The 113,343-nt window shown below is 71.4% G+C and carries 105 protein-coding genes and 1 pseudogene (1 of these 106 only partly in view); 52 read left to right on the top strand and 54 right to left on the bottom strand.

Translation table 11 applies throughout. From position 1 onward, the window contains the following. Together Val02_RS04255 and Val02_RS04260 are read right to left on the bottom strand one after the other, a co-directional pair. The coding region (locus tag Val02_RS04255; RefSeq protein WP_373317856.1) for a YciI family protein at window positions 1-198 on the bottom strand (198 nt) is incomplete at its 3' end. After that, a complete protein-coding gene (locus tag Val02_RS04260; protein WP_203897560.1) occupies window positions 195-1,061 on the bottom strand; it encodes a helix-turn-helix domain-containing protein in 867 nt (288 codons plus the stop codon). The genes Val02_RS04255 and Val02_RS04260, both read right to left, overlap by 4 nt. Window positions 1,062-1,148: 87 nt before the next feature. Between Val02_RS04260 and Val02_RS04265 the strand changes: the two genes are divergently transcribed. Both Val02_RS04265 and Val02_RS04270 read left to right on the top strand, forming a co-directional pair. Continuing rightward, the gene (locus Val02_RS04265; protein WP_203897561.1) at window positions 1,149-1,715 is read left to right on the top strand and encodes an SRPBCC family protein; all 567 of its coding nucleotides are present in this window, start codon (window positions 1,149-1,151) and stop codon (window positions 1,713-1,715) included. Window positions 1,716-1,725: 10 nt separating this feature from the next. After that, window positions 1,726-2,169 (top strand): SRPBCC family protein, encoded by a 444-nt coding sequence (locus Val02_RS04270; protein ID WP_203897562.1) that lies wholly within the window; start codon window positions 1,726-1,728, stop codon window positions 2,167-2,169. Between the two features lie 3 nt (window positions 2,170-2,172). Here the strand turns inward: Val02_RS04270 and Val02_RS04275 are convergent, their stop codons facing one another. Further along, window positions 2,173-3,156 (bottom strand): RNA polymerase subunit sigma-70, encoded by a 984-nt coding sequence (locus Val02_RS04275; protein ID WP_203897563.1) that lies wholly within the window; start codon window positions 3,154-3,156, stop codon window positions 2,173-2,175. A 115-nt stretch (window positions 3,157-3,271) separates the two neighbouring features. Here Val02_RS04275 and Val02_RS04280 point away from each other — a divergent pair, with 115 nt between their 5' ends. Together Val02_RS04280 and Val02_RS04285 are read left to right on the top strand one after the other, a co-directional pair. Continuing rightward, the gene (locus Val02_RS04280) at window positions 3,272-3,619 is read left to right on the top strand and encodes a VOC family protein (protein ID WP_203897564.1); all 348 of its coding nucleotides are present in this window, start codon (window positions 3,272-3,274) and stop codon (window positions 3,617-3,619) included. Window positions 3,620-3,678: 59 nt separating this feature from the next. Next, entirely contained in the window at window positions 3,679-4,713 is a 1,035-nt protein-coding gene (locus tag Val02_RS04285) for a DUF2461 family protein (RefSeq protein WP_203897565.1), read from the top strand. Between the two features lie 352 nt (window positions 4,714-5,065). Here Val02_RS04285 and Val02_RS04290 read toward each other — a convergent pair whose 3' ends face one another. Further along, window positions 5,066-9,346 (bottom strand): LamG-like jellyroll fold domain-containing protein, encoded by a 4,281-nt coding sequence (locus tag Val02_RS04290; RefSeq protein ID WP_203897566.1) that lies wholly within the window; start codon window positions 9,344-9,346, stop codon window positions 5,066-5,068. Between the two features lie 2,302 nt (window positions 9,347-11,648). Here Val02_RS04290 and Val02_RS04295 point away from each other — a divergent pair. From Val02_RS04295 to proS, 4 genes and pseudogenes are all read left to right on the top strand, one after another. Continuing rightward, window positions 11,649-16,742: a polymorphic toxin-type HINT domain-containing protein gene (locus Val02_RS04295; protein WP_239152359.1), complete on the top strand. Its 5,094-nt coding sequence runs from the start codon at window positions 11,649-11,651 to the stop codon at window positions 16,740-16,742. Window positions 16,743-16,828: 86 nt separating this feature from the next. Then, the gene (locus Val02_RS04300) at window positions 16,829-17,335 is read left to right on the top strand and encodes a suppressor of fused domain protein (RefSeq protein WP_203897568.1); all 507 of its coding nucleotides are present in this window, start codon (window positions 16,829-16,831) and stop codon (window positions 17,333-17,335) included. Window positions 17,336-17,603: 268 nt separating this feature from the next. After that, a pseudogene (locus Val02_RS04305) lies at window positions 17,604-18,403 on the top strand (transposase family protein). A 1,132-nt stretch (window positions 18,404-19,535) separates the two neighbouring features. Beyond that, entirely contained in the window at window positions 19,536-20,948 is a 1,413-nt protein-coding gene (proS, locus tag Val02_RS04315; RefSeq protein WP_203897569.1) for a proline--tRNA ligase, read from the top strand. A 29-nt stretch (window positions 20,949-20,977) separates the two neighbouring features. Here proS and Val02_RS04320 read toward each other — a convergent pair whose 3' ends face one another. Beyond that, window positions 20,978-21,649, bottom strand: coding sequence for a nucleotidyltransferase family protein (locus tag Val02_RS04320; protein ID WP_203897570.1), 672 nt, complete (start codon window positions 21,647-21,649; stop codon window positions 20,978-20,980). Between the two features lie 35 nt (window positions 21,650-21,684). Here Val02_RS04320 and Val02_RS04325 point away from each other — a divergent pair, with 35 nt between their 5' ends. Further along, window positions 21,685-22,023, top strand: coding sequence for a cyclic-phosphate processing receiver domain-containing protein (locus Val02_RS04325; RefSeq protein WP_203897571.1), 339 nt, complete (start codon window positions 21,685-21,687; stop codon window positions 22,021-22,023). Here Val02_RS04325 and Val02_RS04330 read toward each other — a convergent pair. Further along, window positions 21,972-23,366 carry an MDR family MFS transporter gene (locus tag Val02_RS04330; RefSeq protein WP_203897572.1) on the bottom strand — a complete coding sequence of 465 codons (1,395 nt, stop codon included), beginning with the start codon at window positions 23,364-23,366 and terminating at the stop codon, window positions 21,972-21,974. The genes Val02_RS04325 and Val02_RS04330 overlap by 52 nt on opposite strands. A gap of 79 nt (window positions 23,367-23,445) precedes the next feature. On the opposite strand from Val02_RS04330, the gene Val02_RS04335 reads away from it, so the two are divergent. Beyond that, a complete protein-coding gene (locus Val02_RS04335) occupies window positions 23,446-24,024 on the top strand; it encodes a TetR/AcrR family transcriptional regulator (RefSeq protein WP_203897573.1) in 579 nt (192 codons plus the stop codon). A 4-nt stretch (window positions 24,025-24,028) separates the two neighbouring features. On the opposite strand, the gene Val02_RS04340 is transcribed toward Val02_RS04335, so the two are convergent. Both Val02_RS04340 and Val02_RS04345 read right to left on the bottom strand, forming a co-directional pair. Further along, window positions 24,029-24,448, bottom strand: coding sequence for a DUF1707 SHOCT-like domain-containing protein (locus tag Val02_RS04340; RefSeq protein WP_203897574.1), 420 nt, complete (start codon window positions 24,446-24,448; stop codon window positions 24,029-24,031). Window positions 24,449-24,507: 59 nt separating this feature from the next. Continuing rightward, window positions 24,508-25,668, bottom strand: coding sequence for a GNAT family N-acetyltransferase (locus tag Val02_RS04345; protein WP_203897575.1), 1,161 nt, complete (start codon window positions 25,666-25,668; stop codon window positions 24,508-24,510). Between the two features lie 59 nt (window positions 25,669-25,727). On the opposite strand from Val02_RS04345, the gene Val02_RS04350 reads away from it, so the two are divergent. From Val02_RS04350 to Val02_RS04360, 3 genes are read left to right on the top strand one after another with little or no spacing between them, the layout of a single operon-like run. Further along, on the top strand, window positions 25,728-26,030 hold the full coding sequence (locus tag Val02_RS04350; RefSeq protein WP_203897576.1) for an ArsR/SmtB family transcription factor: 303 nt from the start codon (window positions 25,728-25,730) through the stop codon (window positions 26,028-26,030). After that, window positions 26,020-26,511 carry a YbaK/EbsC family protein gene (locus Val02_RS04355; protein ID WP_203897577.1) on the top strand — a complete coding sequence of 164 codons (492 nt, stop codon included), beginning with the start codon at window positions 26,020-26,022 and terminating at the stop codon, window positions 26,509-26,511. The genes Val02_RS04350 and Val02_RS04355 overlap by 11 nt, the downstream gene beginning before the upstream one ends. Window positions 26,512-26,568: 57 nt before the next feature. Beyond that, complete coding sequence (locus Val02_RS04360) at window positions 26,569-26,964, top strand: YccF domain-containing protein (protein ID WP_203897578.1); 396 nt, start codon at window positions 26,569-26,571, stop codon at window positions 26,962-26,964. A 38-nt stretch (window positions 26,965-27,002) separates the two neighbouring features. Here the strand turns inward: Val02_RS04360 and Val02_RS04365 are convergent, their stop codons facing one another. The 3 genes from Val02_RS04365 to Val02_RS04375 form a co-directional block, all read right to left on the bottom strand. Continuing rightward, window positions 27,003-27,464 (bottom strand): Hsp20/alpha crystallin family protein, encoded by a 462-nt coding sequence (locus tag Val02_RS04365; RefSeq protein ID WP_203897579.1) that lies wholly within the window; start codon window positions 27,462-27,464, stop codon window positions 27,003-27,005. A gap of 169 nt (window positions 27,465-27,633) precedes the next feature. Then, entirely contained in the window at window positions 27,634-28,485 is an 852-nt protein-coding gene (locus Val02_RS04370; protein ID WP_203897580.1) for a DUF6745 domain-containing protein, read from the bottom strand. 156 nt (window positions 28,486-28,641) lie between these two features. Next, the gene (locus Val02_RS04375; protein WP_203897581.1) at window positions 28,642-30,612 is read right to left on the bottom strand and encodes a hypothetical protein; all 1,971 of its coding nucleotides are present in this window, start codon (window positions 30,610-30,612) and stop codon (window positions 28,642-28,644) included. 103 nt (window positions 30,613-30,715) lie between these two features. Between Val02_RS04375 and Val02_RS04380 the strand changes: the two genes are divergently transcribed. Continuing rightward, window positions 30,716-31,393, top strand: a complete 678-nt coding sequence (locus Val02_RS04380; protein WP_203897582.1) for a hypothetical protein — start codon at window positions 30,716-30,718, stop codon at window positions 31,391-31,393. A gap of 24 nt (window positions 31,394-31,417) precedes the next feature. Here the strand turns inward: Val02_RS04380 and Val02_RS04385 are convergent, their stop codons facing one another. Further along, on the bottom strand, window positions 31,418-31,696 hold the full coding sequence (locus Val02_RS04385; protein ID WP_239152383.1) for a nuclear transport factor 2 family protein: 279 nt from the start codon (window positions 31,694-31,696) through the stop codon (window positions 31,418-31,420). Between Val02_RS04385 and Val02_RS04390 the strand changes: the two genes are divergently transcribed. From Val02_RS04390 to Val02_RS04405, 4 genes are all read left to right on the top strand, one after another. Beyond that, a complete protein-coding gene (locus tag Val02_RS04390; RefSeq protein WP_203897583.1) occupies window positions 31,695-32,189 on the top strand; it encodes an HAD domain-containing protein in 495 nt (164 codons plus the stop codon). The two genes, Val02_RS04385 and Val02_RS04390, sit on opposite strands and share 2 nt — an antisense overlap. Window positions 32,190-32,199: 10 nt before the next feature. Then, on the top strand, window positions 32,200-32,568 hold the full coding sequence (locus Val02_RS04395; protein WP_239152385.1) for a metalloregulator ArsR/SmtB family transcription factor: 369 nt from the start codon (window positions 32,200-32,202) through the stop codon (window positions 32,566-32,568). Then, a complete protein-coding gene (locus tag Val02_RS04400) occupies window positions 32,565-33,044 on the top strand; it encodes an SRPBCC family protein (RefSeq protein WP_203897584.1) in 480 nt (159 codons plus the stop codon). The genes Val02_RS04395 and Val02_RS04400 overlap by 4 nt, the downstream gene beginning before the upstream one ends. Window positions 33,045-33,118: 74 nt before the next feature. Beyond that, complete coding sequence (locus Val02_RS04405) at window positions 33,119-33,931, top strand: metallophosphoesterase family protein (RefSeq protein WP_203897585.1); 813 nt, start codon at window positions 33,119-33,121, stop codon at window positions 33,929-33,931. A gap of 31 nt (window positions 33,932-33,962) precedes the next feature. Here Val02_RS04405 and Val02_RS04410 read toward each other — a convergent pair whose 3' ends face one another. Then, complete coding sequence (locus Val02_RS04410; protein ID WP_203897586.1) at window positions 33,963-34,787, bottom strand: M55 family metallopeptidase; 825 nt, start codon at window positions 34,785-34,787, stop codon at window positions 33,963-33,965. A gap of 97 nt (window positions 34,788-34,884) precedes the next feature. Here Val02_RS04410 and Val02_RS04415 point away from each other — a divergent pair, with 97 nt between their 5' ends. Beyond that, a complete protein-coding gene (locus Val02_RS04415; RefSeq protein ID WP_203897587.1) occupies window positions 34,885-35,409 on the top strand; it encodes a DUF3558 family protein in 525 nt (174 codons plus the stop codon). A 29-nt stretch (window positions 35,410-35,438) separates the two neighbouring features. Continuing rightward, the gene (locus tag Val02_RS04420) at window positions 35,439-35,873 is read left to right on the top strand and encodes a VOC family protein (protein ID WP_203897588.1); all 435 of its coding nucleotides are present in this window, start codon (window positions 35,439-35,441) and stop codon (window positions 35,871-35,873) included. 123 nt (window positions 35,874-35,996) lie between these two features. On the opposite strand, the gene Val02_RS04425 is transcribed toward Val02_RS04420, so the two are convergent. Continuing rightward, window positions 35,997-38,606, bottom strand: a complete 2,610-nt coding sequence (locus Val02_RS04425) for a hypothetical protein (RefSeq protein WP_203897589.1) — start codon at window positions 38,604-38,606, stop codon at window positions 35,997-35,999. A 362-nt stretch (window positions 38,607-38,968) separates the two neighbouring features. Here Val02_RS04425 and Val02_RS04430 point away from each other — a divergent pair, with 362 nt between their 5' ends. The 3 genes from Val02_RS04430 to Val02_RS04440 all read left to right on the top strand — a co-directional run bounded on the left by Val02_RS04430 (window position 38,969) and on the right by Val02_RS04440 (window position 41,492). Continuing rightward, window positions 38,969-39,646, top strand: coding sequence for a DUF2510 domain-containing protein (locus Val02_RS04430; protein ID WP_203897590.1), 678 nt, complete (start codon window positions 38,969-38,971; stop codon window positions 39,644-39,646). A 250-nt stretch (window positions 39,647-39,896) separates the two neighbouring features. Continuing rightward, on the top strand, window positions 39,897-40,811 hold the full coding sequence (locus Val02_RS04435) for a sigma-70 family RNA polymerase sigma factor (RefSeq protein WP_203897591.1): 915 nt from the start codon (window positions 39,897-39,899) through the stop codon (window positions 40,809-40,811). A gap of 27 nt (window positions 40,812-40,838) precedes the next feature. Then, on the top strand, window positions 40,839-41,492 hold the full coding sequence (locus Val02_RS04440; RefSeq protein WP_203897592.1) for a flavodoxin family protein: 654 nt from the start codon (window positions 40,839-40,841) through the stop codon (window positions 41,490-41,492). Between the two features lie 33 nt (window positions 41,493-41,525). Here Val02_RS04440 and Val02_RS04445 read toward each other — a convergent pair whose 3' ends face one another. From Val02_RS04445 to Val02_RS04465, 5 genes are all read right to left on the bottom strand, one after another. Beyond that, a complete protein-coding gene (locus Val02_RS04445; protein ID WP_239152387.1) occupies window positions 41,526-42,260 on the bottom strand; it encodes an SDR family NAD(P)-dependent oxidoreductase in 735 nt (244 codons plus the stop codon). A 43-nt stretch (window positions 42,261-42,303) separates the two neighbouring features. Next, the gene (locus Val02_RS04450) at window positions 42,304-43,074 is read right to left on the bottom strand and encodes an HpcH/HpaI aldolase family protein (RefSeq protein WP_203897594.1); all 771 of its coding nucleotides are present in this window, start codon (window positions 43,072-43,074) and stop codon (window positions 42,304-42,306) included. A 3-nt stretch (window positions 43,075-43,077) separates the two neighbouring features. Next, a complete protein-coding gene (locus tag Val02_RS04455; RefSeq protein ID WP_203897595.1) occupies window positions 43,078-43,971 on the bottom strand; it encodes an ABC transporter permease in 894 nt (297 codons plus the stop codon). Between the two features lie 8 nt (window positions 43,972-43,979). Further along, window positions 43,980-44,768 (bottom strand): ABC transporter ATP-binding protein, encoded by a 789-nt coding sequence (locus Val02_RS04460; protein ID WP_203897596.1) that lies wholly within the window; start codon window positions 44,766-44,768, stop codon window positions 43,980-43,982. A 62-nt stretch (window positions 44,769-44,830) separates the two neighbouring features. Beyond that, window positions 44,831-45,610, bottom strand: coding sequence for an IclR family transcriptional regulator (locus tag Val02_RS04465; protein ID WP_203897597.1), 780 nt, complete (start codon window positions 45,608-45,610; stop codon window positions 44,831-44,833). A 197-nt stretch (window positions 45,611-45,807) separates the two neighbouring features. Here Val02_RS04465 and Val02_RS04470 point away from each other — a divergent pair, with 197 nt between their 5' ends. From Val02_RS04470 to Val02_RS04510, 9 genes are read left to right on the top strand one after another with little or no spacing between them, the layout of a single operon-like run. Further along, window positions 45,808-46,698 (top strand): DUF6282 family protein, encoded by an 891-nt coding sequence (locus Val02_RS04470; RefSeq protein ID WP_203897598.1) that lies wholly within the window; start codon window positions 45,808-45,810, stop codon window positions 46,696-46,698. Between the two features lie 35 nt (window positions 46,699-46,733). Then, complete coding sequence (locus Val02_RS04475) at window positions 46,734-47,600, top strand: cupin domain-containing protein (RefSeq protein ID WP_203897599.1); 867 nt, start codon at window positions 46,734-46,736, stop codon at window positions 47,598-47,600. A gap of 58 nt (window positions 47,601-47,658) precedes the next feature. Continuing rightward, the gene (locus Val02_RS04480) at window positions 47,659-48,741 is read left to right on the top strand and encodes an ABC transporter substrate-binding protein (RefSeq protein ID WP_203897600.1); all 1,083 of its coding nucleotides are present in this window, start codon (window positions 47,659-47,661) and stop codon (window positions 48,739-48,741) included. Then, entirely contained in the window at window positions 48,742-49,749 is a 1,008-nt protein-coding gene (locus Val02_RS04485; protein WP_203897601.1) for an LLM class flavin-dependent oxidoreductase, read from the top strand. Beyond that, window positions 49,746-50,939 (top strand): thiolase family protein, encoded by a 1,194-nt coding sequence (locus Val02_RS04490; RefSeq protein WP_203897602.1) that lies wholly within the window; start codon window positions 49,746-49,748, stop codon window positions 50,937-50,939. The genes Val02_RS04485 and Val02_RS04490 overlap by 4 nt, the downstream gene beginning before the upstream one ends. Beyond that, window positions 50,936-51,616: a 3-oxoacid CoA-transferase subunit A gene (locus Val02_RS04495; protein ID WP_203897603.1), complete on the top strand. Its 681-nt coding sequence runs from the start codon at window positions 50,936-50,938 to the stop codon at window positions 51,614-51,616. Before Val02_RS04490 ends, Val02_RS04495 begins: the two co-directional genes overlap by 4 nt. Continuing rightward, complete coding sequence (locus tag Val02_RS04500; RefSeq protein WP_203897604.1) at window positions 51,613-52,296, top strand: 3-oxoacid CoA-transferase subunit B; 684 nt, start codon at window positions 51,613-51,615, stop codon at window positions 52,294-52,296. The genes Val02_RS04495 and Val02_RS04500 overlap by 4 nt, the downstream gene beginning before the upstream one ends. Window positions 52,297-52,325: 29 nt before the next feature. After that, window positions 52,326-53,753, top strand: coding sequence for an aldehyde dehydrogenase family protein (locus Val02_RS04505; RefSeq protein WP_203897605.1), 1,428 nt, complete (start codon window positions 52,326-52,328; stop codon window positions 53,751-53,753). 5 nt (window positions 53,754-53,758) lie between these two features. Next, the gene (locus Val02_RS04510) at window positions 53,759-54,373 is read left to right on the top strand and encodes a nuclear transport factor 2 family protein (RefSeq protein WP_203897606.1); all 615 of its coding nucleotides are present in this window, start codon (window positions 53,759-53,761) and stop codon (window positions 54,371-54,373) included. A gap of 69 nt (window positions 54,374-54,442) precedes the next feature. Here the strand turns inward: Val02_RS04510 and Val02_RS04515 are convergent, their stop codons facing one another. From Val02_RS04515 to Val02_RS04530, 4 genes are all read right to left on the bottom strand, one after another. Further along, on the bottom strand, window positions 54,443-55,618 hold the full coding sequence (locus tag Val02_RS04515) for a HEAT repeat domain-containing protein (RefSeq protein ID WP_203897607.1): 1,176 nt from the start codon (window positions 55,616-55,618) through the stop codon (window positions 54,443-54,445). Between the two features lie 31 nt (window positions 55,619-55,649). Further along, entirely contained in the window at window positions 55,650-56,483 is an 834-nt protein-coding gene (locus tag Val02_RS04520) for a class I SAM-dependent methyltransferase (RefSeq protein ID WP_203897608.1), read from the bottom strand. Window positions 56,484-56,490: 7 nt separating this feature from the next. After that, on the bottom strand, window positions 56,491-57,069 hold the full coding sequence (locus Val02_RS04525) for a DinB family protein (RefSeq protein ID WP_203897609.1): 579 nt from the start codon (window positions 57,067-57,069) through the stop codon (window positions 56,491-56,493). Window positions 57,070-57,141: 72 nt separating this feature from the next. Next, a complete protein-coding gene (locus Val02_RS04530) occupies window positions 57,142-57,723 on the bottom strand; it encodes a TetR/AcrR family transcriptional regulator (protein WP_203897610.1) in 582 nt (193 codons plus the stop codon). Window positions 57,724-57,817: 94 nt separating this feature from the next. Here Val02_RS04530 and Val02_RS04535 point away from each other — a divergent pair, with 94 nt between their 5' ends. The 3 genes from Val02_RS04535 to Val02_RS04545 all read left to right on the top strand — a co-directional run bounded on the left by Val02_RS04535 (window position 57,818) and on the right by Val02_RS04545 (window position 60,099). Next, entirely contained in the window at window positions 57,818-58,426 is a 609-nt protein-coding gene (locus Val02_RS04535; protein WP_203897611.1) for a hemerythrin domain-containing protein, read from the top strand. Further along, complete coding sequence (locus Val02_RS04540; RefSeq protein ID WP_203897612.1) at window positions 58,423-59,109, top strand: SDR family oxidoreductase; 687 nt, start codon at window positions 58,423-58,425, stop codon at window positions 59,107-59,109. Before Val02_RS04535 ends, Val02_RS04540 begins: the two co-directional genes overlap by 4 nt. Window positions 59,110-59,253: 144 nt before the next feature. Further along, the gene (locus Val02_RS04545; protein ID WP_203897613.1) at window positions 59,254-60,099 is read left to right on the top strand and encodes a GNAT family N-acetyltransferase; all 846 of its coding nucleotides are present in this window, start codon (window positions 59,254-59,256) and stop codon (window positions 60,097-60,099) included. Window positions 60,100-60,106: 7 nt separating this feature from the next. Here the strand turns inward: Val02_RS04545 and Val02_RS04550 are convergent, their stop codons facing one another. The 4 genes from Val02_RS04550 to Val02_RS04565 form a co-directional block, all read right to left on the bottom strand. Further along, window positions 60,107-61,006, bottom strand: a complete 900-nt coding sequence (locus Val02_RS04550; RefSeq protein ID WP_203897614.1) for an aminoglycoside phosphotransferase family protein — start codon at window positions 61,004-61,006, stop codon at window positions 60,107-60,109. Continuing rightward, window positions 61,003-62,157 carry a hypothetical protein gene (locus Val02_RS04555; protein WP_203897615.1) on the bottom strand — a complete coding sequence of 385 codons (1,155 nt, stop codon included), beginning with the start codon at window positions 62,155-62,157 and terminating at the stop codon, window positions 61,003-61,005. Before Val02_RS04555 ends, Val02_RS04550 begins: the two co-directional genes overlap by 4 nt. 56 nt (window positions 62,158-62,213) lie before the next feature. Continuing rightward, the gene (locus tag Val02_RS04560) at window positions 62,214-63,032 is read right to left on the bottom strand and encodes a DUF4082 domain-containing protein (RefSeq protein WP_203897616.1); all 819 of its coding nucleotides are present in this window, start codon (window positions 63,030-63,032) and stop codon (window positions 62,214-62,216) included. Window positions 63,033-63,130: 98 nt separating this feature from the next. Continuing rightward, window positions 63,131-65,044, bottom strand: coding sequence for an endonuclease/exonuclease/phosphatase family protein (locus Val02_RS04565; protein ID WP_239152389.1), 1,914 nt, complete (start codon window positions 65,042-65,044; stop codon window positions 63,131-63,133). Window positions 65,045-65,241: 197 nt separating this feature from the next. Here Val02_RS04565 and Val02_RS04570 point away from each other — a divergent pair, with 197 nt between their 5' ends. The 4 genes from Val02_RS04570 to Val02_RS04585 are packed head-to-tail and all read left to right on the top strand — an operon-like array spanning window position 65,242 to window position 68,910. Then, window positions 65,242-67,572, top strand: coding sequence for a sensor histidine kinase (locus Val02_RS04570; protein ID WP_239152391.1), 2,331 nt, complete (start codon window positions 65,242-65,244; stop codon window positions 67,570-67,572). Beyond that, the gene (locus Val02_RS04575; protein ID WP_203897617.1) at window positions 67,569-67,964 is read left to right on the top strand and encodes a roadblock/LC7 domain-containing protein; all 396 of its coding nucleotides are present in this window, start codon (window positions 67,569-67,571) and stop codon (window positions 67,962-67,964) included. The genes Val02_RS04570 and Val02_RS04575 overlap by 4 nt, the downstream gene beginning before the upstream one ends. A 16-nt stretch (window positions 67,965-67,980) precedes the next feature. Continuing rightward, the gene (locus Val02_RS04580; RefSeq protein WP_203897618.1) at window positions 67,981-68,343 is read left to right on the top strand and encodes a DUF742 domain-containing protein; all 363 of its coding nucleotides are present in this window, start codon (window positions 67,981-67,983) and stop codon (window positions 68,341-68,343) included. Between the two features lie 12 nt (window positions 68,344-68,355). Further along, window positions 68,356-68,910, top strand: coding sequence for a GTP-binding protein (locus Val02_RS04585; RefSeq protein WP_203897619.1), 555 nt, complete (start codon window positions 68,356-68,358; stop codon window positions 68,908-68,910). On the opposite strand, the gene Val02_RS04590 is transcribed toward Val02_RS04585, so the two are convergent. Then, complete coding sequence (locus Val02_RS04590; protein ID WP_203897620.1) at window positions 68,907-70,226, bottom strand: FAD-dependent oxidoreductase; 1,320 nt, start codon at window positions 70,224-70,226, stop codon at window positions 68,907-68,909. The genes Val02_RS04585 and Val02_RS04590 overlap by 4 nt on opposite strands. Before the next feature lie 54 nt (window positions 70,227-70,280). Continuing rightward, window positions 70,281-71,087, bottom strand: coding sequence for an SDR family NAD(P)-dependent oxidoreductase (locus Val02_RS04595; protein WP_203897621.1), 807 nt, complete (start codon window positions 71,085-71,087; stop codon window positions 70,281-70,283). A 91-nt stretch (window positions 71,088-71,178) separates the two neighbouring features. Here Val02_RS04595 and Val02_RS04600 point away from each other — a divergent pair, with 91 nt between their 5' ends. Further along, window positions 71,179-72,105: a LysR family transcriptional regulator gene (locus Val02_RS04600; protein ID WP_203897622.1), complete on the top strand. Its 927-nt coding sequence runs from the start codon at window positions 71,179-71,181 to the stop codon at window positions 72,103-72,105. Here the strand turns inward: Val02_RS04600 and Val02_RS04605 are convergent. Both Val02_RS04605 and Val02_RS04610 read right to left on the bottom strand, forming a co-directional pair. Beyond that, window positions 72,077-72,658, bottom strand: coding sequence for a hypothetical protein (locus Val02_RS04605; RefSeq protein WP_203897623.1), 582 nt, complete (start codon window positions 72,656-72,658; stop codon window positions 72,077-72,079). The two genes, Val02_RS04600 and Val02_RS04605, sit on opposite strands and share 29 nt — an antisense overlap. 95 nt (window positions 72,659-72,753) lie before the next feature. Then, complete coding sequence (locus tag Val02_RS04610) at window positions 72,754-73,497, bottom strand: SDR family NAD(P)-dependent oxidoreductase (RefSeq protein WP_203897624.1); 744 nt, start codon at window positions 73,495-73,497, stop codon at window positions 72,754-72,756. A gap of 81 nt (window positions 73,498-73,578) precedes the next feature. Between Val02_RS04610 and Val02_RS04615 the strand changes: the two genes are divergently transcribed. After that, entirely contained in the window at window positions 73,579-74,175 is a 597-nt protein-coding gene (locus tag Val02_RS04615) for a TetR/AcrR family transcriptional regulator (RefSeq protein WP_203897625.1), read from the top strand. Window positions 74,176-74,182: 7 nt separating this feature from the next. Here the strand turns inward: Val02_RS04615 and Val02_RS04620 are convergent, their stop codons facing one another. After that, window positions 74,183-74,656, bottom strand: a complete 474-nt coding sequence (locus tag Val02_RS04620; protein ID WP_203897626.1) for a nuclear transport factor 2 family protein — start codon at window positions 74,654-74,656, stop codon at window positions 74,183-74,185. 108 nt (window positions 74,657-74,764) lie between these two features. Here Val02_RS04620 and Val02_RS04625 point away from each other — a divergent pair, with 108 nt between their 5' ends. The 5 genes from Val02_RS04625 to Val02_RS04645 all read left to right on the top strand — a co-directional run bounded on the left by Val02_RS04625 (window position 74,765) and on the right by Val02_RS04645 (window position 80,059). Beyond that, complete coding sequence (locus tag Val02_RS04625) at window positions 74,765-75,085, top strand: winged helix-turn-helix transcriptional regulator (protein WP_203897627.1); 321 nt, start codon at window positions 74,765-74,767, stop codon at window positions 75,083-75,085. Window positions 75,086-75,219: 134 nt separating this feature from the next. Further along, the gene (locus Val02_RS04630) at window positions 75,220-76,809 is read left to right on the top strand and encodes a beta-1,3-glucanase family protein (RefSeq protein ID WP_203897628.1); all 1,590 of its coding nucleotides are present in this window, start codon (window positions 75,220-75,222) and stop codon (window positions 76,807-76,809) included. Between the two features lie 55 nt (window positions 76,810-76,864). After that, window positions 76,865-77,740 carry a class I SAM-dependent methyltransferase gene (locus Val02_RS04635; RefSeq protein WP_203897629.1) on the top strand — a complete coding sequence of 292 codons (876 nt, stop codon included), beginning with the start codon at window positions 76,865-76,867 and terminating at the stop codon, window positions 77,738-77,740. Window positions 77,741-77,867: 127 nt separating this feature from the next. After that, window positions 77,868-79,046, top strand: coding sequence for an amidohydrolase family protein (locus Val02_RS04640; protein WP_203897630.1), 1,179 nt, complete (start codon window positions 77,868-77,870; stop codon window positions 79,044-79,046). Between the two features lie 41 nt (window positions 79,047-79,087). Beyond that, window positions 79,088-80,059: a serine hydrolase domain-containing protein gene (locus Val02_RS04645; protein ID WP_239152393.1), complete on the top strand. Its 972-nt coding sequence runs from the start codon at window positions 79,088-79,090 to the stop codon at window positions 80,057-80,059. 8 nt (window positions 80,060-80,067) lie between these two features. On the opposite strand, the gene Val02_RS04650 is transcribed toward Val02_RS04645, so the two are convergent. The 4 genes from Val02_RS04650 to Val02_RS04665 all read right to left on the bottom strand — a co-directional run bounded on the left by Val02_RS04650 (window position 80,068) and on the right by Val02_RS04665 (window position 84,052). Further along, complete coding sequence (locus Val02_RS04650) at window positions 80,068-80,520, bottom strand: hypothetical protein (RefSeq protein WP_203897632.1); 453 nt, start codon at window positions 80,518-80,520, stop codon at window positions 80,068-80,070. Window positions 80,521-80,595: 75 nt separating this feature from the next. Further along, window positions 80,596-82,959: a ricin-type beta-trefoil lectin domain protein gene (locus Val02_RS04655; protein ID WP_203897633.1), complete on the bottom strand. Its 2,364-nt coding sequence runs from the start codon at window positions 82,957-82,959 to the stop codon at window positions 80,596-80,598. Between the two features lie 53 nt (window positions 82,960-83,012). After that, window positions 83,013-83,573 (bottom strand): LURP-one-related/scramblase family protein, encoded by a 561-nt coding sequence (locus tag Val02_RS04660; RefSeq protein WP_203897634.1) that lies wholly within the window; start codon window positions 83,571-83,573, stop codon window positions 83,013-83,015. An 89-nt stretch (window positions 83,574-83,662) separates the two neighbouring features. Next, on the bottom strand, window positions 83,663-84,052 hold the full coding sequence (locus Val02_RS04665) for a hypothetical protein (protein ID WP_203898004.1): 390 nt from the start codon (window positions 84,050-84,052) through the stop codon (window positions 83,663-83,665). 75 nt (window positions 84,053-84,127) lie between these two features. Between Val02_RS04665 and Val02_RS04670 the strand changes: the two genes are divergently transcribed. After that, window positions 84,128-84,751, top strand: coding sequence for a helix-turn-helix transcriptional regulator (locus tag Val02_RS04670; RefSeq protein ID WP_239152395.1), 624 nt, complete (start codon window positions 84,128-84,130; stop codon window positions 84,749-84,751). 65 nt (window positions 84,752-84,816) lie between these two features. On the opposite strand, the gene Val02_RS47125 is transcribed toward Val02_RS04670, so the two are convergent. Continuing rightward, window positions 84,817-88,659, bottom strand: a complete 3,843-nt coding sequence (locus tag Val02_RS47125; protein ID WP_239152397.1) for a glycoside hydrolase family 2 TIM barrel-domain containing protein — start codon at window positions 88,657-88,659, stop codon at window positions 84,817-84,819. 88 nt (window positions 88,660-88,747) lie between these two features. Between Val02_RS47125 and Val02_RS04685 the strand changes: the two genes are divergently transcribed. Beyond that, a complete protein-coding gene (locus tag Val02_RS04685; RefSeq protein ID WP_203897635.1) occupies window positions 88,748-89,200 on the top strand; it encodes a hypothetical protein in 453 nt (150 codons plus the stop codon). A gap of 19 nt (window positions 89,201-89,219) precedes the next feature. Here the strand turns inward: Val02_RS04685 and Val02_RS04690 are convergent, their stop codons facing one another. Continuing rightward, window positions 89,220-89,627, bottom strand: a complete 408-nt coding sequence (locus Val02_RS04690) for a hypothetical protein (RefSeq protein ID WP_203897636.1) — start codon at window positions 89,625-89,627, stop codon at window positions 89,220-89,222. Between the two features lie 158 nt (window positions 89,628-89,785). On the opposite strand from Val02_RS04690, the gene Val02_RS04695 reads away from it, so the two are divergent. Further along, complete coding sequence (locus Val02_RS04695) at window positions 89,786-90,259, top strand: hypothetical protein (protein ID WP_203897637.1); 474 nt, start codon at window positions 89,786-89,788, stop codon at window positions 90,257-90,259. Between the two features lie 75 nt (window positions 90,260-90,334). On the opposite strand, the gene Val02_RS04700 is transcribed toward Val02_RS04695, so the two are convergent. The 6 genes from Val02_RS04700 to Val02_RS47130 form a co-directional block, all read right to left on the bottom strand. Next, window positions 90,335-92,158: a M15 family metallopeptidase gene (locus Val02_RS04700; RefSeq protein ID WP_203897638.1), complete on the bottom strand. Its 1,824-nt coding sequence runs from the start codon at window positions 92,156-92,158 to the stop codon at window positions 90,335-90,337. After that, the gene (locus Val02_RS04705; protein ID WP_203897639.1) at window positions 92,155-93,285 is read right to left on the bottom strand and encodes a hypothetical protein; all 1,131 of its coding nucleotides are present in this window, start codon (window positions 93,283-93,285) and stop codon (window positions 92,155-92,157) included. Before Val02_RS04705 ends, Val02_RS04700 begins: the two co-directional genes overlap by 4 nt. Window positions 93,286-93,300: 15 nt before the next feature. Then, entirely contained in the window at window positions 93,301-93,519 is a 219-nt protein-coding gene (locus tag Val02_RS04710; protein ID WP_203897640.1) for a hypothetical protein, read from the bottom strand. Next, window positions 93,516-94,778, bottom strand: coding sequence for a hypothetical protein (locus Val02_RS04715; RefSeq protein ID WP_203897641.1), 1,263 nt, complete (start codon window positions 94,776-94,778; stop codon window positions 93,516-93,518). Before Val02_RS04715 ends, Val02_RS04710 begins: the two co-directional genes overlap by 4 nt. Beyond that, window positions 94,771-96,957: a hypothetical protein gene (locus Val02_RS04720; protein WP_203897642.1), complete on the bottom strand. Its 2,187-nt coding sequence runs from the start codon at window positions 96,955-96,957 to the stop codon at window positions 94,771-94,773. The genes Val02_RS04715 and Val02_RS04720 overlap by 8 nt, the downstream gene beginning before the upstream one ends. 139 nt (window positions 96,958-97,096) lie before the next feature. Next, window positions 97,097-97,864 (bottom strand): helix-turn-helix transcriptional regulator, encoded by a 768-nt coding sequence (locus tag Val02_RS47130; RefSeq protein ID WP_239152399.1) that lies wholly within the window; start codon window positions 97,862-97,864, stop codon window positions 97,097-97,099. Between the two features lie 155 nt (window positions 97,865-98,019). On the opposite strand from Val02_RS47130, the gene Val02_RS04730 reads away from it, so the two are divergent. Further along, window positions 98,020-98,523 carry a hypothetical protein gene (locus tag Val02_RS04730; protein ID WP_203897643.1) on the top strand — a complete coding sequence of 168 codons (504 nt, stop codon included), beginning with the start codon at window positions 98,020-98,022 and terminating at the stop codon, window positions 98,521-98,523. 56 nt (window positions 98,524-98,579) lie between these two features. On the opposite strand, the gene Val02_RS04735 is transcribed toward Val02_RS04730, so the two are convergent. The 3 genes from Val02_RS04735 to Val02_RS04745 all read right to left on the bottom strand — a co-directional run bounded on the left by Val02_RS04735 (window position 98,580) and on the right by Val02_RS04745 (window position 99,632). Further along, on the bottom strand, window positions 98,580-99,020 hold the full coding sequence (locus Val02_RS04735) for a hypothetical protein (RefSeq protein WP_203897644.1): 441 nt from the start codon (window positions 99,018-99,020) through the stop codon (window positions 98,580-98,582). A 39-nt stretch (window positions 99,021-99,059) separates the two neighbouring features. Further along, entirely contained in the window at window positions 99,060-99,239 is a 180-nt protein-coding gene (locus tag Val02_RS04740) for an SRPBCC domain-containing protein (protein WP_275415545.1), read from the bottom strand. Window positions 99,240-99,326: 87 nt separating this feature from the next. Then, window positions 99,327-99,632, bottom strand: a complete 306-nt coding sequence (locus Val02_RS04745) for an ArsR/SmtB family transcription factor (protein WP_203897646.1) — start codon at window positions 99,630-99,632, stop codon at window positions 99,327-99,329. A 13-nt stretch (window positions 99,633-99,645) separates the two neighbouring features. On the opposite strand from Val02_RS04745, the gene Val02_RS04750 reads away from it, so the two are divergent. Further along, the gene (locus Val02_RS04750; protein WP_203897647.1) at window positions 99,646-102,435 is read left to right on the top strand and encodes an AfsR/SARP family transcriptional regulator; all 2,790 of its coding nucleotides are present in this window, start codon (window positions 99,646-99,648) and stop codon (window positions 102,433-102,435) included. Here Val02_RS04750 and Val02_RS04755 read toward each other — a convergent pair. Beyond that, window positions 102,425-104,137, bottom strand: coding sequence for a nitrilase-related carbon-nitrogen hydrolase (locus Val02_RS04755; RefSeq protein WP_203897648.1), 1,713 nt, complete (start codon window positions 104,135-104,137; stop codon window positions 102,425-102,427). The genes Val02_RS04750 and Val02_RS04755 overlap by 11 nt on opposite strands. 77 nt (window positions 104,138-104,214) lie before the next feature. Here Val02_RS04755 and Val02_RS04760 point away from each other — a divergent pair, with 77 nt between their 5' ends. Beyond that, window positions 104,215-104,850 carry a dihydrofolate reductase family protein gene (locus Val02_RS04760; RefSeq protein ID WP_203897649.1) on the top strand — a complete coding sequence of 212 codons (636 nt, stop codon included), beginning with the start codon at window positions 104,215-104,217 and terminating at the stop codon, window positions 104,848-104,850. Here Val02_RS04760 and Val02_RS04765 read toward each other — a convergent pair. The 6 genes from Val02_RS04765 to Val02_RS04790 all read right to left on the bottom strand — a co-directional run. Further along, window positions 104,817-106,022 (bottom strand): cytochrome P450, encoded by a 1,206-nt coding sequence (locus Val02_RS04765; RefSeq protein WP_203897650.1) that lies wholly within the window; start codon window positions 106,020-106,022, stop codon window positions 104,817-104,819. The two genes, Val02_RS04760 and Val02_RS04765, sit on opposite strands and share 34 nt — an antisense overlap. Before the next feature lie 82 nt (window positions 106,023-106,104). Next, complete coding sequence (locus Val02_RS04770) at window positions 106,105-108,042, bottom strand: peroxidase family protein (protein WP_203897651.1); 1,938 nt, start codon at window positions 108,040-108,042, stop codon at window positions 106,105-106,107. Continuing rightward, window positions 108,039-110,786, bottom strand: a complete 2,748-nt coding sequence (locus Val02_RS04775) for a hypothetical protein (RefSeq protein ID WP_203897652.1) — start codon at window positions 110,784-110,786, stop codon at window positions 108,039-108,041. Before Val02_RS04775 ends, Val02_RS04770 begins: the two co-directional genes overlap by 4 nt. Next, window positions 110,783-112,696: a GMC family oxidoreductase gene (locus Val02_RS04780; RefSeq protein WP_203897653.1), complete on the bottom strand. Its 1,914-nt coding sequence runs from the start codon at window positions 112,694-112,696 to the stop codon at window positions 110,783-110,785. Before Val02_RS04780 ends, Val02_RS04775 begins: the two co-directional genes overlap by 4 nt. A gap of 13 nt (window positions 112,697-112,709) precedes the next feature. After that, window positions 112,710-113,108, bottom strand: coding sequence for a hypothetical protein (locus Val02_RS04785; protein WP_203897654.1), 399 nt, complete (start codon window positions 113,106-113,108; stop codon window positions 112,710-112,712). A gap of 171 nt (window positions 113,109-113,279) precedes the next feature. After that, window positions 113,280-113,343, bottom strand: the 3' end of a protein-coding gene (locus Val02_RS04790; RefSeq protein ID WP_203897655.1) for an Atu4866 domain-containing protein. 506 nt of this gene lie beyond the right edge of the window; only the last 64 of its 570 coding nucleotides appear in the window; its start codon lies beyond the right edge, outside the window; its stop codon occupies window positions 113,280-113,282.

Below are 113,343 nucleotides of genomic sequence, written 5' to 3' on the forward strand. Positions count from 1 at the left end.
AGCGGGTGCGCCGTCGACGAACCGGACGGTGGTGGCCTGTGTGGGGTCGGTGAGGTGCCTGCTCTCCACGACCTCGCCGGAGGCGCGTAGCTCCTGGTCCATGCGCATCATGGTGGTTTGCATGCCGGTGATCCACTCGGGGCTGCGGTCGGCGAGGGTGGCTCCCAGCCCGCCGAACATCATGATCATGTACTTCATTCGGGTTCCTTCCGCTGTGTGCTCTCTCGGTGGAGCGTCGGCGTCAGGTCGGAGCCGCGGTCGCCGTTCTCGACATCGTGCGCGTGGTTTCTTGCTGCGGCCCGGTTTCGGAAGAATCGCTCCGCGGTGTCGTCCATCGGGTACATGAGTTCGACGTGGATGTCGTCGAGGGTGGTCTCGGCGGGATGGTCGAACCGGGCGACCATCCCGATCGTGCGGATGGTCTCGTTGCCGACGTTAAACCAGGGACAGACCAGGATCTGCGGCGCAGGCGGGTCGGGCCGTGGGACGTCGGCGAGGGCGGTCTCGGCCGCGGCGAGGAGTTCGCGTAGGAGCGGGTCGAACGGATGGCGCCGCTGGTGCTGACGGAGCCGGTCGACGCCGCCCCAGGCGACCTCGGGCCAGTTGACGACCAGCGCGGCGGCGGCCTCGTCGGTGAGCGCATCGCGGACGAAGTTGCTGCCCACTATCGCCGGGCCGAACAACGCCGTGCAGGCGTCGTTGGCGGCCACGACGTTCCAGTGCCCGTCGAGGAGCAGTCCTGGGTAGGGCCCGTGCGCGGTGAGCATGCGATCGAGGGCGGCCCGGTACGGTGCGAGGTCGGCACCGTCGAGCGGGACGGTGGGGTACTCGGCGTGCAGCCCGGCGGCGTGCAGCAGGTCGTTGGCGTCAGCACGGCCCACATCGAGCGCATCGGCGAGGCGCAGCACCATCTGCCTGCTGGGCCGGGACCGGCCGGTCTCCAGGAAGGAAATGTGCCGCCCGGTCGAGCCGACCTGCCCGGCCAGGCCCAGCTGGCTCAGTCCGCGGTGCAGGCGCCACTGCCGCAGTCTCGTCCCGAACGGGCCGGCCGGCGAGGTCATGGCAGCGAGTGTGGCAGCCCGACCGGTGGGTGGCGATTCCCTCGGCGGGAATCGCCAGTTCGCCTGCTGCCGGCCCACGCTGGCGGCATGTCTGAGATCTCTGTCGACCTGCTCGTCGCCGCACCGGCGGACGCGGTGTGGAAGGTCATCGGCCCCGGCTTCGCCCGGATCGGGGAGTGGTCCACCGCCGTTGTCACCTCGACCGCCGTGCCGCGTGACGCCGCAGACACGCGGGTACCGGCGGCTGGCGCTTCGGCCGCCGGTCGCGTCTGCGACACCGGCCTTCGGCTCGTTCCACGAATCACCGAAACCCTTGTCGCTTATGACGACGCGGCTCGCACGCTCACCTACGAGGCGGGTGGCATGCCGTCGTTCGTGACGCTGGCCCGTAACACCTGGAGCGTGACGCCGATGGATGAGACCAGGTGCCGGGTCAGCCTGCGTGCCCGGTTCGATACCCGTGGGCCGCTCGGCCTGCTCGGAAGATGGGTCATCCTGGCGCAGGCTCGCCGTGCCGCCCGTCACCTGGCCGAGGATCTGCGCCATGTCGCGGAGACCGGCACGCCGTCACCACGCAAGCGGCGGCAACTGCGCGCCGGACGGCCCGCCGGTCCCTCGGCGACGTCGCCCCCGTGCTGGCGGGCGGAGGTGTAGGACTGTTGTTGTGGCTGTCGACGTGCTGACCGACGTGGTCATCGAGCGCCCCTGTGCGGAGGTCGCCGCCTACGCGGGAGAGCCTTCGCACGCGCCGCAGTGGTACGTGAACATCGAGTCGGTGGTGTGGCGCACGCCCGCGCCGGTGGCGGTGGGGTCGCGGATGGATTTCGTGGCGCGGTTCCTCGGTCGCCGGCTGGCGTACACGTACGAGGTGGCGGAACTCGTGCACGGTGAGCGGCTGGTGATGCGCACCGCCCAGGGGCCGTTCCCGATGGAGACGACCTACACGTGGCAGCCGCTCGACCCGCACCGCACGCGCATGACCTTGCGCAACCGCGGCGAGCCGGCGGGGTTCGCCCGGATGAGCGCGCCGATGATGGCGGCGGCGATGCGCCGTGCCAACCGCAAGGACCTGGCGAACCTGAAACGGATCCTGGAGGAACGGCCCTGATCCTCAGTAGGCGGGCGGAAGGTCGAAGACCGGGTACAGGGCCGGGTCGGGGAAGCCGGTGACGGTGGCGATCCGGTCGCCCTGGACGGTAAGGACCATGATCCCGTATCCGCGGCAGTCGCCGGTGTCGTCGGGCAGGTAGGCGGCCAGTGCCGGGTGACCGTTGGCGGCGATCGGGACGAGGCGGATGAGGTCCAGCCGCCCGTCGGCGGGAACGGTGGCGAAGAACTCGACGACCGCGTCGCGGCCGATGATCTCGATGGCCTGCGGTGGCATGGTGAGGGTGGCGTCGTCGCGCAGCAGCGCGGCGAGTGCGGGGATGTCGCGCGCGTGCCAGGCGCGCACGAACGCCGCCACGACCCGCCGCTGCTCCGCGTCGTCTGGCCGGGCGGATGTGCCGGCCGGGGAAAGGCCGCCGTGGGCCTGGGCGAGGGTGGCGCGGGCGCGCTGGAGCGCGCTGTTGACGGCGGCGACGGTGGTGCCGAGCAGTTCGGCGACCTGCTGGGCGCTCCAGCCGAGCACCTCGCGCAGGATCAGCACCGCGCGTTGGGTGCCGGGAAGCAGTTGCAGCGCGACGATGAAGGCCAGGGCGACGCTTTCGCGCCGGTCGGCGACGGCGGCCGGATCGGCGTCGTGGTCGGCGAGCCGATCGAGCAGGGCGTCCGGGTAGGGCTGCAACCAGGCGACGTCGACCGTGGTGGTGACCGGCTCGCGGGACCGCTTGTGGATCATTTTGAGGCAGGTCGTGGTCGTGATCCGGTACAGCCAGTGCAGCAGCGGTGCCCGGCCCTCGTACCCGCCGAACCCCCGCCAGGCGCGCAGCAGCGTCTCCTGCACCGCTTCCTCGGCGTCGAAGTAGGAGCCGAGCATCCGGTAGCTGTGCAGGTGCAACGCGCGCAGGTGCGGCGCGACCAGCGCCCGGAACGCCTCCGCGTCACCGCCACGCGCCGCTGCCACCAGCGGGTCGGTGCCCGCTTCCACACTCATCCGGACACCGTAACCGCCGGGTGTGACAGGACCGATGAGTCGCGCGCCGCGTCGGGATCAGTCAGTGGTGGCGGGGCCGGTTCGGCTCCGTTCCCTCGGATGTGAAGGGCTTGACATGGGTGCACCGTTTGTGTGGTTCGACCTGACCGCCGACGACGGCGGGAAGGTCGGTGACTTCTACCGGGACCTCTTCGGGTGGCAGGTGGGGCCGGGAGCCGGCGACTACACCGCCTGGCTGACCCACGGGCAGCAGCCGTGGGCCGGCGTCTCCGCCGGCGGCCCGGTGCCGGCCGGCCGGTGGGTGCCGTACGTCGTCGTCGAGGACCTCGACGCCGCGACGAAACAGGCCGTGGCACTCGGCGGCCGGGTGGTGCGCTCGCGGACGACCGGCCCGGCCGGCACCTCCGTCGTCGTCGCCGACCCGGGCGACGGGCACGTCGCACTGTTCGTTCCCGCCGCCTGAGCACCACCGCCGGGCCGCGGGCGATCGCGGCCCGGCCCTACGCCGAGGAGAGGATGCCCATGCGACAGACAGGCGAGGATCTTTTCTGGGAACTGGTCGAGCCCATGTACGCCGACCCGGCGGTACGGCGCTCCACGATGATGGGCATGGCGTGCGTGCGGCTCGGCGGCCGGTTCTTTGCCTCCCTCGAACGCAGCACCGGCGCGCTGCTGGTGAAGTTGCCCGCCGAACGGGTCGCCGCACTCGTGGCCGCCGGGCAGGGGGAGCCGTTCGCACCTGCCGGGCGGGTGTTCCGCGAGTGGGTGGCGCTGCCCCGGCCGGACCGGCCACGATGGCGCGCCCTGCTGGAGGAGGCGAGGAAGCACGCCGGCGGGCAGGAGCACACCGGCGGGTTCGCCGGATTCGGCCGCGACGGCCTGGAGTTCCTCGCCGGCCTCGAACACGACAACACGAAACGGTTCTTCGACGCCCACCACGACGTCTACCGGCGGGAACTGCTGGAACCGGCGAAGGCGTTCGTCGCGGCGATCGGCCCGGTCCTGCGCCGGCGCGTCTCGGCCGAGCTGCGGGCGGAGCCACGCGTCGGCGGCAGCCTGTTCCGTATCGCGAACGACCTGCGCTTCGCACGGGACCGCCCGCCGTACAAGGCCCACGTGGACTTCGCGTTCTGGGAAGGAACCGGCGGACCCCGCCGCGATCCTGCGCTGATCCTGCGGATCGCCCCGGCGGAAGTGCACCTCGGCGCCGGGGCGATCGGCCTCACCGGCGCCGCGCTGGAGTCGTACCGAACGGCCCTGCACGACACTGGACGAATCGTCGCGCTCGACCGGCAGGTCACCGCGCTACTGGCCGACGGAGCCGAACTCAGCGAACCGAACCGCCGGCGAACACCAGCCGGATTCGATCCGACCGCGCCCGCGGCACAGTACGCCGTACGAGACAGCTTCCACATCACGCGCCGACTTCCGCAACCGGCCGAGATCACCTCATGCACGTTCGTCGAATGGTGCGTAGAGCGCTTCGCACCGTTCGCCCCCGTACAGCAGTGGATGACCGAGGTAATGGCGACAACCGACCAGCGGCAAGCCGACTGAACGGTGACAAACGACCCGGGCCACCCGTCTGGAACGACTAGCTGCCCGGGGCGCACCGTGTGACGGAGGCCGTGCCGACACCCGCACGCGGGCAGGAGGGCCGGTCACGGTGCCCCGGCGGCTCGCCACCGGGCTTCCGAGTCGCCCGGCGCCATCAGTGTCAGAGTGCCCGACGTCGCAGAACCGGCGGTTAGTCCAGCGCGCAGGGGACGGATCCCGGTCCTACCAACTAGCGAAGCACGGGCTTGTTCGTGTCTGTCTGTCCGGTTTGGTCGACAGTTCCCGCGCGTGGCGTCTCCGCCGTGTGGGGGTGGAGTGCGATCGTGTCTGCACTCCACCCCCGGTCGCTTGGTTAGGGCGCCGTGGCGGCGAGGGTGCGGATTTCGTTGGCGTCGAGGGCGGCGTTGTAGAGGCGGACGTCGTCGATGGATCCGGTCCAGTGGCTGTGGGTGATGCCGTCGTATTTGTCGCGTCCGATGTTGACGGGCCCGGTGGAGGTGATGGTGTTGGGGACGGTGACGCTGTTGGCTTCTTCGCCGTTGATGTAGATCCATGCGGTGCGGCTGGGCGCGTCGTAGACGCCGGTGACGTGGGTCCAGACGCTAGCCGCGGCGGGGCGGGGTGCGTGGAGGTTGGTGTGTGGGGCGCCGTCGCGGTCTTCGTTGGCGAGGGTGAAGACGAATTCGTTGTTCGGTGCGGCGTAGCGGAGGAAGAATTTGCTGACGCGGTTGCCGTCCTGGCTGACCGCTCCGCGCCATTGGGTGCCGCCGGTGGCGTCGAGTTTGAGCCAGGCGGCGACGGTGAAGCTGCTGTTGCCGCGGATGACGGGGTCGGCGGTTACGCAGTATTGGGCGGTGGTGCCGTCGAAGTGCAGGGCGCCGTCGGGTCGTGCGACACGGTCCTTGTCGGGTGCCGGTGGGCCGTAGATGGTGAGGTTCGTGCCACGGATGATGTCGGTGCCTTGGTGGGCGGTGCCGAGCTTCCAGTGCGCGTCGGGTTGGCGGTTGGCGAGTTCGAGGATTTCGTAAGGCGTTTTGACGTGGTTGAACGTGCGGACGTCGTCGACGCCGCCAGCCCAGTGGCTGTAGCCGTCGTGTTCCTTGTTGCGCCCGATGTGGAGTTGTCCGTAGGCGTGGAAGCCGCCGGGGAATGTGGTGCTGCCGGCGAGGACGCCGTTGACGTACAGCCGCATCTCGCCGGTACGGTCCTCGTAGACCCCGGCGAGGTGGGTCCAGCGTTGCGTGGTGACCTGGACGTCGGATTGCAGGTCGATGTAGCCGCCGGTGGTGGTGTCGTTGGTGGCCATGGAGAATGCCCAGGCGTTGCCGCCGCTGGCGCGCAGGGTGAAGGCGCTGATGTGTTCTCCGTCCTGCGCGATGACGGGGCGCCAGGCGCCGTTCGTCGGAGCGTCGAGGTGGGCCCAGGCGGTGACGGTGAAGCTGCGGTCGGTGCGGACGACGGGGCCTGCGGTTGCTGCCCATTGGGTGCCGTTGAGGGACAGGGCCTGGTCGTCTTGTCCGCCGCGGTGTCCGGGGCGTCGGGACGGTCCGCCGGCGGTGGTTACCTGGTGCGTTCCGTGGTCGTCCTGGAACCGGCTGAGCGGACCGCCGGGGCCGGAGGCGCCGTCCGGATCGTCGAAGCGCCAGCGGGCCTGGGTCGGGCGTTTGTCCGTGACGGTGATCTCCTGGCTGCGGTGCTGATCGCCGAACGCTGTTCCGGTGGAGGTGAAGGTCCAGAGTTCCTTGTTCCCGACGGTGCAACAGTCGGTGAAGATGGTGAGGTCGTCTTTGCGGTCGCCGTTGAGGTCGGTGGTCCCGAACATCGCGGTGCGGCTGTCGAAGCTCGCGGACGGGCCTTCGGCCGGCCACCACTTCGCGTCGGTGAATCCGGTGCCGCTTGCCGAAAAGGTGATGATCCGGGATTGGCTGCTGTCCTCACTGATGAGGGCGATGATGTCGTCGCGGCCGTGTCCGTTGGTGGTGTCGCCGTCGACGTTGCCGGCGGTGAAGGTGCTGCGCTGGAAGTCGTACTGGCGGGCCGGGTCGGTTGCGCCGCCCGATGTGAATTGCAGTGCGGGGGTTGCGAAACCGGTGCCCGTGGACGTGTAGGTGTGGATGTCGATGCGGGTGTTGTTGATGCCGGCGACGGTGGCCAGGTCGGCGCGGCCGTCGGCGTCGAAGTCGCCGACGAGTGCGGTCATGCTGCCCCACGGCTGGTTCGCCCCGGCGGCGTACCAGACTTGGTTGGTTGTGTGTCCGGTCGCGGCGGTCCAGACGAATGCGGTCCAGGCGCCGTTGTCGGTGCGGGAGAGTGCCACGAGGTCGTCTCCACCAACACCGTCGATGTTCCCGGCGGTGACTTTGAGGTTGGCCAGCGTCCATCGATCGGCCGTGGGGCTGGTCCAGACGGGGTCGCCGAACACGTCGAGGCGGTGGCCGTGTGAGTGGGCGATGAACAGTCGGATGTGTCCGTCGGGGTCTTGGCGGAAGATGGCCTGGTCGGCGAGGCCGTCGTCGTTGAAGTCGCCGGTGACCGGTCGCATCGACACGAACGACGAGCCGTCACGGCCGGTGTCCCAGCCGACGTAGGAGGTGTGGAAGCCGTCGCCGGCCGAGGTCACGGTCCAGGCGCGCAGGCGGTCGTCGCCGTAGGCGAACATGGCGGTGGCGTCGCCCTTGCCGTCGCCGTTGACATCACCGGTGACGCCGGGCGGTCGGCGTCCGGTGTCGTTGGCCTGCATGCGGTAGGGGCCGGCGGCCGGGCTGAGGTTGCCGGAATAGTCGACCGCCCGCACGTACAACTCGGCCTCGGGCAGTCCGGTGCCCGGTTTCGGCCACAGCGTCATCGGGACCTGGGCCTGGCCCGCCGGGTCGGCGGGGATCCAACCGGTGAGTTGTTCAGCGTCGAAGCCGTACTGGAACCCGGCGATGTCGGTGTCGGTGGTGTGGCGCCGGAAGGTGACGGTGCCGAGTTCGCCGGTGTCGCGGATCGGTGTCCACTCGGGGAAGTCCGCCGATTCGATGGCGGGTTGGCCGGGTCCGACATCGTCGACGATGAAGTAGCAGCGGTCTGTCCAGGCGCCGGATGCGGTGCCGTCGTTGGTGCGTGCCCGGTAGGAGTAGACGACGTTCGGGCGCAGGACGCCGAGCGGTACCGGGGGCCAGACAGCGACCGCGGCCCGGGCGATCTTCGTGGTTTTCGCGGTGTCGCCATTGGCCGGGTACACGACGGTGTCGCTGGAACCGGCGAGGACCTGCAGTTCTCCGGTGACGAGGTTGGCGTCGTCGTCACGCAGGTGGGCGCTGAACCCGGGGGTCAGCATCGTCGCACCGAGTCGGGTGGGCGCCTGTGCGGGGCCGCAGGTGCTGGGTGGCACGGTGTTCAGCTCTGCCGGGGCGGTCGGTGGCGTGTTGTATTCGACGCTCAGCACGGCCGACCAGCCGTGGAACTTCTTCCACTGGTACTCGTCGCCTTCGTTGGGCGCGCGCAGGCCGAGGGACATGACGTTGCCGAACTCGCCGGCGGCGGCCCGTGACACCACGTTGGTGATCTTCCAGTGTTCGAACTGGAGCTTCATGTCGGGCTGGTTGCCGCCCGCGCAGCCGCCCGCCTGGTTGGCGTTGCCGAGGGCGTAGCCGATCGGGTCGCCGCCGTACCAGCCGTTTTCGGTGTTGTTCCAGGTGGTGGGCGTGTCCGCGTGGATGGTCACGGTGTGCCAGAGGTCGACCTCGGTCGGGTCGCAGGAAGCCGAGTGGTCGAGGTCGATGGAGAAGCGGGCGTTGAGGATGTTCTTTCCGTACCAGTTCCAGGTGTGGAACATCAGGAAGGTGCGCCACGGCGTGTAGTTCGGGGCGTCGTACCAGCCGGAGTAGCCGACCCGTGCGTTGTCTCGGTAGGAGTTCCAGTAGGACTTGTCACGGTTGGCTTTGTTGACGTGGGTCCAGTGGTAGTTGACCAGGGCGTGCGAGGACGGGTCGATGTAGACGGGGTATGCCGTGTCCGGCCCGCGCAGCAGAGCGAGATCGGGGCTGAACTCCAGGCTCGTGTCGGTCAACCGGATGGGCATGACGGCCTGCTGCCGGGGTGAGTAGTCGTCCTGCGGTACCTCAGGATGTCCCGGTGGGGGTTGTGGGCGGTCCCACATCGCTGCGGGGTCGCTGGCGAAGACCGAGGTTCCCTTCTTGTCAGCGACGACGAGGCCGCCGTCGGGTCGGGACCGGATCGTGCCGCCACGCACGTCGACGCTGAAGCGGAGGACATCCAGTGCCGGGTTGTCGGCAGCGGCGCGGTCCTTCACGACGAGGATCTTCGAGAAGCCGTCGCGCAGTGCGCGTAGTTGGAGGTCGACGCCGGGCAGCACCTCCGGGTACGTGGCCGTGTCGCCATCGAGGCGGGGCACGGGTAGCCGGGCCGGCCAGGACAGGCGGTACTGCACACCGTCCTTGGACTGGGTGACGGCAGGGCCGTCGCCGCCGGGCGAGAAACGCAGGTCGGGCAGTGTGGCAACCGGCCGTACACCGTCGGCGGTCGCCCGCAGCGTCGGGTCGATCGGCACCCAGCCGCCGTCACGGCGCACCCGGGTCGGGACCGCGTGTTGGTGGACCGTGGTGGTGCCGGACGGGTTCGCGTACACCTCAGCGTCCGCAGACCCACGGTGTGTCAGCTCTACGGGTCGGCCGGTCTGCTTCGCCGTCGTGAAGGCCCGTTCGGTGGCGACGTCGTCCGGGTTCTTGACCGGCGGCGCGTCGGCTCGCGACGGAGGCCGAGGTATGACAGTACCGCTCCGTGAGTTACCACTGTCAATATCGCCGGTGATGAGAAACGCAGTAAGAATGCCGACAATAAGTGTCGCGGTTGCGCGGACGCGCTTTTTGCTGACGGACACGGGCGTCATGCCACCCTTCGAGGTAGCGGAAGAGGGATACCTCACCTTGACGGCGAAAACCGTTTTCCGGTATGGCGTTTTCCCGGCTCAGAGCGCTCGACGTCCCTCCTTTCGCCGCGCGTCGCGGCGAATCTTAGGGATGCTGAGAGTATTGAACAAGTCCCCTTGCGTATTCGTTCGTGGCAATGAATGATTCGCCTGCGGCTGTCGTAGGCGGCCGTTTTGGCTTGCTGAGATCCGGGGGAAGTCCGTGCCGATCCCGTCGCTGCCACCGATCCCGTCACGCCGCTCGCGATACCCGCAGCGGTGCCGCGCAATGGCGGCAGTCGTGCTGTCCGCAGTGGTGACCGTCGTGCTGACCGGTGCGCCTCCGGCGCTGGCCGCGCCCGGTTACACGCCGCCGGAACAGGTCGAGCCGTCGGTCCCGGGCCGGGACCTGCCGGATTCTCCACCGTCGGTCGATCCGGACGCCGCCGTCGCGGTCACCGCGCCGGCCGCGGTCGCGTGGCCGGTTGCGCAGTCCGCTGATGTCGACCTGGCCGCCGCACCCCCGGCAGTCGCCGCGACCGAGGCCAGTCGGGCTGGTGCGGCGGGTAAGGTCCGCGCCGGAACCACGCCGGTGTGGCTGCGTGCGCTGACCACCGACCCTGCCCGCGGCGCGCGTGCCGAAACTGTTGCGCCTGTGGGCAGGATGCGGGTCGAGGTCCTCGACCGGGCCGCGTCCGAGCGCGGCCGGGTGGCGGGTCCGTTGATCCGGCTCGGCCGAACCGATGGACGGGCCGAAGCGGGTCGGGTCGCGGTCGAGGTCGATTACGGCGGGTTCAAGGAGGCGTACGGGGGTGCGTGGGCGGCTCGGCTGAAGGTCGCCGCGGTCCCCGAATGTGCTCTTACCGCTCCGGGCCGGCGTGACTGTGCCCCGATTCCGTTGGCGTCGACCAACGATCTCGCTGCCGGCAGGGTCGCGGCCGATGTCGCTGTTCCGGCGTCGGGTACTGCCTTGTTCGGGGTGGTCGCTGCGGCGCAGGGCAAGTCCGGCACGTTCGGTGCGACGTCGCTCGCGGCGTCGTCGACGTGGAGTGCCGGGGGCTCGAGTGGGGACTTCAACTGGTCGTATCCGCTGCGGGTGCCGCCTGCCGTCGCCGGGCCGGCGCCACAGCTGGGGTTGACCTACTCCTCCGGTTCGGTCGATGGGCGGACCGCGGCGACGAACAACCAGGCGTCGTGGCTCGGGCTCGGGTTCGAGTTCTGGCCGGGTCAGATCGAGCGTAAGTACAAGCCGTGCGCCGAGGACATGGACGGTGGTGGTAACAACGCCGGGCGTCCCACGGGTGACCAGTGCTGGGTCTCCGACAACGCGACCATGTCCCTCGGCGGACGCTCGTCCGAGTTGGTGAAGGTCGAGGACAACAACAACCTGTGGAGGCCGAAGAACGACGACGGCTCCCGCGTCGAACAGATCTTCGACCCCAGTCGCGACAACGGTGACAACGACGGCGAGTACTGGAAGGTCACCACCGCCGACGGCACGCAGTACCACTTCGGCTACCACAAGCTGCCCGCGTTCGCCGGTACGGAACGCACCTGGTCGACCTTCACAGTGCCGGTCTACGGCAATCATCCCGGCGAGAAGTGCCACGATGCGGCCGGCAACCGGTTCGCGGCCTCGGGTTGTCGGCAGGCGTACCGGTGGAACGTCGACTACGTCGTCGACGTGCACGGCAACACGATGACCTACTTCTACGAACAGGAACACAACCGCTACGCCCGCGACGGCGAACTCAACCATCCGGACTCGTGGTACGTCCGCGGCGGATACCTCAAGCGCATCGACTACGGCCAACGCGCCGGTGACACCGTCGCCACGGCGGCGCCGGCGCAGGTCCGGTTCGATGTCGAAGACCGTTGCCTGCCCGGCAACTGCACGAAGGCACAGCCCGAACGGTGGCCGGACGTCCCGTGGGACCAGAACTGCGACCCGGGGCAGGAGTGCACCAACGCGTTCTCTCCAACGTTCTTCACCCAGAAGCGCCTGTCCATGATCACTACCTCGGTGCTGAAGGCCGACGGCAGCGGCCACCGTGACGTGGACCGGTGGACGCTGCGGCATTCGTTCCTCGATCCGGATGACGGCACCGGCGCCGCGATGTGGCTGGAAGGCATCACCCATACCGGCGTGGCCAACAGCGTCGTCGGGACGAGTCTGCCGGAGGTGGCCTTCGACGGGGAGTTCCTCGCCAACCGGGTCGACAACGCGGCCAACCACATCTCGCCGCTGATGTGGCGTCGGCTCATCGCTGTCACCACCGAGACCGGCGCCAAGATCGCTGTCGATTACGCCGATCAGGAATGCTCCTCCGCCAACCGTCCTTCGGACAACGACGCTGATATCAACACCAAGCGGTGCATGCCGGTCAAGGGCGTCGACCCGGCGTTTGCGAACCGGGTCGACTGGTTCCACAAGTATGTCGTCGCGCAGGTCACTGAGACCGACGCGGCGACCGGGCTGCGACCGGTCGTGACCTCATACGAATATGTCGGGCCGGCGGCGTGGCACTTCGACGAGATCGACGGCATCGTGCCGGTGGAGAAGAAGACGTGGGCACAGTGGCGCGGCTACGGGCAGGTCTTCACCCGTGTCGGTGACGGCCAGGACGGCCCGGTCCGCCGCACCGACACCATCTACTTCCGCGGCATGGACGGCGACCGCCTCGACGACGGCACGGTCAAGGACATCAAGATCGTCGACCATCGCGGGCCTGGGTTCGCGCTAAAGGACCACGACCGCTACGCCGGTACCGTCCGGGAAACCACCGCCTACATCACCGACGGCGGCGCCGTACTGAGCCGGACGATCACCGATCCGTGGCTGTCGGCCCCCACCGCGACGCAGCGCAAGCCAGGGAACATCACCGCCGAAGCCCGCATGATCGACAGCACGGCTACGTACGGCTACCACACCGTATGGGGCGCAGCCGGGCCGACGGTCCGTACCACCGAGGTTCGCAAAACCATCGACGGGCAGGGCCGGGTCACCCAGATCCACGACAGGGGCGACACCGCCACACCCACCGATGATCTGTGTACCCGCACGGAGTACGCCTCCAACACCGCGGCGAACCTCCTCAACCTCGTCACCCGGGTACAGAAGTTCTCGGCGCCGTGTGACACACCGATGACCCTGCCCGATGATGTGCTGTCGGACGGGCGCACCTTCTACGACTACTCCGACACCTTCGGCGAGATCCGCGACAAAGGCATCGTCACCCGCGTGGACGACCTCAGCGGCTGGACGATCCGCACGCCCACCTACGCCACCACGCAGCGGATCCGCTACGACAACCTCGGACGGGTCGTCGAATCCACCGACCAGCGCGGCCTGCTGACCCGCACCACGTTCACTCCCGCCACCGGCCCGGTCACCCGGGTCACCACCAACGATCCACTCGGGATCGAAACCTACGTCGAAGCGGACCCGGCGTGGGGCGCACCCGTCCTGGAAGTCAACACCACCTACGGCACCCGCACCCGCGTCGCGTTGGACAACCTCGGACGGGTCGCGAAGGTTTGGGGGCCGACCCGCCCCGACAACTCCGATCCCGACGGCGAGTTCGGCTACCTCGTCCGGAACAACGGCCCGATCGTGGTCACCAGCCGCAACCGACAGACCAACGGCAACTACCTCACGAAATACGAACTCTACGACGGCCGGATGCGGCTACGGCAGACCCAGATCCCGGCCGCGAACGGTGGACGCGCCGTCGCCGACATGCACTACGACTCCCGCGACCTGCTCGTCAAACGCAGCGGCCCCTACTACAACGACGCACCACCCGGCTTCAGCCTGCTGCAGGTGACCAACGAGGCCGCGCTACCCAACCAGGTCCGCACCGAGTACGACGGCGCCGGCCGCGCCACCGCAGAGATCCTCATGGCCGGCAACGGCACCACCCTCACCGAGAAATGGCGCACCACCACCGTCCACGGCGGTGACCGGGTCCACGTCATCCCGCCGTACGGCGCCACCGCGACCGAAACCATCTACGACGCCCGCGGCCGGATCCAGGAACTGCGCCAACTCCACACCACCAGCGCGGCCGGCACCTACGACCTGACCCGCTACGAGTACACCAAGGACGGCAAACCGGCCAAGGTCACCGACCCGGTCGGCAACGTCTGGGAAACCAAGTACGACCTCCTCGGCCGGGTCCGCCAGACCGTCGACCCCGACCGCGGCACCACCACCATCACCTACAACGCCTACGACCAACCCGAAACGACCACCGACTCACGCGGCAAAACCCTCCAGACGACCTACGACAATTACGGCCGCCCCACGGAGACCCGTGACATCACCGGCGGCGGATCGGTCAAGCGCACCAGCACCGTCTACGACACCATCAAGCTCGGCCTGCCCACCTCATCGACCCGCTGGGTCGGCGACGACGCCTACACCACCCGCGTCGCCGAATACGACCAGCACCTACGCCCCAAGCGCACCCAGTACGTGCTGCCCATGTCCGAAGGCGCGCTCGGCGGCACCTGGGAGTTCTCCTCGACGTTCAACGACGACGGAAGCCCGGCCAGCACCACGATGCCCGCCGCCGGCGGCCTGCCCGCCGAAACCTTGAGCTTCGGCTACAACGAGTTCAGCCTCCCCACGACCACGACCGGTCTCGCGCCGTACGTCACCGGCACCACCTACACCGCCTACGCCGAACCGTCCGCGCTCCAACTCAGCGACGGCACCACATGGGTCCAGCACCGCTACTACTACGACCAGGCCACCCGCCGCCCCACCAACACACTGACCCGCACCCAGACCAGCAACACCCCGATCGTCAACGCCTCCTACACCTACGACCCGGCAGGCAACCTCACCAAGGTCTCCGACAGCCCCACCGGCCAACCCACCGACACCCAATGCTTCTGGTACGACAACCTGCGCCGCCTCACCACCGCCTGGACCCCGGCCAGCAACGACTGCGCCACGGCACCCACCCGCGAAACGCTCGGCGGCCCGGCACCGTACTGGCACGCCTTCGACTACGACAAGGTCGGCAACCGCACCGCCGAGAAACGACACGTCCCCGAAAACACCACCGCCACCTACACCTACCCCGCCGCCGGCAAGCCGCAGCCGCACACCCTCACCTCGAAGACCACCACCGGCCCGACCGGCACCAAATCGTTGACCTTCGGTTACGACCCCACGGGGAACACGACCCGCCGCGACGTCGCCGGGGCCGTCCAGGACCTCGAATGGGACGTCGAGGGGAAACTCGTCAAGGCCACCCAGGGCGCCGCGGAGACCTCGTACCTGTACGACGCCGACGGCGAGCGGCTGATCCGCCGTGACTCGACCGGCAGCACCCTCTACCTCGGCGGTATGGAACTGCACCGCAGCGCCAGCGGGGCACTCAGCGCCACCCGCTACTACAGCCACGGCGGGCAGACAATCGGCGTGCGGACCAATGACAACCGGCTCACCTGGCTCGGTGGCGACCACCACGGCACCCACACCATCGCCATCGATGCCCAAACCCAAAACTACGAACGTCGCCGCTCCACCCCGTTCGGCGCCGACCGCGGCACCGCCCCCACCTGGTGGGCCGGCGACAAAGGCTTCGTCGGCGGCACCCGGGACACCTCCACCGGCTACACCCACCTCGGCGCCCGCGAATACGACGACGACACCGGCCGATTCCTCTCCATCGACCCGATCATCGACCCCGCCGACCCGCAACAGATGCACGGCTACGCCTACGCCAACAACAACCCCACCACCTTCTCCGACCCCGACGGGCTCCTCATCGCCTGCGGCCCCGACGGCATCTACTGCGGCCCCAACGCCGAACCCAAACCCGACCTCTCCAACAAAGAACCACCCCCGGTCACCCTCCCACCCAACGAGCAGGCCGCGATCGACGAAGCCAAAGCCGTCAAACAAAAAAGCATGATCGACATCATCAAGGAACAAGGACTGGCGTTCCTGCTCGACTTCCTCGGCATCACCGACATCGTCAACTGCTTCACCAAGGGCGACCTCGGCGCCTGCGTCAGTACGCTCATCGGCTTCATTCCCTGGGGCAAGGTCCTCAAAGCCGGTAAAGCGATCATCAAAGGCATCGACAAGGCCTTCACCGCCTACACCGCGTGGCAAAAGGCCGTCAAACTCGCCGACGACGTCCTCAAACGCGCGGACGAATGGATCGCCGCCGCACGCAAGAAAGCCGACGAAGTGGCGGACGCGGCCGCCAAGGCCGAAAAGAAGGGAGGCGGCTGCACGAATCCCGACAACAGTTTTGTCCCCGGCACCGAGGTCGCCCTCGGCGGTGGTGGCACGAAGCCCATCGAAGAGCTGCGGGCCGGGGACGAAGTTCTCGCCGCCGATCCCGAAACGGGAACAGTAGCAGCCAGGCCGATCACGGTCGCGATCGAGGGGAGCGGTCCTAAGGCACTCGTCGATATTCGAGTGAGTACGTCGAATACGAACGGTGAGAACGTTATCACGGCCACCGACGCCCATCCGTTCTGGGTGACGAACAGGTCGTCCTGGCGTGACGCCGGCGATCTGGAGCCCGGGGACGAGCTGCTCGCGCCGGACGGTGCACGGGTCACGGTCATCGCGGTCGTCGCCTACGGTGCGCGGGCGTCGGTCCACAACCTGACCGTCCAGGACCTGCACACGTACTTCGTGCTCGCCGGTGGAAAGCCGGTCCTTGTCCATAACTGTCCCGCCGATCTTCCCGAGGGATTCTTTCCCGCACCGTCGCGCTATGACGAGCCGCTCGGACCCGTCGAAAACATCACCAGCGACTACCGGAGGAGTGATTACGGCGGGAGGCGTGCGACGAGAAATCCCGCGGGGAATGCGATTGTGGCGGCCGCCGCCGGCACGCCGTGCCCGGAGTGCGGCGCCATCATGATTCCGCGCACCCGTACCAGTCCTCAGCCCGAGCACTTTCCGGCCCTGGTCGTTTTCCACTTCGAGCACGGGGGCCACAGGTTGACGCCGGCGGAGCGCGCGGCCTACGGTACCAGTGGCGCCTCTCTGAACGGCGCGAACTGCGCGCAATGCCAGAGGCAGCAGGGAAATAGGTTGATGAGATATGTGCAGAAGATGCGGAAGAAGTTCGGGCTGTAATGCAAATTGACGCGAAATCAGTTCACTCGGGCGTAGCGGCGCACATCAGAGGTGTGTGGCCGGGCCGTACCGTGGTCCGTACCCGAATGAACAGCATCGACTACCAGGAGGACGCTCCACAGATCGCGAATGAACCGATCGAGGTGCTCGAGATAGCGCCCGAGAAACCGGACGGAGCATGGGTCTACGCTTCCTGGGGGGCATGGCAGACTCCGACCCAAGGGCAGCCGCTATCCGAATTTCTCCTGGTCTCCCTGGATTCTTCGATGCGCCACGTGGAAACTGTCTACGACGTGATCACTCTGCACGCCGACGGCGGTGGGCCAATCAGACTTTACGAGACGCTCAACCTTGGCCGGCCGTGGCAGCCCGGAAGTGCTTGCGAACACCTTCTCGTCGCCCCGCCGTACATCATCGACGAAGGGCTGGGGGAATTCGAGATATCCGGCGTTGCTATTTCGTTGTCCTGGCTGATCCCCATAACTGCGAGCGAGGTCGAGTTCGCGTACCATCACGGTGGTTTTCAACTCGGCGAGGAGATCGCCCAGGCCGAGGTCAACGTGTTCGAGGCCGGCCGACCTGCGGTCAGGTGAATGATCCGGAGGCGGGCCGCTCTTGCCAGGGTGCCGTCGGGTGGCGTTATGGTGACTTCGGGTCGCGAGGCGCTGCAACGAATTCCACATCCGCCACGCTCGGCCCAGTCACGGTGGTGGCGTTGTACGACATGCTTTCGGTACAGCGAGCGTTTTCCAACTGGATCTACACAGCTCGAGGCGGGTCCTGGGGTGGGTTGCGGGCTGAGGCGAGACTCCCGGTAAGACAAGCAATCGACCAAGAAAGATGCCCTTCCCGGGAGCCTCGTTGCTGTCTTATCCTGCCGCGATCCCGCTGTCCACCCGATCGCTGAACCACCTCGCCGACCTGATCCGCACCCACCGCCACAGCGCCGATCGCACTGGCGTCGCCTCGGTCCCGGCCGCCAAGCGCTGCTCGCTCTGGCCCACCTGCGCAACGGCGACACGTTCATCCGCCTGGCGGCCGGCTTCGAGATCGGCGTGGCCACCGCCTGGCGCTATGTCCGCGAGGCGATCACCCTGCTCGCCGCAACCGCCAACGACCTGCAAACAGCCATGACGAAGATCCGCCTGCTGGCCTACGCCATTCTCGACGGCACCCTGATCCCGATCGACCGCATCGCCGACCAGAAGCCGTACTACTCCGGGAAACACAAGCGCCACGGTGTCAACGTGCAGGTCATCGCCGACCCGGCCGGGCGTCTGGTCTGGGCGTCCGCGGCCCTGCCCGGCACGGTCCACGACCTGAGCGCCGCCCGCACCCACGACATCGTCAACGCGCTGGCCGGCGCAGACGTACTGACGTTCGCCGACCGCGGCTACCAAGGCGCTGGTGGCAGCGTCCGCACGCCGTTCAAGCGGCACCGCCGGCGACGGCGGCTGTCCCGGCAAGAGAAGGCAGTTAACCGCTCCCATGCCCGCATCCGCGCGCTCGGCGAACGCGCCATCGCGACCCTCAAGACCTGGCGACTGCTGAACAAACTGCGCTGCTGCCCACGCCGCGCCACCGCGATCGTGCAGGCCATCCTTGCCCTGCACCACATCGAGAACCCGTCCACAGCAGTTGAAAAACGCTCAGCACCTTGAAGCTTGTTTGGTCATTCAGTAATGACTCGCGCGCTGTCCCGGCCGCAGTCAGACGACCGCCAACTAGCGAAGCATGGGCTTGGCCAGGGATGTCGGTCCGCCGTCTGTCCGGTGCACGATGTGGTGTGCCTGCGTCCATGCCGGTCGGCGATCGCAGCCGGGGAAGGCGCAGCCGCGATCCCGTAGCTCGACGGCGCGGCGTAGCTCGCCGACGACAAGTCGTTTCGTACGGCCGACGTCGAGTGGGATGCCGTTGCATGCCTAGCACGGCGGGGAGGATGTGGGCGTCGCAGGCCAGCCGCCGCACGGTTTCGGGGTGCAGGTGTGCTCCGTTGTCGAGGGTGCCCATCCCGAGCCGCTGTGTGAGCACGTCGTAGGCGACGGTGACCACGATTGTCGGCCGCTGCGCCCTACCGCCGGTGCCGCCGATGCCTCCCGTGCTGCCCGTGCCGGCGGTGTTGGCTGTGTCGGGGATTTCGACGAGGGCGTTGGCCGGCGGTGCGGGGGTCGGGTCGATCAGGCTCAACACCACGTCGCCGAGGTAGTTGAGGTCTTTGGGTCCGAGGCTGCCGGCCCCTTGCCGCAGGATCTGCTCCGCCGGCACTTTGGTGGACAGGTCGTCACCCGTGGGGGTGATCTCGGTTTTGGTGAGGGTGTCCAGGATGTCGGCGATCGTGGCGGCCTGTTCCGGGTTGAGCTGCCCGGCCGAGGTCGCGGCGTCCATACGTTTGTGGGTGTCCGGGGCGCTGCCGAGGCGCACGATCCGGGCCGCGGTCGCGGGGCCGAGGAGGTCTGCGCGGCCAGCCACTCAGTCCCCCGACGGTGCCGGCCCGGCCGGGCATGCCGCGGCCGCGGGCCTCGTGCGTGAGGCGGGCGAGCAGGATCGTCGAGAGGGACCGCAGCCGGGCAGCGAGGCGGACTCCGGTGGCAATGTCCTGTGTGGACAGATACAGCGTGCTGGTGTGAAGGCGCCGGGCCAGTACGGCTTCGGCTTCCTTCAGCGCTGTCCGCATGCCCCCATTCTCGTACACCTGTCGGACGAATCAGCGTTATCCACAGCCCCAATTTCCGACTGTCCACAGGTCCGAAAAACCGGCGGAAGGGACGGGAACGGCCGGGCTACGATCGCGCGATGAGCAGACAGCCGGTGGTGACACCGCGCGGGGACGACTTCCCCCGGTGGTACCAGGACGTGATCGCCAAGGCCGAGCTGGCCGAAAACGGGCCGGTGCGCGGCTCCATGGTGATCCGACCGGCCGGCTACGCCCTGTGGGAGCGCATGCAGGGCGAGGTCGACGCGCGCATCAAGGCCGCCGGCGCGCAAAACGCCTACTTCCCGCTGCTCATCCCCGAGTCCTACCTGCGCCGCGAGGCAGAGCATGTCGAGGGCTTCAGCCCGGAGCTGGCCGTCGTGACGATCGGGGGCGGCAAGCAGTTGGAGGAGCCGCTCGTCGTTCGGCCCACCAGCGAGACGGTCATCGGCGAGTACATGGCCAAGTGGGTGCAGAGCTATCGGGACCTGCCGCTGCTGCTCAACCAGTGGGCCAACGTGCTGCGTTGGGAGCTGCGGCCGCGGCTGTTCCTGCGCACGACCGAGTTCCTGTGGCAGGAGGGGCACACCGCGCACGCCACCGAGGAGGACGCCCGCGCCTACGCGCGACGGATCCTGCACGAGGTGTACGAGGACTTCATGGTGGGCGTGCTCGGCATTCCGGTCACCGCTGGCCGCAAGACCGCGCGCGAGCGGTTCGCCGGCGCCACGAGCACGTACACGCTCGAGGCGATGATGGGCGACGGCAAGGCTCTGCAGATGGGCACGTCCCATGAGCTGGGGCAGAATTTCGCGAAGGCGTTCGGCATCGAGTACTCGTCGGTGCGCGGGACGCGTGAGCACGCGTGGACCACGTCGTGGGGTTCGACCACGCGGATGATCGGCGGCATGGTGATGGTGCACGGCGACGACGGCGGGTTGCGCGTTCCGCCGCTGCTGGCGCCGACGCAGGTGCTGGTGTGCGTGGTCAAGGACGGCGACGGGGTGCACGACGCGGCGCGTCGCCTCGTCGAGGAAATCGAGCGGGCCGGCGTGCGGGTCGCGCTCGACACCCGCACGGACACGCCCTTCGGTCGGCGTGCGGTGGACGCCGAGCTCAAAGGGTTCCCCCTGAGGATCGAGATCGGACCGCGCGACCTCGGCGAGGGACGGGTCGTGCTGGTGCGGCGACTGGACGGGTCCAAGACGCCGACCCCGATCGACGCGGTCACCGACCGGGTCACCGAGATGCTGTCGGCGGACCAGCGGGGGCTGTACGAGGCGGCACGCGAGCACCGCGACGCCCGCACGGTCGAGGTGAAGACGCTCGACGAGGCGGTCGAGGTGGCGGCGACCGGCTGGGCCCGGGTGCCCTGGGCGGCCGTGGGCACGGCGGGGGAGACCCGGCTCAACGCGCAGGGCCTGACCGTGCGCTGCCTGGTCCGGGCCGACGGCGGGGTACCGGACAGCGAGGACGAGCCGGACCTGGTGGCGCTCGTTGCCAGAGCCTATTGAGCGGCCGGCGGCCGGATCCGCTCCGCGCCTCAGTCGACGCGGTAGCCCTCGAACAGCGGGCCGCCGGCGCCCTCCAGGATCTTCGTCGTGACCGGCGTGGGATCTTCCCGGGCGGCCAGCCACTCGGCGGCCAGGGCGGGGTCGTGGACGCGGAGTTCGCGGAGGAGCCATTTGCCCTTGCCGGCCCAGCGGTCGGCGAACGCCAGCGCGGCCTGGGCCGTCTCGCTCCACAGGGTCGTGGCGATGACGGCGCGTTCGCCTGCGTCGGTGGCGTGGGTCAGGTCGTCGAGCAGGTCGGTGAGGGCGTAGCGGAGGCGGTCGCGTTCGGCGTCGGTCAGCGGCGGCGGTCCCTCGGCGAGCACCCGCGCGCATCGCGCCGGTAGGTCGCCGGGGTCGCCGTGCAGCGTCGTGCCGGTCGCGAGCATCCGATGCGTGGAGGGCTTACGGGCGGCCAGTTCGCGGGCGAGGATGTCGGTGAGCCGCTCCGGCGTGTGCACGAACAGCTCCACCGGCCAGCCACGGAAGCGCAGGCTCTCCCGGTAGCCGGGCCCGTCCTCGTGCAGCACCACGATGTCCAGGTCCGAACCGGCCGTGCGGTGCGGCCCGAGGACGCTCCCGGTGAGCATCGCCCAGTTTGCGCTCGGGAAGCGCGCGGCGACGAGTTCCCGGGCGGCGGTCAGCGGATCCTTGCCGAAATCCATGGCGCCATGATCCCGCGTGCCTCCATCATCGAGGAATGATTTTGCTCGTCGACGACCTGAGGTCCTTTGTGGACGGTCGGCGCGCGGAGGTGGCGCGGACCAGCGCGGCGGGCGTCGCGCTGCTCGAACGCCATCGGGCCGCCCGCGTCGAGGAACTCTGGCTCGACCACGACCTCGGCGGCGACGACACCATCTGGCCGGTCGTCGAGGTGCTCGAACGGGCCGCTTTCGAGGGCCGGCCGTTCGACGTGGGCGTCATCGTCATCCACTCCGCCAACCCGGCCGGGGCGGCGAAGATGGCGCAGGCCCTGCGGCACTGGGGCTATCGGGTGAGGGCCGCGTCCGGTTCGGTCGAGGTCGGCTTCCTCGACTGAGCGGGCGCCTGCCGCCCGGGCAGCAGGAGCGACAGCACCACGGCGATCGCGGTGAAGCCGACCGCCCACCAGAAGGCCCGTTCGAACGAGTGGGTCGCGGCGAGGATGACCGCGAGCACGGCCGTGCCGAAGGAACCGCCGACCTGCTGGGCGATCCGGGTCAGCACGCTCGCGTGCGGCACCTCGGCCCGCGCCAGCCCGATGAACGCCACCGCCATCACCGGCACGGTCACCACGCTCAGCCCGAGGCCGCGTACCAGCAGGGCCGCCAGCAGCCAACCGTCGGCGGTGTGCGGGCCGGCCAGCGCGAACGGCACCGTCGCCAGCCCCACCAGCACGAACCCGGCCGCCACCAGGACCCGCGCGCCGAGCGAGTCCATCAGCCGGCCGGTCAGTCCACGGCTCAGCAGCGACCCGACGCCCTGCGGCACGAGCAACAGCCCGGCGGCCAGCACACTCGCACCGCGCGCCTGCTGGAAGAAGAGCGGCAGCAACAGCATCGCCCCGTACAGCGACGCGCCGGACAGGAACAGCATCGCCGCCGACGAGGCGACCGGCCGGTGCCGCAGCAGTCGCACGTCGACCAGCGCCCCGCTGCCGCCCCGGGCCGCCCGCCACACGAAGCCGGCGGTGAGCACGACCCCGCCGATCACCGGCACGAGCACGTCCGCCCGCCCGAACCCGCCGGCGTCCCCCACGTTGGACAGCCCGTAGAGCAGGCCGACGATGCCGGGTGCGATGAGCGCGAGGCCGGGGAGGTCGAGGCGCACGCCGCCGGTCGGCGGGTCGTCGGGCAGCAGCCGCAGCGCGAGCACCACCCCGACCGCGCAGAACGGCACGTTCACCCAGAACAGCCACCGCCAGTCGAGCCAGTGCAGGATGACGCCACCGAGCACCGGTCCGAGGATCGGTCCGAGCACGGCGGGAAGGCTGACGATCGCCATCGTCCGGCCGAGGTCGCGCCCGCGCGCCGCCTGCATGACCAGGGTCGCCATCAGCGGCAGCATGAGCCCGCCGCCGACGCCCTGCACCACCCGGAACGCGATGAGGCTCGCGGCGTTCCAGGCGAGGCTGCACAGGATCGATCCGGCCGTGAAGACGCACAGCGCGATGAGCCAGAGCCGTCTGCCGCCGGTGCGGGCCTGGGCCCAGGCCACCAGGGGGATGACGACGCCGAGCGAGAGCAGGTAGCCGGTGCTGACCCACTGGACGGTGGAGACCGACGAGTGCAGTTCGTCCACCAGGGTCGGCAGCGCGATGCTGGTGATCGTGGTGTCGAAGATGACCGCCAGCGCGCCGGCGATCAGCGCACCCGCCGTCCGGAGAACGTCGCGGTCGACCATGCCGCCCCCTCAACAGACAATTAAGATACAGGACTGCATCTTATGGGCCGACCGTACGCCGTCGCGATAAGATGCACAAGTGAGTCTTACGCGGCGGCGCGGCCAGGCACTCGAAGACGCCCTGCTCGAAGCGGCCTACGCCGAGCTGATCGAGGGCGGCCTCTCGGCGTTCACGTTCGACGGGGTGGCCGCGCGGGCGCAGACCAGCCGCCCGGTGCTGTACCGGCGCTGGCCCACCCGCGAGGCGCTGGTCATCGCCGCCCTGCGGCACCACGACGCGCACCACCGGCCGCCGGTCCCGGACACCGGCACGCTGCGGGGCGACCTGATCGCCGCGCTCAAGAACGCCAACCGTCACCGCATGCGGCTGATCGCGCCGGTGCTGGCCCAGTTCAACGGTTCCTTCCTGGAGAACGGGCGGACGCCGGCCGAACTGCGCCGCGAGCTCATCGGCGACCGGGTCACCGCGGACACGGTGATCGTCCAGCGGGCCGTCGAGCGGGGCGAACTCGACCCGGCCCGCATCACGCCCCGGATCGTCGGGTTGGCGTTCGACCTGTTCCGCCACGAACTGCTCATGACGCACGCCCCGGTGCCGGACGAGGTGATCGAGGAGATCGTCGACACGATCGCCCTGCCGCTGCTGACCGGGGAATGACGCCCTAGACCTCGACGACCATCACGGCCACGACGATGAGCGCGTAGGCGCAGCTGACCAGCCCCGTGACGACCCCGGTGACGGCCGACTCCGACGCGCCGTCGCGGTCCATCGCCCACCCGGCGAGCACGGCCGCCGCCGCGCCGGTCACCCCGCCGATCCCGCCGCACAGCACCAGCGGCAGCGACGCCAGGCCGAGCACGGCACCGGCCACCGCGCCCGACGGCTGCGTCGCGCGGGGCGGTGCGATCGCCGCCGGCGGCAGGTCCTCGAGCGTCGCGCGCAACGCGTCGTCCGTGCGGGCGGCCAGGACCTGTCGCACCCGGGCGTCGTACTCGGACGCGTCGAGGTACCCGTTGCCGACGGCCCGTTCGATCAGCCGGCGAACGGCATCCCGCTGCGCGTGCCCGACCCGCTCACTCATGGGCGGATTGTGCGCGGAACCCGCGTGAAACCCCGGTAAATGTTCCGGGCGGGCGGATTTCAGGGCAGGTAGTAGGTCAGCAGGTCGGCGGCCACCGGCGGGAACAGCGCGCGCATCAGGTCGCCGCGCGGCCCCGGGTAGACGTCGGCGTGCAGTGCGGCCAACCCCGCCATGCCGTGCGGGCCGAACAGCAGCGGCCCGACGAGATCCGGCGCGACCCCGGCACCGCCCTGCGACGCCGGCCCCTGCATCGGCCCGCCGCGTTCGACCGCGACGACGGCGCCGTCCTTGCGGACGAGTCGCACGTGATGCCGGAAGAACGACACCAGGATGTCGTCGTCGGTGTCGTCCCCGGCCAGGCGCGCCGACAGCACCGGCCGCAGGTGCTCCAGCAGCGGCGCCACCTCGGGCACCCGCACGTAGTACTGGCTGGCATCGGGTTCGGCCGGTCCGAGATACGACGCCAGCAGCCCGTTGCGCTCCTTCGCCTCGATCGGTGCGCCGCCGGCGGTCGCGGCCGCGTGGGCCAGCAGCGCCGCCACGGCCTCCGGCCCGTCCGCCGCGATCTCGCCGAGGACCACGCCGTCGTCGGGCGGCGTGATCCGTCCCGTCCCGACCGCGCTCCCGTCCCGTTCCACCAATATTTGGGAACTGCCACCGCGCGCCACGAGCGCCCGCCAGCACAGCGCGGAGTGCGGCATCCTCAGGTCGAACGGACGCTGCGCCTCGTCCTGCAACCGTGCCATGGCCGGGATGTCGGCCGCGACGGCGGTGCGCACGCGGTACCCGGCGGGCATCGCCGGCACGGTGTGCACGGGACGGGCCGGCGCGATCGGGATCGCGTACGCGTAGCCGAACTGCCGGTAGAAGTACGGGATGCCGATCATCACCTGCATCAGGTGCCCGCGCCGGGCGGACCGCTCGTGCGCCCACGCCATCAACGCCCGCACCAGTCCGCGGCCCTCGTAGGCGCGGTCGGTGGCGACCAGTTCGACCTGGCCGGCCGGGATCGGCACCCCGTCGAGCAGAACGGTCTCGTCGAGCAGCGTGGCCGTGGAGACGACCCGGCCGTCCTCGACGACGACCCCGCACGCCCCGAACCCGCCGTCGGGATCCTCGACCACCAGCCGATGGTCCACCGCGTCCTCGGGCTCGCCGCGCTCGGCGAGCAGCGCACCGATCTGGTCGAGATCCTCGGGACGTGCCGCGCGCAGTTCCACCGCCCGATGGTCCCCACGAAACGCTGGACAGGCAATAAGCTTTTTGCCATAGTACTCGGGTGCTTGAGGTCGAACTGGTCAAGGCGCTGGCGAGCGACAAGCGCCTGCTGATCCTCGACTGGCTGCGCGACCCCGAGCGGCACTTCCCGCCGCAGCGCGACGGCGACCTCGTGCGGGACGGCGTGTGTTCGCTGTTCATCGCGCAGAAGCTGGGCGTGAGCCAGCCGACCTGCGGCGAACACCTGCGGGTCCTCGCGCAGGCGGGGCTGGTGCGCGGCAAGAAGATCAAGCAGTGGGTGTTCTACCGGCGCGACGAAGAGCGCATCACACGGGCCAAGGAGCTGTTGAGCGGTGAGTGGTGAGGATCGTTACGACCGGCTCGTCGCCGAGTTGGACGCCGCCGACGCGAAGTACCGGCTGATCGAGCACGCCCCCGAGGGGCGCACCGAGGAGGTCAGCGCGCTGCGCGGGCACGACGTCGCGCACGCCGCCAAGTGCCTGATCGTCATGGTGAAGGTGGGCAAGAAGCAGACCCGGCACGTGCTGGCCGTGGTGCCCGGCGACGCCCGCCTGGACCTGTCCAGGGTCAAGGACCTGCTCGCGGGCACCTACGTCGCGTTCGCCGCCAAGGAACGCGCCGAGGAACTGGCCGGCAGCGTCAGCGGGACGGTGCTGCCGTTCAGCTACGACCCGCGCCTCGAACTGGTCGCGGATCCGGCCCTGCTGCGCGCGCCGGAGCTGTACTTCAACGCCGCCCGGCTGGACCGTTCGGTCGCGCTCGCCACGGAGGACTACGTGCGGCTGGCTGCGCCCCGCGTCGCGCCGATCGTCGCCACCCCGTAGGAGACCACCCGCCGCGGGGGAGCGCCGGCCGCGGTGCGCGGCGGTAGCATCGCGTCGATGATTCGGTTCCTGCTCAACGTGCTGTGGTTCTTCTTCGGCAGCGGCTTCGTGCTGTTCCTCGGGTACGGGTTCGCCGCGCTGGTCTGCGTCTGCCTCGTGGTGACGATCCCGTTCGCCGTCGCTTCGTGGCGGCTGGCGGTCTATTCGCTGTGGCCGTTCGGGCGGACGATCGTGGACAAGCCGAGCGCGGGTGTCGCCACGGGTGCGGCCAACGTGCTGTGGCTGATCGTCGCCGGGTGGTGGATCGCGCTGCTGCACCTCGTCGCGGGGATCGCGCAGTGCCTCACCGTCATCGGGATCCCGTTCGGCGTGGCGAACGTCAAGCTGACCCTGGTGGCGTTGTGGCCGTTGGGCCGGGAGGTCGTGGACGTCGACGACCTCCCGCGCCCGTAGCGACGTTCCCCCGGAAAAGACCCCGAAAGAAGCGCGGGTCAGCCGGTCTTGCCCTCGATGGTCTTGCGCTCGGTGGAGCCGGCACCGCGGACCGCGATCTTCTGCGGCGGCAGGACCGGCTTGGTGACGTTCTTGATTCGCAGGCGCAGCAGGCCGCGGTCGGCCTCCGCGTCGATCTGGTCGTGCCCGACGCCGTCGGGCAGCAGGAACGTGCGCCGGAACGAGCCGTAGCGCAGCTCCCGCACGAGCAGCTTGCCGCGGCTGTCCTCCCAGCGGTCCTTGCGCTCGCCGGAGACGGTCAGCCGGCCGTCGGCGACCTCGATGTCGATGTCCTTGATGTCGACACCGGGCACCTCCAACGTGATCACCACGTCGGAGCCCTCGGTGGACATCTCCACCGGCGGCACGAACTGGAACTGGGCGGCGCCGAACGTGCGGCGCACGACCTCGTCGAACTCGTCGTCGAGGCGGGCAAGCGCCGTGAACGGATCCCATCGCATCAGGGGCATCGTGCGTCACCTCTCTAGCTCTATTGATCTTTTGTTAGCACTCTCGGGTGGTGAGTGCTAGCGACGAAAAAAGGTTACTACACACTTCGCCGGCCCTGTCAAGGGGTCAAAAAACAGGGCCCCCGCCGGCCGTGGAAGCCGACGGGGGCGGACGGAATTCCTAGCGTTGCGAGGACATCGGCGCCGGCCAGGTCGACCACGGCCGCTGCTCCCGCCCGGGCAGGGCGGGCGCCCAGCCGTCCCGGTAGACGACCGGCGCGCGAACGCTGCGGTCCAGCCGCACCTCCTCGTGCCAGCCGCCGGGCCGCAGTCGCATGTGGACGGTCGCGGGACGTTCGACGAGTACGCACCGGTGCTCGTCCGGCCACCACCAACCGGCGGCCCGGACCAGCGCGGCCCACTCGTCCAACTGCGCCCCGTCGCCGGGCGCGAACGCCGCGAGCCCCAACTGGCGCAGGATGTCGTAGTACGCCACCCAGAACGCGTCCTGCTGGCCGAACCACCCCACCGGCACCGGCACCCCGGAACGGGCCGACATCGCCGCCCGCACCGGAAGCACGAACCCGTGCACCAGGCCGGTCCACAGCGCTTCGCGCACCCCGTCGTTCAGCACCCGGCGCAGCCCCGCACCGGCCTCCAGGGCCTGAACGGGCGGCACCGGCGGCTGCTTCTCCGGCTTCTTCCCCTTGCGGGGCTTCACCGGCGGGTCGAGATCCGGGTGGACGGCGTGCGCGTCGAGGCCCGAGCGCAGCCGGGACAGCCCGGCGGCGATGTCGGCGACGAGCGGTGGCGCGCCGTCGGGCGTTCGCGGGCGCAGCCACTGCTGCAGGTCGGCGTGCGTCGGCATGCCCCGCAGGAGCGGCAGTGCCGCAGCGGGCGAGTCGACCCACACGAACTCCGGCCGGCGCCGGAAGTGCCGGGCGTAGATGCCGGCGATGAGGCGTTCCGCGGCCGTGCGGTCGGCCGGGGATGTGGACAGCCCGATGTCCCGCCATTCCTGACGGAGTTCCACCGCTTGCTTCCACAGATCGTGCGTGCTGTCGGCGGCGACACCGCGCCGCGCAAGCCCGTTCATCGGGCGAGGGCGTCAACGCCCTTTCGCATGGAGGCGATCATGCGCTCCATCATGCGGGCCGGAGTCAAGCGCGCGCAAGTCGTCTTTCCGGCGTCAGAACCGGGCGGGTGTGCCCGGCGGCACGTCGACGCCGGACTCGACCGGGATCCGCTCCGACAGGTTCCACTGCGGCACGCCCTGGCCCACGGGCCACTTCTCGAGGTTCTCCGCCTTGGAGCGGGCGGGATGCTTGCCGGCCGGGCTCTGGGTCAGGCCCCGCAGGTTGAGGTTCTCCAGGGTGATCTTCGAACGGTCGAGCCGGTAGATCCGCACGCCCTTGACGAAGTCGGCGACGCCGAGGATGGCGGCGAGTTCCTCCGGGGTGCGCCCGAGCACGAACTTCGCGGTGGTGATGTCGCCCCCCGTCTCCGTCCTCGGCTCGGCGGTCAGCGCGACGACCTTGACCGGCTGGTTCAACCCGTCGTCGGACATGACCTCCAGGGCCAGTGCGCGGCGTTCGACGATGTCCCGGTGTGCCACCGGGTCGCGCATGTCGTCGGTGACCGTGTAGTCGTAGTCCTCACCGGGTTTCAGCTTCGCGACGCGGTCGGCCAGCGTGGGGTCGTCCGGGGTGTTGACGGCCCTCGGCGGGCCGGGCATCGGCTGCCACAGCGCCGCACCACTGTCCACAGTGGACGCTGCCGCAGCCGGTGCGGCGGGTGTGGCGGGAGAGGCGGCGGTGCCGGCGGGGGAGGCGGCCGCACCGGGCGGCCCGGCGGCGTGCGCGCCGGCGATCTCGTCGGCGGTGTCCAGGAGCCGTTCGGTCTCGTCGCCGATGCGCTGCACGGCAGCGGTGTCCTCTGTGGACAGTGGGGCGTCCGCCGCGTCCACTGCCGCGCGCAACTCGCCGTACGCCTTGCGCAGCTGGGTGATGACGCGGTACAGGTCGACGGCGACCCGGGTGTAGCCGTAGATCATGGTGACCCTGTCCACGATGTCGACGTAGCGCAGGAACTTCTCGGCCGGCTCGCCGAACTCGGCCACGAGCATGCCCCGGTGTTCGTCGAGCACCATCGCGATCGTGCCGAGGCTCGTGGCGGCGCGGTCCGTCCAGACCACGGCCCGCGCCCCCCACGTCGCCGCCGCGCCGGTCTCCGCCACGGCTCCCACGCCGAACGAGACCCCCAGGCCGGCGATCTCGGCCAGCTTGTCCGCCGTCGCGGTGCTGCCCTCGTTCGACAGCTGCACGAGGAACAGCGCCGGCTGGTACACCACCTTTTCGTCCACGTCGTACAGCCGGACGCCGACCAGCTGTTCCTCGGGCAGCAGGATCCCCTGCACGAAGACCTCCGTCGGCAGCCCCTGCACGTCGGCCCGGAACGGCGCGGCGGCGAAGACCCGGGGCGGTATCTGCACCCAGACCCGGCCGCCCGGCCGGCGTTCGGCGATGATCGGCGCGTCGTGCAGCACAGTGAGGCCGGGCAGCTTGAACGGGAACACCGGTCCCTGCTCCATCTGTGCCAGGGCATCGTCCGGGTCGTTGCGCAGCGCCGTCACCGTCATGACCCGGTCGGCCTGCTGCTTCTCGTCGTCGGCGAGCCGGCCGGAGGTGAGTTCGTCGAACATCCGGCTGAGCAGCTCCTGCCCGCCCGAACGCGACAGCGCGAGCAGGTCCCCGTCGCTCGCCGCCCGGATCAAAGCGAAGGAGACGTCGTCGCGATCGGTCGTGCCCAGCGCGTCGAGCACGCTCTCGACGATGCGGTGCTCGCCGCGCAGTGCGCGCTGGAGGAGTTCGGCCCCGAGGCGGTCCTCCGCGAGGGAACCCCAGTCGGTGTACCGGTCGATCAGTTCCTCCGCCGGCGACGTGGTGGTCGCCGGGCGGGTCAGCAACTGGGCCAGCGCCGTGTTGGTGCCGACGGCGGCGAGCTGGGCGGCGACGAGCGCCGGCAGCGGGCCGTCGCCCCCGATGGCGCGCTCCCGGGCCGCGTTGCTGTCCGCGTGTGCGGTTGCGGACGCACCGGCGGGCGCGGCCTCGGGCGCGGCGCCGTCGACCCCGGCATCGCGCTGCGTCCGGTCGGCTCTCATGCGATCAGGTTTGGTCGATCGCGCCGAACACGTCAACGAAAGAGCCGACGGTTGCACGAAACCCGGTCAACGGATCGGCCGGGGGCCGGTACCGTTCCGCGCGATGAACCTGAATCTCTACCACGACGTCCCGGACGGGCTGAGCCGGCGGGCAACGACGTTCGTCAGCATGCACGGGGTCCGCGCCGAGCCGGCGGACGCCGAGGCGCATCGGGCCGGCTGGCGGGAGCTGGGCGTCCCGGACGCCGAGATCGACCGGGCCGTCGCGTTCCAGCGCCGGTGGGGCGGCCTGGTGCTGCCCCCGGGACCCCTTCACGACGACGGTCCCCGCTACTTCGAGGTCGACACCCCGGAGGAGTACTCGGTCGAACGGTGGGACGGCCCCACCGTGCGCGGATGGTGGCTCGAGGCGGGGGTCCAACGCAGCGCCGTCCCGTACTCGTTCGTGATCGGTCCCGATGGTGCGTACGGCGTCCTCGCCGACAGATGGGTGCCGTTGCACGAGAGCGTCGAGGGATGGATCGAGTCGCTCGCGCTGACGTATCACGCCACGGCGTGGGCGCGACGGATCACCAAGGTGACCGGCGCGACGCCGGAGGAGTTCGGGCTGGACGGCTTCGCGCCGGTGGCGGAGGTCCGCGGGATGGGCGACACCTGGTGGCGCGGCGCCGATTCGCTGGTGGCCGTCCACCTGGAACGCACGGTGTGCCTGGGCGGACCGGCGACGTTCACGGCGTGGACCTACTCCGGGCTGGACGAGTGGGGCCTGCACGGCTTGTGATTCCGCCCGGCGGCTGACGATGGGTCACGCGGTCGACACGATCCAGCGGTAGATCTGACCGTCGCGCAGTTCGACGGCGTCGGGGCGCGGCGGTACGCCGATCGACGCGAGGTGCGCCAGCACCTTGGTGCGCCCGCGCAGCCGCACGGCCGGCTCGGTCCAGTGCAGGTAGGGGTGCAGCAGCGGTTTCACCCCGGCCCAGTCGCGCCGGCCGATCGCGTCCAGAACGTCGTCCACCACGTGATCCACACCGGCCAGTATCACCGGATCGCGGCCGGCCGACCGCCGGTACGGTGCCGGCATGACCGCGCCACGACCGCTGATCCTGCTCGACGTCGACGGTGTGCTGATCCCGTTGCGGGCCCGGCGGGTGACGGTGCGTCCCGATGCGCGGGCGCGGCCGCCGCGCGGGGAGCACGACGGCAACCCGCTGCTGGAGCGGCTCGACCCGGCCGACGGCGAACGCCTGCTGAGCCTGCCGGGCGACCTCGCGTGGGCCACCTCCTGGATGGCCGAGGCGAACGAGGTGATCGCGCCGATCCTCGGCCTCCCGGACCTGCCCGTCGTGGACTGGCCGGACGACGGGCCGCCGCTGCCCGGCACGCACTGGAAGACCGTGGGCATCTCCCGCTGGGCGGCGGACCGCCCGTTCGTCTGGCTCGACGACGAGATCACCGACGCCGACCGGCGCTGGGTCGCCGCGCACCATCCCCGGCCGGCCCTGCTGCACCGGGTGGATCCGTCGATCGGCCTGACCGGCGGCGATCTCGCGGCCGTTCGCCGATGGCTCGACTGACGTGTAACACATGGGTTACGCTTCCGGGGTGGACGAGGTGGCGGGGGCGATCGCCGACCCGGTGCGGCGGGAGATCCTGCTGATGCTGCGCGACGAGTCGCTCTCCGCCGGGCAGGTCGCCGACCGCTTCGCGATCAGCCGCCCGGCCGTCAGCCGCCACCTGCGCGTCCTGCGCGAGGCGGGCCTGGTCCGCGACGCCGTCGACGGTCGCCGTCGCGTCTACACGCTGATCACCGCGCCGCTCGACGAGCTGACCGATTTCGTCGAACGGCTCCGTCAGCCGGCCGGCTGGCAGCAGCACCTCGACGCGTTGGAGACCGAGGTCTACCGCACCCGCCGCGAGCGGCGGCAGCACCGATCCCAGGAGAGAAGCGCATGAACCCCACCCCGACCGGCCGGCTCCTCGGCAAGGACCTCGTGCTCACCCGCACCTTCCGCGCCTCCGTCGACGACGTCTGGGCCAGTGTCACCGAGCCCGAACGGACCGCCCGTTGGTACGGCCCGTGGCGCGGCGAGGCGGGCCCCGGCCGCGAGATCGAGATCCAGATGATCCACGAGGAGGGTCAGCCCTGGACGCGGATGACGATCGACGCCTGCGAGCCGCCGCGCCGGTTGGCGCTGTCCGCCGTGAACGACTGGGGCAGCTGGCACCTCGAGCTGGAGCTCTCCGAGCGCGACGGCGTGACCGAGCTGACCTTCACGCACCACCTGACCGACACCGACGCCGTCGGCGACTTCGGGGCCGGCTGGGAGTTCTACCTCGACGCGCTGGTGCACGCGCGGGAGGGCCGGCCGATGCCCTCCTTCGACGACTACTACCCGGCGATGAAGGAGCACTTCGAGGCGCAGCGGTGATACCCGCGGGACGACGAGCGGATCCGGAGGTTCGCGGGTAAGACTGGTGGGGTGAGATCAACGGGGGCGGCTGCGTGAAGCCGGTCGGCGTCAGGATCGCGCAGATCGCCGACCTGCACTTCGGCCGCGATGTTCAGAGTGTCACCGAGTCGTTGTTGCGGGAGTTGCGCGAGGTGGGGCCGACGATGATCGCGGTCTGCGGCGACCTGACCCAGACGGCGCGCGACTCGGAGTTCCGCGCGGCCCGCGCCTTTCTGGACCGGCTCGCGGCCCCGACCCTGGTGGTGCCGGGCAACCACGACCTGCCGGGCTGGACGTTCTGGTCGCGGTTCCTGTGGCCGTGGCGGCGGTGGCGGCGGCACATGCGCACCGATCCGCACGGGGCCGTCACGCACGAGTCCGACGGGCTGATCGCCGTCGGCGTCAACACGGCCCGCAGCTGGGGCCTGCACCACGACTGGTCCCGCGGGCGGATCAACCTGCGGCAGCTGCGGGCCGTCCGGGCGGCGTTCGACGGGGCTCCCCGCGACGACCTGCGGGTGGTCATCGGGCACCACCCGTTCCTCCTGAACGAACGCGGCATCGAGCGCGGCCTGGTGGGGCGCTCGGCGCTGGCGCTGCGGCACCTGCGGCGGCGGGCGGACCTGCTGCTCGGCGGGCACATCCACGTCGCCTACAGCGGCGTGGTCGACGGGCTGGTCGTGGCGCAGTGCGGCACCGCCGTCTCCGACCGGCTCAAGGGCGAGCCCAACAGCTACAACCTCATCGAGGCCGAGGGGGATCGGATCGCCGTGTCGGTGCGCCGGCTGGACGGCGGCCGCTTCGACACCCACGAACGGGCCGAGTACGCCCGCGACGACCACGAGTGGCACGCCCTCGGCGCGTAGCGGCGGCGACCGCCGGCCATGCCCGGCACGGCTACAGCCGAACGGCCCCGAGCGTGGCGATCAGCTCGATCACCCCGTACGCGCTCGGCAGGTCGGCGGCGTCATAGCCCAGCGTGCACCCGTCGACGCGGCTCATCCCCGGCACCAGCAGCGCATACTCCGTCATGTGCGGCCGGTGCACCCGCACCTCCAGCCGCACCGGCCCGTCCAGCCGCAGCGGCCGAACGTCGGCCCGCCCGGCCAGCGCCTCCGGCACCGCTCGCGCGATCCGCTCGCACGCCTCCTCGGGATGCACACTCGACGCGGCCCGGGCGCCCAGCGCATTCTTGACCGTCACGCACCGCATGCCGGGCGCCACCTCCGCGGCCTCTGCGGCGACCGTGTCGTCCCCGCTCACGAGCACCGGGGCCGCGCCGTGGTGGGCGGCGAGCGCGACGTTGAGCCCCAGTTCGCCGAGCGAACGGCCGTTGCACCGCACGTCGGAGATCACGCCGCCGGAGACGGTGTGCGCCAGCACCGAACGCGCCGTGCCCGCCTTGCCGTGGTAGCCGATGAACAGCACGGCGTCCGGCCCGGTCGACAGCCCGGCCATCATGCCGTCCGGCCGGGGCGCGCCGCGCAGCAGGACGGCCCGCCGGTCCAGCGCCGCCGGCAGCAGGTTGCGAAACTGCGCGTGCGCGTCGGCCACCAGCACCTCGGCGCCGGGATCGTGCGCGAACACGCCCCGGACCGCCGCGTCGGCCTCGGCGGTGAGCAGCGCGCGGTGGCGTTCGTACTCGCTGTGACCGGGACGGATGTCGTCGCCGTGCACCACGCCGGCGATGCCCTCCATGTCCACGGAGATGAGGACCCGCATGCCACCGGATCCTATGATCGACGGCCGTCATCCGAATCGCGACCCCTCCATGGCGGGTACGGGAGGGGTCCCCGCGTCGGACGCCTACCTTCGCCCCATGCGGTGGTTCGCGTTCGGGTTCGCGTTGAGCCTTCTCGCCGGCGGATGTGCGGGCGGCCCGGATCCGCGGACGCCGCCGTCGGCGCAATCAACGCCCGCGCCGTCGGCGTCCCCGGCCGCCCCGCAGCCGCGCAGGTATCCGCGGGCCGAGCTCGCCGCACAGCCGTGTCTCGCGCTCGATGATCGCGACCTCGCCGCACTCGGCATCGGCGCCGCCGGAACGGAGGAGTCCGGCCCCACGTGCACGTGGAAGCTCGCGGGCCAGAACGTCAGCCTCGATCTGGACGTGGAACTCTCCTTCGCCGAGCAGATGACCGCGGGCGGGCGCGTGACCCAGGTGTCGGTCGGGCGGCACAACGGCGTCCAGGCCGAGTTCCAACGGATCTGCTTCACCTTCGTCGCGTTGGACGCGGTCGACGACCTCGTCGGCGCCACGACGATTCCGGAGCCCGGCGCGCCGCAGGAGGGCGCCTGTCCGGCCGGCGCCGCCGTTCTCGCGGCGGCGTTGACCCATGTCGAGTGACCCAGGATCCCGCCCTCTATGGTGAGGCGATGGCGTCAGTCAAGCAGTTCCAGGTGACCTTCGACTGCGCGGAGCCGGAGCGCGTCGCCCGGTTCTGGTGCGAAGCCTTGGGGTATGTGGTGCCTCCGCCGCCCGCCGGGTTCGCCTCGTGGGAGGACTTCGATCGGGCGCTGCCGGCTGAGCGGCAGGGGTCGGCGTTCGCCTGTGTCGATCCTGAGGGGGTGGGCCCACGGCTGTTCTTTCAGCGCGTTCCGGAAGACAAGGTCGTCAAGAATCGGCTCCACTTGGACGTGCGGGTCGGCACCGGGCTCGTAGGGGACGAACGCGTGGCCGCGTTGGAGGCCGAGTGTGCACGGCTGGTCGCGCTCGGCGCGAAGCGGGTGCGGCTTCTGCGCGCCGACGGCTTCAACGAGTCGTGTCTGGTGATGCAGGATGTCGAGGGCAACGAGTTCTGTCTCGACTGAATACCCCGGGGGCAGCCGCGATAGGCCTTCTCCACAACTCGGTCGAACTGCGGCAACAGGGCCGCCGTGCGACGGCGTAGCAGGACGTGACGGGCGGTCCAGCGGTGACCGACTCCGCAAGGATCAGACGAGGTCGGCTACGCCATGACGAGTCAGATAGGTGTGCAGGTGAGTGGCCCAGCGCGCCCGCACGACGGTGAACGGCTCCACCCACTGGGTCGGAATCGGACGCACCGGCCGGCCGGACGATTCGAGGAAGCACTCGACCGGAATCCACGCACGGCCGCGCATGGTGAGCGCGTCGACGGCGGTGCGCAAGGCGTCGAGCCTATCCCCGTCGCCGACGACAGCGGCGTCGCAGAACTCGGCAAACGCATACCGGAAACTGAACGTTCCCGTATCGGTGGACACCTCGTCCAGCATCTTCAGCCGACGGAGGGCGATCGAGAGATCCTCCGGGGCGCAACGGCGCATCAGCAACGTGGTCAGCAGCCCGGATCGGATCCCGACGGTGTGACCGGCTGACTCGGCCTCTTCGCGGAACGCGTCGACCTCGCCCACCCCGGGATCGCCGTGGAAGAACGCTCGACGCTCCAGATGTATCCCGACGTCCTCCAAATGCTCGCGTTGGCGGCCGGCGGCATCGAGTTGGGCGAGCTTGGCGCCGATGTCGAGGAAGTACTGCTCCGGACGACCGTGGACGTACTCACGGATTCGGGTGACCAGACTCTCCACGGGAAGGCCCGCGGCGGCGTTACGTGCATCGACGAACCGGCGCGCGGTGCCGAGCAACTGTGGCCGCTGGCCGCGGTTCAGGTCGGTCGGCACACGGGCGGCGAGGTCATCGAAGACGGCCAGCGCTTCCTCCCAACGGTACTGGCGACGAATCGTGTACCCGAGGTGGCGGCAGGCGGCATCGCGCAGTGGATGCTCGGCCTCAGATACCCCACGCAGGAGATGAACCCGTTCGTCCGCGGTCTTGTCGTGGGACTTGCCGGCAATGAAGTTCAGAACGTGGCGGCCGTAGTCGGTTCTGCTTGACGCCGGTATCCGGGTACTCAGACCGGTGAGCGAAGGACTGTAGACAATGGCGCGTGCCAGCCAGTCCGCGTATGTGTTGCCCGGTGCGGCCTCAAGGTCGGTACGCTGGTCGCACACCAGCCTCACGGCGATCCCGATGGCGTCGAGGATCTCGCGGTTGTTCCTGCGCTCCTTTGCCGCGTCGTGCAGTTGCCGCGCCGCCACCGCCGCTCGAGTCGCGGCCGTTTCCCAATCGCGTTCCGACCAACCGCCCGTGACCCGGTGATCCGACCATCGGATCGCGTTGCGCACCGCATCGTGCAGGCGGTAAGGGAACCGCTCGTCAGAATGGACTTCGATCATGGGTCGGGCAACCGCGCGCTCGGCGCACCCTTGGTCGACGTTGGCGGCCGCGGCGACGAGGGCGGTGTCGAAGCTCCGGAACAGACAGCCGGCACGGATTGCCCGCTGTTCGTCGGCAGGAACGTCGTCCAGCACCCGCATGACCAGTGACCGCAGCGATCCGGTGACATCTGAAACCTGAACCTGCCGTCCGCCGCCGGAATTCTTGACCGACAGCGCGGCCTGGCAAGCCAGTTCGAGGTATTGAGGCAGGCCGGCCGACGCGCGGACGAGGTCCTCGACCACCGCCTCACTCATCGGTAGATCCATCAGGCGCCGGCTGCGCCGGATGAAAGCCGCTGCGTCGACGGGTGACAGGTTGCCGATCGCCTGCTGGCGGATCTCCTCCTGCGTGCCGGGTACCAGACCGGGCCAGGTCCACGGGCCACGGAACTGCAGGTCCGCACGTTCCGGGTCGTGCCAGTCCAGCATGTCCCGGCCGGTCAGCACGAAAAGGACGTTCGGCATGGCGTGGATGAGTCGGTTGAGGTGACTCTCTGATGCCCGCCGGGGATCGAGGGCCAGGCGCTCGGTGGTGTCGACAAAGATCGCGATCAACGAACTCGGTGTGATGCCGGCCAATTCCCATGACAGGGTCGCGGCCAGTTCGCAGGCGATCGCCGGCCGCGGCTCGGTGGGACTCGGCTCGTCCGCGCAGCGCAACAGGAACTCCTCGAATCCGTCGAACGCTTCGAGACCGAGCCGCATGTCGCCTCGGCGTCGGATCATGCCGACGAGCTTTCGGACACCCCACACACCGACCCCGATGGGAGTGCCGACGGCCATGTCCGCCACGGAGCCGAGATCCTTGAACACCTCCCCGACGGTGTTCGCGACGACATCGCCGTATTCCGCGTTTCCCCGGAAGCTCGGCAACGCCTCGCCGGGGCGTACCGCCGACCAGTACGCCGTGAAAGCGAGGTCGAACAGCGGCCATCGGGTGCGAACGCCGGCCAGGCCCGCTCGCAAGGCCAGCAGCACGGCTGTCAAATCCAACCGTCCGGCTGAGCTGTGCAGGTCGATCCGCACGGTGGCGTCGACCTTGGTCGGCGGAGGCGGTCCCCAACCGTTCGCCAGCGGCAGGTCGCGCCTGACCCATGCCTCCAGCCGTTCCGACAGTGCTGACTTCCCGATCCCGCCGAGGCCGTGGAACCCGACGATGTTGCGACGCTCGACACCAACCTCACGGTCGGAGTCCACAAGGCTCCGGAAATGTGCCAGTGCCGCCTTGAACGCGCGCGCTTCCGCCAGGCGGCCGGTAAACAGTTCCCCCGCGTGCGGATCCGTCCCTCGGACAGCGCTGCCACCCACGGGAGGAACCCTCATGTCTCCTGCTCCGTCCTGCTGGGACTGTGACCGAATTCTGCCCGGATGACGGGCGGACTGAAACGGTCCGATCATCCGGCCATGTTGTCCACAAGGGACGGTGCCGCAGTCCGACCAGCCCGTATTGCTGGGATGAACAGCCTCAGTCAACGATGTCCCGGCCCGCGAACCGTCCACGCCCGTGCCGCCCCCGGTGGACACGTCGGCCGTGTCGTCCATCGACACCCGCCCGTACGTCGATTGTGGACACCACATGGACGGGGTGACGCTGGCCTTGGGCGCCGGCGATAGGCAGCAGTGGCGGTGCCCACCGGGATGGACGACGTTCACGCACTCTGGAGGCGGCTGTGACAACCACATCGCAGGCAGCGGGGTGGCACCCGGATCCCGACGGGGTGTACCAGTACCGCTACCACGACGGCGTGGGCTGGACGCTCCACGTCGCCGACAACGGCGTGACCTCACAGGCTCCGCTGGCAGGTGTGCCGCAACCGCCACCTCCTCCGCCACCGGGTTCGGCGCCGATCGCCGGGACCGGGGCGGTGCCCGCAGAGGACGCGCAGGCGCTGCGCCGGTTCGCCGAGGAGTACGGGCGGGCTTGCAGCAACATGCTTACCAGCATTGAAGCCGCGCTCAGGGTCGCCAACGATGCGACCGCGACACGCAACATGGCGGAGAAGCGGCCTCAGCACGAAATCTCGATCCGGAACTTCGCCGATATGGCGAGCCGGTTGGAGGAGGAGTTCGCACCACTCTACCGGGCGTTCGACAACGCCCGCGCTCTCGCGAAGGAGGCCGGTGCCAGGCTTGTGGCCGGGTGCCGCAACTCCGACCCCGAGGTCGTACTCCTTGCCTCTCTTGATCCACAGACTTACAGCGAAACCGGCGCCGCCGTCGAGTACTTACGCGCACCATTCGGACCGACCCCTCGCGCCTTTGTCGCGGCCGTCAAGGCGGGCAACGCTGCAATCAGCAGTGCCCCCGACTTCGGCGAGCCGGCTTTCCGCGGCCACGTCTATCGCTGATGTCGTCGCCGGCGCCGGCCCCGGACGACGTGAGCGCGCCGGCGGTCTGAATCCCCCTCCGGGCACATATCGAAGACACGACCGTTCGCCATGGTGGGCCGTCGCGCGATGTGGCTGCTCGTCGAGAGTCTCCGGACGTGCGCCGCCGCCTCCTGCTGGATCCTGTGGTTATGATGCCGACGTCGCCTCCTGCTCGTCGTCCGGTGTGCCCTCACCGCATATGACGTGCCGGGACGACCGAAGGTGACCGATGGACCCCAACGCCGTGCTTGCCGAGCAGTTCCAGCGATCGCGTGCGCACCTGCGCGCCGTCGCGGTACGGATACTCGGTTCGCCCGAGGATGCCGAGGACGCTCTTCAGGAGGTCTGGCTGCGCGCGAGCCGGGTCGACGTCAGCGCGGTGGAGAACCTGCCGGGGTGGCTGACCACCGTCACCAGCCGGGTCTGCCTTGACATGCTGCGCGCTCGCCGGCGCCGGCCGGAGACGCCGACCGACCCGGTCCTGCTGGCGCCGCTGGTGACCGACGGCGTACCCGACCCGGCGGACGCGGTGGCGCAGGCCGGCCGCGTGAGTGAGGCACTGCTGGTGGTCCTCGATCGGCTGGGACCGGCGGAACGGGTGGCGTTCATGCTGCACGACCTGTTCGCCGTGCCGTTCGACGATATCGCCGAACTGCTCGACCGGTCACCGGACGCGGCGAAGAAGCTCGCCAGCCGTGCCCGCCGCCAGGTGCACGGCACGGCCACGGTACCCGCCGCCGAACTCGACCGGCATCGCACCGTTGTCGAGGCATTCCTGGCCGCCACCCGCGCCGGTGACCTGGATGCGCTTCTGCGCGTGCTGGCGCCGGACGTCGTACGGCGGGTCGACCGGGTGGCAATGCGCGGACAGCCGGCGCAGGAGGCGCGTGGCGCCCGCGGAGTGGCGACCGAGACGGTCCTGAGCGCGGGCATGGCCCGGCACGCGTGGCCGGCCCTCGTCGACGGCCGGATCGGCGTGGTGGTCGCGCCGCACGGGCGGCTGCGCTTCGCGCTGCGTCTGGTGATCGACGGTGATCGCGTGGCCGGTATCGACGTGATCGGAGAACCGGACCGGCTGCGCCGGCTGGTCCTGGCGGTCGTCGAGCCGGTCACTTCTCTCCGCCCGGTGGCGTCAGAGAGCTGACACACCACCGAGCGACGGAGGACTCTCATGCCGGACACCCGGATCGCCATTGTGTACCACAGCGGATACGGCCACACCCGGCGGCAGGCCGAGGCGGTGACGAGCGGCGTGGACCGTGTCGCCGGGGCCGAATCCCTGCTGCTGACGGTCGAGCAGGCGCCGCACCGCTGGGACGAGCTGGCCGCCGCCGACGCGATCGTCTTCGGCACCCCGACGTACGTGGCGGGCGCCTCGGCGGCGTTCAAGGCCTTCCAGGAGGCGAGCTCCAACGCGGTGATGAGTACCGGGTACGGGTGGCAGGGCAAGCTCGCCGCCGGGTTCACCAACTCCGGTTCGCGGTCCGGTGACAAGCTCGCCACCCTGATCCAGCTCAGCCTCTTCGCCGCGCAGCACGGCATGCACTGGGTCAGTCTCGGTCTGCCGCCGGCGAACCACTCCAGCACCGGCTCGGAAGACGACCTCAATCGGCTCGGCTTCTGGCTCGGCGCCGGTGCACAGTCCAATGTGGACGAAGAACCGGATCTGGCGCCTCCGGAGTCCGACCTGCTGACGGCCGAGCACCTCGGCCGGCGCGTCGCCGAAACCACGCTGGCGTTCGTGCGCGGGCGCCTTGCCGCCATCGAGCCGGTCGCGGACCGCCCACGGGGTGGGGAATTCAGCATCCGGATGGAGACAAAGTGAGCGGGCCCCGGGCCGAGTCGCGAGCGCTTCGGCTCACGGGTCGTCGGTGCGGGGCGCGTCGACGTGGGTGACGAGGTTGATGCCGCCGTCGACGTGGATCACCTCACCGGTGACGAAGGGGACCTTGATGAGCGCCACGACCATCGCCGCGACGTCGGACGGCTGCCCGAGCCGGCCCAGCGGTGTCATCGCCCTGGTGCGCGCCGCCCGCGTGGCGAGGCTGTCCGAGGTCAGCCGGGTCTCGATCGGCCCCGGGGCGATCGCGTTCACCCGGATGTCCGGACCCACGGCCTTGGCCATCAGCCTCGTCAGGTGGTCGAGCGCGGCCTTGCTGACGGAGTAGGGGATCGAACTGCCGAGGGGGCGCGAGCCGCCCACCGAGGTGATGTTGATGATCTGGCCGCCGGGCTCCATGACCTTCACGGCGGCGACGGAGACCTGCCACGTCCCGACGACGTTGACGCCGAGGATCCGGTGCCAGTCGTCAGCGGTGATCGCATCCAGGTCGGCGTGCGGGACGGGGCGCGACACCCCGGCGTTGTTCACCAGCAGGTCGAGCCGGCCGTGCCGCGCCACGGTCGTCTCCACCAGGCGCACGGCGTCGGCGCGATCGGCGATGTCGGCCTGGACGAAGCTGGCCCCCGGGAGTTCGGCCGCGAGCCGCTCACCGGCGTCGACCGAGGTGGCCGAGTTGACCACGACGGTGCAGCCGTCGGCCGCGAGCGCACGGGCGATCCCCTCTCCGATCCCGGAGCTCGAGCCCGTCACGATGGCGACACGTGGCGCGCTCACGATGCTGCCCGCCCCGCGCTCACGATGCTGCCCGCTCGGCGACGGGCGCTCTCAGCGCGTTCACGATCGCCCGGCCCCCGCTGGCGAGGATCGAGGTGTCGTTGCTGACCACCACGTAGTCGTAGCCCCGGGCCAGTGCGGCCCGGGCCTGGTCACTCGTGGCGGACGCGGTACCGATGGGGACACCTGCCGCGGCGGCGGCCGTCAGCGCGGCGGTGGTGAGCCGGTGCACCTCGTCGCTTCCCGCCGCGACGCCCATCGACATCGAGAGGTCGGCCGTCCCGACGAACACGGCACCGATGCCGTCGATGGCCAGGATCTCCCGCGCGTTCCTGATCGCCACCTCGCTCTCGAGTTGGACGACGCACAGCGCCTGCTCGTTGCCGTACTCGAGGTAGTCCGCCCGCGGCAGCAGTCCCCAGCGACCCGCTCGGCTGGTGCCGCCGGACCCGCGGTCGCCGCGCGGCGGGAAGCAGGTGGCCCGCACGACCGTCCGGGCCTGCTCGACCGTGTCGACGTGCGGCACGACCACACCGGCCGCGCCGGCGTCCAGGACCCGCTGGATCACGCTCAGGCCGTGGTCGGGCACCCTGACGAGCGGGTCCACGCCGAGGGCGCGGGCCATCGCGACGTGGGTCGAGGCGGCGCCCAGGTCCAGTGTCGTGTGCTCGAGGTCGATGACCACGAAGTCGAAGCCCGCGTAGGCCATGATCTCGACACTCTCGGGGCTGGCGAGCTTGATCCAGGTCCCGAGGGTGCCGCCGTTGATCCCGTCGCGCACCCGCGCCATGGCTCAGATCCCGCCGGCGGTGTCGGTGGGGGTGGCGGTCCAGAAGACCAGCCACTTGCCGAGCCGCACGACGACCGCGTGCAGTGCGATGCCGACAGCCGACAGTACGACGATCACCGCGAAGGTCCTGGCCACGTCCAGGGTGAAGTTGCTCGCCTGGATCAGGTAGCCCAGACCTTCGGAGCTGCCGACGAACTCCGCGACGACGGCGCCGGTCACGGACAGGATGACGGCGACCTCCAGTCCCGCGAAGATGTGCGGAAGCGCCGACGGGATCTGCAGGTGCCGCATGACCTGCATGCGGGACGCGCCGAAGGACCGGAGCATCTCGACCTGCTCGTGGGCGGCGGACCGGAATCCCAGGATGGCGTTGATGAGGAGGGGGAAGAACGCGATCAGGGCCACGGTCAGCACCTTCGAGCTGATCCCGATGCCGAACCAGACGATCAGCAGCGGCGCCATGGCGACCTTCGGGATCGTCTGGGTCAGGATGAGCAGCGGGAAGAGCACGCGCTCCACCGTCCGGAACTGCGTGATGAGCACCGCGGACACCAGTGCCGAGCCGACCGCGATGCCGAACCCGATCAGGATTTCCTTCAGGGTGACGATCGAGTGGGTCAGCAGTGTGCCGTCCTGGAAGCCGTCGACCAGGGAGTCGGCGACGGCCGTGGGCGTGGGGACGAGGATGTTGGAGACGTCGAACATCTTCACGACGGCCTGCCAGAGCACCAACAGCCCGAGGAACACCAGCACGCTGTGGGCGATCCCGGGTACTCGGCGGCGTCGGCGTCGGACCGCGGTGGCCGAGCTCGTGGGCGCCTCCACCGGCACGGTCCCGCCCTCCGGGACGGCGAGTACCTCTCGGCCGGCTGCGTGGCGCTTGGTGTTGGTGAACATCGGGTCTCCTAGTGGGCGCTGTGCTCGGAGTCGAGTAACTTGCGGATCTTCAGGACGATCTCGCCGAACTCGGGCGTGTTGATGTTCTCGAGCCGCCGGGGTCGAGGGAGTGCGACCTCGACGACGTCCGCCAACCGGCCGGGTCGCGGTGTCATGACCACGACGCGGTCGGCGAGGAGCACCGCTTCGGGGATGCTGTGCGTCACGAACAGCACGGTCTTGCGGTCCTGGTCCCAGATCCTCAGCAGGTCCAGTCCCATCTGGTCGCGGGTCATCGCGTCGAGGGCGCCGAACGGCTCGTCCATGAGCAGGATGCGCGGGTCGTGCATCAGGGCCCGGCCGATGCCGACCCGCTGCTGCATCCCGCCGGACAGTTCGTTGGGGTACCGGTCGCCGAACTCCTCGAGGCCGAGCATCACCAGCAGCTCGTCGGCTTTCGCGTGGGTCGCGGCGTCCCGGGCGTGGTGCAGGTCCGGCGACGTCAGCAGGTTCTTCCGCACGGTGCGCCAGGGCAGCAGCAGCGGCTGCTGGAAGACCATCCCGAGCTGGTTGCGGTGGCTGTCGTCCGACGGCCCGAAGGTGACCTGTCCGGAGGTCTGGCGGGACAGGCCCATGATGATCCGCAGCAGCGTGCTCTTGCCGCAGCCGCTGGGGCCGACGATGGAGATGAACTCACCGGCTCGGACGCTGAGGGAGACGTCGTCGAGAGCCTGGACGGTCCCGCCGGACTTCGTCGGGTAGAGCATGGACAGCGAGTCCAGGCGGATCACGAAGTCGGTGTCGGTGCTGGTCGGCATGTCAGTCATTCCTCACCTGGTTCGAGCGCAGGCTGCCCGCGCCTCGGCTGTCGTGCTGGCGATCAGTCGGCCGCCTCGGGCCACGTGCCGCCCATCTCCTTGGTCAGTCGCTTGCAGACGGCCTTCAACGCCGTGGCCTCGCGGGAGTCCAGGGCGTCCGGCAGCATCCGCTCGGTGCCGACGGCCGCGATCGTGGCGCAGATCCCGGTCGCCGCGAACACCGGCGCCGCGACGACGCAGATGCCGCGGTGGTTGACGTCGCTGCTCATGCCGGCCTGTCGGATCGCCTCGATCCGCCGGCGAGTCTCGGTGCGCTGGGGCTCGGGGAGACTGCCGGTGAGTCGCTCGGCGTGGAACTGGTCTGGGAGGAAGGCCAGGAAGACCTTGGCCTGCGAGGAGTTGAGGGCGAGCTGCGAGCCCACCCGCACCGTCACCAGGGTGGGATGGTCGGCCTCCTCCACCAGCGAGACCACCGGGCCGGAGGTGCCCCACAGCGACAGCACGATGCTGATCTTGATGTCGAGCGTGAGCTCGCGCATGTAGGCCGGCGCCATCTGCAGGATGCGCTGCTGTCCCAGCGCGAAGCTGCCGAGCTGCAGGATCGACCGTCCGGGACGGACGAGAGCGGAGTCCTCCACGCGCTCGAGCAGGCCGGAGCCGATCATCGAGCTGAAGTAGCGGTGCACCGTGGTCCGCTTCAGGTCGAGCCGGCGGCTGGTCTCCGCGACGGAGAGCTCCGGAGTCTCCGGTCCGAACAGTCCGAGGATCTGCGCCGTCCGGCTCACCGCCTGGATGTCCTGCTCGCGAGCAGTCACCGGCTTGTCGAGCTCGTGCTCCGTCATCGACCCTCGTCTCGTTGGGGTGTCCACAAAGTGTTCACGTAGTCCGCAGTACGGACAGAGGGTAGGCGTGCCCTACGTACCACTGCAAGGTTTCCCTGGGATTTCGCGCAAGTGCCTTTCGCGCCCCTCCTCTTGACAGACCGCATAGCGGACTCAGAGTCTGTCATGCGAACACTGCTGACCCAGGGGGAGACTTCATGACCGACACACCCGCCGTCATCAAGCTGCTGAACGGCTGCGTTGACCTGCACTGCCACTCCGGTCCGAACCCGTTCCCTCGACGCATCGACCACGCCGAGGCCGGCAAGGACGGAGAGCGGCTCGGGATGCGGGGCGTGCTGGTGAAGTCCCACCACCACAACACCGTCATGGACCTGCTCGCGATGAGCGACCGGCTGGCGAAGATCAGCACTCCGGTCTTCGGCGGCATAACCCTGAACAGCATGGTCGGCGGCATCAACCCGCAGGCGGTGGCCATGTCGTTGCGCATGGGCGGCAAGGCCGTGTGGTTTCCGACGTTCTCGGCCGGCCGGCACATCGACTGCCATCCGGAGGGCGTCGGCTTCCCCACGGCGAGCGTCGAGGTGCCGTCGTCCCGGGTCGACATCCACCAGGAGAACGGTGATCTCATCCCGCAGGTCTACGAGGTGCTCGACCTGGTGAAGGAGACCGGAGCGATGGTGACCGGCGGTCACATGGAGACCGAGTCGATCACCCAGCTGTTCGCCGCGGCGAAGGAGAAGGGGGTCACCCGGATGCTGCTCAACCATCCCGACTACGTCATCGGTGCGGACGAGGCGAAGTGTCGTGAGCTGGTCGGATACGGAGCTTTCATCGAGCACGAGACCGGCTTCTACGACCCCGAGGGGACCAAGAAGTGGGACCCGAAGATCCTCCTCGACTGGATCGAGAAGATCGGTCCGGAGCACACCGTGATGGCCTCCGACCTCGGGCAGAAGGATCGTCCGCTGCCGGTGGACTCCTACATCCGCGTCGCGACCGCGCTGTTGGACCTCGGCCTGGACGAGCGGTCGCTGCGCCGGATCTTCTGCGACAACCCGGCTTTCCTGCTCGGCCTGGACGACTGAACCGGCATCCTGCCGCTGACCCGAAAGGACAGAAGATGACCACCCTGGCCACCCCGCCCGATGTGGAGTTCTCCGACCTCGGTACGGGCGATCCCGACGAGACGACCCCTGGCGGATCGTCGACGTGGTACTTCCGCGGACACAACTTCGTGCTCGCCCACACGACGCTGGTCGCCGGCGACGTGCTGGAGCGGGGTGATCAGCCGGACGAGTACGTCGTGATCCTCCCCGCCGAGGAGTGCGACGTCGAGGTTCGTGCGTCGGGGGAGGTCGTGTCGGTCTCGGGCAAGGCGGTGGTGATGGTTCCGCCGGGCAGCAGCGCGATCGTCGGTGTCGACGACTGCACCGTCGTGCGGCTGTTCAGCTGTCGCTCCACCGACCTGCTGGACAAGGCGCGCAACCGGGATTCGTACGCGCAGCCGCACCCGAACGTCAGGCCGTTCGAGCCGTGGCCGGACCCGCCGGAGGGTTATCGCATCCGGCCCTACCGGCTGGCCGACCTGACGGTGACGCAGGACGCGGTCCGCCCGGGCCAGATCGTGCGGTGCAGCACCTTCATGGTCAACTTCCTGGCGCCCAGGATCGGTCCGCGCGACCCGGACAGCCTCTCGCCGCACGACCACGACGACTTCGAGCAGTGCTCGCTCGCCGTCGAGGGGGAGTACGTCCACCACCTGCGGACCCCGTGGTCGAAGCGGCGCAGCGAATGGCGCGAGGACCGGCACCTGCGGTGCGGCAGTCCTTCGGTGGCCGTGATCCCGCCACCCATGATCCACACCAGCGAGGCCGTGGGATCGGGGACCAATCAGCTGATCGACATCTTCTGTCCGCCGCGTCTGGACTTCTCCCTGAAGCCGGGCCGAGTGCTCAACGAAGACACCTACCCGCTCCCCACCCTGTAACGACACACTCGCCACCCACCCCCACCCCCACCCCCACCCCCCGTAAGGAAGGTTCATCGTGACGACCAGACGAGCGATGAAGGTCTTAAGTGGTGCGGTCGCCGTCCTGTGCGCGGCGGCGACGCTGAGCGCGTGCGGATCCGACGACGACTCAGCCAAGGCCGGCGGGCTGACGCCGGTGACGTTCGCGATGGCGTCCCCGAGCTGGAACGCGGGCTTCGCGGTCATGGCCGTCGTGGAGGCCGAGGGCTTCTACGAGGAGGAGGGCCTGAAGGTCACGACCAACCTGTTCCCGTCGGCCACCCAGGCGGCGCAGCAGGTCGCCGGCGGCGGGGCGGACCTCGGCCTCATGACGGTCGAGCCGGTGGCCATCGGGCACGACAAGGACCTGAACCTGGCCTACTTCGGCTCCTACTGGCCGGAGTGGATCTACAGCCTGCAGGTGCCGGACGGCTCGAACGTGAAGAGCATCGCCGACCTGAAGGGCAAGAAGATCGGCGTCTCCGCGGTCGCGAGCTCCGGCGCGACGTTCGCCCGGACGGCGCTGGAGCTCAACGGGATGAGCCAGGACGCCGCGACCCTGGTGCCGATCGGTGCCGGCGCCCAGCAGATCAACGCCATCAAGACCGGCCAGGTCGACGCGTTGGCACTCTGGGACATCCAGTACCAGATGGTCAAGAACGCCGGTGTCAACCTGACGCCGCTTCCGGTCAAGGAGGCGGCGGGCGCGTGGGGCGGCGGCTTCGCGACGACCCGGAAGAACCTCAAGGCCAAGAAGGACGTCCTCGAACGCTTCGGTCGTGCGGTCGCGAAGGCGTTCGTCTTCGCCAAGGCCAACCCCGAGGCCGCGATCCGCGCCCTGTGGAAGCTCTACCCGGAGACCCGCGGGTCCGACCCGGAGGAGAAGGCGCTGGCCGACGGGATCAAGGTTCTCGATGTCCGACTGGCCGGGCAGGGGTTCGACGACAAGAGCCTGGGCCGGATCGACGAGGCAGCGTGCACCCGGGCGATCGACCTGATGACCTCGGCCAAAATGATCAAGAAGTTTCCGGCGAAGGAGATCTACACCGACGAGATGTTCAAGGCGTTCAACGACTTCTCCTACGACGACATCACCAAACGAGCGAAGAGCGCCGGCTGAATGCGGCTGGGGATCGCGCTCGACCTGAGCTCCCGGGAGCCGGTGCGCCCACAGGTGGACCGCACGGTCACGATGCTCGCCCGCGCGGAGCGGCACGGGTTCGACTCCGCGTGGGTGGGGGAGAGCTATCACGCGGCCGCTCAGCCGTTCCACCTGCCGTCCGCCCTGATGGTCCTGGGGCATCTGGCCGGCCGGACGTCGCTGGCGCTGGGATCGGCGGTGCTGCTCCTGCGCGCGTACAGCCCGGAGAAGCTGGCCTACGAGGCCGCGCTGCTCGACCAGCTGTGCGGCGGGAAGCTCACGCTCGGCCTCGGCCTCGGCAGCCCGGAGGTCGCCCGACGGGCCGGGCTGCCCGCGAAAGGTCCGGCCGGTGCGGCCTTCGACGCCACGCTCACGCTGCTGCGCGACGCCTGGTCCGCCGACGCGAGCACCGATTCGCCGGTGGCGGTCCCACCCCCGCTGCGGCGCGGCGGGCCGCGGATCCTGGTGGGCGGCAGCGTACCTGCCTCGGCCCGTCGCGCGGCGACGCTCGCCGACGGCTTCTACGGCGCGACGAACTACCGCGACGACCTGTTGATCAGACAGTCGGCCGCCTACTGGTCGTATCGCGGCGGACGGCCGGGGGGAGCGGTCGCCACCACCAGGTTCTGCGTCGTCCACGAGGATGCCGCCACTGCTCGCGAACTCGCCGCGTGCCACCTGAAGGCCGCTTCCGACTACTACACCGAGCGCGGCTTGTGGATGGGTGCGGACGGCCCCACTGAGCCGGAGTTCCCCATGGTGGGCACGCCCGACGAGATCGACGCGACGATCGCCCGGTACGTGCGGGCGGGCGTCACGTCCGTCCAGTTGCGGGTCGCCCCGTTCGGCACGCCGCCCGACGTCGCCCGCCACACGCTCGACCTCGTCGGGCGGCACGTCCTCCCGCACTGGCACGCCACGACGAGTTCCGCACGCACGCGAAGGACGCCTCCCGAGATGGGGCAGGAAGTGGAGACGACCCGATGAGCAGCTCATTCGTGTACGCGTCGGTCCGGACCCCGTTCGGCCGGTTCAACGGGGCCCTGGCCGACACGAGGACCGACGATCTGGCCGCGACCGCACTGAAGGGACTTCTCGACCGCTCGCCGGGCCTGGATCCCGGCCTGGTCGACGACGTGTTCTGGGGCAACGCCAACGGCGCCGGCGAGGACAATCGCAACGTCGGCCGGATGGCCGTGCTGCTGGCGGGCATGCCCGTCGCGGTGACCGCCACGACGGTGAACCGGCTCTGCGGCTCGTCGCTGGACGCCGCCATGATGGCCGCACGCATGATCGAGGTCGACGACGCGGAGATCGCGATCGCCGGAGGCGTGGAGTCGATGACGCGGGCGCCGTGGGTCCTGCCGAAGCCGTCGCGTCGGTTCCCGGCCGGCGACGTCACCGCCGTCTCCACGACGCTGGGCTGGCGTCTGGTGAACGAGCGGATGCCCGCCGAGTGGACGGCCTCGCTGGGCGAGTGCAACGAGCAGCTGCGGGAGAAGTTCTCGATCTCGCGCGAGCGGCAGGACGAGTTCGGCGCCCGCTCGCACCGCCTCGCGGCGCAGGCGTGGGAGAAGGGCTTCTACGACGACCTCGTGGTCCCCGTCCCCGGCACCGACCTGGTCCGGGACGAGAGCATCCGGGCCGGCACCTCGGTCGAGGCGCTGGCCGGGCTGAAGCCGGCGTTCCGGCCCGACGGGACGATCACCGCCGGCAACTGCTCACCGTTGAACGACGGCGCGAGCGCGGTCCTGCTGGGCTCGGCGCGCGCGGCGGCGTCCATCGGTCGTGACCCGGTCGCGCGGATCGCCGGTCGCGGCTGGTCGGCGCTGGAGCCGCAGCAGTTCGGCTACGCCCCGGTCGAGGCGGCCAACGACGCGCTCGAACGGGCCGGCATCACCTGGGAGGACATCGGCGCCGTCGAGCTGAACGAGGCGTTCGCCGTCCAGTCGATCGCCTGTGTCGACGCCTGGCTCGAACTCGGGCTGCGGGACGCCGACGTCGTCAACGCCAAGGGCGGGGCGATCGCCATCGGGCACCCGCTGGGCGCCTCCGGCGGGCGCATCCTCGGGACCCTCGCGGCGCGGCTCGTGGAGTCCGGTGAACGATGGGGCCTGGCGGCCATCTGCATCGGTGTGGGCCAAGGCTTGGCGGTCGTCCTCGAGAACGTCTCATGACGCGGCTCTGCACCTCTGTCGACGAGGCGGTCAGCGGCATCGCCGACGGCTCGACGGTGCTGATCGGCGGCTTCGGCACGGCCGGCATGCCGTTCGACCTGATCGAGGGGCTGATCCGGCAGGGAGCGCGGGACCTCACCGTCGTGTCGAACAACGCGGGCAACGCGGACACCGGGCTCGCGGCGCTGCTCGCGGCCGGGCAGGTGCGCAAGATCGTCTGCTCGTTCCCCCGGCAGACGGACTCCTGGGTCTTCGAGGAGCTGTACCGCAACGGGAAGATCGAGCTCGAGGTCGCCCCGCAGGGGAGCCTGGCCGAGCGGCTGCGCGCCGCCGGGGCCGGGATCGGCGGGTTCTACACCCGCACCGGAGTCGGGACCCTCCTCGCGGAGGGAAAGGAGACCCGCGAGATCGACGGCCGGACCTACGTCCTCGAACTGCCCATCGCCGCCGACGTCGCGCTCATCAGCGCCCACACCGCGGACACCCTCGGGAACCTCGTCTACCGCAAGACGGCACGCAACTTCGCTCCCGTCATGGCGACGGCCGCGACGACCACCGTCGTGCAGGTGCGGCACGTCGTCGAGCCGGGCGTGCTGGATCCCGAGGCGGTGGTCACCCCGGGCATCTACGTCGACCGGATCGTGCGGGTGGCCGCTGTGCAGGGGAGGGCGGCATGAGTGTGGTGTCCGCGGGCGTCGTCGAGCACACCGACCGCGGCCCGCTCGGACGGGACGAGATGGCCCGGGTACTCGCCGGCGACATTCCCCGCGGGGCGTACGTCAACCTCGGCATAGGCCAGCCCACGACCGTCGGCGACCACCTCCCCCCGGAGTCGGGGGTCATCCTGCACACCGAGAACGGCATGCTGGGCATGGGGCCGGCGGCGACGGGCGACGCGATCGATCCCGACCTGATCAATGCCGGCAAGTTCCCGGTGACCGAGCTTCCCGGCGCCTCGTACTTCCACCACGCCGACTCGTTCGCCATGATGCGAGGCGGCCACCTCGACCTGTGCGTCCTCGGCGCCTATCAGGTGTCGGTGTCGGGGGATCTCGCCAACTGGCACACCGGTGAGCCCGACGCGATCCCGGCGGTCGGCGGGGCGATGGACCTCGCCGTGGGCGCCAAGCAGGTCTTCGTGCTGATGTCGCTGTTCACCAGGACCGGCGAGCCGAAGCTCGTCAGGGAATGTACGTATCCGCTCACCGCGCTGCGCTGCGTGGACCGGGTCTACACCGACGTCGCCACGTTCGAGATCACCGGAGGAGACCAGGTCCTCGTCCGGGAGACGTGGGGGATGTCGTTCCACGAGCTCCGCTCGCGCGTCGACGTCCCGCTCACCGCGGCTACACCGTGACCACGCCCGTCAGGAGGTTGGAGAGCGACATGTCCACCAGGCACCAGTTCTACATCGGGGGTGCGTGGGTCGATCCGGCCGCGCCGCGGACCCTGGGCGTCGTCGACCCCGCGACCGAGGAGACGTTCGCGACGATCAGCCTCGGGACGGCCGAGGACGTCGACCGCGCGGTGGCGGCGGCGCGTGCGGCGTTCGCCACGTACTCGCAGGTCAGCGTGAAGCAACGGCTGGAGTACCTCGAGCGGATCAGCTCCGGCTTCCGGGCCCGGCTGCCCGAGATCGCCCGGACGATGACCCGCGAGATGGGTTCGCCGATCACGTTCTCGACGGAACGCCAGGCCACGGTGGCGCTGTTCCACTTCGAGGAGGCGGCCCGCGTGCTGGCGGACTACCGCTTCGAGGAGGAGATGGGAGCCGGGATCGTGCGGCGCGAGCCGATCGGCGTCTGCGGTCTCATCACGCCGTGGAACTGGCCGCTGAACCAGGTCGCCTCGAAGGTGGCCCCGGCCCTCGCCACGGGATGCACGGTGGTGCTCAAGCCGAGCGAGATCGCGCCGCTCAGCGCCATGGTGCTCGCCGAGGTCATCCACGACGCCGGGCTGCCGCCCGGAGCGTTCAACCTCGTCAACGGCGACGGTCCCACGGTCGGTGAGGCCATCGCGGCGCACCCCGACATCGACATGGTCTCGCTCACCGGCTCGACCGGCGCCGGCATCAGGGTTTCCAAGCTGGCGGCCGACACGGTGAAGCGCGTCGCGCTCGAACTCGGCGGCAAGTCGGCCAACATCGTCCTGCCCGACGCGGACCTGGAATCCGCGGTCATCGCCGGGGTGCACTCGTGCTTCACCAACGCCGGCCAGAACTGTCAGTCGCCCACGCGGATGCTGGTGCACCGCTCGCAGCGGGACGAGGCGTACGCCGCCGCGCGACGGGCGGTCGAGGAGGTGCGTCTCGGGAACCCGCTCGATCCGTCGACCACGATGGGGCCCGTGGTGAGCCGGGCCCAGCTGGAGAAGATCACCGCGCTCATGCAGTCGGGGATCGACGAGGGTGCGACGCTCGTGGTCGGCGGCCCGGGACGCCCCGACGGGCTCGACGACGGGTTCTACGTCCGCCCGACCGTCTTCGGCGACGTCACGCCGCGGATGCGGATCGCGCGCGAGGAGATCTTCGGCCCCGTGCTCTCGATCCTGCTCTACGAGACCGAGGACGAGGCCGTCGAGATCGCGAACGACACGCCGTTCGGCCTGGCGGGCTTCGTGCAGTCGAAGGACCCCGACCGCGCCCGCAGGGTCGCCAACCGCATCCGTGCGGGCCGCGTCTACCTCAACGGCGCTCCGTTCGACCGCAGCCTGCCGTTCGGCGGCTACAAGCAGTCCGGGAACGGGCGGGAGTTCGGCCGGTTCGGCTTCGAGGAGTACCTCGAGGTGAAGGCCGTGCTCGGGTACCCACGGTGAACGGGATGAACCCCGATCGGCTCGCCGCCCTGCTGGACCGCGAGGAGCTCTTCGACCTGGTGCGGCGCGAACGCTTCGCCCGCGACCAGCGGCTCTTCGAGGTGATGCGGGACTGCTTCCACGACGACGCCTACGTGCGGACCACGTGGTACGACGGACGCGGCGGCGAGGCCTACGTCGAGGCGACGAAGGCGTGGATGGGTCGGACCGGGAACAGCAAACACTGGGTCTTCCCCGCCTACGCGCGGGTCGAGGGCGACCGCGCGACCGTCGAGAGCCCGGCGAAGATCTTCAACCGGACCACGGTGGAGGGAGTGGACGTCGACTTCCACGCCTATTGCCGGTTCTTCTCTCGTGCCGTTCGGGACGAAGGGCGGTGGCGGCTGATGAGCTTCGAGGTCCTGCTGGAGCGCGACGAACTGCGCCCCGTCCACGCGGGTGAGGCGCTCCCGGTGGACGCGGCCCGGCTCGCCGGGTTTCGGCCGTCCTACCGGTTCATCACCTGGATCCAGTCGACCCGTGGCGTGATGGTGAGTCAGGACCTGCTCGGCGACGACCGGCCGGCCGAGCTCGACGCGTTCCATCAGGGCGAGACCGCCTGGCTCGCCGGCACGCAATAGCGACGGCGCCGCGGGCTTGCTCGCGCGGCTGCTGCTCACCGATGAGGAGACGGGTTCTGCCTCGACCGATCACCGGGCCATCCGGTTCAGCCGGCCGGCCGCCGCCTGCCGCACGGTGGCGACCGGGTCCTCGGCGAGGCGCCGGAGCAGCGTTTCGGCTTCTTCCGGGGCGAGGTGCCCGACCACGAACGCCACCCGTTGCCGGACCGCCGGGTCGGGGTCGTCCGCCAGTTCGGTGACCGGGCCGGCCCAGCGCGACGAGCCGTCCGCGACGGTGGCGAGCCCGCTCAGGGTGGCGGCGCGCACCGTCGGGTCGGGATCGCGGGCCAGCCGCGTCAGGTGCGGCGCGGCGCGCGGGTCGGTGTCGGCGGCTTTCGCGAGCGCCTTGGCCGCCTGCGCCCGTCGGTACGGGTCGTCGCCGGTGGCCTCGGCGAGCAGCGCGTCGACGGCGGCCGGCGCACCGATCCCGCCGAGCGCGTCCCGGGCCTGGTCGCGCACGTGCCGATCCGCGTCGTGCAGCAGGGCCAGCAGGGCCGGTGTCGCCGACGGATCGCCGAGCCTGCCGAGCGCGTAGGCCGTTCGGGCGCGCATCCGCGGGTCGTCGTGTGTCGTGGCGGCGGCGAGCGCGGCCACGGCCGCGGGGCGCCCGGTCGCCGCGAGCCGGTTGATCGCCGCCGTCGCCACGTGCTCGTCGGCGTCGTGCAGAGCCGCGCGGACGATGCCGAAGGCCCGGTCGTCTCTGGCGGGGTCGACGACCGTCTCGACCGCCATGAGCCGGATCTCCGGATCGGTGTGACCGGCCGCCTCGGCCAGCAGCGCGGCATCGCCGGGCTCCGCCACGGCGCCCAACGCCAGCAGCCCCACGCGTCGCCGGTGCGGGGCGTCGGCGCGGACGAGGTCCAGGACGATGCGCCGGGCGGCCGCCGGGTCCTCGGCGAGCAACCCGTCGATGTCGCTCTGCAGGCCGTCCTGGTCGTCGCCGAGGTCCCGGTCCGCCGCCAGCAACAGGGCGGGCAACGCCGCCACACCGGCGATGCCGGCGAGCAGGCCGGCGATGATGTCGCGACCGTAGAAGTTCCCGTCGTCGAGGAAGCGTTCGAGAGCCTCGTGCAGGCGGGGTACCAGGGTGAGGTCGCCGGAATCGACGAGCGCCTCCACGGTCGGCGCGATCTCCTCGTAGTCGAGCGCGCCCTGTTGCGCGCCGTGCTCGATCACGGACTCGAGGGCGGCACCGCTGTGTGGCATCACGCCACCCTGTCACACCGCGCCGGCTCCCCTACGCCCCGTCCGGTTTGCGGGAACGGGCGTACACGACGTTCGTCCGCAGTTCGCGCACCCCGTCCGCGCGCAGTCGCCGCACGGTGGCGTCCCGGACCCGTTGCGCCGCCGCCGGTTCGAGGCGCGCGACGGTCGCCCGGTAACCGGTGCCGAGCACGATGGTCCACCAGTCCTCGGGAGTCGCCAGCGGGTGCGTGCCCGGCTCCTCGGCCACCTCGGGAACGGCCGCACCGCCCCGGCGGAGGAGTTCCGTCAGCGCGGTGGCGTCGGTGACCCGGGTCCACGGGTGAAATCCGCCCACGAGATCGGCGCGTTCGACACCGACGGCGGCCCAGAACGCGCTCGTCGCCGGTTCGAGGAACCGCGGGCCCCACACCGTGACGGCGAGTGTGCCGGACGGGCGCACCAGCCGCCACAGTTCGGCGACGGCGGCGGCCATGTCGGGCAGGAAGAAGATGCCGAAGACGCAGACGACCGCGTCGAACGACTCCGACGGCAGGCCGGTGCGCCCGGCGTCGGCAGCCCGGAACTCGACGTTCGTCAGCCCCTGCCGGTGCGCCTTGGCCCGGGCGCGGGCGAGCGCCGGTTCGGCGAGGTCGACACCGAGCACCCGCCCGGTGGGGCCCACCAGACGCGCGGCGGGAAGCGCGGAGGCGCCGGTGCCGCAGCACGCGTCGAGCACCCGATCGCCCGGCCGCAGGCCGATCCGGTCCACCGTGCCGCGCCCGAACCGGTCCCAGAACGAGAGCACCGGGTCGTCGAAGTGATCGGCGGCGGCCGTGTAGGTGGCCGCCGAGAGGGCCCTGATGCCCTCGCCGTCAGCGTCCCGCACGGACCCATCATGCACCCGCGGCGCGGGCGGCCCGTTCGATCCGGGCGTGCCGTTGCGCCAGTAGTGCCGCATCGGGCCGCGGACCGGCGGAGAACGCCCCCGTGCCCGTCGACCCGTCGAGCCCCTCGCGCAGGATGTCGGCGTGACCGGCGTGCCGGGCGGTCTCGGTGAGCATGTGCACCAGGACGGCGAACAGCGTCACCTCGGGGCGCGGCCACCAGGGAACGCATCCGGGCGCGCCGAGATCCAGGGCGGTGATGGTCGCGTCCGAGTGTTCCCACACCCGCCGGTAGCGGCCGACGAGGTCGGCGCGCGTCTCCCGCTCCGTGGCCCACAGGTCCGTGCCGCGCGCCTCGACGTCGTCCCAGCGCGGCAACGGCTCGGGGAACGGCCGCCCGAACACCTCGCCGAAGTACCGGGACTCCCAGAGCGTCAGGTGCTTGACCAGGCCGAGCAGGTTGGTGCCGGTCGGGGTCAGCGGGCGGCGCACGTCGTACTCGCCGAGCCCGTCGAGCTTCCAGAGCACCGCTTCCCGGAACTCCCGCAGGTCGGCGTGCAGGTAGCCCTTGGCGAAATCGTCGATCACGAGCCAAGAGCCTGCCAGGCGCCACGCGCCGACCGGAACGTCGGCGCGCGTTCCCGCCGCCCGGGCCGGCCGTCAGTCGAACAGGATGTGCCGCAGCGCTTTCGTCAGATACGTGATGAGGCGGTCCCGCGGCATCGATGCGAGCGGCTCGATGCGGGCGATGTACCGGACGAACGTCAGGCCGATCAGTTGCGACCCGACGAGTGCCACCCGAGCGTCCAGGTCCACTACGGACGGTCCGAGAACCGATCGGTACACGCCGATGCTGCGTTCCTGCATCGCGACGAGCAGGTCGGCCGCGGCGCGCTCGTCGGAGGCGGCGCTGCGCAGCAGGATCACGAGGGGGTCGCCCGCGGCACCGGCCTCCATCCGGTCGATGTAGCCACGCGCGATCCGATCCGGAAGCGTCGCCGGCTCGCCCTCCGCCACCAGTTCCAGGTCGCGGTTGCCCGGCACCGCCGCGAGGAACAGCCGTTCCTTCGACGCGAACTGTCGCGTGATGAGCCCATGGGTGACCCCGGCCCGCTGCGCGATGTCCCGCAACGTCGTGCGGTTGTAGCCGCGTTCGGCGAACGCGTGCCGCGCCGCCTCGATGATCGCCGCCCGATGCCCTTCCGGGTCGCGTCGTCGCGCCGGTCTCGCCTGGTCGCTCATGTACTCCCCTCTCGACCGGACACGGTACCGGGGTTGCTCGGGGACTTGATCGTCGCGCTAATATCCAATTGGATATTAACTGGGGAGGAACGAGATGAACGCACAACCGGCGGCTGTCCTCGAGACGCGGCTGCTGCACAACATGCACCGGGCCGCGACATCGCTGCTCGTCGACGCGGCAGGTCGGGCCACGGCACCGACCCCGTCGCTGACCGAACTGCGGGACTTTCTCGTGGCGGCGCTGCGGCACCATCACGAGAGCGAGGACGACATCCTCTGGCCCCGCCTGATCGTCGCGGACCCCGCGGCCGGCGACCGGCTCGCGGCACTGAGCACCGAGCACGACGCTCTCGACGCCGCGTTGGACGCCCTGGAGGCGACGGAGATCTCGGACCGCCCCGCGCTGGCCGACGCGGCGAAGGCCGTACGCGACCTGGTCCACAAGCACCTCGAGGCCGAGGAGCCGGTGCTGTTCCCCGCCCTCGAAGCCACCATGTCCGACGACGAGTGGGCCGAGTTCTCCCGAACGGTCATCGCGTCCGCCCCGCCCGTGGCGGCCCACCTCAACATCGGCTTCTTCGCCGAGGTCGGCACCGCGGAGGAACTGGCGACCGTCGCGAAGGGCATGCCACCACAGGTCCAGCAGCTCGTGCCGGCGCTGCGCGAACAGGCCGAGGCGACGCTCCGGAGCCTGCGCGCATGACCACGACCCTGGTCGTCGGCGGAAGCGGAGGGCTCGGCAGCACGATCGCCGCTCACTTTCTCCGGCGCGGCGACACCGTGCTCGTGACCAGCCGGGACCGCACCAGGGCGGAAGCCGTCGCCCGGGACCTCGGCGGCGGTGCCCGCGGGCTGGCGCTCGACCTCGCGAGTCCGTCCACCATCGAGGCGGCGCTCACGGGGCTGACGAGCGTCGATCATGTCGTCATGACGGCGGTCGGCAACGCGGAGAACACCCTTGCGGCACTCAACACCACGGCGGCCGTCGAGGCGCTGACGATGAAGCTCGTCGGGTACGCCGAGACCGTGCGGGTGCTGCGCGACAGGTTCGAGCCCGGCGCCTCGGTGGTGCTCTTCGGCGGCCTCGCCAAGGAACGCCCGTATCCCGGATCGACAGTGGTCAGCACGTTCAACGCCGGCATCAGCGGGTTGGTCCGGACCCTCGCGGCGGAGATCGCGCCGTTCCGGGTCAACGCCCTGCACCCGGGCCTCATCGGCGACAGCCCACGATGGCGCGACGTGCCCAACCCGCCGCACACCGAACGCACCCCGATCCGCAGGCTCGTCACGATGGCCGAGATCGCCGGCGCGACCGAGTTCCTGCTGAGCAACGGTGGGATCAACGCCCACGACCTGAACGTCGACGGCGGTGTGCTGATCACCTGACACCCGGTCGTGCGTCGGGCCCCGTCCCGGGCGCCGGTAGCGGAACGATGTCAAGCGGCCCAACCAAAACGCCGACGAGTGACGGATTCCGCTCCGGCGCGTCGCACGGATCGACTCCGGTGCGTGATCGATCATCCTGTCGGCATGACCGACCCACAGCTGTCCGGCCGGATGGAGCGCATCGAGGCGGAGGCCATCTACCGCCTCGGCGCCGCGGCATCCGGACCGACCCGCACGGCCCTCGGGGTCGCCGCGAACCGTTACGACGACGGCGTCTCCCTTTCCGTGCGGGAGGATCCGAGCCGCTACTGGTCCAAGACGCTCGGCTTCACCGCGCCGGTGAGCGCCGGGACGATCGACCGCGTTCTGGAGTTCTACCGGGAGCAGCGCAATCCCATGGCGATCCTGCAGATCGCGCCGCACCTGCTGCCGCCGGACTGGGACGAGATCCGCGCCGCGCGGGGGATCACGTCGACGTCCCGCCCGTGGCTGAAGCTGTCGGCCCCGGTCGACGCCCTCCGCCCGGACTTCTCGACCGAACTGCGCGTCGCCGCGGTGCCGCCGGCGGACGCACACGAGTGGGCGACCGTGCTGCTGCGCGGGTTCGGCATGGACGCGTCCCTGGTCCCGCTGTTCGCGGCGAGCGCCGGGCACGACGGGTTCCGGCCGTTCGCCGCGTGGGACGGGGCCGAGATGGTGGCCGCCGCGAACGTCTTCACGCTCGGCGACACCGCCGCGCTGTGCGGCGCGTCGACGCTTCCCGCACACCGGGGCCGGGGCGCGCAGACGGCGCTCCTCGCGGCGCGCGCGGCGGCGGCCGCGGAGCGCGGCTGCGACCTGCTGGTCGCCGAGACGTACCAGCCGGGCGCCGACGGGATCAACCCGTCCCTGACGAACCTGCGCCGGCTCGGGCTGAGCGTCTCCTACACCCGCCCGAACTGGCTGTGGCGCCAGGAACCCGACGAGGCCGCACCGACCGCAGCCGAGTGAGCCGACCTCAGGCGGCCGTGAGCCGTCGCAGGGCGGCCCGGGCGGGTGGCCCCCAGCTCGGCTTCCCGCCGGGGCCGGCGTCCTCGGCGATGAGGATGCCACCGACCGCCCGCACCACCGCCCAGCCGCGGGCGCGACGCACGGTGGCGTCGTCCGGACCCGGCCGGTAGGCCGCGAGGAACCGGTCGACGGCGCCGTCCGGCAACAGGAGCCACCCGGCGGAGAGGTCGTAGGCCGGATCGCCCGCGCAGAGGTCACCGAAGTCGATCACGCCGCAGAGCCCGCCGTCGGCGGTGAGAACGTTCGCGGGATGCAGGTCGGCGTGCAGCCACACCGCCGGGCCGGTCCACGCGGGTGCGGCGACCGCGTCCTGCCAGACGGCCCGGACGGCATCGGGATCGGGGACGAGCCCCCGTTCGGCGGCCGCCGCCAGGCCCCGGGCGAATCCGTCGGCTCGTTCGGCCAACGGTCCACCGCGGTCGCGTCCGGCGGGCGCGTCGCCGGGAGCGGGCCGGTGCAGCACCGTCAGGAACGCGCCCAACGCCTCGGCCGCCGCCGCGCCGCGCACGAGCGGAGCGCGGTCGGCGGGTGTGCCCGGGACCCAGGTGGTGACGATCCAGGGACGCGGGAACCGCGCGGACGGTTCGCCGAGCCGCTGCGGGACGGGAACCGGCAGGGGCAGGCGCGGGGCCAGCGACGGCAGCCACGCGTGTTCCTTGCGCAGGAGCGCGTCGGCGGAGTCCGTCGCCCAGGGGAGCCGGACGGCGAGGTCGTTCCCGAGGCGCCACAGTTGGTTGTCCCAGCCGCGGGCGCCCGGCCGGATGGGCCGGTCGGCGAGGTCGGGGTGCTGGTCGCGGAGCAGGTCCCGGACGAGTTCGGCGGTGACGGGTGGGCCGGCGTGGGTCATGCGGAATCCGCCAACTCGTCGGCCTCCGTCTCGGCCGCCTCGGCGTCGGTGCGCAGCCCGATCGCACCGGCGATCTCGGCGAACCGGCGCAGGTGCGTGACGAGTGCCGTCCGGGCGTCGGCGGGATGTTCGGCGGCCCAGCGGCGGGTCTGCTCCAGCGCGGCGCGCTGTGCCTGCAGGGCGGCGCTGCGCTGTCCGCCGGCGTCCCAACGGGCCTCGGCCAGTTCGCCCCAGGCGATCGAGAGTGCGCGGGCGTCGTCGGACGCGTTCAGCCGCTCCAGCCGGGCCTCGACGCGCGTCACGCGGTCGCGGGCGGCGGCCCGGGCGAGTTCGGCGGGCGGGGTGGCTCCCGGGCGGGGCGGGATCCTGCGGCGGTCGCCGGTGAGCACCGCGAACGCGGCGGCCAGGATCCAGCGGCGGCGCTGTCCACGCAGCAGGATCCGGCGCTGCTTCGCGATGGTGACGTCCAGCGGCGGCCGGTGGTCGGGGAGGGCGTGGTGGCGGTGCAGCAGTTCGAGCACCTCGAGGTAAATCCGGCGGCCGGCGGCGTTTCCCCGGGCGCTGGCGGCGACGTTCGGCAGCTCGCGACGGGCGTGCTCGGCCAGTTCCGCGGTGCGGCCGGCGGCGGCGAGCGCCTCGAAGAGCATGACGCCGGCCCGGTACCGGGTGTGCGACCACGGGTGTGCCGCCTCGTGCACGCCGCGCAGCAGCGGCACCGCCTCGTCGGCCCGGCCGTGCCGGAGCAGGAGCGCACAGTGCCGGAAAAGGAGCGGCCGCGCGGGCGGCGTTCCCCCGGAAAGCAGTCGGCCGGTCAGCGCCAACGCCTCGTCGGTGCGGCCGGCGAGGTCCAGGTGCGACGCGACGACCGCGAGGTCCGTCGCGTCGGCCGGATCCGTGGCCCGGTCGCGGTACGCGAGGGCCTCGTCGACGTCGCGGGCCGCTTCGGCCGTGCGGCCCCGCACGTGCAGGCACGCGGCCCGAACGGCGAGCGCCCTGGCCATCGCGGCCGGATACCGTCCGGCGACCGGCCGCAGCAGGTCGACGGCCCGGTCGGCCTCCTGGATCGCCCACGCGTGCTCGCCGATCCGGGAGAACCGCATGGCCGACGCCTCGCGGCGTTGCGCCCGCCGCGTCAGCGGTGACCGCCCCATCGGCCAAGGGTAATGCGTCGAGACGACCCGCCCGTCGCGGTAACGGAGGCGGCCGCTCAGGCGACGAAGCGGGTCCGCCGGCGCCGGTGCAGCACGAACAGGACGGCACCGAGCCCGGTGAGCACGAGGCCCGCGCCGGCCATCAGCGGAATGTCGCTACCGGTCACCGGCAGGCCGGGCGACGCCGGGCGCGACGCGGTCGGGGTGACGACGGCGGTGGGGGAGGCCGACGCGGCGGCCGACGGCGACGGCGACGCCGGACCGGACACCGACGGCGACGGGCTCGGCGTCTCCTGCGCGGTCGGCCGGAACACCAGGTCCAGCCAGTAGTTGTCGTGCCCCGGCGACACCTGGTCGGGGAAACCCGCGCCGCTGTGGTAGAGCGAACCCGCCGGCGGGATGTGCAGCGGCCCCGAGTCGAGGCCCCGCTCGACGAACGTGCCGCGGCTGAGCGAGTAGAAGCCCGCGCCGGTGTGGTACGAGGCGACGTAGTCGGTGTGCGCCTTGATGGCCACCGGCTCGGCGAAGGCGACGGTCTGCCAGCCGGTCGCGGTCTCGTTCTTGAACGTCGCCGTCGCCAGCAGAACGCCGTCGATCGTCCACAGTGAACCGGTGTGCTCGCCGGTGTTTTTGGCGCCCTTGTAGAAACGCAGTTTCGTGATGGTGCCGTCCTCGTCGGACGTGAACCGGAAACCCAAGTCGTACGCGTTGGAATCCTCGAAACTGGCAATTTCGGGTGTGTCCGAATTGGTGAAGAAACTGACCGTCCGGTCGGCCGCCGAAACCGGTGGGGCCGTCAGCGTCAGCGCCGCCACGCAGGCCACCGCGCCGGCTGCACCGGCCACGCGCATTCCCACCCGCAAGCGTCCGCCCATTGTAAGTCCCTTTCACCTTTTCGTGAGCGCGGTAAAGGTAGCCGAAAGAAACGGGTGTGGCTAGACGGGCCAATGAATCGGAAGATAACGCATTCGCATCAGGAAACGAGCAACGTCACTGCTATCGGGGCGTGGTCGGAGGCGGTGGTGGTGCCGACCGACGGTTCGCTCGCGGTGAGCCCGCCGCGCGCGAGTACGTGGTCGATCTCCTCGGTCGGCCGATCGGCCGAGAACGTCCGAAGTGGACGGAACGCGGCCAGCGAATCGCCGTAGCCGTTCTCGGCGAACGCGCGCATCGATTCGTCGCCGGGGTGGATGTTCAGGTCGCCGGCGATGACGGTCGGGCGGTCGCCGCCGAACCGCGTCGCGAACTCGCTGATCTCGCGCACCTGCACCAGCGGCGGCCGGCCGGGAGGCGGCTGGATGTGCGTGGCGACGACGGCGATCTCCCGCCCGCCGACGCGCACCACGACACCCAGCGCCTGGGCGCCGGTCGGTGCGCCGTCCGGGCTCAGGCGCACGGACTCGCGCGCGGCGACCAGCAGGTCGGTCAGGACGGCGTCGCCCCAGACCGGATCGGCGGCCGGCGCGAACGAGTACCGCATGCCGAGCCGCCGCGCGAGGACGGCCAGCGTGTCGTGGCCGCCGTTCAGCAGCCAGGCGCGGTCCACCTCGGAAAGCACCACCACGTCGGGGCGTTCGCGGCGCACCGCGCGGACCACGGCGTCCGGGTCGAACGTGCCGTCGAGCCCGAAGCCCATCCGGATGTTGTAGGCGACCAGGCGCAGCGACCGCGCGTCCGGCCGTTCGACGGGAGCCGGCGGCGATCCGGCCAGGAAGACCAGGATCCCGACGAAGGCGGGCAGCAGCGCGGAGGACCACCTGAGGTCCCGCTCGTCGACGTGATCGCCCTTGCCGGCGAACCGCAGGGCGCGCAGCGCGACGTAGCCGGCGACGGCGACCGGCACCCAGCGATTCGGGTAGCCGATGTCGTAGGCGGCGTAGTAGGCGACCGTGGCGGCGGCGAACAGCAGCATCCCGCCGAGCGCCGCGGTGCCCGTGCGCGCCGCCGGGTGCCGGGTGCCCCACGCGGCGACCGACAGGCAGCGGCCGAGTCCCCAGGCGGCGCAGCAGATCGCGACGACGCGCGCGAGCGGGCCGTATCCGTGCGTGGGCACATACATGTACAGGCCGACGCCGAGGACCAGCAGCACGCCGGCGACGACGCCCGGCTCCGGCAGGAGGTTGTTCAGCCGGGTCGCCCCGCGCCAGAACGCCACGACGGGGACGGCGAACAGCGGCCACAGCCACAGGGAGACCGGTTCGGCGACGCCGGTGCCGCTGACGTCCCGGGGCAGGCCGCCGGCCAGGTAGGACAGTTCCGCGGTGAAGGCCGCGGGGGACAGCAGCGCCATGCCGGTGAGCAGGAACGTCGGCCCGACGAGCGACCAGCCGGGCGCGGCCCCGGACGAGAGGTTCCACGGCGGCCGGAACGCGAACGACAGGAACAGCAGCACCTCGAGCCCGGCGACGGCGGCCGCCCACCAGGTGCCCCGCCACGTGAGGTCGACGGTGCCCAGCAGCAGGTGCTGCACGCCGGCGAGCACCGCCCCGGCCGGCACGGCGGGCACCGGCGCCACGCCGTCAATCGCCTGCGCGGCGAGCCACACCAGCCCGCAGAGCAGGCCGGCCGACGCCACGTACAGCTGCGACTGTCCACCGTGGACGAACGTCAGCGCGAACCGGCACCCGCCCAGCCCGAGCGCCGCGGCCCCCGTCAGCGTGTGCTTTCCCGGCGTCGACAGCCGCCCCCACGCCGGCACCACGGCGAACGGCACCAGGAACCACAGCAGCGCGAAGCCGCCCATGAGTTCGGCCGGCGTGGATCCGGCCGCACCGAAGATCGTGATGACGGACGGCAGCCAGACCCGCAGGACATCGATGAGAACCAGGGTGCCGAGCGCCAGCATGGGTTCGCTCCAGCGCCACTCGCGCTCCATGTCGAGGCTCACGTCCGCGAGGGTACGGCCCGCACGAGCATCCGTCCGGGTGCCGCAAATGCGCCGCACGGCTGTTGACAAGCGCGGGTAGAACGGCATGTGCGGCGGAGGGTATGGTGGGCCCGCATCGGCGTTGATCAGCAGTGATGGGGAGCAGGTTGCCGCAGAGACAGAGTGACCCGGGTCTTCGCCGTGGGCGTTCGCCGTCGGTGCGGCGAGACGTCATCCGGCTGGTGTTCATCCCCGGTCTGGTCGCCCTGGCGCTCTGGTTCGTGGCCTCCGGTTTCCTTGTCTCCCAGGGCTTCTACAACCGGGCCGTCGCGGACTCGGTCCGGACCGTGTCGATCCCGGCCGTTCCCGCGCTGACCTCCGTCCTGATGGAACGGAGGATGAGCGTCGCACTGCTGGCGAAGCCGCAGACGGATCCGGGCGAGCTGAGCGCGCAGCGCCGGCTGACCGATCAGAAGGTCGCCGCGCTGCGCGAGGCGGCCACCGGCGCGTTGGCTCTCGCGCCCGACTCGATCGTGAGCCGCTGGCGGAAGCTCTCCGGCGAGTTGGATCAGCTCCCACGCGTGCGCGGCTCCGTCGACGACCGCTCCGGCACCGGTCAGACGGTGTACGCGTTCTACAACACGCTGCTGGACACGGCGACCGACCTGTTCAACACGCAGGCCCTGGTCGTCCCCGACGTGACGGCGAGTCAGGGCGGCCTCACCGCCGTCGAGGCGTTCCGGATCAGCGACCGGATGACCCGCGCGGCGACGAAGCTCGACGGTGCCTTCGCGGCGGGCGCCTTCGGTGCGGAGGACTACCTCGAGTTCGTGGTGCTGGTGGGCGGCTACCGCACCGCGCTGGCCACCATCTCGCCGCAGCTGCGCCCGGCCGCGCGCGCCGGCTACGACCGGCTCGTCGCGGGCGACGCGTGGCGCGAGCTGGCCGCCGCCGAGAGCGCGATCGTCACGGCCGGCGTGTGGCGCGGCGCCGTCCCGGCGAGCCTGACGGCGCTCCGCGACCGCTGGCAGGAGCTCACCCGCCCCATCTCCGAACAGCTCATCGCCATCACCATCGACCAGGCCGACGAGGTCTCCTCCCGGGCCCTGCGCACCGGCAACCGCCAGCTGCTGGCGGCGTCGCTGGGCAGCGTCGTCGCGCTCTCCGTCACGATCGCGGCGATCGGGTGGGCGATCCGCCGTTCCCGCGAACTGCCGCTGCGGCTGGCGAGGCTCGGCACCGACGCCGCGACCCTGGTGGACCAGCGCCTGCCGACGATGCTGGAGCAGCTGCGCCGGGGCGAGAAGCTCGAGGACGCCACGATCGGCCTGCCGTTGCCGGACTACGGGCGCGACGAGATCGGCCGGATGGCCGCCGTCATCAACAGGTCCCTGCAGGCCGCGTCCGGCGCCGCGATGGACGAGGCGAAGACCAGGGTCGCCGGCACCGCGATGCTGATGGGTATCGCCCGCCGGCCGCAGCGGCCGGTGCAGCGCGGGCTGAAGGTCATCGAGTCGTTGCAGCACCAGGTCGGCGACGAGAACGTCCTGCGGTCGCTGTTCGACCTCAACCACCAGTTGACGCAGACCCGCCGGTTCCTGGAAAACCTGGTGATCCTGGCCGGCGGGCAGATCGGCCGGCGCTTCCGCGACCCGGTGCCGGTGCAGCGGGTGCTGTTGGCGGCGTTCGCGGAATCGCAGCAGTACCAACGCATCTCGCTGCGCCGCGCACCCGACGTGGCGATCGCCGGCCCGTCGGTCGCCGAGACGATCCACCTGCTGGCCGAACTGCTGGACAACGCGGTGACGTTCTCCCGGCCGGACACGACGGTCTGGGTGACGTGCATGGAGGTGTCCCACGGGGTCGCCGTGGAGATTGAGGACGCGGGTGTCGGCATGCTGCCCGACGCGCTGCAACGCGCCAACGGGCTGCTCGCCACCGCTCCCGTGCCGGACGTGCGGGCGCTCAAGGACGGCGCGCAGGTCGGGCTGTACGTGGTGGCCGAGTTGGCTAAGCGCAGTGGCATCACGGTGACGCTGCGACCCTCGGTGTACGGCGGCGTGCAGGCGATCGTCCTGCTGCCCGACCGCCTCGTCACCCCGATCGCCGAGGACGCGCCCACGGCCACGGTCGAACGCACCCCGGTGCCCGCGCCCGCCCCGCGACCCGCCGACGGCGCGGTGCGCCCGGCCGTCGGCATCGCCGCGTCGGAGGCCCCGCCGGAGCTGTCGGTGAACGCGCCCGCGGAGCCGGCGACCGACGGCACCGGCGGCGCGGCACGGGAGACCCGGCCGGCCGAACCCTCCGTTTCACCGGATGCTCTTGAAAACAGTGATCGGCCGGTCCTGCCTCGTCGGGCGCCGCAGCAGCACCTCGTGGCGGCGCTGCGCGACGAGCCGGCGCGGACCGACCCGCCGCCGGCGGCGAACGCCGAGCGGAGCCCCGAGGCGGCCCGGGAGCGCTTCTCCCGCTACCAGCGGGCGATGGCCGCCGGTAAGGCCGCGGGGCGCCAGGAGAACGCAACCGGAGAAGAGGGCGGACCGCAGTGAACAACACGACCTCGTCGAACGACCTGACCTGGATGCTGGACGACCTCGTCACGCTGCCCGGGATCGAGTCCGCGGTCGTCCTGTCCTCCGACGGGCTGATCATCAAGAAGTCCTCGTCGTTGCCGCAGGACATCGCCGACGTGCTCGCGGCCGGCGCCTCCTCGTTGCACAGCATCACCGCCGGCCTGGGCCGGCAGTTCAGGAGCGGGGCGGTCCAGCAGATCGTCGCGGAGTACGACGGGCACACGCTGTTCGTGGCCGCGGCCGGACAGAACGCCCGCCTCGCCGTCCTCTGTGGACAGTCCGTCGACATGGGCACGGTCGCCTACGAGATGGGCCGGCTGGTGACCCGCATCGGCGACTATCTCGGCACCGAGCTACGCCTCCACTGAGGACAGTGGGCGGCCCATGACGGACGACAGCTGGGACGGCGGCGACGAGACGGAGGCCGACCTCGTCCCGTTGTACGTGCTCGTCAACGGCCGCACCGCGCCGCGCAACACCGACCTGGACCTGGCGACCCAGGTGATCGCGCTGCCGGGCGCGCACGTCCGGCTGGAACCTGTGTACCGCCAGTTGGTCGACCTGTGCGCCGACTGGATCTCGGTGGCCGAGATCGGGGCGCACCTGCACCGGCCGCTGACCCTGACGAAGGTGATGGTCGACGTGCTGGTCGAGCAGGGCGTGCTGGGGCTCGGCGCGCCCGCGCAGGACACCGGCGACGACCGGGACCTGTTGCTGGCGGTCCTCGCCGGCCTCGAACGTCTCTAGCGGAAGGGCACGATGAACGGGGAGCGCAGGTCGGCCAAGGTGGTCGTCGCGGGCGGCTTCGGCACCGGGAAGACCACGTTCGTCGGCGCGGTGAGCGAGATCCCGCCGCTGACCACCGAGGAACGGCTCACCGCGGCCGGGGTGGGCGTGGACGACCTGACCGGCCTGGACGAGAAGGGCACCACGACGGTGGCCCTGGACTTCGGCCGCATCACGGTCTCGCCCGAGGTGGTGCTGTACCTGTTCGGCACGCCGGGGCAGGACCGGTTCTGGTTCGTGTGGGACGAACTCGCGCAGGGCGCGATCGGCGCGGTCGTGCTGGCCGACACCCGCCGCCTCGACAGCAGCTTCCCCGCCGTCGATTACTTCGAGCGCCGCAAGGTGCCGTTCGTGGTGGCCGTCAACCGGTTCTTCGGCGAGTGCCGCTACAGCGCCGACGAGATCCGCGCGGCGATGGAACTCCCGCCGGAGGTGCCGCTGACGTTCTGCGACGCGCGGGAACGGGAATCCGCGCGGGATGCGCTGGTCCGCCTCGTGCGGCACGCACTGTCCACAGTGGTCACCTAGCCGACCGGTCGCCGGGAACGGGCGCGCCGGGCGCCGCGCAGGACGCGCACCACGTGCCCGGGCGCCACCATCGCCGTGGCCGGCGCCAGCATGTGCGCCACCTCGATGAACGTCCGGCCCAGCACCGGATCCACCGACGCGGCGATCCGGTACCGGTCGAGATAGCGCGAGAGCACCCGGTCGGCCGTGCCGCGCGCCCCCTCGACCTCGGGGAAGCGCAGGTCGCCGCCGGCCGCCAGCATCCACGCGCCGTCGATGATCTTCGCGGCGCCCCGGTAGAACCGCGCCGGCAGGCCGGCCGTCCCCGCCGGCACCAGCTCCCGCAACAGCTTCGCCTCCATCGCGGCGACCGACATGCCCTGCCCGTACGTCGGGTTGAACCCGCACAGCGCGTCGCCGGTGACGAGGAAGCCCTCGGGATGCCGGGACTGCTTCTCGAAGCGCCGGCGCACGCTCGCCGGATAGCGCATCTTGACGGCGTCCCCGAGCGGTTCCACCTCGGCCAGCAGGTCTGCGACGTCGGGCACCGGAAGCGACTTCGCGAACATCAGCATGCCCTCGGTGTCGGTCGGCGGGTCCTCGCCGACGAGCCCGAAAAGCGTGATGCCCCAACGGTTCCCCTCCTGCCGCATCACGGCGGCACCGCGCGGCATGCCGGGGAACGGCACCACCAGCGCGCCGTGCCGCCCGTCGAACTGCTCCGGGGTGCTGCGGTACTGGCGGGTCACGTAGACGACGTCGGCCTGGAGGCGCTCGGTCCGCGGTTCCGCGAAGCCCAGGTCGGTGAGCCAGCGTAGCGCCCGGGAGCCCGCGCCCGCCGCGTCGACCACCAGTGCGGCGGGCAGGTCGCCGGCGTCGGTGCGCACGCCGGTGACCGCGCCGCCACTGGTCAGCGGCGCCAGCGCCGCGACGCCGGTGCGGATGTCCACATCGGACAGTGCCGCCACGCGCCGCCGGATGAGGTGGTCGAGCAGCGGGCGGGTGGCGCCGATCGCGGTCAGGCCGGAGGGGGCGGGCGCCAGGCGGTGGCCGTCGAGGTAGTAGGTGTCGTCGACCTGCGGGTCGCCGGTGGCGGCGCCGGCGGCGATCAGTTCGGCGGTGAAGCCGGGGAGGAGCTCGTCCAGGACCCGCGCGCCGCCGGCGAGCAGCGCGTGCAGGTGCCGGCCCTGCGGGACGCCCCGGCGCGGCGCCGCCCCGTCGGGCAGGTCGTCGCGCTCCAGGACGGTCACCCGCCGATACGTCCCGCGGAGCGCCCGCGCCGCCAGCAGACCTGCGATGCTCGCGCCGATGACGACCGCGTCGCCGTTCCCCGTCATGGTCATCGATCTTTACAGACCGTTGCGGGGGAACGGGCGCAGGGGACCCGCGGTTCACCCGTGCGTGCGCGGGTCGAGCACCCGTCCCATCACCGCCGCGCTGAGCCGCCGGCTGACGAGGCGGTTCATCAGGACGCCGAGGCGGTTGGTGCGACCGTCGACGACGCTCGGGCCGGGATCGCGCCGTTCGAGATGGGCGAGGGCGGTGGCGACCACGTCGTCGGGCCGGCGCACCTTCCCAGCGGTGAGCACGCCCGCCTCGGGTCCCATGCCGGTCGTGAACTCGGTGGCGGTGGCTCCCGGCGAGACGGCGAACGCGGTGACGCCCGTGCCGCGCAGTTCCGCCCAGAGCGTCTCGGAGAAGCTGAGCACGAACGCCTTGGCGGCGCTGTAGACGGCCATCCGGGGCGACGGGAAGTACGCGGAGGCGCCGGCGAGGTTGATCACGAAGCCGTGGCCGTTGCTCACCAGGTCGGGCAGGAACGCCGCGGTGAGGCGCACCGGTGCGAGCACGTCGAGCGCGATCTCGGCGGCGAGGCGTTCCGGATCGGCGTCGAGGAACGGCGCGAACGAGCCGATCCCCGCATTGTTGATCAGGCCGGTCACGGCGAGGCCCCGGTCGGCGACGGCCTTGCGCAGGTCGTTCCCGGCGGAGGGGAGCGCGAGGTCGAACGGCACCGGCTCGACCCGCACGCCGTACCGGCGGCGCAGCTCGTCCGCGGCCGACTCCAGCCGTGCGGCCCGCCGGGCGACGAGGACCAGGTTCGCGCCGCGCGCCGCCAGGGCGGTGGCGAAAGCGGCGCCGATGCCGGAGCTGGCCCCGGTGACCAGAACGGTGTGCGAGCGGTAGTCCACAGTCATGGAACCGAGTCAACCGGCGCCGCGGGGCGGCCGTCCAAGACCCGATGCGCACCCCGTCATGCACGAACGACATGACGGGTACGCTGCGGGCATGGCCGACGGCTCGTGGCGTCCCAGCGGACCCGACCTGGACCTGCGGCTGGTCCGGTACTTCACGGTCGTCGCCGAACACCTGCACTTCGGCCGGGCCGCGACGGCGCTGCGCGTCGCCCAGCCGTCGTTGAGCCGCCAGATCCAGCGGCTCGAGGACTCCCTCGGCGCGCGCCTGCTCGAACGCACCAACCAGGGCACCCGGCTCACCGCTGCCGGGGAGGCGTTCCTGCCCCGGGCGCAGGGCCTGCTGCACGCCGCCGACCAGGCGGTGCACGCGGCGCGTTTGGCCACGGCGGCGCACACGGTCACCGTCGGCCACGTCGAGGACCTGAACATCGCCGCGGCGGTGCGCGAACTGCGGCGGCGCCGCCCGGAGGCGCATGTTCGCACCCGGCGGCTGGACCGGTCGCAGGAGCGCGCCCTGCTCGAACGCCGGGTCGACGCGCTGGTGTGCCGGACGCCGCTCGCCGTCCCGACCGACGATCTCGACCTCACCGTGCTCTACGACGAGCCGCGGGTGCTGGTGCTGCCGGCGTTCCACCGCCTGGCGGGGAAGGAGAGCGTCACGCCGGAGGACTTCGCGGACGAGCCGATGGTGGCCTGCTCCGGGGCGTCGTGGGAGTGGACCGCGTTCTGGCGGCTCGAACCGCGTGCGGACCGGTCGGCGGCACCGGTGGCGCCCCTGGTCGCCGACACCGTCGAGGAGAAGCTCGACGCGGTCGCCGACGGGCTGGCCGTCGCGCTGGTGGCCGCCGACGACCCCCGGCTCGGTGCGCGGGACGACGTGGTCGCCGTCGCGGTGGACGGGATCGAGCCGTGCCGGGTGGTGGTGGCGACGCGTCGGGGCGACACCGATCCGCTCGTCGCGCAATTCCGCGCGGCGGCGCTCCGGACGTTCACCCGAGAAGAAGAACGACCGCGATGAGCAGCAGGAGGCCGGCGGCGGCCAGCGACCAACGGCGGACCGCCCGGGCCCGGGCGCGGCGGCGGGACCGTTTGCGGGCCCGGACGGAGGGCCGCACCGCGACCCCGATCGGGCGCCGGGGCGCCGGGACGACGGCCTCCGCGCCGGGCGTGGGCTCGCCCTCGGCACGGGCCAGCAGCGCGGCGACGCGGGCGCTCTCGGCCGCCATCCGGGCGACCTTCTTCGGGCTCAGCTCGCGGCCCGTGATGATCCCGCAGGCACGCGCCACGGCGGCCACCAGGACCGGATTGGTCACCAGGTCGCGGTGCCCGATGAGCAGCGCCGCCACCATGTTGCGGTCGACCCGCAGGCCCGGCGCCAGCCGGTAGCGGCGGATCACCTCCGCGATGTGGTGGCGGGTGCTCTTCGGGCGGCTCTTGGCCCGGGGCCGGCCGCCCGGCCGCTTGCGCGCGGCGCGGGTCGGGGGCGCGGTGGCCAGCGCCACCAGGGTGGCGACGAGCGATTCCACGGCCTCGTCGGCCTCCTGCCAGCGTGGTGTCAGTGCCTCCGTCAAAGCGGTCGTCCCCCGGGTGTGAACCTGTCGCGAGCGAGCCCACGGAACCTACCCGCTCGATCGCCGCCCGAATCACACCGGTGGGGTGAAGCTGGTCAGCTCGGCCGCAGGCTGCGCTCGCCGCCGTGGACGCCGACCACGGCACCGTTCACATAGCTGCTGCGCTCCTCGACGAGGAAGAGCACGACGTCCGCGATCTCTTCCGGGTCGCCGATCCGGCCGCGCGCGTTCATGGTTTCGGTCGCCCCGGGGAACGCGGCGATCAGCGGCTCCGTCCCCGGGGTGCGCACCGGCCCGGGCGAGACCGCGTTGACGCGGACCCCCGAGCCGCCGAACTCGGTGGCCCAGTAGCGGGTGAGCGTCTCCAGCGCCGCCTTCGACGCGCCGTAGGCGGCACCGACCGGCGCGACCGCACTGGCGCTGGTCGCACTGATGTTGACGATCGTGCCGCGGCCGCGTTCGACCATGCCCGGCACCAGCGCCGCGACCAGTTGGAACGGCGCCCGGGTGTTGATCGCCAGGTGCTGGTCGAAGACCGCCGCGCTGGTGGCGGGCGTGGGGATGTGGACGTACACGCCGGCGTTGTTGACCAGGATGTCGACCTCGCCCGCCGCGGCGGCCAGCCGCTCGACCTCCTCGGCGGCGGAGAGGTCGGCGGTGACGAACCGGGCGCGGCCACCCTTTTCGGCGATCGCGGAGACGAGTTCGGCGCCTCGGGCGGCGTCCCGGCCGTGCGCCACGACCTCGGCTCCGTGCTCCGCGAGGCGCACCGCGACGGCCCGGCCGATCCCCGCCGTCGCTCCCGTGACCAAGGCCGTCTTCCCTGCTAGTTGCGACACGTCGACTCCATTCTGGGTTGCGTGACCCAATTTCTAGCGCAGATTTTTGGGTCGTGCAACCCAGTCGGCTAGGCTGGCGGCGTGGCACTGACGCGCAAGGGGCAGGCGACCAGGGAACGCATCCTGGAGGCGGCGACCGATCTCATCGCCCGGCGCGGCGTGGCCGGCACCAGCACCGAGGACGTGCGCAAGGCGGCCGGCGTCAGCGGGTCGCAGCTGTACCACTACTTCGACAGCAAGCAGGCGCTGATCCGGGCGGTGATCACCCGTCAGGCCGAGGTGCCGCTGGTGCCGGGCCGGCCGGTCATGGGCGCCCTGGACAGCTTCGACGCGCTGCGCGCCTGGGCCGACGCCGCGATCGCCCATCAGGAGCGCAACAGCGGCCGCGGCGAGTGCACGCTGACCTCGCTCGCGGGCGAACTGGCCCCGGCCGACGAGCGGTCCCGCGAGGACCTGTGCAACGCGTTCCTGCGGTGGCGGTCGCTGCTGCACGACGGCCTGCGGGCCATGCGCGAACGCGGCGACCTGGTCCCCGGGGCCGACCTGGACGAGCTGTCGATGGCGCTGTTGGCGGCCCTGCAGGGCGGCAGCCTGCTGAGCCAGACCCTGCGGACCGCCGAACCGATGCGCGCCTCGCTGAACGCGGCTCTCGCCTACGTGCACTCGTTCGAGGCGTGACGCCCGGTCATGCCGGAACGGCGTCCGGGTTGCCCTCGAGCCAGCTGACGTGCTGCGTGATGCGGGCGATCCGCCAGCCGTCCGGGGTGCGCACCACGTCGTGCTCGTACGACCCACGCATCAGGTACAGCTCCCCGCCGGGAGCGTCCTTCTTGTAGTGCTGGGCGTACATGTACGAGTGGCAGGTCGCCCGATCGGGGTCCGCGCCGTCGAAGACGACCCGGTGGTTGGGGCTGAGGTGCTGGCGCGCCGTCCAGCCCTCCAGCGCCCGGGCGGCGAACCCGACGAACCGGTCCCGGGGGAAGTCGGCCGCCGGCATGCCGGCCTCGCTGAAGTCGACGTGCACCGGGTCGGTCAACGTCGCGGCGAGCGCGTCCCGGTCCGCACGGTCGAGGGCGTGCGCGTAGGCGATGACGAGTTCGACGATCTCGGTGCGGTCCTCGAGTCGCTGGATCCTGGCCGCAAGACTGTCCGTGCTCATGACTCTCCCGTGTGGCATCCTGGTGAACAGGCGTAGGTAACTTGGATCAAGTGGGTTACTTAGAAAAAGTAAGTGGGGTCGACCGTGGTGTCAAGCGCCGGCGATAACGTGTGCGAAACCCTGAGCGAGCCGCTGTCCCAGGTGATGACGTTGCTCGGGAAGCGGTGGACCGGCGTCGTGTGGAGCACCCTCATGCAGGGCCCCGTCTACTTCAGCGACCTCAAGCGCGGCATCCCCGGCATCAACGACCGCATCCTCAACGAACGCCTCGTCGAGCTGGTCGACCTGGGCCTCGCGACCCGCACGGTGATCGACGGCCGGCCGATCCGGGTGCGCTACGAGCTCACCGGGCGGGGCGCGGCGATCCGACCGGCGCTCGACGAGCTGACCCGCTGGGCGCAGGAACACCTGCAGCCGCCGGCGCGCTAGGCCTCCTCCGCTCACGGCAGGGCCGGCCGATTTCACGGCAGGGCGGCCGGCGCCCCGGAATCGGTGACTTACCGGTGACCCTGCGCCGCTGCTTGGATCGCTACGACAGCTGTCGTCGGCGACGAGGAGCGACCATGCCGAAGAGGCGCACCGTGCTCGGCCTGACCGGGATCGGGGCCGCCGCCCTGACGGTCCCGTTCCTCGCGTCGAGGGCGGACGCCGGCCCCGGCCTGCCGGTCACCGTGCGCAACAGCACCGGCCGCTTCGCCAACTCGGCCATCCGCATGTACATCGTCGGCACCGAACTGAGCAGCGGCCGCCAGGGCTACGTGCGCGACAGCGGCGTGTTCACCCCGGCGGGCGGCAGCGGGCCGGTCGACTTCGGCGTGCCGATCGGCAGCAACTTCCTGCTGCCGCCGATGTCCGGACGCATCTACTTCGCCATCGAGAAGCCGCTGCACTTCGCCCTCGTCGCCGACGGTGCCGGACGGCCGGCGGTGCAGCACCCGGCGGGCTGGGTGGCCGGCGATCCCAACCACGAGGTGCTGCACGACTTCGTGGAGTTCACGTACGACGGCAAGGGCATGTACTGCAACACCACCACGGTCGACATGTTCAGCATCCCGATGGCGTTGCGGCTGTCCGGCAGCCGCGATCTCGCGACGGGCAAGATGGTCGACGGCGGGCGGGACGCCGTGTTCGCGGCCGTCGCGAAGCAGCCCGGGTTCGAGCGGCTCATCGTCGGGGACCGGCTGCGGATCGTGGCGCCGAGTCACGGCATCAGGGCGGGACGCTTCGCCGGCGACTACTTCGACGCCTACATCGACGAGATCTGGGACCGCTACAGCAGGATCGACCTGCGCATCGCCGCCAACGGGCGCACGCACACCGGACGGGTGCAGGGCGGGCAGCTGCGCTTCGACAGCGGCGTGGCCTTCCAGAAGCCGTCGACGTCGGACGTGCTCTTCTGCGACGGTGCGCTCGCCGCCCCCAACGACGGCGTCACCGGTCCGGTGGCCGCGATCCTCGCCGCCGGGTTCCACCGGGCGGTGCTGGACCAGCCGGAGCAGCCGGCGACGACGCGGTTCTACCAGCGGCCGGTCGCGAACCACTACGCGCGCGTCATGCACGAGTTCGCCGCCGACCGCAAGGCGTACGGGTTCGCGTTCGACGACGTGGCCGGGGCGGCGTCCTACATCCAGGACGCCGCGGCGCGCGGCCTGGAGATCACGCTGACGCCGTTCGGGTCCGGGAAGGTGGCCGCGCCGGCGGCCGCCGCACCGCCGCCGCCGGAACAGGTCGCCGCGGCGGCCGGCGCGGGCGTGGCCGCCCGTCAGGAGTTGCGGGTCGAGCGGGCGACCGCGCAGTCGGGCGTGCGCATCGAGCCCAGCGTCGAGGGCGGGCTGCACTTCGGCTCCATATCGAACGGGGACTGGATCGGCTTCGGCCGGGTCGACTTCGGCGAGGCGACGGCGACCCAGTTCTTCGTGCGGGCCGCGTCCGGTGCGCCGACGGGCGTCTCCGGTCTCATCGAGGTGCGCGTCGACCGGCGGGACAGCGCACCCGTGGGGACGATCGCGGTCGCCAGCACCGGCGGATGGCAGGCGTGGCGCACCATCCCGGGACAGATCTCCCCGGTGCGCGGCGTGCACGACGTGTGGCTGACCTTCACCAGCGGGCAGCCGCTGGAGTACGTCAACGTCGCGTCGCTGCGCTTCGGGTAGGGACCGCGTTTCGGGCTTCGGCCTTCGGCCGCGCGCTTCGGGTAGAGTCCCGCGGATGGCGCTGAGCGGTCCGTCCGAGCACACCACCCGTGTCGCCGACTATTACGACGCCAACACGAAGCGTTTCCTGCGCCTCGGCGAGAACGCCAGCAGCGGCGCCATCCACCGGTGCGTCTGGACACCGGAGGCGACCGACGTCGCGTCGGCCGCCGACACGGTCAACCGGCTCCTGATCGCCCGCCTGCGCGAGCACGTGCCCGCGGGTGACGGGCGGGTGCTCGACCTCGGCTGCGGGGTGGGCGCGACGGTCGTCCGGCTGGCGGAGGAGATCGACGCGCGGGTGTCGGGCGTGACGATCAGCCCCGTGCAGGCGGGCCTCGCGGCGAAGTGGCTCGCCGACAGAGGGCTGAGCGAGCGCTGCGAGGTGGTCTGCGCGGACTACGCCGCACTGCCCGCCGAACCCCGCTATCACGGCATGGTCGGCATCGAGTCCGTGGTGCACTCGCCGTCGCTGTCGGACCTCGTTCCGTCGCTGGCCGCGCGGCTGGAGAACGGCGGCCGGCTCGTGCTCGTCGACGACTGGCTGACCGAGCGGGAACGCGGACTCCCGGCGCGCGAACGGTGTGTGGCGCAGTTCAAGGCGGGGTGGCGGATCGGCAGCCTGCTCACCGTGGCCGAGTTCGCGGCGCTCGCCGAGCCGGTCGGGTTGCGACTGGTCGAGGATCTGGACCTCACCGGGTACCTGCGCCTCGGACGGCCGCGGGACCGGGCGATCAGCGTTCTCGTGGGTGCCACGGGCGTGCTGCCGGCGGTGCGGCGGCGCGCGCTCGAGCGCCCCATGTGGGCGAACATGATCGGCGGCTCCGCGCTGCAGACCGGCCTGGCGAAGCGCTGGCTGGAGTACCGCCTGCTCGTGCTGGAAAAGGCCTGACGGCCGCCCGTCACCGCCCGGCGAACGGCGTGCCGCCGACTCACCCGCACGGGTGCCGGCTACGGGATTCGGTCGGAATCCGGTGCGTCCCGCTGTGTCGGCCGCGCCGGCCCGCTTCAATGTGCGCATGCTTGCCATCCGGGCCGAACGGCTCTTCGACGGCGTCGACGCCGCACCGGTGACGCGTCCCGTCGTTCTCGTCGAGGAGGGCCGCGTCACCGAGGTCCTGTCGGAGGCCGAACCGCCCAACGGCGCGCGGGTCGTCGACCTCGGCGACGCGACGCTGCTGCCGGGTCTCGTCGACCCGCACGTGCACCTCGTGTTCGACGCGAGCACCGATCCGGTCGGGCACCTGGCAGCCATGGACGACGACGCGGCCCTCGCGGTGATGCGCGCGAACGCCCGGTTGGCGCTGTCGGCCGGCATCACCACCGTCCGGGACCTGGGCGACCGGGACTATCTGGCGCTGCGCCTGCGGGCGGAACTGGCCGCCGACCCGACGGCCGGCCCGCGGGTTCTCGCCGCCGGGCCGCCGCTCACCACCGGCCGGGGCCACTGCTGGTTCCTCGGCGGCGAAGTGGTCGGCGGGGTCGAGGCCGTCCGGGCGGCCGTGCGCGAACGCGCCGAGCGGGGCGTCGACGTCATCAAGCTGATGGCGACCGGCGGCGAACTGACCCCGGGCTCGTCGTCGCACGTGCCGCAGTTCACCGTCGAGGAACTGCGCGCCGCCGTCGAGGAGGCGCACCGGCACGGCCTGCCCACCGCGGCGCACGCGCACGGTGCCGCCGGCATCGCCAACGCCGTGGCCGCCGGCGTCGACAACATCGAGCACGGGACGTTCCTGACGGCCGACGGCGCCGAGGCCGATCCGGTCATCATCCGGGCGATCGTCGACGCCGGCATCCCGGTCGGCATCAGCGTGCCGCAGAAGCCCAGCCCGGGAGCGCTGCCGTCGCCGGGCATCGTCAAGCGGCTGCCGTTCATCATCGCGGTCTTCCGCGAGCTGCGCGCCGCCGGGATCCCGCTGGTGTGCGGGAGCGACGCCGGGATCGGGCCGGTGAAGCCGTTCGACGCGCTGCCGTACGGGCCGGCGATGATGGCGAGCATGCTCGGCATGGCGCCGGTCGAGGTGCTGCGTTCGGTCACGTCGCTGGCGGCGGAGGTGTGCCGGGTGGGGGATCGCAAGGGCCGGGTGGCGGCCGGGTTCGACGCGGACCTGCTCGCCGTCGCGGGCGATCCGCTGCAGGACCCGGCCGCCCTGACCGCCGTGCGCGCGGTGTTCCGCGCCGGCGTCCGGGTCCGATAATCCGTGGCTCCGGTCGAACGGTGGCCGCTACGCTGCGCGGCGTGGAGGGCCTGACGGTACCGGCGGACTTCAGCGGCGTGATCTCGGTGGACCGCGCCGGCGAGCCGTCGTTCCGACGCGCCTACGGGGCCGCCGACCGCGCCGCGGCGATCCCCAACCGGGCGGACACCCGCTTCGCCATCGCCAGCGGCGCCAAGGGTTTCGTCGCGGTGGCGGTCGCGAGTCTGGTCGAGGCGGGCGCGCTGCGGCTGGACACGACCGCCCGTTCGCTGCTCGGCGCCGACCTGCCGCTGATCGCCGACGACGTGACCGTCGGGCAGCTGCTGGCCCACCGTTCGGGCATCGGCGACTATCTCGACGAGGACGCGGACGGCTACGAGGTCACCGACTACGTGTTGAGCGAGCCGGTGCACCGCCTCGACCGCACCGACGCGTTCCTGCCGATGCTCGACGGCCGCCCGACGGTCTTCCCGGCCGGCGCGCGGTTCTCGTACTGCAACGGCGGCTATCTGGTGCTGGCGCTCCTCCTCGAACGGGCCGGCGGAGTGCCGTTCCACGACGCGGTCGCCGAGCGGGTGTTCGCGCCGGCCGGCATGTCCGACACCGCCTACCTGCGCTCCGACGAACTCCCGGCGAACACCGCCACCGGCTACCTGCACGCCGACGGCCTGCGCAGCAACGTGCTGCACCTGCCGGTGCGCGGCAACGGCGACGGCGGTGCGTACAGCACCGTGGCGGACATCAGCACCTTCTGGCGCGCGCTCTTCGCCGGTGCGATGGTGTCGCCGGGGTTCGTGGCCGACCTGGTGCGCCCGCACACCGAGAAGGCCTACCGGGACTTCGGATACGGGCTCGGCTTCTGGCTGCGGCCGGACGGGCGGGTCCAGCTGGAGGGCTCCGACGCCGGGGTGTCGTTCCGCTCGGCGCACGATCCCGACACGTCCACCACCTGGACGGTCGTCTCCAACTGGTCCGACGGCGCCTGGCCGGTCGCCCGCGAGGTCATCGCCTAGGACACGCCTCAGCCACGGCGGCAGGCGGCGCGTACCTCGGCGATCGCCGTGTCGAGCTGCCCGGTGTCCGGTTTGCTCGCCGCGCCCTGGTACGTCTTGGCCAGGTCGTTCATCGCCGCTCCGAGCTTGTTCGCGGCGGCGACGATCGCCGTGTCCGCCTCGGCGGCCCCCTTGAGCCCGCCATAGACGACGGCGGCGCTGCCGTACAGCACCACCGCGACCGCGGCGCGCGTGATCGGCCACGGCCGGCCCTTGGCCTCCTCCTCGGCGATTCCCTTCTGGGCCTTGGCGATCGCGGCGTCGAGTTCGCCGCAGAGCTGAGTGTCCAGTGTGGACAGTGGTCTCGTGGACGGTGCGGTGGGCGGCGGCGGGGTGGACCCGCTCGGCGGCCCCGCCGGCGCGGACCGGTTTCCGCATCCGCTCAACGCCAGCAGAAGCACCAGGACCGCTACGGCACGCATTCTCCGCACCCTATCGACACGTGTCGAACGCCGCCCGCTGTCGAGCCGGCGTCCTCACTCGTCGAAACGCCGCTGTCAGCTGCGGTGCCAGCGCTGGTTCGCGGCACCGGTGCAGGTCCACAGCTCCAGGGGCGTGCTGTTGGCCGTTCCATGGGCGGTGGCGTCGAGACACTTGCCGGAAGCGACACCGACCACCCTGCCCTCGGCGGTGACCGTCCATTTCTGGTTGGTGCCGCCGGTGCAGTCGTAGCTGATGACCGGCGTGCCGTCGGTGGTGCCGCCGCCCCTCGCGTCCAGGCATTTGGTGCCGTAGACCCGCAGCTCGCCGGCCGGGGTGAGGGCCCACGTCTGGTTGGCGCCGTCATGACAGTCCCACAGCGTCACGACGGTGTCGTTCGCGGTGCTCGCCCCCGGAACGTCCGCGCAGCGTCCGGACTCGTCCCCGCGCAACAGGCCGCCGACGATCCCGTCACCCACGCCGTTGGCGGTGACCGAGACATTGTCGAACAGGTCTGTCTGGTAACCCACCACACCGATCCCGGCCTGCCCGTAGCCGAACGCGCTGTCGTTGAACGCGGCCAGTTGAACGCCGTCGACGGTGGCCGTGACCCGGCTGCCGGAGAAGCCGAGCGACACCCGGTGCCAGGTGTTGATTCCGAGCGCCGAACGGCTGCCGGAGGCGAGCGTGCGGACGTTGCCGGACGTGCCGTGCGCGACGACCGACCACGCGCCGGTCTCGTTGATCCGCAGCTGGTACGCGCCCTGGCGGTCCTGCGGCCGCAGTTGGGTGCCGGCGCGGCCGAGGAGCGTGACGGTGCCGGGCTGCTGCAGGTTGACGTCCACGGCGACGGTGTAGTTGCGCCACGACGGGTCGCCGATGAGCGTGTAGGCGTCGCTGTCGCCCTGCCAGTTGATCGGCCGCTGCGGGACGACCTGTTGCAGGCACCGTCCCGAGCCGCACGGCCGCACCTCGAAGGCGCCCTGCATGTCCTCGGTGTAGCGGGGGAGCGTACGGGGCGCGTAGGACTCGAAGTCGTCGGCGTAGGGGAGCGCGAGTGCGCTCGCCGTGGGGCTCGCGGCGGTGCCCTTTCCCTGACCGGTCGTGGTGGTGACCGAGTAGATGTGGTTCGGCTGCAGCGTCAGCGTGTACGAGCCGCCGGAGGGCGTGACATCGGCCCGCTTCACGAAGTGTTCCGTGGCCGAACCGAGATCGGTGTCCCACACGTGCACGGTCCCGGCGTTGAGGCCGCCGGCGACCGTGACGCTCACTGTCTGCGCGGCCGTCGCACCGCTCGTCTCGTAGATCGTGGAGTAGTCCCGGCCGTTCGGGGCGGCGAGCGTGACGTAGCTGCCGTTGGCCCGGTTGCCGTCCAGGTAGCCGCCGGCCGCGCCGGTCACGTAGCGCCAGCCCGGCTGGGCGAACTGCGCGTAGTGCGCGTTGGCCCACAGGTTCCGGCCCACCCGGTAGGCGCCGGACCACGGCGACGCGGCGCCCATCAGTCCGACCGTGCCGAACGGCAGGTTCGGTGTGATGGCGGCGATCAGCGGCCAGTTCATGAAGCCGGTCAGGCCGCCGTCGAGATACCCGCGGTTGAGTGTGCGGATGTACGGCACCACGCCGCTGTCGTAGTCCTGCGACCCGAACTCGCTCGCCCACAGCGGCTTTCCGGAGTTCCTCGCGGCCTGCGTGCTGGAACACTGCTCGGCCTGGGACAGGTAGCCGCACACGTAGTGGTTGCCGAGCACGCCGATCGCGTTGCGCAGCGCCGGGTCGCCGGCGAACTCGTCGGCCATGTCCCAGCTCGTGTCGTCGCCGACGAGTTGCACCGCGCCGTAGCCGGCCGCGTCGAGCGCGGTGCGCAGGCGCTTGTACCAGCCGCTGTCGTGGCCGCGTTCGTTCCAGCCGCCGAGGTAGCCGATGCTCAGGCCGTGCGCTCGGGCGCAGTCGAGCCAGGAGATGTCGTAGGCGATCATGTCGTCGGACCAGAAGTTCCCGCCGCCGATCCAGCCCGGTGCGGTCCACGCCAGCGCGGCCAGCCGGATCGACGGGTTGCGCGCGACTGCCTGTTCGGCCAGCCAGAACTCATACCCGGCGTCGCAGTTGACGTCGCCGCGGGTGTGCTGGTGGCTGGGTTCGGCGCCGTCGGTGGAGTTGCCGTCGCCGCCGATCTCCAGCTTCAGCAGTTGCACCGCCGCTCCGTAGCCGGGTTTGAACAGGTAGTCGAGGATCTGGTCGCGCTGCGCCTGCGGATAGTCGCGCAGCAGCCGGCTGTTGCCACCGCCGCCGCTGATCGCGCCCACGCCGTCGAACGTGCGGCCGAGCGCGCCGCCGTCGATCCGCACGCCGGTGGGCGCCGCCTGTGCCGTCGACGCCGGTACGAACACGGTTGCCGCGAAAGCGGTCGCGGCCAGAGCGAGATACCTCGCAGGTTTCGACATGTATCTATGGACGGATGGGGTCGGGGTCCGGTTCAGTTCCTGTGTGAACGGTGCTACCCGCCAGCGGCCACGGCGGCCGCCGAGGAATCGGAGCTGCGCGCGGAGCCGATCGCCGCGCGCAGGCACTGGGCCAGCGCGATCGCCTGCACGGCGGTGAGCGCCGCGCGGTCCAGTTCGACCGTGAGGCTGTCCGGCCGGAGCGCGAGGATCGCACCGGTGCGCAGGATCCGGCCGACCGGCCGTCCCGAACGGTCCTCGATCGCGAACGCGCGCCTGGTCCAGTTGCCCCGCACGGTGAGGGTCTCGCCGTCGGGCAGCGCCACGGTGCAGCGGCCGCCGACGCCGAGCCACCGGGCCAGCCGCAGTTCGAGGAGCGCCGCCCCGCCCGGAACGCGTGCGGCGTAGCGGCGGCCGATGACCCCGACCCGGCTCCCGTGCGCCAGTTCGGTGACGCCGGCCGGGTCGAGGATGTCGAAGCGGGCCCGGACGTTCCAGGTGTGCCAGCGGATGCTCGCCAGCGGCCGGCCGTCGGCGAGGGTGACCGGCGAGGTGCTCCTGAGGACAGCCCGGTCGGGCATGTGGAGAACGCCACGGAAGGGCGCGTGCGGGTTCATGTGTCGAGCGTGTCAACGCGGTCGCGGCGCCGGTAGTGACGGACCTGTGCGGTTGCGGTGCGCGGTGCACCGTCCACCCATGACAAATGTCATCGCGCCGCTCGTACGCGAATGTCTATCGTCACCCGGACGTGGAAATCCGAATCGCTGTGCGCGCCGTCGAGAAGGACCGCCAGATCGTCCCGCCCGATGGCGCGCAGCGCGGGGGAGAGGTCGGCCAGCCGGTCGCGTTCGACGAGCCATTGCCACAGGTCCAGCGACTCGTCGCCGGGTTTCCACCGCCGCCGGCTTTCCGGGGGAACGTTCAGGTAATCGGCCAGCCATCGGAGGCTGTCGCCGATCCGGCGGTGAAACTCGAGCCGCAGGGGTGCCGTTTCGTCACCTATGATCCCGGCGTGGCAGACGCCTTGATGCGTGATTATCGCCGGACCCTCGAATTGGCCGCCGCGCTGATCGAAAGCATTGATGGAAATAATCATGAACCCCTGCTCGCCGCTCAGTTGAACGACTGTCTCCGCGGTACGACGACAGTCTTCTTTCACGATTCCCGGCCGGTGCTGGTGGTGCCGGACGAGGTCGCCGCGCTGCCGTGGGAGGAGTTCCATCGCGAGTGCGGCTCGACCCATCCGCTGGAGCGGGTGTACGCCGGCGGCGCGCCCGCCGGCCCGGTCGCGGTCAGCGACGTGCTGACCGACCTCGCATGGCGCGGCAACCCCTCCTACCGCGCCTCGCGGCACGACCTCGACGGCAGCGTCCGGCAGATCTCCATCCCGGCGCCGGGCACCCCCGGCGCCGCGACGGGTTTCCTGGTCTGCCGCTCGGGACGCGACTTCACCGCACGCGAACGCGACTTCGCCGCTCACGTGCATCCACTGCTCAACACCGTCCTGCGACACGTCGCCGAGGTGCGGCGCCTGCGACCCGGGACGGAAGGGCTCGCCGAGCTCCGGCTGACGCCGCGCGAACTCGTCGTGCTGCGCCTGTCGGCCGAAGGGCTCACCGCCGCGGCGATGGCCCGTCGGCTCGGCATCGCGACCCACACCGTCAACAAGCACCTGGAGAACAGCTACCGCAAGTGCGGCACCCGCGACCGCCTGACGACGGTCCTCCTGGTGCGACGGCTCGGCCTCATCGGGCCGGGTGATGATCCGGTGTCACGGTCTGCTCCTTCCCGCTGATCGCCTCAAATGGTGCCGAAGCGGAGCGGTCCGGGCCATTAGCAGGATTGCGTAGGGGCCGGCCGTCACGGCGTCGCGGTGGGGCGGCGGGACAGTTCCATCGGATCGTCCGCACGGGTGAGCGGCCGCAACCGGTACGTGTACCGGTAGTCGCGATCGGCGAAGAGCTTGAACTCGTCATGGGTCTGCGCGCCCCAGCTGTCGTCGCCGCCCACGCCCATCTGGCGGTGGTTGAGCCGCAGTACCACCTCCGGGCGCGGGGTCAGCTGATAGCTGTGCCGGGCGCCGAGCGAGAGGTCCTCGGGCGTGAAGTGCGAGGCGTTCACCTCGATCAGCGGTTCGCCGGTGGCCAGCAGGCCGGTGCCGTGCCGGTCGGTCAGCGCGATCCAGCGCACGTCGGTCTTGTTGCCGTTCTCCTGCGGGCGCAGGTACTCGGTCCACTGCTTCGCCACGGTGGAGGTGTAGCGCCCGACCTCCGAGGCGACGTTGCGGTCCCAGTAGTTCTCCTCCGGGCCGCGGCCGTAGTACTCGAGGCGCGAGAGGCCCGCGGGCAGCAGCAGGACCGTGCCCACTTCCGGGATGTAGGGCAGTGCGGGGGAACCGGGGTGCAGCGCGCTGTCCACCCTGATCTCGGCGTTGCCGAAGACGGTGTACGTCGTCGTGTACGTCGACGGTACCGACGTCGGCAGGATGCCGCTGACGGTGATCACCACCGCCTTTCGCGACGTGGTGTCGATCGACACGTCGGTGACCCGGCGGTCGGCTCCCGCGTGGCGCCACGTGCCGTTGCGGCTCGGGTGCCCGTTGCCCTCGTCGTTGTCGGTCGGGGCCCGCCAGAAGTTGGGCACCGGGCCGGAGACCAGCAGCGGCTTGCCCCGCACGACGTAGGCGGTGATGAGCCCGGTGCTCTTGGCGATCGTGACGGTGAACTCCCGACCGGTGACCGTGATCGCGTCGTCCGCCTGCCGCACGGCGACGGCCGGCACGCGGGTCAGCGGCACCGGCGTGACGGCCGGACTGCCGAGGTCGAGCGGCAGCTGGGTGGCGGCCACCTCGAAGCCGGACGGGGCCCACGGCGTGCGGGTCCGGGTCGTGAACCACACCCGCAGGAAGTACTCCCGCCCGGGAGCCGGGCGCGCCGGCCGGCGGAACGGGACGGTCAGCGTGCGGCTCGACAGCGGCGGCACATCGGGGCGCCAGCGGCCCTTCTGCACCGAGGCGCCGTCGGCGAACAGTTCCCAGTGGCCGTCGTAGGCGTCGACGTTCGTGAACAGGTGCTCGTTGGTGACCGTCACGGATCCGACGCTCGGGCCGGCGACCACGTCGATCTGCTGGTAGATGCGCTTGACCTCGACGGCCTTGCCCCCGATGCGGCGGTCCACGTGGACGATGCCGTCGCCGGAGAAGTTGCCGTCGTTGGGGTTGTCGCCCCAGTCGCCGCCGTAGGCGAGGAACGTCGGCGCCGCGGGCTGCTGCTCGGTGTAGCCGGCCGTCGTCGCGTCGAACCACAGCCGCACGTCCGGGTCCTGCGCGCCGCGGCCGTCGTCGGCGAGTTCGGCGGCGGTTAGCGCACGCGCGTAGACGCGGGCGGCGCGGATGGTGCCGCTGAACACGCGGTCCTGGTTCTCCGCGTCGGTGCCGATCGAGATCTGGGCCGTGACACTGTCCGGCACGCGGTCGGTGGTGCGGCTGACGGCGCGCCCGTCGAGATACAGCGTCAGCGTGTCGGTGGCGTCGTCGAAGACGCCGGCGAGGTGATGTTCGCGGCCGGTCCAGTCGGCGGGGAGCGGTGCGGTGACGGCGATCCAGCCGCCGGCGTAGATGAAGAACTCGAGCGTGTCGAACGTCTGCTTCAGCGAGTACTGGTGGTCCCCGCGGGCGATTACGGGCTGGTGCCCGCCGACCGCGTCCGGCGTCACCCACGCCTCCAGGGTCAGCGAGCCGGTCAGGTTGAGGCGCCGGTCGGGGGCGAAGACCGCCCCGCCGGAGAGGCCGGTGCCGCGGTCGAACGTGGCCGCCACCGTCAATTCGGCGGCGAGCGCCTCCGGGCCCGTCTCGGCCAGCAGCTTGCGGGGCGGGGTGGGCCAGAGCAGCGCCTGGTCGACGAAGTCCCAGAGGAAGCCGCCCTGCAGGACCGGGTTGGCGCGGATGATGTCCCAGTACTTCTTGAGGTTTCCGGTGGAGTTCCCCATCGAGTGGGTGTACTCGATCATGACGTAGGGCCGTGGATCCGCCGCGTCGCGCGCCCGTTGCTCCACAGTGGACGGTTTCTCGTACATGCGGGAACGGATGTCGCTGATGCCGGGCCGGTCGTCGCCCTCGTACTGGATCACGCGTGTGCTGTCCAGGGAACGGATGAGGTCGTGCATCGCCACGAAGTTGCTGCCCGAACCGGCCTCGTTGCCCAGCGACCAGATGACCACGCACGGGTGGTTCTTGTCGCGGTGCACCATCCGCCGCGCCCGATCGAGCACCGCGTCCGTCCACTCGGGATCCGAGCCGGGGAACCGGTCCCGGATGCCGTGCGTCTCCAGGTTGGTCTCGTCCACCACGTACAGCCCGTAGGCGTCGGCCAGCTCGTACAGGATCGGATTGTTGGGATAGTGCGACGTGCGCAGGGCGTTGATGTTCAGCCGCTTGATGAGTGTGAGGTCGGTGACGATGTCCTCGCGGGTGAGCGCGGCACCGCGTTCGGGGTGCATCTCGTGCCGGTTGGTGCCGCGCAGGCTCACCGGCCGGCCGTTGATCCGCATGAGCCCGTCGACGATCGCGAACTCCCGGAACCCGACCCGCGTCGACAGCGTCTCGATCGCCGCGCCGGACGGGTCCCGTAGCACGAGCACGGCCGTGTACAGGTGCGGCTGCTCCGCCGACCACAGGCGCGGCGCGGGTACCGCCTTGGCGGCCCGGCCGGTGGCGTCCTGCCCCACGGTGGTGACGTCGACGTTCTGCCGCAGGGGTTCGCGCCACACCGGCTTGCGGGCGTCGTCGTACAGCTGCGTCTCCACCGTGTAGGTGCCGCCGGGCGTCGGGCCGTAGGCGCGCACGTTCACCGTGACGGCCAGGTCCGCGTCGGTGTAGCCGTTGCGCAGGGGCGTCTCGACGCGGAAGTCGCGCAGGTGCACGTTCGGCGTCGAGAAGAGGTAGACCGAGCGGAAGATGCCGGAGAGCCGGATCATGTCCTGGTCCTCGAGCCAGTCGCCGTCGGAGTAGCGGTACACCTCGACGGCGATCTGGTTGGTGCCCGGGCGCAAATAGTCCGTGATGTCGAACTCGCTCGGGTCGTAGGAGTCCTCGCGATAGCCGACCAGCCGCGCGTTGACCCACACGTAGAACGCCGACTTGACGCCCTCGAAGTGCAGGAACGTCCGACGCCCCGCCCACCCGTCGGGCACCTGGAACGTGCGCCGGTACTGCCCGACGGGGTTGAACCGGGTCGGCGCGTTGGGCGGCTGCGCGTTCTCGTTGCGGCCGTTGGCGCCCCACCAGGGGTACGTGATGTTGATGTAGATCGGGAAGTCGTAGCCGTGCAGCTGCCAGTTCGACGGAACGGGGATGGCGGCCCACGAACCGTCGTCGAGGTCCTCGCGGTAGAAGTCGGGATCACGCGCGGCGGGATTGTCGACGTGGCGGAACCGCCAGACGCCGTCGAGGTCGAGGCGGAACGGCGAACGGGTGCGATCGGCGGCCAGCGCCTCGGGCAGCCCGGCGTAGGGCATCAGCGTGGCGTGCGGCGGCTCGGAGTTGACGTCGAAGAGGCGCAGGTTGCCGTTCCACTCCGGAAGGCCGTTGGGCGGCAGCGGTGCGGCGGCCCGGGCGGACCCGCCCGCCGGCAACGGCAGGGCGGCCGCGCCGACCAGCGCGGCGGCGCCACCTTCGAGAAACCTGCGGCGGCTGACGTAATACATCGAAGCACCTCACTATCTCGGCGGCGCCCAGGATTTCACCCCAATCCTTCGAAGGTCAACGCTGGATCTCTTTCGGTATTGTCGAATAATGTTGACCGCCAAGAGGACCGGCATGTGGCGCGGCCGCTACGAGATCGGCTCGGACGGCCGCCCGGTCACCGTCTGGGACCCGTCGTGGTGGCGCAACGGCGGCGACTTCGAGATCGCCGGAAAGCGCTTCCGGGTCCGGGCCGCGGGCTGGGGCACCAAGTACCGGATGTCCGACGAGGCCGGCAAAGAGGTGGCCCTGGTCGAACGCGCCGGGCGCAAGCACTGGAGCATGCGGGCGGGCCGCGACACCTACGAGTTCCGCCGCGCCTCGTTCTTCGGCAGCCGCCAGGAGCTGCTGGTGGGCGGCAAGGCGGCCGGCTCGGTGCGCCGCACCAGCGCCTGGTCCGGCGGCGTCGAGGCCGATCTGCCCGGCATGCCGTTGCCGCTGCAGGTCTTCGTCGTCGGTGTGCAGCTCGCGCTCTGGCAGCGGCAGCAGTCCGCCGCCGGCTGAGTCCACCGTTCGACCGACATCACCAGACCTTGACCTCGGCGGACAGCAACGCCCGCCGCCCCTCGAACGGCGCGAACAGCCGGCGGTCCTCGAGCTGGTCCGGCGCGAAGTCGGTGCCGCGGAAGACCGCCACGGTGCCGGCGGCGGTGACCAGCACCGGCGGGTCGGCGTCGACCGGGTGCCGGGCGAACACCAGCAGCCCCTGCGCCGGAAGGTCGACGTCCTCGACGACGAGCGCGTACGCGCCGAGCCGCTTGACGACGGCGGCCGTGACGACGAGGCGTGCGCCCAGCCGCGCCCGGCCGACCGTGTCCGCCGCGACGGTCGTGCGGTCGCCGGACGGGGCCCGCTCCGGCGCGGCGCGGCACCCGGCCGCCACGAGCAGACACGCCGCCAGCACCACGAACCGGGCCCGGAAGAACGGCACCGCGCACCCCCTCGTCGAGATGCCAGGATGCGCCGCCCATCGACGAATGTCACCCGGTCGCGGGAACCTTGACGCGACCATGACGGGTCCGTGAGGGGCGGGCCGCATCGTGCTGTCGCCACCGCATCCCGCGGTGCACGACCTGCGGAGGACGCATCATGAAGCGAAGCACGATCCTGGTCCGGGCCCTCGTGGCGGCGGCCGCGCTGCTCGTGCCGCTCGGCCTGGCGACACCGGCGAGCGCCGGCACCTACTACACCGGCTGCACCATCGACCCGGTCACGCCGTACGCCAACGGCGACCTCAACGCCAACGGCGTCAAGATGGTCAACTACGAGGTCGACGTCGACTGCGCCTCCGGCCGCGAGGTCGAGATCGAGATGCGGCGCTGGGAGTACGACGCCAACAACGCCGACGACCTGATCGGCACCAGCACGCTGCACAACTCCTTCTACACCGCCGGCGGAACCCTCACCCGCACGGTCGAGGGCGCGCTGCCCAACACCGACGACTTCGGCGACAACGTCGAGGAGATGTACCAGTGCGTGCGGTTCCGGGTGACGCTCACGAACCTGTTCCAGACGCCGTTCACCGCGTGGGAGTGCACCCCGTACCGCTCGATCCACATCTGAACCGGCCGCCGGCGCCGGCGCTGCGAGCGGCGCCGGCGCCGGTGATGAGCGGTCCGGGTCGGTGGGCGTGCGCCGTCAGTCGAACGTCGACCGCTTGCGCAGCGCCCAGATCCGCACCGGCGTCCGCGAACGGATGCCCCGCCGCCCCTCCATCTCGTGCCAGTACCGCCTCGTCGCATCGGTGATCCGCGCGTCGAGGCCCGTCGTGACGTCGTCGATCGGCTGAGGGCTGAACTGGTCGAACCACCTGACCCGAGGCCCGGCACCGGTCCGCTCGACCACGAGCAGAACGCTGTGGTAGCCGTCCATGATGGACAGTGCGTACGCCAGGTTGCAGTCCTGCGAAGGTGCCCGGGCCAGGACGGCCGACAGCACACTCGAGGCGAGGCGGGCCGGTTCGGTGGCACCGGCCCGGTCGCCCCGGCCGTCGAGGAACTCGATCTGCACCGGTTCCCGGGCGAACCCCGAGGTCGTCAGCTGTGACATGGCCTGACCGACCGTTCGGGTGGTGAGATCCGCCATGATCACCTTCCGGCCGCTCCCGGTGCGGGCCGGCCACGGCTTCGTGGGCAGGCCCAGCATCGAACCGAGCGCCACGTTGAGCATGACGATGCACGTGGCGCGGTCGTCGGGGTTCGCGGCAGCGGCGGCGAGGTTGGCGGCGTACAACCGGCCGAGCCGGTGCAGGTCCTCCGTGGCGAAACACCGGCTCCAGCGGCGCGCGGGCCGAGGGCTTTCGTCCGTCGCGAACATCGCCTGACCCCCGGCGATCCGTTCGGCCACATCGACGCGTGCGGAATCCGTTCCGACCGCCACGGGAGCATCCGTCGTTTCGAGGTCCTCCGTCTCCTCGCCCCAAGCGGCCTCCCCGCCGAGGTCCGACTCCATGGCCTCGTCGAACTCGCCGAAGAGAGCCCACTCGCCGGCCGGATTCGCACCGTCCTCCTCGTCGAGCGGGTCGAACCCGTGCCGCTCCTCGGCTTCCGCCGGATCCGCTTCCGCCGACCCGTCGTACCGGGTGGGCCCGAAGGCGCCGGACTCGGACCGGTCCCACGCCTCCGGGCGTTCACCATGGGCGAGCGCGTGCACCACCTGGTCGACCTCCCGGTCGGTCAACCGGGCGGGGGAGGGCGCGGACCCGGGATCGACGGTGTACTCCCAGTGCCAGGGTTCGCGTTCGTACGGTGTGAAGCCGAAGTCGCGGGCCCGCCGGACGAGCCAACGGTGGAACCAGGTCGCTCGCCAGGCCCGCACCGCGGCGGCACCGGTCGAGTTGCGGATCCGGTGGCCCGGCCGGCGGATCAGCGCGAGGTCGGCCGCGATCCCGTTCTGGTGGTTGCTCCATCCGGGAGCCGCGACCCGACGCGGGATGTGGAACGTGTCGAGCATGTACCGCACCGCGTCGGGGCCGTGCGGGCCGCCCGGGAGACCCGCACGTGCCGCGGCGGTCTGACCGTAGTAGTCCTCGAAGTGGTGGCGCCAGGTGCACCGCTGGTGTTCGGCGCTGCGGTATCCGCTGAACACGGTGACGCCGGTGGTCAGCGCGGCGTCGGCGTCGCCGGCACGCTGCGCCGCGGCGAGTTCGGCGGTGGCCGCCGCGACGAGCCGGCCGGCGGCCGCTGCCGCATCGGCGCGCATCACCACCGACGTCCCGGGAACGGGCCGGAGTTGACTCGGCGTCAGATCGCTCTGCGCGGGCCGTGTTCTCGCCTTGCGATCGACGGCCTCCTTCAGTACGCGCTCCCGAAAGGCGACCTGATCAGGTGTTCCCGACCATGCGCCGCCGGGCTCGGCGGCGACCTCGTCCAGCCACTCGGCGGCGGCGCGGAACGGCGTCTCCAGCTGATACGCCCAGTGGTCCGCCGGCTGAACCTCGGCATCGTGCGTCTGCTGACTCATGGCGTACGCCTCAGGACCGTCGTGGGGCGCCCGACGGGCAGCACGGAAGCGGCCGGGTCGAGAGGCTGTATCGAAGCGCCCGCCGACAGGGCCGGGGGCGGCGCCGGGTCGCCCCCGCGTCGCGTCAACACGACCGTCGACGCCTTGAGATCACGACCCGTCGCCAACGACCACTGCGTGACGATGGTCGTCATCATGTTCCGCACGGGCACCGTCAGATACAGGCCCGGCACGGTGGTGGTGTCGGTGAACCAGCCCGCCTCGATCATGCGGAAGAGCGTGGACAGCGCGGACGCCAGGATGAAGTAGCTGTGTGACTGGGCGTGGGCCGGCAGGCCGACCCGTTCTCCCATCGCCCGCAGGCGCTCCTCCGGACTGGCCGCGCCGGCCTGCAGGTCCATCACGACCGGCGTGTCGAACAGGACCGTCAGGTGCAGCCACGACATCGTCGCGACGTAGTCGAACTCCTCGCGGGACAGCGTGGCGGCCAGGCCACCGCGCCGGGTCATCAGCATGTCGCGCAGCCGCAGCCCGAGGTCCGCCAGCCCCGCGTCGTCGGTCGGATTCGCCCCCGCGGTGTTGCCCGCGTTCTCGATGCCGACCCAGACCAGCCGGAGGAACTCCTCCAGCGCGGGGATGAATCCGCGGTTCGCCGCCGCCGGTCTCTCGTACGGATAGGGACCGGTGTCCGCGCCGTGGTTGAGATCCATCCCGAACATGCGGTAGTACGCGTTGCGGCGGTTGGCCCGGATGTCCGGTCTGATCCGACTGACCTGGGCGCGTGGCAGGAAGGGGGACGCGTCCTTGTAGAACAGCTCCTCCGTGGTCTCCAGCCAGCGGTAGGTCTGCGCTCGCTGCGGTATCCCGAGCCGTTCGCCGGATCTGAAGTCCGCCACGACGCGCTGGACGATCTCGAAGATGCGCGTGTTCTCGATCATGTACGCGTAGATCAGGTGGTCCCACATGAGGCTGGCGCGACCGACGGGCCCGAACGCGGCCGGCCGTCTGCCCTGCAGCCACCAGAAATCGATGGCCTGACCGACCCGCTCGGGCTCGGCCTCCAGCAGATCGAGAACGCGTCCTTCGTCCGGTGATCCGCCCGGTGGTGAGACGAGGTTTCGGAACATCGGCTTCCGTCCCTTCTATTGCGAATCGGTGGTGCGGGTGGGGGCGTCGTCCGGTCGACCGCCGACACCCCAGCCGTGGTGCTGATGAAGCTGCTCCCACACCGCGCGGTCCACCGGTGGGAAGGCGTGGGTTTCCTGGTCCGGTCGCGGCCGGGTGTTGTAGTGACCCAACAGATCCAGCAGTGCGCGGAAGGCCTCGGCGACTTCTGCCGGGGCGTCGGTCGGTGTGCTCATGCCGTGTTCTCCGTTCCGTTGCCCAGGTGCAACATCCAGTGCTCGAACTGCTCGGCCACCGCGGTGGCGGCACCGGGTTCGGTGGCCGCCCGATAGCCGGACAGCGCCAGGAGGCGAAGGCACTCCCGGTGGATCCAGTACGGCGAGGTGAACAGCGCCGGCCCGGCATCGCGTACGAGGCCGGCGAGCGCGGTGGGCGAGACCCGCAGCGGATCGACGAGTTCCACGATCGACCGGCCGTCGAACGCCGCGAACGGTCGACGCAGACACACGTCGACGATCCGCGGCAGCGCGGCGACCGACGCCTTGAGAAAGGGCGTCAGCTCGCTGGGCGCCCGCGTCAGCGGGTATGCCTGCCGCCACGCCGCCGCCAGGTCGTCCCACGGCCCGGACCCGAACGTCCGGGTCGCCATCTCGGTGCCCAGCAGGACCCGCAGGTATGCGACGGGATGCGGATCGCGGGGGCGCCACGCGAAGACGCTTGTGTCATCGCCGGCGATGACGTCGTGCAGCGCCGCGACAGCCGCATGACCGGCGTGGACGAACGCGAACGTGTCCGCCGCGATCTCACTGGCCCAGCGCGCCCAGTGGCGGGCCAACGCCGGCGCCTCCGCGAGTTCCCGGCCCAGCGCGGTGGCCAGTTGTTCGTTCCAGCCGAGGGCGAACGCCGCCTGGTGGCCGGCCTCGTGCAGGCACGCCGTCGGGCGGTACAGGTTGTGCCGGGTGATTTTGATGGCGGCCGCCACCGACAGCGTTCGGCCGTCCCACAGGCGCAGTCCGGCGCGGAGGATGCTGGCGCCCATTCCCCGGTCCACATAGGTGAGCACCGGCGGTGTCGGTCGACCGAGTGGCACGAGGATCGCGGTGAGGCTGCGCCGGGCGAGCGTGTCGCAGGCGCGCAGCAGCGCCGCCAGCCGTGGCGAGGTCCGGCTGTTGACCGCGTCGCCGTAGAAGTCCACCGCGGTTTCGATCTGCTGGTGCAGGCGCCGGAACTTGATCACGTTCCGGCGTAGTGCCTCCCACTCCGCCGGTGACCGCGCCGCGGCCGCCTGGGCGGCGAGCACGTCGCCCTGCCGTCGCAGGTGTCCGACGGCGTCGTCGAGCTGAGCGCGCAGGTGCGTGTCGAGGTAGCGCTCCAGGCCGCGCCAGGCGGCGGCGGAGGCGAAGTTCTCGAGATCCGCCAGAGCGACCGTCGCCGCCCGCCAGTGCGCGACCTGGCGGACCACCTGGGTGCGGGTCGCCGCGGACCGGTCAGGCACCGCCGGCTCCGGCGACGATGGTCAGCTCGAGCGGGCGTCCCGACCGCCAGCGACAGGTGATGGTCAGGCCGTCCGCCGGATCCGCCGCCGCAGCCGTGAGTTCCGCGCGGCGGCCCGGAAGCTGGGTGGCGAGGAACCGCCGCACCTTCGCCCGCCAGGCGGCGTGGCGTCCGCCGTCCGCCCGGGACAGCCACGGATCGTAGAGCCGGGCCAGCGCAGCCAGGGTCACCGACACCGGTCGTCTGGCCCGCGCCTGAGCCGCCACCGTCTGCGCCAATGTCTCACTGAGGCGGATCGCCACGGTCGCCGTCGCCGTGCGGGGATCCTCGTGCACGGTGACACCGCTGAGCGCGGTGGCTCCCGCGCGGGTTCCGCCGAGGCCGGTGGCGTGTGGGCCGTCGACGATTTCGAGCGTGTACAACCGCTGTCCCACCGCGACGGCCGCGCCGTCACCCAGGAAACGTTCCGGAACGTCGCGTCCGAACTCGGGATCGCCGAGCAGCGTCGCCGCGGCCTCCCGGGTGAGCGGCAGCAGTTGGGCCGCCGGCTCGGTCGGTGCGGCACCGCCGCCGACCACGGGTTCGTTGCGGGCGATGCGGGCCGGCGTCGTTCCGGGGATCACCTGGTACAGATGCAGGCGGGCGCGAACGTGTCCGTCGTGGCCGAGCCGGTCGTTCAGCACCGTGGACAGCGTCCGGCCGGCCCGGGTGCGGATCCCCCGGGCGGCCGCCGGACTGATGTCGACGTCGATGATCCGGCTGTATTTGCGGTATCGGCGCGGTCCCCGGCGGGGCATGGCGACCCAGGTTCCGCCGGCACCGGCGCGACGGGCGGAGGGGCGCAGCACGACCGGTGGGAACCCGGCCCGGGCGGCTCTTCCCACGGCCGCGAACGCCTCCTGCTCGAGCAGCGCGGTCACCTCGACGTCCTCGTCGGACAGCCGCATGAACTCGGCCGCGGTGTCCTCGATCAGCGTGAGCACCGCCTCCACGCCGGGGCCACGCGTCCCACCGGTCCCCGCCTCGTCGGCCTCCAACGCCACCAGGCGCATACCGGCGTCGACGATCGCCTTCGACAGCGGCGGGGAGATCTTCGGGCCGACCAACGGCGCGATCAACCGACCGAGGTGGCGGGCCAGGAAGGTGACGACCTTGTCCCGGCCGATCACGGTCAGGGCCGTCTTGAGCACCGGAAGCACGGCGGGCAGGAACTGCTCGACCAGCGGAGTCGGATCCTCGTCCTCCTGCAACTGTTCCCAGGCGTGCGCGAAACGATCGCGGGCCGCGTCCAGTTCCAGGAGCGAGAAGTCCTCCGCGGCGCGGCCGTCGAGCACGGACTCGGCGAGCAGCAACTCCTGTTCGGCCGGTGAGGCGGCCAACGCCAGCATCACTGCCTGGGCGTCGAACTCCTGCTGGACGGTCGACACCTCGGCGCCGGCCGGCGCCACCGGTGCCTCGTCGCCCTCGTGGTACTGACGGTCGTCCTCGAGGTCGGCCGTTTCGCCCGACGCGCCCGCGTTGCGGGTCCTGCGGCCGAGCAGTCGCTGTGCCACCTGGCGGGCCGGCTCGCGCAACTGCGGCGGCAGCCGGTCGAGCGCCAGCTTCGCCACGCGTTCGACCAACGGCCGCACCAGCCGGATCAACTGGCGCAGGATGATTCCGGTGGGCAGGACCTTGGACACGATGGCGGCGCCCTTGGCCACCACCTTCGCCACCGCCTTGGCCTTCTTCGCCAGTGCGCCCAGGAACTCCTCGAACGCCGGTTCCGGTCGGGCGGTGGAGATCTCCGCCCGTGCCATCGCCGCGTCCAGATCCGCGGCGGACAGCACGACCGGTGCCGAGTTCTCCGCCGCCTCGACAGCGTCGGCCAGTCGGGACAGGAGGTCCTCGGCATCCTCGGTGAGCGGGCGCAGATACCGCAGTACCGCCTGCTCCGACTGCCGTGGATGCCGGCCGTCGATGCCGGCGACCACGTCCGCCCGGGCCTGCGCCTGCTCGACCAGGCGCGCCACGGCGGTGTCGAACTCCTCGTCGTGCAGCCCCTCCAGCAGTTGCTCGACCTCCCTCTCGGCGGAGGCGAGCGCGGGGCCCTCGTCGGCGAAGTACTGCGACAGGAACGGCGTGTCCGTACCGGCTTCGCCGGCGGGATCGGCGAGGAGTCCCGGAAAAGGCGTCTCCATGTAAACCATCACATGCCTCCACACGTGTGCAGGTATTGCGCACAGCGTGGTGCGGGATCGCGCGAGCCGCTATTAGCGGATCCGCGTACTACCGGCGAAGGCCGGCGGCGCGCAGTATCGGTTGACCGGGGCCGCGCGATCAGGCACTAACGGTCAGGTACCAGTCCTGTGGTTCGTCGGTGATCGGAAAGGCCGGCACGTCGCTACGGAACTTCGTGACGGCCGCCGTGCGGCTGGTCACCTCGAGCCGCGCGAAAACGTGCTCGAGATGCTTGCGGACGGTGGCTTCGGAGATGGACAGGCGACGTGCGATCTGCCCGTTGGTGAACCCCTCGGCAACCAGTTCCATCAATTCCTTCTGGCGCACGCTCAGGGCCGGCGAGGGCATCAGCGCACGCATGCGTTCGGTGTGCGCACGGTGCAGATGGGGACGCAACAACGTCAGCAGTGACCGATCCCGTTCGGAGAAGTCCGCACCGCGGCCGCGCCAGAACAGCAGCCGCAGGGTGCGGCCGGTCCGGCTGGGAAGACAGAGCATCATCTCCCGGAACCCGCCGAAGAAGCGCAGATACTCGCAGTACATGGCGCTCGACCTCAACTGCCGGTCGCTCAGGAAGTCCGAGGCGGTCGTCACCGTGCGGAGATCGCCCGTGGTGTCCGGGTAGGCGCACGCCGGACTGGACCAGTAGTTGCACCAGAACGCCGCATTGAACGCGGCCGGGTCGTCGACCGGGCAGTCCGGCTGGAATCCGATCTCCTGCCCGAACGGGATCGCGCAGTGTTGCGAGTCGAGCAGGATGAAGGTGACGGCGTCACAACGAATCAGGTCGCGCAGCCCGATCAGGACCGACCACGGCATCGGCTCCTGCCCGTCCGGGTCGTCCGGGCTGTTGGCCAGTCGCAGCATCAATCGCAGATCCTTCTCGGCGATCGACATGCGGCGGCCCAACGGTCCCCCTTTGATCCCTCCGCGTCCCGACCCGTCGGGCCGACGCGGGAAACAGTCGAGGCAATTTTCCCCGCGTCGGCCTTTCGGGTCGACTCCCCGGGCGGAGGATGCGCATGCGTGTAGACAGCGACATATTGCCCGCCACGGACATCGAATCGCTTTCCGTTGACCTCGCGGAGGCCGTGCTCCGCCGGATCGCCCCGAGCGAGATTCCCCGGTTGCGGGCGGCGGCCCGACGGCATTTCGCCGGTCCGTCGCGTCGACCCGACCGGCGTACCGCCTTCGCGGCCGACGACACGCGCCTGACGCCGTACGTGTTGACCGCGGCCGTTCCGGTGGTGCAGTACCTGGCGGCCGCGCTCGCGGCGCACTATGCGCGGCGGACCGGCGAGATCGTCGCCGGGCGGGTGCGCGGCATCATTCGCGGCACGGAGATGGGTTCCGGTGAGGCTGTGCTGACCGCGCGGCAGATCGGCCAGGTTCGCCACCTGACGCGCCGGCACGCGATGTCGGCCGGCGGAACGGAGGACCTCGCGACCGCCCTGTCCGACGCGGTGGCCGAGAGCCTCGCCGACCCGCGCCCGGCCGAACGGGGCCCTACGCCTCCCGATCCGTGACCCGTACGGCAGATGGGCGCGCGACAGGCCCTCGACGAGGTCTCCCGTGACGGTCCTCAGCCGCAGGCGGTGCGGAACCGGGCGATCGCCGCGTCCAACGGCGCCTTGTCCGGTCGCGACTGGGCATCGGTGTACTTGTCGCCGATCGCGGTCATGGCGTCGGCGACCTTCGCGCCGGCGTCGGCGACGGGCCCACTGGCACTCGCCACCTGGGCGTCGACCGCCGCCGCGCCCGCGTAGTAGGCGGCGCTGACGGCGAAGTGTCCGGCGGGTGGCCCGATCGCCTCCGCCTCGGCCACCTTCGCCTGGGCGGTGCGGATGGCGCCGTCGATGTCGGCGCAGGCCTTGCGATGGTCGGCGCCGGTCGGTGACGGCGCCGTCGAGGTGGCTGCCGGAGCGGACGGTGTCGTGCCGCCGCCGGTGGGGGCCGGTTCGTCGCAGCCGGCCGTCGCGAGGACGAGCAGGGCGGACAGGGTGACGAAGGTGATCGAACGCACGACGGAACGATATTCAGCCATGCAACCGGATAAGTGGCGTTACCGGACGGCGGGGTTCTCGACGAGGCGGGCGAGCTGCTCGGTGACCGAGCCCCACCCGTCGGCGAAGCCCAGCTTCTCGTGGTGCGCCCGCGCGGTGGGGTCGCCGTGCCGGACGACGACGCGGTAGTCCGTCCCGTCCGGGTGCTCGGCGAAGGTGATCTCGGCGGTCATCGGCACCGGGGCGGGCCGGGTCGGTCCAGGCCTCCCACACGCGGGCGCGCGGTGCCCGGAGGAGCCGGGTGATGGAGAGGTCGAGGTCGGGGTTCACGGCTGTTCCTCCGCGGTGTCGGTGACGAACTGTTCGAGCCGGTCGGTGCGCTCGTGCCAGACCCGGCGCTGCTCGGCGAGCCAGTCGTCGACCAGGGCGAGGCGCTCCCGGTTGAGCGTGCAGGTGCGCACCCGGCCGGCCTTGGCCGTGCTGATCAGCCCGTGGCCCTCCAACGTGCGCACGTGCTTGAGGAACGACGGCAGCGCCATCGGGAACTCGCGGGCGAGGTCGCCGACGCTGGCCCCCGGTGTCGGATCGGGTACACCTGCCCGCCGGACCGGAGCGCCGCCGCCACCACCCACCTAAGATCGTGCGGTGCTCGAGATCGGCGTGTTCGGCCAGGTCACCGCGTGGGTGGACGGTCGCCCGGCAGCGCTCGGCGGCCACCAGCAGCGGGCCGTCCTGGCGATGCTCGTCGCGGCCCGCGGCCGGGTCGTTCCCGCCGACCGGATCGTCGAACAGCTCTGGGCCGGCCGCCCGCCGCAGCGCCCCTCGGTGTCGCTGCAGGCGTACGTGTCGCGGCTGCGCCGCGCGCTGGAGCCGGAACGGCCGCCGCGCACCGAGGCCCGCGTTCTGGTGAGTGCGGCGGGCGGATACGCGTTGCGCCTGCCGGCGGAGGCCGTCGACGCGTGGGACTTCGAACGCCGCCTGCGCGACACCCGCGACGGCCTGCCCGCCGAGCGGCTCATGGCACACCTGCGGGAGGCGCTGGAACGCTGGCGGGCCGCGCCCTACGAGGAGTTCGCCGACGAGGAGTGGGCCCGCGCCGACATCGCCCGCCTGCAGGAGGCCCACCGCGACGCCCGCGAACTCGTCGTCGCCACCCTGCTGCGGCTCGGCCGCCCGACGGAAGCCGTGCCGCTCGCGCAGGAACTCACCGCGTCCGACCCGTGGCGCGGCGAGGGCTGGCGTCTGCTGGGTGTGGCGTTGTGGTCGGCAAGTCGTTCGACCGAGGCATTGGCGGCGCTGCGGGGACACCGGCGGCGACTCGCCGACGAACTCGGACTGGACCCGGAGCCCGCGCTCGTGGAGTTGGAGCGCGCGATCCTGGCCCAACGGCAGGACGTCCTCGCCGCGCAGGTCGGGGACGGCTCCGGGGTGCGCCCGGCGCAGCTGCCGCGCTCGCCCGACACCTTCACCGCCCGCGAGCCCGAACTCGCCGCGCTCGCCGGGACCGGCCCGCTCACGGTGATCAGCGGCGCGGGCGGGGTCGGCAAGACCACCCTCGCCGTGCGGTGGGCGCACCGCGTCGCCGAACGCTTCCCGGACGGTCAGCTCTTCGCCGACCTGCGCGGCTACGGCCCGGAGGAGGCGCCGGCGGCCGCCGCGGACGTGCTGTTCGGGTTCCTGACCGCGCTCGGGGTCCCGGACCGGCGGGTGCCGGAGGGGGAGGCGGCCCGGGCGGCGCTGTTCCGCAGCGTGCTCGCCGGTCGTCGGGTGCTGGTGGTCCTCGACAACGCGCACGACTCGGCGCAGGTGCGGCCGCTGCTGCCGGGCGAGCCGGGCTGCACGGTCGTGGTGACCGGCCGGACCCGGCTCGACGGGCTCGCCGTGACGGAGGGCGCGCGGGCGCTGCAGCTGGACGGGTTCCACGAGAAGGAGGCCCGGGAGTACCTGCGCGGACGGCTCGGGACGGCCGTCACCGACGCGGACCCGGCGGCCCTGGAGGAGGTCGTGGCGCGCTGCGGCGGGCTCCCGCTGGCCCTCGCGGTCGTCTGCGCCCGCGTCCTCGGCGACGGCGCCCGCTCCCTCACCGCAGTGGCGGCCGAGCTGCGCGAGGAGAGCGGCCTCGACGCCTTCGCGCTGCCCGGCCTCGACCACGACCTGCGGGCCGTCTTCTCCTGGTCGTACCGGCGGCTGCCGCCCGCCGCGGCCGCCCTCTTCCGCCGCCTCGCGCTGCATCCCGGACCGGACGTCACCGTCGCGGTCGCGGTCAGCGCGGCCGGCGACCGGGACCGGCCGGGTACCCGCGCGGCACTGCGGATCCTCCGCGACGCGCACCTGTTGTGGGAACGGCGTAAGGACCGCTACGCGTTCCACGACCTCGTCCGCTCCTACGCGGTCGAACTGGCGCACCGCGAGGACACGGTGGACAGTCGGCACGCGGTAGAACGTCGACTCGTCGAGCACCACCTGCACTCCGCACTGCGCGCGGCCGACGTGTACGTCGCCTACCGGCGCTCCGAGCACATCGCGCCGCCGTCGCCTTCGGTGTGCCCGGAGGAGTTCACCGAACGGGAGGCCGCGCTCGCCTGGATGGCGGCCGAGTACGACAACGCGACGGCGGTGGCCGGCCTCTGCGACGCCCCGCACCTGGAACGCTTCCTGGGCCCGCTGGTGTGGGCGATCGGGCCGTTCCAGCAGGACGTCTGGCTGCTGATCGACGACTCGCTGGCGCTGGCGCGGCGCGCGCTCGCCGTGGCCGAACGCGACGGCGACGCCTGGTGGACCGGCTTCCTTACCTACATCGTCGGCCGCGGCCATCTGCTGGTGAACCGGGTCGACGAGGCCCGCCCGTATCTCGAACGCACCGTCGAGGCCGGCCGCGCCACCGGCGACCCGCTGCGCCTCGCCCACGGCCTGCTGTCGATCGCCGTGTGCATCATCGGCAAGCACCGCATCCCCACCCGCGAACAGGCGTTCGCCGCCTACCCGTACGGCCGGGAGGCGGTGCAGCTGTACCGCGGCGTCGACAACCCCACCGGCCGGATGGGCGTCGCGAACGCCCTGCACCCGGTCGCCTGGTACCACCACTACCTGGGGGACGGCCGGGCGCGGGAACTCTTCGAAGAGGCCGTCACCATCCGGGAGGCCTACAACAATCCGCACGCCGTCGGCAGCGCGGTGCAGGAGTTCGGCCTGTACCACCGCGCGTGCGGCGACACGGCGGCGGCGATCGACGCGTTCGAACGGGCGGTGGAACTCTTCGCCGACGCGCCGGACCTGCGCATCGACCCGCTCGTCGACCTCTACTCGGTGTACGTGGAGGCCGGCGACTCCGTTGCGGCGCAACGGGTCCGGGCGGCGGCGCTGCTCCTGCTGGAGAACGCCCGCCACCCGGAGGTGCCGCGCATCGAGAGGGCCCTGGGCGTGCTCAGCAGTTGAGCGCCTCCGGCTTGCACGGTTCGAGGATCGCGCGGTAGTCGAAGAACCGGGCCGCGGGCTTCTTGCGCACGTGGCCGGTGTCCAGTTCGCGCAGCACCCGGCCCTCCTGCTCGGTGAAGCTCGGGAACTCCTGATAGCCGCCCAGGTACACGCCCTCCGGCGCCTGCTTGTTGGCGACGACGATGTGCAGGTACTCGCCGGTGCGGCTCTGCCACAGCCGGCTCAGCAGGTCCGAGCGGAGATCGGCGTTGACGGCCACCACGTCCACGCCCATCCGGGACAGCACGTGCGCGGTCTCCGGGGGAACCATGTCGACGTCCTGCATCAGTGCCACCCGGCCGTAGTCCCGGTCGACCACCCAGAAGTCGTGCGACAGCCGGGCCGGCGCGATCGCCTCGTAGCGGGCCCGGTGCGTGCGCACGTACGGATAGTCGGTGCCGGTGGAGGTGACGAGGAGGCTCTTCGGTGCGTCGTTCGCCGTCGCGGGGTAGTGCACCAGGACGTCGACGTTGTTGGCACGCGCGTATCGGCGCAGGTTCGTCAGGCCGGCGGCGTCGACGGTGAACCAGTTCGCCGGGAACACCGCCAGGCGCAGCGTCTGGCCGGCCGCCGCCGCGGCGACGCGGGCCTGTTCGGTCGCCTCCAGCGCGGTGGCCCACGGCGTCGTCGTGGGCCCGGGGTCGATCGCGGCGGCCGCGAACCGCCCCGCGGCCGGCTGCCGGAACTGCGTCTGCGTATAGCTTTCCAGCGTGTCCTGCGCCAGCAGCGCGTACATGCCGGGCCGGCGTTCGACCGGGAACGTACGGGTGCGGCGGACCGGGAGTTCGCCGTATCCGATGTCGTCGCTGCGCGCGGAGAGGTCGGCGAGCACCTCTCCGGTGTTGGTGGTGACGACGCTGCGGGAGCCGAAGTCGAAGTTGTACGGGAACGGCGACGGGATCGTGAAACTGTCCTGCGTGAAGGCCGTCGGCTTGACCCCGGCGGTGCCCTCGCCGTACCGGTTGGAGACGATCGTCGAGAAGTCGTTCTCCACGGCGCGCAGCCGCACGAAGTCGGTGTCGATGCCCACGTTGGCCGGTGCCAGCAGCAGGGTGGCGCCGTCGACGGCCGCCGAGCGCGGGTACTGCGAGTAGAACATGTCCGAGCAGATGACCAGCGCGACCCGGCCGTACGGGGTCTCGACGGTGGGGACGGGCGCGTACGTGATCGCGTTGTACGACGACTCGAGGAGATGGTTGCGCTTGCGGTAGACGCTCGCCACCTTCCCCTGCGGGTCGAGCAGCACCGCGACGTTGAAGTACAGGTTCTCCGCCGGGACGTACTGCGGCATCCCGAAGGCGATGTAGGCGTCGTACCGGTCGGCGACCCGGGCGAGCGCGTCGCTGCTGGCACCCGGGATCGTCTCGGCGACGGCGGCGATCTCGCTGCGGCTGAAGAACGAGTAGCCGCTGGTCGCCATCTCGGGCAGCACGATGATCTTCGCGCCGCCCCGGGCCGCCCGTTCGGCCAGGGCGACCAGCTGCGCGCGGTTGCGCGCGACGTCGCCCTCGACCGGGGCGAAGTGCACCGTGGCGACCTTCACCGTGCGGGAACCCGCCACCGGTGCGGCCGCCGCGGCCGGGGACTCGAGGGTCACGGCGCCGGCGGTGACCATCAGGAGAGCGGTCGTGCCGCAGAGCGTCCGGAACGTTCGGCTACGCATCGGTACAGCCTGGCCCGAACCGCCACGGGGGTCACGGGGGATGGGGCATTATTCGATGACTGTGAAAGGAAGGTCGCATGACCGGAGACAACGGCAGGGTGGTCGTCGACATCACGGTCACCGCCGACGGGTACTCGGCCGGGGCGCACCAGACGGAGGAACGCCCGTTCGGCGACGACGGCGGCGACGGCTCGGGTGCCGCGCTGCACGCCTGGATGTTCGACACACCGCAGGAGAACCGCGCCGAGATCGACCTGGTGCTCTCCGGCGCCGCGTTCATCATGGGGCGCAACATGTTCGGCCCGGTGCGCGGCGCCTGGGACCGCCCGTGGAACGGCTGGTGGGGCGCCGACCCGCCGTTTCACGCGCCGGTGTTCGTGCTCACCCACCATGCGCGCGATCCGCAGCCGATGGACGGCGGCACGACGTACCGGTTCGTCACCGACGGGATCGCGGCGGCGCTGTCCCGAGCCCGTGCGGCGGCCGGCGACGGCGACGTGCTGATCATGGGCGGCGCGACCACGATCAACCAGTACCTCGCGGCCGGACTGGTCGACGAGGTGCGGCTGCACGTCGTGCCGTTCACGCTCGGGGCCGGGACGCGGGTGTTCGAGGGCGTTCCCCCGCTGCGGCTCGAACAGGTGTCCGCCCGCGCCGCGACGGGAGTGACGCACCTGGTCTACCGCGTTTTGCCCGGATCCGGTGAGGTGTAGCGGATGGGGAGGGTCAGCGGGCCGTAGACCGCCTCGGTCGGCGGGAGCCAGGTGCCGGGGCCGGCGGCGTGCGGCTCCCGGATCCGCGCGGCGAGCCGGGGGAGCGCCTCGGTCAGTTCGAGGCGGGCGAGCGCGGCACCGAGGCAGAAGTGGATGCCGCCGCCGAAGGTCAGGTGCGCGGTGCGCGGCCGGGTGATGTCCAGGACGTCGGGGCGATCGAAGACCGTCGCGTCGCGGTTGGCGGAGCCGGTGACCGGGAGGACGCAGCTGCCCGCGGGCAGTTCGAGGCCGTTCAGCGCCACGTCGACCTTGGCCACCCGGGGCACCCCGAGCAGCGCAGACGGGCTGTGGCGCACCACCTCCTCGGCGGCGATCGCGGCGAGCTGCGGCCGCGTCGCCAGGAGCCGCCACTGGTCCGGATGCCGCAGGAACGCCGCCATCGCGTTGCCGAGCTGGTGCTGCACCGTCCCCTGGCCGGCCGACATGAGCGTGACGACCATCGCCCGCAGCTCGGCGTCGGTCAGCAGGTCGTCCTCGTCGCGGGCGGCCACCAGGGCGCTGAGCAGATCCTCCCGCGGGGCCGCACGGCGTTCGGCGAGCAGCTCGTCGAGGAACAGCTGTAAATCGCGCAGCGCCGACTCGATCCGCGCGCGGTGCTCCACGACGCTGAACCCGAAGATGAGGCCGACGTCGGAGGTCCACCGCTGCAGCTGCGCCGCCCTGTCCTCGGGGATGCCGACGAACCGGTACAGCACCCGCAGCGCGAACGGCTCCGCGAACGCGGCGACGAAGTCGCACTCCCGCCGCGCCGCCATCGCGTCGAGGAGATCGTCGGCGACCGCAACCACGCTCGCGCGGAAGTCGTTCACCCGCCGCGTGGTGAACGCCCGGTTGACGATGCGGCGGACGCGGGCGTGCGCGGCGCCGTCGGCGTTCAGCAGGAAGCCGCGCATCACCTCGACCAGCGGGCCGTCGGCGATGCCCTGCGCGGCGAGAAAGTCCGCTCCCGGCGTGCGCAGCTCCCGCATGGACAGCAGCGCCTGCACCTCGCGGTAGCGCAACACCGCCGGGCCGATCGCGGTGCCGGCGTACCAGTCCTGCCCGCGCAGGCGCGCCAGTTCGCCGTAGGGATCGGTGTGGAACGCCGGGCCGGACAGGTCGAGATCACCCACGGGCACCACCGTAAGGCGCGGCGGCCGGTGTGCCCCGGTCGTTCCACCGGGAGGGTGAACACGCCCGCCCGCCGCGCCGCGCCTACGCCGCCGGGGTGTCCGGCCAGGGCTGGAACGCGTTCGTCACGCCGCGCAGCGCCGGCCGCAGTTCGGGGTAGTGCCGCAGCAGCACGTCCACCATCGTGGTGTTCTGCACCCACGCCATGCCGAGCGGCGTGTACACGTGCGGCGTGAAGTCCCGGGTGAGGAACCGGTCGCTGTTCAGGCGGCGGGAGGCCATCAGCACGAAGATGCGGAACGCCGTGTCGCTGAACGCGAAGCCGCGCGGGCGCTTCTCGGCGAACATGCCGGTGATGGTGTCGACGCGTTCGATGTCACCGCGGTAGACCCGGTGCAGTTCGGCCGCCACCTCGGGATCACCCGCCAGTTCGGCGAACGTGCGCGCCGGCCGCAGGTGCAGCAGCCGCCGGAACTCGTTGTACCGCGGCACGCCCAGTTCGCGGGTGCGCAGGATGTCGTGCGCGGCCAGGTCCATCAGCTTCCCGTCCGGCCGGCGGAACTCCTGCAGGAAGCGCGGGAAGTTGTGCAGCACGATCGCGCCCGGGTAGGCCGTGCCGAACGAGTAGAACAGGTCCGCCATGGCCACCTCGTCGGTGACGGCCTGGGCGTGCGGGCCGGCCAGTTCGGGGAACGTGGCCGTGCGCAGCAGCCGCCCGTCGGCCGCGGCGCGCAGCGCGTAGTCGTCCGGCACCAGCGGATGCATCCGGTACACGATGCTGAACTCCTCGGTCAGCGTGAACGGCACGCCGTAGTGGTCGGTGCGCGTGCCGGGGATGCCGCTGATCACCTCGCTGTCGCTGATCCGCCCGACGAGCTTGTGCAGCTTCTCGCCGGCCAGTCCCCACCAGTTCGCCCGCAGCGCCAGAACGGTCGTCGGGTGCGCGATGATCGCCGGGGTCCACTCGACGGTGTGGATCCGGGCGGTGAGCGCGGCGTTGATCAGCCGGGCGCGCCGGTACAGCTCGTCGTCGTTCCACCCTGGGTACTCGGCCTTGAGCGCGTCGCAGATGGCGTTGTGCTCGCGGATGAACGCGGTCGTCATCAGGTTGAGGCCGAGCCACCAGCCGGGCACCGTCGCCGGGTTGCGGGCCGGGTCCGCGGGCAGCCGCAGCCGGCCGTCGTCGCCGATGACCAGCTTGCCGTCGCGGCCGGTGCGCCGCTGCTCGTCGCCGGGCGCGCCGGTGCCGTAGATGCTGGAGCCGTCCCACCAGTGCGTCTCGGTGTTGAGGTAGGTGGGCGGCGCGGTGCCGCCGGCCGGCCGGCTCGGGTCGGCGACGGTCTTGAGGATCGTCATCGGGCGTTCCGGCCACGGGTCGCCGTCGGCGAGCGGCACCTCCCAGCGCTGGGCCGGGTCGCCCTGGCCGTGGCTGAACCAGTCCTTGACCATGAACTGGATCCACGCCGTCGCGAGCACGTTGACCGACGTCGCCGGGACGAACCGGCGCCGGGTCATCAGGTCCAGGCTGACCTCGCGCGGCGACGGGGTCAGCATCGCCGCCTCGGGCTCGCGGTGGGTCGCCGCGATCGGCACGTTCCGGCCGAAGCGCGTGTTCGCCATACCCATCGAGGGAACGTCCGGATCGTTGCGCGAGCCGTCGGGCGTGCGCGCCGTCAACCACTCCCGGTCCGGCCCGGCCGGGTCGAGGTCGGGCAGCCCGCCGGTGTCGTGCAGGTTGCGCTGGCGCAGGACGTTGCGCACGCCGACCAGCACGGCCAGGCCGAGCGGCGTGGGCAGCCGGTCCCAGCCGACCCACCGGTCGAGCAGCGCGGACGCGCCGTTGTACAGCCGCCACGGCAGCGTGTCGCGGTAGCGGGCGGCGGGCGCTCCCTCGGGTTCGGCCCCCGCGGCGGCGCGGGACCCGGCGGCCGACACCCGATCGCGGACGACGATCGCGGCGAGCGCCGCGGTCGCGCTGACGGCGATCAGTGTGCCGGCCCGACGTGGCCTGGAACTGCTCATGTCCGTTTCCCCCTTGACGACGGTGTCGGCTGTTCGGGGCCCCCGGGCTTGCCGGTCGGCACGGGCCGTCCGGGCACCCAGGGCCTCCTCCGGGAGCCCCTGCGCGGCGGGCCGGTCGCAGCCGCGGGCGCGGGCTCGTCCGTCATCGCCTCGAGCATCTGCGTGGTGGAGTCGTGGCCCAGCGCCCGGTAGGCCTCCAACTGTTCGCCACCGTAGAGCTGGTGCACGGTGGCGTCGCACGGAAAGTCGGGAAACCGCCGCGCGTAGGCGCGCACGTCCCACGGGCTGCGTTCGGTCACGCCGAGCTTGGTGACCCAGAGCGTGGCGTCGGCGTCCCGGTCGCGGTCGACGGGCGGGTACCAGACCTTCCCGCGCACGTAGGGCCGCTCGACGAACTGGCGGTCGACCGGCTTCATGCTCGCCGGGTCGATCTCGACGTGGACGCCGAGTTCGCTGCGGGCCAGGGCGAGCGCGCCGCCGATGGTGCTCCACCGGTCGACCGGATCGCCGCTGCCGTCGAACGCCAGGATCGTCTCCGGGCGCCGGCGCAGCGCCTCGACCAGACCGAGGTTGTCGTAGTGCCCGCCGTCGGTGACGTACAGCCAGCGCGAGCGCAGGTTGGTGTGCCCGGCCGCCTCCATCAGCAGGCGCCACGGCCCCGGCTGGCGCCACTGCTCCACCAGCCCGCGCAGCCACTTCGCCGATCGCGGGTACCGGCGGGCCAGCCGGCACCGTCCTTTGTAGACGGTCCGGTGCCAGCGGGCCGCCGCCGCGCGCCGCCGGGCGATCCGTTCCCGCCGCAGGACCTCGGCGCGCCGCCACCGGACGATCAGCGCACGCATGCCCGCCGTCGTCGGGTGCCGCCGGGCGACCAGCCGGTGCCAGCGGCCGCGCGGTCCCCTCGGCCGGTGCGGCTGCGGTCCCGGCCGCGAGCGGTACATCGGATTGGGCAGCCACAGGCCGAGGCGGATGTTCGCGACGGCGAGCAGGAGCCGCTGCGAGGGCCGCGTCATCCGGCCGGCGAGCGGCGACACGGCCGCACCGGAGACGGCCACGGCCGCCGGCAGCGTGACCCGCCGGGCGCCGGCCGCGCGTTCGTACCGCCTTACGCTCAGCCGGCCCGCGCGGGAGCGGCCGAGGCGGTCGAGCAGGTTCGGCGGTTCGGCCAGGCCGATGTCGGTCGGCGTGAACGTGAACGGCACGCAGCCGCGTCCCGGCGGCACCGACTGGTCGGTGATGTTCGCCGCGGCGCAGACGATGAGTTCCGGGCCGTCGTCCGGTCCCTTCCGACGCACCTGCGACAGCGACAGCGGACGTTCGTAGGGGACGGGCTTGGCGACGGTGCGGCCGTCCCGGCGTTCCCGTCGGACCAGGTAGGCGCTCGCGAGTTGCTCGCGGTAGTAGGGGTGCAGGCTGTTTCGATTGATATCGGTGAACGTCTTCAGTGCCGCGAACAGCAGGAGCGCGTAAGCGCACTTGAGCAGTTCGGCCCGGCCCGCACCGGCGCTCGCCGCGTCGCTCATCCACCGGGCGGCCAACAGCAGGACGAACAGCACCACGAGCCCACTGCCGGTCCAGGCGAGCACACGCCGTTCGACCGAGTAGAAGGCCTGCCGGAGGGGGCCCGGCGGCGCGCCCTCGGCCGTGCGGGGTCGCAACCCGGCCGCGAGACCACCGGCCTGGCGGATCAGCCGGCGGATCACCATGACCAGCGCGGTGGCGAACCCCAACAGTCCGGTCAGGTCCCACGTCGTGGCGGGCCGGGCGTTGCGGGCGGCCTCCGTCGCCTCGGCGGCCGCGTCCTCGGGTTCCTTCGGCAGCACGCCGCAGGCACCCGTCTTCTCGAATGCGTCGGCCGCCTGCCGGCAGTCCTCCGGGGTGGCGAAGCCGAGCGCGGTGACGACCCGCGCGGTGGTCGGGTCGGGCAGGTTGCCCAGCGCCAGCTTCTGCAGCCCGACGGTCGCGGCGGGCAGCGCGAGCAGCAGCAGCGCCACGACGGCGCCGACCGCCATCAACGACGTCCCCGACGTGCGCAGGAAGTCGACGATCCGCTGCCGCGGCTGGCCGTAGGCGGGGATCACCTTCTCCACCAGCAGGACGAACACGCCGACGGCGAACGGCACCGCCGCAGCCAGCCGCCACTGCGGCGGGAGGTCCAGCCGCACGTCCCCGTCGGGCTCGCGCAGCACGTGGTTGCCGTCGGCCAGCCAACCGATCACGCGGGCGGCGAGGAACACGAAGACGAGCAGCGCGCTCAGGTTGGCGAACAGGCCGAACAGCACCCACACCAGACCGCGCACGGTCGTCGCCAACCGCGGGAAGAGGTAGTTGCTGCGGTTGCGCAGATGACGTTCCTCGGCCGAGCCCGGGGAGAACGCGTAGTCGGGCTCGCGCGGCCGCTCTACCCCGCGCTCGCCCGGCGCGGCGGGGCCGTGGTGCACGGTAGCGAAACCGGCCGCCATGTACGAACCGCCGGAGACGGCCGAGACGAATCTCGCCTGCCGGTAGAGGCCGGCGGCCGACAAGGCCTGCAGCGCCCCGAGATTGAACGCCGCCGACCGGATGCCGCCGCCCGAGCAGCAGATCCCGATGCCCTCCGGCCGCGGCACCGGCTTCGCGTCCGTCCCGGTCGCCGGGGTCGGCGCGGACAGCGGGCCGCCGGCCGGCTGACCGACCGGGGTGGCCCACTCCGCCGTGGTGTCCACGATCGGCGGCGCCGAACGGAACGGCCACCGCCGGCTCATCGCCGGGCTCCCGCGGTCGCGGGACGTGCGGTCGAGGCGCGGTCGGCCAGGATCGCCTCGGCCGCCTTCTCCGCCGCCATGTAGATCGCGGTCGCGATGAAGTAGCCGGGGATGCGCGGGAACACCGAGGCGTCCACCACCCGCAGCCCTTTCGTGCCCCGCACCCGGAACCGGCTGTCCAGCACGGCCGCCGGGTCGTCCGCCCGGCCCATCCGGCAGGTGCCGCACGCGTGGTGCCCCCACGCCCGGTCCCGCACGAACGCCCGCAACGCCGCCCGGTCGTCGAACCCGGGCCCGGGCACCAGTTCCCGATGGCGCACGCCCCACCGCCGCGTGATGCCGCGCACGAACTCGATCCCGCGCACCACCGCGTCCAGGTCCTCGCCCCGCGCGTCGCTGCCCTCGTCGAAGGAGTGGAACGTGATCTCCGGAACGTCGCGCGGATCGGCCGAACGCAGCCGCACCCGGCCGGCGTCGTTGACCGTGCGCGCCTTGAGAACGGCCCACGTGAACACGTTGCGCTGCTGCTCCAACCCGTCGGACCAGCCCGGGTAGTAGCCGGTGAAGCGGGCCGGCAGCCCGAAGACGAACAGGTCCGGCACCGGCTGACGGCGGCTCGACCGGCGGGTGATGCCGAGCACGACCCCGTTGCCGGCGTACACGCCGCGGCCGCTTTCCCGCCACTCCCGCAGGCCGGGATCCGGCTCCTCGCCCGGGCCCGGCGCCCGGAACGTCAATCCGGAAAGCAGCGCGAAGTCGTCGTCGACCTCGGACACGACTCCCACCTCGTAGCGGTCCTGCAGGTTGCGGCCGACGCCGGGCAGCGGCACCCGCAGGGGGATCCCGTGGCGCGCCAACTCCTCGGCCGGGCCGATGCCGGAGAGCATCAGCAGCTGCGGGGTGTTGAACGCGCCGCCGGCCAGGATCACCTCGTGGCGGGCGGTGACGGTGCCGTGCCCCGTGGCAGGCCGCGCGCCGGCGGCCGGGTCGGCGCGGTACAGGTGGGCGCCTTCCAGGTACTCGACGCCGACGGCCCGGTCCCCGTCGAACGTCACCCGGGTGGCCAGGCAGCCGGTGCGGATCGTGAGCCGGTGGCGTTCGGCCGCCGCCAGCAGCGCCTCGCGGGTGCCGTTGCGGCGGCCCCGCGTGACGGCGAGGGGCGTCAGCCACAGGCCCTCGGGCGCCTTGCGCAGCACCCGCCAGTCGTTCGGGTCGAGGTAACGGCCGAAGCGCTCCAGCCGGCGCAGCGGGCGGCCGAGGCTGCGGCGCAGTTCGGACTCCACGGCGCCGACGACGATCCGCAGCAGTTGCTTGTCGCGCAGCAACAACGTCGGGTCGGGCAGCGTGGTGCGCAGCCACCCGTCATGGCCGTGGCGGCCACGGTCCACGTACCGGTCCGAGACGAACGGCACCACCGACAGGAGGCGGGCGAACAGGCGGTTGCGCGGCAGCGGGCGGGGTCGCGGGACGTAGCCGCACTTCTCGAGGCGTTGGAAATGGCGCCGCATGCGCACGCCGCGCCAGGAGGCGTCGCCGGTCGCCTCGGCGATGCGGTCCCAGTCCGCGTTCGGCGGGCACACCGTGATCATCGCGTTGTGGGCCGTGCAGCCGCCGAGCGTGCCGGCGCGCGGATAGAGAACGCCGTCCCGCCCGGCCACGTATTTGTCGTCCCGGCGTTGACGGGTGTCGTCGGCGTAGTGTCTGACGAAATAGTTCCAGCTGTACAAGGGATTCTCGGTGGAACGGGCGTGGAAACCGGGCACCCGGTAATCCGCGTCCTCGTCGTCGGTGCCCGCCTCGATCAGCAGCACGGACGCGCCGGCCTCGGCCAGCCGTAGCGCCACGGGACCGCCGCCCGCGCCCGATCCGACGACGATGTAGTCGTATTCCTCGCACCCGTTCGTGGTCATGGCGCGGGGCCCGTCAACGCTTCGCCGTGCGGGCGGCCGCGATGGCGAGGGCGGTGTTCAGGGCGGAGATCGCGACCAGCGTCGCCGCCATGGGCACCGGCAGCGCCCGCCGGACCGGCTCGTGCGGCGGCCGCAGCAGCAGCAACGCCGCGTTGAGCGTGTCGACGCCGTGGATGAGCGGGGCCTGCTCCAGCGCCCGGCTCCGCCGTTCGCCGCCGGCCAGCAGGTCGAACGCCAGCAGGACCGTGCGCACGCCGAAGAGCCGGAACGCGTACAGCACCGCCGGGGACACCTCCCGCTCGCCGGTGATGCGGCGGTTGAGCAGATGCGGGGCGGCCAGGGCGGCGGCGCCGTTGACGAATCGGATGGCCGCGAGCGCGATACGCGCCCCGTCGCCGGTGAAAACGTTCACGGGACCCCCCTTTTCCGAGCCGCTTTCGCAAACGACGATAGGCCCGGAATGCCGCTAATGCGGGGGAAGAATTTTCCTGCTATGTCGCCTTGGCGACAGGCGCACGCGCGACACAGGTCTGAGAGGACGCTCGACCGGCCACCACCCGCCGCTCGATTTCCGCCGCCACGGTCAGCGCGCCGCGCGGGTGAACGTGTAGCCGGCGTGGTGCAGCACCTCGCCGTCGAACCGCCCG

The sequence above is a fragment of the Virgisporangium aliadipatigenens genome, from assembly GCF_016863615.1.
Taxonomy (GTDB): domain Bacteria; phylum Actinomycetota; class Actinomycetes; order Mycobacteriales; family Micromonosporaceae; genus Virgisporangium; species Virgisporangium aliadipatigenens.

Excerpts from the sequence above, each read along its gene's own strand:
- Val02_RS04260 (WP_203897560.1), bottom strand. The coding sequence starts at position 1,061 with ATGACCTCGCCGGCCGGCCCGTTCGGGACGAGACTGCGGCAGTGGCGC.
- Val02_RS04265 (WP_203897561.1), top strand. The coding sequence starts at position 1,149 with ATGTCTGAGATCTCTGTCGACCTGCTCGTCGCCGCACCGGCGGACGCG.
- Val02_RS04275 (WP_203897563.1), bottom strand. The coding sequence starts at position 3,156 with ATGAGTGTGGAAGCGGGCACCGACCCGCTGGTGGCAGCGGCGCGTGGC.
- Val02_RS04280 (WP_203897564.1), top strand. The coding sequence starts at position 3,272 with ATGGGTGCACCGTTTGTGTGGTTCGACCTGACCGCCGACGACGGCGGG.
- Val02_RS04285 (WP_203897565.1), top strand. The coding sequence starts at position 3,679 with ATGCGACAGACAGGCGAGGATCTTTTCTGGGAACTGGTCGAGCCCATG.
- Val02_RS04300 (WP_203897568.1), top strand. The coding sequence starts at position 16,829 with ATGAACAGCATCGACTACCAGGAGGACGCTCCACAGATCGCGAATGAA.
- proS (WP_203897569.1), top strand. The coding sequence starts at position 19,536 with ATGAGCAGACAGCCGGTGGTGACACCGCGCGGGGACGACTTCCCCCGG.
- Val02_RS04320 (WP_203897570.1), bottom strand. The coding sequence starts at position 21,649 with ATGGATTTCGGCAAGGATCCGCTGACCGCCGCCCGGGAACTCGTCGCC.
- Val02_RS04325 (WP_203897571.1), top strand. The coding sequence starts at position 21,685 with ATGATTTTGCTCGTCGACGACCTGAGGTCCTTTGTGGACGGTCGGCGC.
- Val02_RS04330 (WP_203897572.1), bottom strand. The coding sequence starts at position 23,366 with ATGGTCGACCGCGACGTTCTCCGGACGGCGGGTGCGCTGATCGCCGGC.
- Val02_RS04340 (WP_203897574.1), bottom strand. The coding sequence starts at position 24,448 with ATGAGTGAGCGGGTCGGGCACGCGCAGCGGGATGCCGTTCGCCGGCTG.
- Val02_RS04360 (WP_203897578.1), top strand. The coding sequence starts at position 26,569 with ATGATTCGGTTCCTGCTCAACGTGCTGTGGTTCTTCTTCGGCAGCGGC.
- Val02_RS04365 (WP_203897579.1), bottom strand. The coding sequence starts at position 27,464 with ATGCGATGGGATCCGTTCACGGCGCTTGCCCGCCTCGACGACGAGTTC.
- Val02_RS04375 (WP_203897581.1), bottom strand. The coding sequence starts at position 30,612 with ATGAGAGCCGACCGGACGCAGCGCGATGCCGGGGTCGACGGCGCCGCG.
- Val02_RS04380 (WP_203897582.1), top strand. The coding sequence starts at position 30,716 with ATGAACCTGAATCTCTACCACGACGTCCCGGACGGGCTGAGCCGGCGG.
- Val02_RS04390 (WP_203897583.1), top strand. The coding sequence starts at position 31,695 with ATGACCGCGCCACGACCGCTGATCCTGCTCGACGTCGACGGTGTGCTG.
- Val02_RS04385 (WP_239152383.1), bottom strand. The coding sequence starts at position 31,696 with ATGCCGGCACCGTACCGGCGGTCGGCCGGCCGCGATCCGGTGATACTG.
- Val02_RS04395 (WP_239152385.1), top strand. The coding sequence starts at position 32,200 with ATGGGTTACGCTTCCGGGGTGGACGAGGTGGCGGGGGCGATCGCCGAC.
- Val02_RS04400 (WP_203897584.1), top strand. The coding sequence starts at position 32,565 with ATGAACCCCACCCCGACCGGCCGGCTCCTCGGCAAGGACCTCGTGCTC.
- Val02_RS04410 (WP_203897586.1), bottom strand. The coding sequence starts at position 34,787 with ATGCGGGTCCTCATCTCCGTGGACATGGAGGGCATCGCCGGCGTGGTG.
- Val02_RS04415 (WP_203897587.1), top strand. The coding sequence starts at position 34,885 with ATGCGGTGGTTCGCGTTCGGGTTCGCGTTGAGCCTTCTCGCCGGCGGA.
- Val02_RS04420 (WP_203897588.1), top strand. The coding sequence starts at position 35,439 with ATGGCGTCAGTCAAGCAGTTCCAGGTGACCTTCGACTGCGCGGAGCCG.
- Val02_RS04435 (WP_203897591.1), top strand. The coding sequence starts at position 39,897 with ATGGACCCCAACGCCGTGCTTGCCGAGCAGTTCCAGCGATCGCGTGCG.
- Val02_RS04440 (WP_203897592.1), top strand. The coding sequence starts at position 40,839 with ATGCCGGACACCCGGATCGCCATTGTGTACCACAGCGGATACGGCCAC.
- Val02_RS04450 (WP_203897594.1), bottom strand. The coding sequence starts at position 43,074 with ATGGCGCGGGTGCGCGACGGGATCAACGGCGGCACCCTCGGGACCTGG.
- Val02_RS04455 (WP_203897595.1), bottom strand. The coding sequence starts at position 43,971 with ATGTTCACCAACACCAAGCGCCACGCAGCCGGCCGAGAGGTACTCGCC.
- Val02_RS04460 (WP_203897596.1), bottom strand. The coding sequence starts at position 44,768 with ATGCCGACCAGCACCGACACCGACTTCGTGATCCGCCTGGACTCGCTG.
- Val02_RS04465 (WP_203897597.1), bottom strand. The coding sequence starts at position 45,610 with ATGACGGAGCACGAGCTCGACAAGCCGGTGACTGCTCGCGAGCAGGAC.
- Val02_RS04470 (WP_203897598.1), top strand. The coding sequence starts at position 45,808 with ATGACCGACACACCCGCCGTCATCAAGCTGCTGAACGGCTGCGTTGAC.
- Val02_RS04475 (WP_203897599.1), top strand. The coding sequence starts at position 46,734 with ATGACCACCCTGGCCACCCCGCCCGATGTGGAGTTCTCCGACCTCGGT.
- Val02_RS04485 (WP_203897601.1), top strand. The coding sequence starts at position 48,742 with ATGCGGCTGGGGATCGCGCTCGACCTGAGCTCCCGGGAGCCGGTGCGC.
- Val02_RS04490 (WP_203897602.1), top strand. The coding sequence starts at position 49,746 with ATGAGCAGCTCATTCGTGTACGCGTCGGTCCGGACCCCGTTCGGCCGG.
- Val02_RS04495 (WP_203897603.1), top strand. The coding sequence starts at position 50,936 with ATGACGCGGCTCTGCACCTCTGTCGACGAGGCGGTCAGCGGCATCGCC.
- Val02_RS04500 (WP_203897604.1), top strand. The coding sequence starts at position 51,613 with ATGAGTGTGGTGTCCGCGGGCGTCGTCGAGCACACCGACCGCGGCCCG.
- Val02_RS04505 (WP_203897605.1), top strand. The coding sequence starts at position 52,326 with ATGTCCACCAGGCACCAGTTCTACATCGGGGGTGCGTGGGTCGATCCG.
- Val02_RS04510 (WP_203897606.1), top strand. The coding sequence starts at position 53,759 with ATGAACCCCGATCGGCTCGCCGCCCTGCTGGACCGCGAGGAGCTCTTC.
- Val02_RS04515 (WP_203897607.1), bottom strand. The coding sequence starts at position 55,618 with ATGCCACACAGCGGTGCCGCCCTCGAGTCCGTGATCGAGCACGGCGCG.
- Val02_RS04530 (WP_203897610.1), bottom strand. The coding sequence starts at position 57,723 with ATGAGCGACCAGGCGAGACCGGCGCGACGACGCGACCCGGAAGGGCAT.
- Val02_RS04535 (WP_203897611.1), top strand. The coding sequence starts at position 57,818 with ATGAACGCACAACCGGCGGCTGTCCTCGAGACGCGGCTGCTGCACAAC.
- Val02_RS04540 (WP_203897612.1), top strand. The coding sequence starts at position 58,423 with ATGACCACGACCCTGGTCGTCGGCGGAAGCGGAGGGCTCGGCAGCACG.
- Val02_RS04545 (WP_203897613.1), top strand. The coding sequence starts at position 59,254 with ATGACCGACCCACAGCTGTCCGGCCGGATGGAGCGCATCGAGGCGGAG.
- Val02_RS04550 (WP_203897614.1), bottom strand. The coding sequence starts at position 61,006 with ATGACCCACGCCGGCCCACCCGTCACCGCCGAACTCGTCCGGGACCTG.
- Val02_RS04555 (WP_203897615.1), bottom strand. The coding sequence starts at position 62,157 with ATGGGGCGGTCACCGCTGACGCGGCGGGCGCAACGCCGCGAGGCGTCG.
- Val02_RS04560 (WP_203897616.1), bottom strand. The coding sequence starts at position 63,032 with ATGGGCGGACGCTTGCGGGTGGGAATGCGCGTGGCCGGTGCAGCCGGC.
- Val02_RS04580 (WP_203897618.1), top strand. The coding sequence starts at position 67,981 with ATGACGGACGACAGCTGGGACGGCGGCGACGAGACGGAGGCCGACCTC.
- Val02_RS04585 (WP_203897619.1), top strand. The coding sequence starts at position 68,356 with ATGAACGGGGAGCGCAGGTCGGCCAAGGTGGTCGTCGCGGGCGGCTTC.
- Val02_RS04590 (WP_203897620.1), bottom strand. The coding sequence starts at position 70,226 with ATGACGGGGAACGGCGACGCGGTCGTCATCGGCGCGAGCATCGCAGGT.
- Val02_RS04595 (WP_203897621.1), bottom strand. The coding sequence starts at position 71,087 with ATGACTGTGGACTACCGCTCGCACACCGTTCTGGTCACCGGGGCCAGC.
- Val02_RS04600 (WP_203897622.1), top strand. The coding sequence starts at position 71,179 with ATGGCCGACGGCTCGTGGCGTCCCAGCGGACCCGACCTGGACCTGCGG.
- Val02_RS04620 (WP_203897626.1), bottom strand. The coding sequence starts at position 74,656 with ATGAGCACGGACAGTCTTGCGGCCAGGATCCAGCGACTCGAGGACCGC.
- Val02_RS04630 (WP_203897628.1), top strand. The coding sequence starts at position 75,220 with ATGCCGAAGAGGCGCACCGTGCTCGGCCTGACCGGGATCGGGGCCGCC.
- Val02_RS04635 (WP_203897629.1), top strand. The coding sequence starts at position 76,865 with ATGGCGCTGAGCGGTCCGTCCGAGCACACCACCCGTGTCGCCGACTAT.
- Val02_RS04640 (WP_203897630.1), top strand. The coding sequence starts at position 77,868 with ATGCTTGCCATCCGGGCCGAACGGCTCTTCGACGGCGTCGACGCCGCA.
- Val02_RS04650 (WP_203897632.1), bottom strand. The coding sequence starts at position 80,520 with ATGCGTGCCGTAGCGGTCCTGGTGCTTCTGCTGGCGTTGAGCGGATGC.
- Val02_RS04655 (WP_203897633.1), bottom strand. The coding sequence starts at position 82,959 with ATGTCGAAACCTGCGAGGTATCTCGCTCTGGCCGCGACCGCTTTCGCG.
- Val02_RS04660 (WP_203897634.1), bottom strand. The coding sequence starts at position 83,573 with ATGAACCCGCACGCGCCCTTCCGTGGCGTTCTCCACATGCCCGACCGG.
- Val02_RS04665 (WP_203898004.1), bottom strand. The coding sequence starts at position 84,052 with ATGATTATTTCCATCAATGCTTTCGATCAGCGCGGCGGCCAATTCGAG.
- Val02_RS47125 (WP_239152397.1), bottom strand. The coding sequence starts at position 88,659 with ATGTATTACGTCAGCCGCCGCAGGTTTCTCGAAGGTGGCGCCGCCGCG.
- Val02_RS04685 (WP_203897635.1), top strand. The coding sequence starts at position 88,748 with ATGTTGACCGCCAAGAGGACCGGCATGTGGCGCGGCCGCTACGAGATC.
- Val02_RS04695 (WP_203897637.1), top strand. The coding sequence starts at position 89,786 with ATGAAGCGAAGCACGATCCTGGTCCGGGCCCTCGTGGCGGCGGCCGCG.
- Val02_RS04700 (WP_203897638.1), bottom strand. The coding sequence starts at position 92,158 with ATGAGTCAGCAGACGCACGATGCCGAGGTTCAGCCGGCGGACCACTGG.
- Val02_RS04705 (WP_203897639.1), bottom strand. The coding sequence starts at position 93,285 with ATGTTCCGAAACCTCGTCTCACCACCGGGCGGATCACCGGACGAAGGA.
- Val02_RS04710 (WP_203897640.1), bottom strand. The coding sequence starts at position 93,519 with ATGAGCACACCGACCGACGCCCCGGCAGAAGTCGCCGAGGCCTTCCGC.
- Val02_RS04720 (WP_203897642.1), bottom strand. The coding sequence starts at position 96,957 with ATGGAGACGCCTTTTCCGGGACTCCTCGCCGATCCCGCCGGCGAAGCC.
- Val02_RS47130 (WP_239152399.1), bottom strand. The coding sequence starts at position 97,864 with ATGCTGCGACTGGCCAACAGCCCGGACGACCCGGACGGGCAGGAGCCG.
- Val02_RS04730 (WP_203897643.1), top strand. The coding sequence starts at position 98,020 with ATGCGTGTAGACAGCGACATATTGCCCGCCACGGACATCGAATCGCTT.
- Val02_RS04755 (WP_203897648.1), bottom strand. The coding sequence starts at position 104,137 with ATGCGTAGCCGAACGTTCCGGACGCTCTGCGGCACGACCGCTCTCCTG.
- Val02_RS04760 (WP_203897649.1), top strand. The coding sequence starts at position 104,215 with ATGACCGGAGACAACGGCAGGGTGGTCGTCGACATCACGGTCACCGCC.
- Val02_RS04770 (WP_203897651.1), bottom strand. The coding sequence starts at position 108,042 with ATGAGCAGTTCCAGGCCACGTCGGGCCGGCACACTGATCGCCGTCAGC.
- Val02_RS04775 (WP_203897652.1), bottom strand. The coding sequence starts at position 110,786 with ATGAGCCGGCGGTGGCCGTTCCGTTCGGCGCCGCCGATCGTGGACACC.
- Val02_RS04780 (WP_203897653.1), bottom strand. The coding sequence starts at position 112,696 with ATGACCACGAACGGGTGCGAGGAATACGACTACATCGTCGTCGGATCG.